General features: G+C 55.9%; 90 protein-coding genes (2 of these 90 cut by a window edge). 47 read left to right on the top strand and 43 right to left on the bottom strand.

What is annotated here, in order from left to right; genetic code table 11:
- A protein-coding gene (locus tag FY156_17560) for an MFS transporter (GenBank protein ID UXS03370.1) crosses the window boundary here: on the top strand, window positions 1–588 show its end. It extends 609 nt beyond the left edge of the window; 588 of the gene's 1,197 nt are visible here — the last part of the coding sequence; the start codon falls outside the window, past its left edge; its stop codon occupies window positions 586–588.
- Between the two features lie 60 nt (window positions 589–648).
- Here the strand turns inward: FY156_17560 and FY156_17565 are convergent, their stop codons facing one another.
- The 8 genes from FY156_17565 to FY156_17600 form a co-directional block, all read right to left on the bottom strand.
- Window positions 649–1,461, bottom strand: a complete 813-nt coding sequence (locus FY156_17565) for an inositol monophosphatase (protein UXS03371.1) — start codon at window positions 1,459–1,461, stop codon at window positions 649–651.
- On the bottom strand, window positions 1,458–2,294 hold the full coding sequence (locus tag FY156_17570; protein ID UXS03372.1) for a glycerophosphodiester phosphodiesterase: 837 nt from the start codon (window positions 2,292–2,294) through the stop codon (window positions 1,458–1,460). Before FY156_17570 ends, FY156_17565 begins: the two co-directional genes overlap by 4 nt.
- On the bottom strand, window positions 2,291–3,331 hold the full coding sequence (locus FY156_17575; GenBank protein UXS03373.1) for an ABC transporter ATP-binding protein: 1,041 nt from the start codon (window positions 3,329–3,331) through the stop codon (window positions 2,291–2,293). The genes FY156_17570 and FY156_17575 overlap by 4 nt, the downstream gene beginning before the upstream one ends.
- A gap of 8 nt (window positions 3,332–3,339) precedes the next feature.
- Window positions 3,340–4,164 carry an ABC transporter permease subunit gene (locus FY156_17580; GenBank protein UXS03374.1) on the bottom strand — a complete coding sequence of 275 codons (825 nt, stop codon included), beginning with the start codon at window positions 4,162–4,164 and terminating at the stop codon, window positions 3,340–3,342.
- 1 nt (window position 4,165) lies between these two features.
- Window positions 4,166–5,050 carry an ABC transporter permease subunit gene (locus tag FY156_17585; protein ID UXS03375.1) on the bottom strand — a complete coding sequence of 295 codons (885 nt, stop codon included), beginning with the start codon at window positions 5,048–5,050 and terminating at the stop codon, window positions 4,166–4,168.
- A complete protein-coding gene (locus FY156_17590) occupies window positions 5,047–6,198 on the bottom strand; it encodes an extracellular solute-binding protein (protein UXS03376.1) in 1,152 nt (383 codons plus the stop codon). Before FY156_17590 ends, FY156_17585 begins: the two co-directional genes overlap by 4 nt.
- 217 nt (window positions 6,199–6,415) lie before the next feature.
- On the bottom strand, window positions 6,416–7,429 hold the full coding sequence (locus FY156_17595) for a substrate-binding domain-containing protein (protein ID UXS03377.1): 1,014 nt from the start codon (window positions 7,427–7,429) through the stop codon (window positions 6,416–6,418).
- Window positions 7,430–7,548: 119 nt separating this feature from the next.
- Window positions 7,549–8,019, bottom strand: coding sequence for a helix-turn-helix transcriptional regulator (locus FY156_17600; protein UXS03378.1), 471 nt, complete (start codon window positions 8,017–8,019; stop codon window positions 7,549–7,551).
- Window positions 8,020–8,125: 106 nt separating this feature from the next.
- Between FY156_17600 and FY156_17605 the strand changes: the two genes are divergently transcribed.
- Window positions 8,126–9,358, top strand: a complete 1,233-nt coding sequence (locus tag FY156_17605; GenBank protein ID UXS03379.1) for an MFS transporter — start codon at window positions 8,126–8,128, stop codon at window positions 9,356–9,358.
- 190 nt (window positions 9,359–9,548) lie between these two features.
- Entirely contained in the window at window positions 9,549–10,442 is an 894-nt protein-coding gene (locus FY156_17610; protein ID UXS03380.1) for a GGDEF domain-containing protein, read from the top strand.
- A gap of 132 nt (window positions 10,443–10,574) precedes the next feature.
- Here the strand turns inward: FY156_17610 and FY156_17615 are convergent, their stop codons facing one another.
- The 6 genes from FY156_17615 to FY156_17640 all read right to left on the bottom strand — a co-directional run bounded on the left by FY156_17615 (window position 10,575) and on the right by FY156_17640 (window position 19,564).
- Window positions 10,575–11,948, bottom strand: a complete 1,374-nt coding sequence (locus FY156_17615; protein ID UXS03381.1) for an alpha-glucosidase/alpha-galactosidase — start codon at window positions 11,946–11,948, stop codon at window positions 10,575–10,577.
- A gap of 20 nt (window positions 11,949–11,968) precedes the next feature.
- A complete protein-coding gene (locus FY156_17620) occupies window positions 11,969–13,636 on the bottom strand; it encodes an ABC transporter ATP-binding protein (protein ID UXS03382.1) in 1,668 nt (555 codons plus the stop codon).
- Between the two features lie 12 nt (window positions 13,637–13,648).
- Entirely contained in the window at window positions 13,649–14,785 is a 1,137-nt protein-coding gene (locus FY156_17625) for an ABC transporter permease (GenBank protein UXS03383.1), read from the bottom strand.
- A gap of 2 nt (window positions 14,786–14,787) precedes the next feature.
- Window positions 14,788–15,795, bottom strand: a complete 1,008-nt coding sequence (locus FY156_17630) for an ABC transporter permease (protein UXS03384.1) — start codon at window positions 15,793–15,795, stop codon at window positions 14,788–14,790.
- A 110-nt stretch (window positions 15,796–15,905) separates the two neighbouring features.
- The gene (locus FY156_17635; GenBank protein UXS03385.1) at window positions 15,906–17,993 is read right to left on the bottom strand and encodes an ABC transporter substrate-binding protein; all 2,088 of its coding nucleotides are present in this window, start codon (window positions 17,991–17,993) and stop codon (window positions 15,906–15,908) included.
- Between the two features lie 104 nt (window positions 17,994–18,097).
- Entirely contained in the window at window positions 18,098–19,564 is a 1,467-nt protein-coding gene (locus tag FY156_17640) for an alpha-glucosidase/alpha-galactosidase (protein ID UXS03386.1), read from the bottom strand.
- 199 nt (window positions 19,565–19,763) lie between these two features.
- On the opposite strand from FY156_17640, the gene FY156_17645 reads away from it, so the two are divergent.
- A complete protein-coding gene (locus FY156_17645; GenBank protein UXS03387.1) occupies window positions 19,764–20,651 on the top strand; it encodes an AraC family transcriptional regulator in 888 nt (295 codons plus the stop codon).
- Between the two features lie 87 nt (window positions 20,652–20,738).
- Window positions 20,739–21,200: a hypothetical protein gene (locus tag FY156_17650; protein UXS03388.1), complete on the top strand. Its 462-nt coding sequence runs from the start codon at window positions 20,739–20,741 to the stop codon at window positions 21,198–21,200.
- A 15-nt stretch (window positions 21,201–21,215) separates the two neighbouring features.
- On the opposite strand, the gene FY156_17655 is transcribed toward FY156_17650, so the two are convergent.
- The 3 genes from FY156_17655 to FY156_17665 all read right to left on the bottom strand — a co-directional run bounded on the left by FY156_17655 (window position 21,216) and on the right by FY156_17665 (window position 25,769).
- Window positions 21,216–22,040 carry a DMT family transporter gene (locus tag FY156_17655; GenBank protein ID UXS05134.1) on the bottom strand — a complete coding sequence of 275 codons (825 nt, stop codon included), beginning with the start codon at window positions 22,038–22,040 and terminating at the stop codon, window positions 21,216–21,218.
- Between the two features lie 80 nt (window positions 22,041–22,120).
- Window positions 22,121–24,523: a PIG-L family deacetylase gene (locus tag FY156_17660; protein UXS03389.1), complete on the bottom strand. Its 2,403-nt coding sequence runs from the start codon at window positions 24,521–24,523 to the stop codon at window positions 22,121–22,123.
- Between the two features lie 19 nt (window positions 24,524–24,542).
- Window positions 24,543–25,769, bottom strand: coding sequence for an ROK family protein (locus FY156_17665; protein ID UXS03390.1), 1,227 nt, complete (start codon window positions 25,767–25,769; stop codon window positions 24,543–24,545).
- Between the two features lie 242 nt (window positions 25,770–26,011).
- Here FY156_17665 and FY156_17670 point away from each other — a divergent pair, with 242 nt between their 5' ends.
- From FY156_17670 to FY156_17695, 6 genes are read left to right on the top strand one after another with little or no spacing between them, the layout of a single operon-like run.
- The gene (locus FY156_17670) at window positions 26,012–27,277 is read left to right on the top strand and encodes an extracellular solute-binding protein (protein UXS03391.1); all 1,266 of its coding nucleotides are present in this window, start codon (window positions 26,012–26,014) and stop codon (window positions 27,275–27,277) included.
- A 15-nt stretch (window positions 27,278–27,292) separates the two neighbouring features.
- On the top strand, window positions 27,293–28,234 hold the full coding sequence (locus FY156_17675) for a sugar ABC transporter permease (GenBank protein UXS03392.1): 942 nt from the start codon (window positions 27,293–27,295) through the stop codon (window positions 28,232–28,234).
- Window positions 28,231–29,073, top strand: coding sequence for a carbohydrate ABC transporter permease (locus FY156_17680; protein UXS03393.1), 843 nt, complete (start codon window positions 28,231–28,233; stop codon window positions 29,071–29,073). Before FY156_17675 ends, FY156_17680 begins: the two co-directional genes overlap by 4 nt.
- Window positions 29,074–29,077: 4 nt before the next feature.
- Entirely contained in the window at window positions 29,078–30,592 is a 1,515-nt protein-coding gene (gene argH, locus FY156_17685; GenBank protein ID UXS03394.1) for an argininosuccinate lyase, read from the top strand.
- Window positions 30,592–31,632 carry a sn-glycerol-3-phosphate ABC transporter ATP-binding protein UgpC gene (ugpC, locus tag FY156_17690; protein ID UXS03395.1) on the top strand — a complete coding sequence of 347 codons (1,041 nt, stop codon included), beginning with the start codon at window positions 30,592–30,594 and terminating at the stop codon, window positions 31,630–31,632. Before argH ends, ugpC (FY156_17690) begins: the two co-directional genes overlap by 1 nt.
- Window positions 31,629–32,528 carry a ribokinase gene (locus tag FY156_17695; GenBank protein ID UXS03396.1) on the top strand — a complete coding sequence of 300 codons (900 nt, stop codon included), beginning with the start codon at window positions 31,629–31,631 and terminating at the stop codon, window positions 32,526–32,528. Before ugpC (FY156_17690) ends, FY156_17695 begins: the two co-directional genes overlap by 4 nt.
- Before the next feature lie 12 nt (window positions 32,529–32,540).
- Here FY156_17695 and betC read toward each other — a convergent pair whose 3' ends face one another.
- Together betC and choX are read right to left on the bottom strand one after the other, a co-directional pair.
- Complete coding sequence (gene betC, locus FY156_17700; GenBank protein UXS03397.1) at window positions 32,541–34,055, bottom strand: choline-sulfatase; 1,515 nt, start codon at window positions 34,053–34,055, stop codon at window positions 32,541–32,543.
- A gap of 16 nt (window positions 34,056–34,071) precedes the next feature.
- Window positions 34,072–35,025, bottom strand: a complete 954-nt coding sequence (gene choX, locus FY156_17705; protein UXS03398.1) for a choline ABC transporter substrate-binding protein — start codon at window positions 35,023–35,025, stop codon at window positions 34,072–34,074.
- A gap of 94 nt (window positions 35,026–35,119) precedes the next feature.
- Here choX and FY156_17710 point away from each other — a divergent pair, with 94 nt between their 5' ends.
- Entirely contained in the window at window positions 35,120–36,016 is an 897-nt protein-coding gene (locus FY156_17710; protein UXS03399.1) for a LysR family transcriptional regulator, read from the top strand.
- A 46-nt stretch (window positions 36,017–36,062) separates the two neighbouring features.
- On the opposite strand, the gene FY156_17715 is transcribed toward FY156_17710, so the two are convergent.
- The 6 genes from FY156_17715 to FY156_17740 all read right to left on the bottom strand — a co-directional run bounded on the left by FY156_17715 (window position 36,063) and on the right by FY156_17740 (window position 42,039).
- Window positions 36,063–37,514, bottom strand: coding sequence for an aldehyde dehydrogenase (locus tag FY156_17715; GenBank protein UXS03400.1), 1,452 nt, complete (start codon window positions 37,512–37,514; stop codon window positions 36,063–36,065).
- Between the two features lie 17 nt (window positions 37,515–37,531).
- Complete coding sequence (locus FY156_17720; protein UXS03401.1) at window positions 37,532–38,254, bottom strand: ABC transporter ATP-binding protein; 723 nt, start codon at window positions 38,252–38,254, stop codon at window positions 37,532–37,534.
- The gene (locus FY156_17725; GenBank protein ID UXS03402.1) at window positions 38,247–38,975 is read right to left on the bottom strand and encodes an ABC transporter ATP-binding protein; all 729 of its coding nucleotides are present in this window, start codon (window positions 38,973–38,975) and stop codon (window positions 38,247–38,249) included. Before FY156_17725 ends, FY156_17720 begins: the two co-directional genes overlap by 8 nt.
- Complete coding sequence (locus tag FY156_17730; GenBank protein ID UXS03403.1) at window positions 38,972–39,880, bottom strand: branched-chain amino acid ABC transporter permease; 909 nt, start codon at window positions 39,878–39,880, stop codon at window positions 38,972–38,974. Before FY156_17730 ends, FY156_17725 begins: the two co-directional genes overlap by 4 nt.
- The gene (locus FY156_17735; protein UXS03404.1) at window positions 39,877–40,749 is read right to left on the bottom strand and encodes a branched-chain amino acid ABC transporter permease; all 873 of its coding nucleotides are present in this window, start codon (window positions 40,747–40,749) and stop codon (window positions 39,877–39,879) included. Before FY156_17735 ends, FY156_17730 begins: the two co-directional genes overlap by 4 nt.
- A gap of 75 nt (window positions 40,750–40,824) precedes the next feature.
- Window positions 40,825–42,039, bottom strand: a complete 1,215-nt coding sequence (locus FY156_17740) for an ABC transporter substrate-binding protein (protein UXS03405.1) — start codon at window positions 42,037–42,039, stop codon at window positions 40,825–40,827.
- Between the two features lie 154 nt (window positions 42,040–42,193).
- Between FY156_17740 and FY156_17745 the strand changes: the two genes are divergently transcribed.
- Entirely contained in the window at window positions 42,194–43,051 is an 858-nt protein-coding gene (locus FY156_17745; GenBank protein ID UXS05135.1) for a helix-turn-helix transcriptional regulator, read from the top strand.
- A gap of 30 nt (window positions 43,052–43,081) precedes the next feature.
- Here the strand turns inward: FY156_17745 and FY156_17750 are convergent, their stop codons facing one another.
- Genes FY156_17750 through FY156_17765 form a run of 4 tightly spaced genes read right to left on the bottom strand, consistent with a single transcriptional unit; the run spans window position 43,082 to window position 46,975 of the window.
- Complete coding sequence (locus FY156_17750; protein ID UXS03406.1) at window positions 43,082–43,891, bottom strand: ABC transporter ATP-binding protein; 810 nt, start codon at window positions 43,889–43,891, stop codon at window positions 43,082–43,084.
- Complete coding sequence (locus FY156_17755; GenBank protein ID UXS03407.1) at window positions 43,888–44,928, bottom strand: iron ABC transporter permease; 1,041 nt, start codon at window positions 44,926–44,928, stop codon at window positions 43,888–43,890. Before FY156_17755 ends, FY156_17750 begins: the two co-directional genes overlap by 4 nt.
- Window positions 44,925–45,968: an iron ABC transporter permease gene (locus tag FY156_17760; GenBank protein ID UXS03408.1), complete on the bottom strand. Its 1,044-nt coding sequence runs from the start codon at window positions 45,966–45,968 to the stop codon at window positions 44,925–44,927. The genes FY156_17755 and FY156_17760 overlap by 4 nt, the downstream gene beginning before the upstream one ends.
- Window positions 45,965–46,975: an iron-siderophore ABC transporter substrate-binding protein gene (locus FY156_17765; protein ID UXS03409.1), complete on the bottom strand. Its 1,011-nt coding sequence runs from the start codon at window positions 46,973–46,975 to the stop codon at window positions 45,965–45,967. Before FY156_17765 ends, FY156_17760 begins: the two co-directional genes overlap by 4 nt.
- A gap of 255 nt (window positions 46,976–47,230) precedes the next feature.
- Between FY156_17765 and FY156_17770 the strand changes: the two genes are divergently transcribed.
- Complete coding sequence (locus tag FY156_17770) at window positions 47,231–49,420, top strand: TonB-dependent siderophore receptor (protein ID UXS03410.1); 2,190 nt, start codon at window positions 47,231–47,233, stop codon at window positions 49,418–49,420.
- Between the two features lie 47 nt (window positions 49,421–49,467).
- Here FY156_17770 and FY156_17775 read toward each other — a convergent pair whose 3' ends face one another.
- On the bottom strand, window positions 49,468–50,343 hold the full coding sequence (locus tag FY156_17775; GenBank protein UXS03411.1) for a helix-turn-helix transcriptional regulator: 876 nt from the start codon (window positions 50,341–50,343) through the stop codon (window positions 49,468–49,470).
- Window positions 50,344–50,926: 583 nt separating this feature from the next.
- The gene (locus tag FY156_17780) at window positions 50,927–51,460 is read right to left on the bottom strand and encodes an NUDIX hydrolase (GenBank protein ID UXS03412.1); all 534 of its coding nucleotides are present in this window, start codon (window positions 51,458–51,460) and stop codon (window positions 50,927–50,929) included.
- Window positions 51,461–51,555: 95 nt separating this feature from the next.
- On the opposite strand from FY156_17780, the gene FY156_17785 reads away from it, so the two are divergent.
- A complete protein-coding gene (locus tag FY156_17785; GenBank protein ID UXS03413.1) occupies window positions 51,556–52,200 on the top strand; it encodes a DUF47 domain-containing protein in 645 nt (214 codons plus the stop codon).
- Window positions 52,200–53,204, top strand: coding sequence for an inorganic phosphate transporter (locus tag FY156_17790; protein ID UXS03414.1), 1,005 nt, complete (start codon window positions 52,200–52,202; stop codon window positions 53,202–53,204). Before FY156_17785 ends, FY156_17790 begins: the two co-directional genes overlap by 1 nt.
- A gap of 64 nt (window positions 53,205–53,268) precedes the next feature.
- Here FY156_17790 and FY156_17795 read toward each other — a convergent pair whose 3' ends face one another.
- The 6 genes from FY156_17795 to FY156_17820 all read right to left on the bottom strand — a co-directional run bounded on the left by FY156_17795 (window position 53,269) and on the right by FY156_17820 (window position 63,806).
- Complete coding sequence (locus FY156_17795; protein ID UXS03415.1) at window positions 53,269–54,546, bottom strand: NtaA/DmoA family FMN-dependent monooxygenase; 1,278 nt, start codon at window positions 54,544–54,546, stop codon at window positions 53,269–53,271.
- A gap of 11 nt (window positions 54,547–54,557) precedes the next feature.
- A complete protein-coding gene (locus FY156_17800) occupies window positions 54,558–55,382 on the bottom strand; it encodes an ABC transporter ATP-binding protein (protein ID UXS03416.1) in 825 nt (274 codons plus the stop codon).
- Entirely contained in the window at window positions 55,379–56,461 is a 1,083-nt protein-coding gene (locus FY156_17805; protein UXS03417.1) for an iron ABC transporter permease, read from the bottom strand. Before FY156_17805 ends, FY156_17800 begins: the two co-directional genes overlap by 4 nt.
- Window positions 56,458–57,534 carry an ABC transporter substrate-binding protein gene (locus tag FY156_17810; GenBank protein UXS03418.1) on the bottom strand — a complete coding sequence of 359 codons (1,077 nt, stop codon included), beginning with the start codon at window positions 57,532–57,534 and terminating at the stop codon, window positions 56,458–56,460. Before FY156_17810 ends, FY156_17805 begins: the two co-directional genes overlap by 4 nt.
- Window positions 57,535–57,767: 233 nt before the next feature.
- A complete protein-coding gene (locus FY156_17815; protein ID UXS03419.1) occupies window positions 57,768–60,107 on the bottom strand; it encodes an EAL domain-containing protein in 2,340 nt (779 codons plus the stop codon).
- A 1,524-nt stretch (window positions 60,108–61,631) separates the two neighbouring features.
- Window positions 61,632–63,806 (bottom strand): TonB-dependent receptor, encoded by a 2,175-nt coding sequence (locus tag FY156_17820; GenBank protein ID UXS03420.1) that lies wholly within the window; start codon window positions 63,804–63,806, stop codon window positions 61,632–61,634.
- Window positions 63,807–64,075: 269 nt separating this feature from the next.
- Between FY156_17820 and FY156_17825 the strand changes: the two genes are divergently transcribed.
- The 13 genes from FY156_17825 (at window position 64,076) to FY156_17885 (ending at window position 82,167) form a co-directional block, all read left to right on the top strand.
- A complete protein-coding gene (locus FY156_17825) occupies window positions 64,076–64,900 on the top strand; it encodes an ABC transporter ATP-binding protein (GenBank protein UXS03421.1) in 825 nt (274 codons plus the stop codon).
- Complete coding sequence (locus FY156_17830; protein ID UXS03422.1) at window positions 64,897–65,940, top strand: iron ABC transporter permease; 1,044 nt, start codon at window positions 64,897–64,899, stop codon at window positions 65,938–65,940. The genes FY156_17825 and FY156_17830 overlap by 4 nt, the downstream gene beginning before the upstream one ends.
- On the top strand, window positions 65,937–66,974 hold the full coding sequence (locus FY156_17835) for an iron ABC transporter permease (GenBank protein ID UXS03423.1): 1,038 nt from the start codon (window positions 65,937–65,939) through the stop codon (window positions 66,972–66,974). Before FY156_17830 ends, FY156_17835 begins: the two co-directional genes overlap by 4 nt.
- Window positions 66,975–66,981: 7 nt before the next feature.
- Window positions 66,982–67,944 (top strand): ABC transporter substrate-binding protein, encoded by a 963-nt coding sequence (locus tag FY156_17840; protein UXS03424.1) that lies wholly within the window; start codon window positions 66,982–66,984, stop codon window positions 67,942–67,944.
- A 92-nt stretch (window positions 67,945–68,036) separates the two neighbouring features.
- Window positions 68,037–68,933, top strand: coding sequence for a MurR/RpiR family transcriptional regulator (locus tag FY156_17845; protein UXS03425.1), 897 nt, complete (start codon window positions 68,037–68,039; stop codon window positions 68,931–68,933).
- 200 nt (window positions 68,934–69,133) lie between these two features.
- Window positions 69,134–69,703: a dTDP-4-dehydrorhamnose 3,5-epimerase gene (gene rfbC / locus FY156_17850; protein ID UXS03426.1), complete on the top strand. Its 570-nt coding sequence runs from the start codon at window positions 69,134–69,136 to the stop codon at window positions 69,701–69,703.
- 2 nt (window positions 69,704–69,705) lie between these two features.
- The gene (gene rfbB / locus FY156_17855) at window positions 69,706–70,761 is read left to right on the top strand and encodes a dTDP-glucose 4,6-dehydratase (GenBank protein UXS03427.1); all 1,056 of its coding nucleotides are present in this window, start codon (window positions 69,706–69,708) and stop codon (window positions 70,759–70,761) included.
- 4 nt (window positions 70,762–70,765) lie between these two features.
- Entirely contained in the window at window positions 70,766–71,659 is an 894-nt protein-coding gene (gene rfbD / locus FY156_17860) for a dTDP-4-dehydrorhamnose reductase (protein UXS03428.1), read from the top strand.
- A complete protein-coding gene (gene rfbA / locus FY156_17865; protein ID UXS03429.1) occupies window positions 71,656–72,522 on the top strand; it encodes a glucose-1-phosphate thymidylyltransferase RfbA in 867 nt (288 codons plus the stop codon). The genes rfbD and rfbA overlap by 4 nt, the downstream gene beginning before the upstream one ends.
- 108 nt (window positions 72,523–72,630) lie before the next feature.
- A complete protein-coding gene (locus FY156_17870; protein ID UXS03430.1) occupies window positions 72,631–73,470 on the top strand; it encodes a glycosyltransferase family 2 protein in 840 nt (279 codons plus the stop codon).
- 292 nt (window positions 73,471–73,762) lie between these two features.
- The gene (locus FY156_17875) at window positions 73,763–75,970 is read left to right on the top strand and encodes a glycosyltransferase (protein UXS05136.1); all 2,208 of its coding nucleotides are present in this window, start codon (window positions 73,763–73,765) and stop codon (window positions 75,968–75,970) included.
- Between the two features lie 487 nt (window positions 75,971–76,457).
- Window positions 76,458–80,159, top strand: coding sequence for an FkbM family methyltransferase (locus tag FY156_17880; GenBank protein ID UXS03431.1), 3,702 nt, complete (start codon window positions 76,458–76,460; stop codon window positions 80,157–80,159).
- A 952-nt stretch (window positions 80,160–81,111) separates the two neighbouring features.
- Entirely contained in the window at window positions 81,112–82,167 is a 1,056-nt protein-coding gene (locus tag FY156_17885) for an acyltransferase (GenBank protein UXS03432.1), read from the top strand.
- 817 nt (window positions 82,168–82,984) lie between these two features.
- Here the strand turns inward: FY156_17885 and FY156_17890 are convergent.
- Window positions 82,985–83,788, bottom strand: a complete 804-nt coding sequence (locus FY156_17890) for a hypothetical protein (GenBank protein ID UXS03433.1) — start codon at window positions 83,786–83,788, stop codon at window positions 82,985–82,987.
- Between the two features lie 952 nt (window positions 83,789–84,740).
- Between FY156_17890 and FY156_17895 the strand changes: the two genes are divergently transcribed.
- From FY156_17895 to FY156_17920, 6 genes are all read left to right on the top strand, one after another.
- A complete protein-coding gene (locus FY156_17895) occupies window positions 84,741–86,504 on the top strand; it encodes an ABC transporter ATP-binding protein (protein ID UXS03434.1) in 1,764 nt (587 codons plus the stop codon).
- A 212-nt stretch (window positions 86,505–86,716) separates the two neighbouring features.
- Window positions 86,717–87,499 (top strand): 2-keto-4-pentenoate hydratase, encoded by a 783-nt coding sequence (locus FY156_17900; GenBank protein ID UXS05137.1) that lies wholly within the window; start codon window positions 86,717–86,719, stop codon window positions 87,497–87,499.
- Window positions 87,500–87,703: 204 nt separating this feature from the next.
- On the top strand, window positions 87,704–88,210 hold the full coding sequence (locus tag FY156_17905; GenBank protein ID UXS03435.1) for a sigma-70 family RNA polymerase sigma factor: 507 nt from the start codon (window positions 87,704–87,706) through the stop codon (window positions 88,208–88,210).
- Between the two features lie 94 nt (window positions 88,211–88,304).
- Window positions 88,305–89,258: a FecR family protein gene (locus tag FY156_17910; protein UXS05138.1), complete on the top strand. Its 954-nt coding sequence runs from the start codon at window positions 88,305–88,307 to the stop codon at window positions 89,256–89,258.
- 108 nt (window positions 89,259–89,366) lie between these two features.
- Entirely contained in the window at window positions 89,367–91,805 is a 2,439-nt protein-coding gene (locus FY156_17915) for a TonB-dependent siderophore receptor (protein ID UXS03436.1), read from the top strand.
- Window positions 91,805–93,028 carry an MFS transporter gene (locus FY156_17920; GenBank protein ID UXS03437.1) on the top strand — a complete coding sequence of 408 codons (1,224 nt, stop codon included), beginning with the start codon at window positions 91,805–91,807 and terminating at the stop codon, window positions 93,026–93,028. The genes FY156_17915 and FY156_17920 overlap by 1 nt, the downstream gene beginning before the upstream one ends.
- A gap of 55 nt (window positions 93,029–93,083) precedes the next feature.
- Here FY156_17920 and FY156_17925 read toward each other — a convergent pair whose 3' ends face one another.
- Complete coding sequence (locus FY156_17925) at window positions 93,084–95,000, bottom strand: phosphatase PAP2 family protein (protein ID UXS03438.1); 1,917 nt, start codon at window positions 94,998–95,000, stop codon at window positions 93,084–93,086.
- A 253-nt stretch (window positions 95,001–95,253) separates the two neighbouring features.
- Window positions 95,254–96,534, bottom strand: coding sequence for a carbohydrate ABC transporter substrate-binding protein (locus tag FY156_17930; GenBank protein UXS03439.1), 1,281 nt, complete (start codon window positions 96,532–96,534; stop codon window positions 95,254–95,256).
- A 194-nt stretch (window positions 96,535–96,728) separates the two neighbouring features.
- Here FY156_17930 and FY156_17935 point away from each other — a divergent pair, with 194 nt between their 5' ends.
- Genes FY156_17935 through FY156_17960 form a run of 6 tightly spaced genes read left to right on the top strand, consistent with a single transcriptional unit; the run spans window position 96,729 to window position 104,869 of the window.
- On the top strand, window positions 96,729–99,251 hold the full coding sequence (locus FY156_17935; protein UXS03440.1) for a hypothetical protein: 2,523 nt from the start codon (window positions 96,729–96,731) through the stop codon (window positions 99,249–99,251).
- Between the two features lie 13 nt (window positions 99,252–99,264).
- Window positions 99,265–100,359: a glycoside hydrolase family 105 protein gene (locus FY156_17940; protein UXS03441.1), complete on the top strand. Its 1,095-nt coding sequence runs from the start codon at window positions 99,265–99,267 to the stop codon at window positions 100,357–100,359.
- Window positions 100,356–101,705, top strand: coding sequence for a glycoside hydrolase family 28 protein (locus FY156_17945; GenBank protein UXS03442.1), 1,350 nt, complete (start codon window positions 100,356–100,358; stop codon window positions 101,703–101,705). The genes FY156_17940 and FY156_17945 overlap by 4 nt, the downstream gene beginning before the upstream one ends.
- Window positions 101,705–102,811 carry a sn-glycerol-3-phosphate ABC transporter ATP-binding protein UgpC gene (gene ugpC / locus FY156_17950; protein ID UXS03443.1) on the top strand — a complete coding sequence of 369 codons (1,107 nt, stop codon included), beginning with the start codon at window positions 101,705–101,707 and terminating at the stop codon, window positions 102,809–102,811. The genes FY156_17945 and ugpC (FY156_17950) overlap by 1 nt, the downstream gene beginning before the upstream one ends.
- A 1-nt stretch (window position 102,812) precedes the next feature.
- The gene (locus tag FY156_17955; protein ID UXS03444.1) at window positions 102,813–103,808 is read left to right on the top strand and encodes a sugar ABC transporter permease; all 996 of its coding nucleotides are present in this window, start codon (window positions 102,813–102,815) and stop codon (window positions 103,806–103,808) included.
- Between the two features lie 2 nt (window positions 103,809–103,810).
- Window positions 103,811–104,869 carry a carbohydrate ABC transporter permease gene (locus FY156_17960; protein ID UXS03445.1) on the top strand — a complete coding sequence of 353 codons (1,059 nt, stop codon included), beginning with the start codon at window positions 103,811–103,813 and terminating at the stop codon, window positions 104,867–104,869.
- Between the two features lie 10 nt (window positions 104,870–104,879).
- On the opposite strand, the gene FY156_17965 is transcribed toward FY156_17960, so the two are convergent.
- Window positions 104,880–105,926: a LacI family transcriptional regulator gene (locus tag FY156_17965; GenBank protein UXS03446.1), complete on the bottom strand. Its 1,047-nt coding sequence runs from the start codon at window positions 105,924–105,926 to the stop codon at window positions 104,880–104,882.
- Window positions 105,927–106,137: 211 nt separating this feature from the next.
- Window positions 106,138–106,305 carry a hypothetical protein gene (locus FY156_17970; protein ID UXS03447.1) on the bottom strand — a complete coding sequence of 56 codons (168 nt, stop codon included), beginning with the start codon at window positions 106,303–106,305 and terminating at the stop codon, window positions 106,138–106,140.
- A gap of 140 nt (window positions 106,306–106,445) precedes the next feature.
- On the opposite strand from FY156_17970, the gene FY156_17975 reads away from it, so the two are divergent.
- Entirely contained in the window at window positions 106,446–107,627 is a 1,182-nt protein-coding gene (locus FY156_17975) for a peptidase S41 (GenBank protein UXS05139.1), read from the top strand.
- 304 nt (window positions 107,628–107,931) lie between these two features.
- Window positions 107,932–108,786 (top strand): alpha/beta hydrolase, encoded by an 855-nt coding sequence (locus FY156_17980; protein ID UXS03448.1) that lies wholly within the window; start codon window positions 107,932–107,934, stop codon window positions 108,784–108,786.
- 74 nt (window positions 108,787–108,860) lie between these two features.
- Here the strand turns inward: FY156_17980 and FY156_17985 are convergent, their stop codons facing one another.
- The gene (locus tag FY156_17985; GenBank protein ID UXS03449.1) at window positions 108,861–111,017 is read right to left on the bottom strand and encodes a TonB-dependent siderophore receptor; all 2,157 of its coding nucleotides are present in this window, start codon (window positions 111,015–111,017) and stop codon (window positions 108,861–108,863) included.
- Between the two features lie 176 nt (window positions 111,018–111,193).
- Here FY156_17985 and FY156_17990 point away from each other — a divergent pair, with 176 nt between their 5' ends.
- The 4 genes from FY156_17990 to FY156_18005 form a co-directional block, all read left to right on the top strand.
- Window positions 111,194–112,219, top strand: a complete 1,026-nt coding sequence (locus tag FY156_17990) for a helix-turn-helix transcriptional regulator (protein UXS03450.1) — start codon at window positions 111,194–111,196, stop codon at window positions 112,217–112,219.
- Between the two features lie 146 nt (window positions 112,220–112,365).
- The gene (gene fepB / locus FY156_17995) at window positions 112,366–113,316 is read left to right on the top strand and encodes a Fe2+-enterobactin ABC transporter substrate-binding protein (GenBank protein ID UXS03451.1); all 951 of its coding nucleotides are present in this window, start codon (window positions 112,366–112,368) and stop codon (window positions 113,314–113,316) included.
- A 5-nt stretch (window positions 113,317–113,321) separates the two neighbouring features.
- On the top strand, window positions 113,322–114,362 hold the full coding sequence (locus FY156_18000; protein UXS03452.1) for an iron ABC transporter permease: 1,041 nt from the start codon (window positions 113,322–113,324) through the stop codon (window positions 114,360–114,362).
- 59 nt (window positions 114,363–114,421) lie between these two features.
- Window positions 114,422–115,343: the 5' portion of an iron chelate uptake ABC transporter family permease subunit gene (locus FY156_18005; protein ID UXS03453.1), read on the top strand. The gene runs 77 nt beyond the window's last position; the window shows 922 of its 999 coding nt (coding positions 1–922); its start codon is at window positions 114,422–114,424; its stop codon lies off the right edge, out of view.

Genomic DNA, 115,343 nt, shown 5'->3' on the forward strand with positions numbered 1-115,343 from the left:
GGACAGCATTCCAACGATAAGCAGTCACTCGGCCAAACAGCACGTATACCGGGTGTCCGCCCGATCCTGTTCGTTACGCTGACATTCGTGCTGGCGCACAACATCCTCTATACTTACATCGTTCCGCTGCTGCAGCCTGCCGGTCTTGAGCACCGGGTCGACGCCGTTTTATTCCTCTTCGGGTGTGTTTCACTCATAGGAATTTGGTTTGTCGGCGCATTTGTTGATCGCTGGCTATGGCAGCTTGCTGTCGCGAGTTGCCTCACCTTCCTCCTCGCCTCCGCTGTCATGGGAATATGGCCGACGGAACGGACTGGGGTCTACGCTTCAGTCGGTTTATGGGGGCTCGCCTTTGGAGGGGCAGCGACGATATTCCAAACGGCCATGGCGCGGACCGCAAAAAAGCAGACGGATGCGGCACAATCATTGCTGGTTACTGTCTGGAACATCGCCATAGCCGGCGGCGGACTTCTGGGCGGTGGAATTCTCAACCATCTTGGCGTGGAGGCCTATGTCCCTGTTACCCTTGCACTCCTGTTTCTATGCCTCGCCGTGATCGTGGTTTGCCACAACGCCTTCAGATCGTGACTTTGCAGGCCGCGCACCGTTTGGTAACGCGGCCTGAAATTTTCGATCAAACAACGAAAGTTAAGAGGCGGGGTTTTTCGGCGGCGCGCTGCGTAAATTGTCCAGAAGATAGGCATGGGTGGCAGGATTGGCGACAATCAGGGTGCCGGTCTTTTCGTAAACATCGGCCCCACGTCCCCACCAGTCAGTGACAATACCTCCTGCCTCCTCGACAAGCAGGATGCCTGCCGCCGTATCAATGAAACCAGTTTCCTCATAATACCCCGTCAGCCGGCCGCAGGCTACGTAGGCGCAGGAGTTCGCCGCACTCCCTACTATGCGCACCGCACCGATGGGTGCTCGGATTGCGTCAAGACGCTGATAGGCTCCCGCATGCAGCGAGAGATTTGGGGTCGGCAACCCGGTACCAACGCACATCAGGGCGACGTCCTCGCTGGCACTGACCTTGAGCCGCATCCCGTTCAGATAGGCGCCCTCCCCCTTCATTGCCGTGAACATTTCGTCCGCCACCGGATTATAGACCAGACCGCAGATCGTTTCGTTGCCGCGGCGAAGCGAAATCGTAATCGTATAGTGCTGCCCATAGATAAAATTCGTTGTGCCATCGATAGGATCGACCAGCCAGCGATGATCGTTATTCGAGCCGTCGACAGGTGCAAACTCCTCACCCGTCAGTCCCCAGGGATATTGGCTCAGCAAACGATCGCGGATCAGTGTCTCAGACTGCATATCCGCATCCGAGACAAAATCGCCAGGGCCCTTGATGCCGATTTCAATATCCCGGAAGCGCTTGAAGTGCTCAAGGGTCAATGCACCGGCTTCGCGCGCCGTGGCAACCATGTGGTCGAGGATCGTACTGTAGTTGATTGTCATGGATTGAAGACCTTGGCTAACCCTTCCGGGTCGTCTGTTGTTATCTGGTCGACCTTCAGCCGCAATAGCCTCTCGATCTGGGGGATTGTCTGAGAGGATACTTGGTTGATCGTCCAGGCATCGACGCGACGTCCCGATGCGTGAACGGGCGCGATGAGGTCTACCCCGGCGTCCTCGGCCCGAAGGACGATGCGGTAATCGAGATAGATCATTCGAGCATCTGGTGCAGTGTTCAGCGCTTCCTCTATGAAGCGCATGTAATCACCGTCAGCCTGCAATCGTTGGAGGCTCTCCCCATAACAGGGATCATAACCCGTCGCGATCCCTGGGGCGGCTTCCGCAAGGACTGAGATCGCATCAAAGTCGCCACCAGATAGGATCAAAGACTTCGCTACTGGGAAAGAACACTTTGCGAAATTTGCAATAACCTCTGGATTGAGCGCCTGAAGGTCCTGCTTGAAGTCGAGTTGCAGCAAAGCATCGGGGTGAGCCCCTTGCCTGGAAAGCAAGGTGCACAGGTCTTCAAGGAGCATGACGTTTTCATCGATCGGATGACCATCGTTGTCACGCAGGAAGAGGCCACGCAAATCGTCGGCAGATTTAGCTTGCACCTTTCCTCGGCCCGTCGTTTCCCGCTCTAACGTCAAGTCATGCAGGACCGCAAAGCCCGCACCGCCGTGCACAACAAGATCCACCTCGACACTCGCACCGAGTTGCATTGCCTCGATGATGCGCTTTCCGGTGAACACGGGGTCACTGGCTTTCCGGCGTCCACGATGCCATTTTATCCAGGTTCTATGACCATTACGATCGATATGGAGAGGCGCGCTCACACTTCGCTCCGATGGATTTGCTGGTTGTTTCGATAGGCCGCGACTGCGCGCGGCAGAAGCTCCACACCTTGGCCGGCCCGGAAAAGATCGGGATGGTCCACCATGGATTTCAGCCTCGTCCCGTCGGCAAGATCGATATCGACGAGACCATGCGAACCGTAGTCGGTGACGCGATGGACCTTGGCCTTCGCATGTTGCGAAACCTCGATATCAAGCGCTTCAGGGCGGATCGCAAGTGTGGCCGGGCCGTCTCCCACGGGTACCCTGACTGCAAGGTCTGCACGCAGGAAGTGGCCGTCCGCCACATGACCCTCGATCAGGTTCATCGTACCGATGAAACCGGCCACAAACGGCGTCTGTGGATCGCGGTAGACGGTATCTGGCCGGCCAATCTGCTCGGTCTTGCCATTGGCCATAACGACGATCCGGTCCGCCATGGACAGCGCCTCATCCTGACCGTGCGTCACAAAAAGGGTCGTAATTCCGAGACGTTGCTGGATGTCACGAACCTCTTCTCTCAATCGCTCACGCAAGTGCTGGTCAAGACTGGCAAAAGGTTCGTCCAGCAACAGGATCTTTGGCTCGAGGACAAGAGAGCGTGCGAGTGCGACGCGCTGCTGTTGACCGCCAGAAAGCTGGGTGGTCATGCGTTCGCCGTAACCGGCAAGCCCCACCAGCTCCAGGACGGCCTCAACCTTTTCCTTGATTTCGGCATGAGGCATCCGCCTCAGTTTGAGACCAAAGGCGAGGTTCTTGAAGACGTTCATATGGCTCCACAGCGCATGGCTCTGGAAAACCATGCCGGTTGGCCGGCGCTCCGGCGGAAGGTGGGTAACGTCCTCACCATCGATGGTGATGCGCCCCCCTGTCGGCTGTTCAAAGCCGCCAACCATGCGCAACAGCGTGGATTTTCCCGACCCGGATGGGCCAAGCAGGCAAACCAGTTCACCATCGGCGACATCGAGCGAAAAGCTGTCCACTGCCTTGCTGCCGCCAGAGAAGCTTTTCGTAACCTTGGAGATTTGAAGTAGAGACATGATAATTCCTAACCGCCGAACCCGCGGGCAAATGCACCACCACCGATGATGCGGCGCGCGAAGATGAGGGCGACGAATGATGGGACCCAGAGCAGGACCGAAAGAACGGCGCCATACTGGATGACCATCTGATTGTTGATGTAGCTGATCATCAGCACCGGCATGGTGCGGATAGCTGGAGCACCAATCAGCCAGGCGCCTTCGGTTTCATAAAACGTCCCGACAAAGCTGAGGAGAATAGCGGCAGCAATGGTAGGACCTGCCTGCGGAAGGGTAATCGACCAGAAGACCCGCAACGGGCTGGCGCCAACATCACGCGCAGCCTCCTCCATACGCCGATCGACCGCCTGAAACGCCGCAACCGGTATCCAGATCATGAACATCAGCGTACCGACGAGCTGGATGAGGACCACGCCCCAGAACGTTCCAATCAAATTGAGCTGCAGAAAAGTGGCTGCAATCGCGACGAGTAGACCGAATTTCGGGAATGCGTGGCCGGCGAGAAACGAGAAGAACAGGATGTCGCGACCTGGAAACTGCATGCGTGCAAAGGCGTAGGCAGCAGGAAGGCAGATCAACGCAGACAGAAGCGTTACGACTGTGGACAATTGCAGGCTGAGGGTCAGCGCATTCCAGACATCGGGGCGCCCGAGAGTTTGTCCCCAGAAGCGGAAACCGAATTGCTGCGGAACGATGTTGGGATACCGCCAGACCTCGGTGAAGGCCCAGGTACCGACAACAAGAAGAGGCCCAACGATGACCAGGGTCAAAACGGTCGCAAATAGAAACCCAGACCAGTCAACATGGCGGCGCGTGGGAGCTAAAGTCGACATCTCATTCCCCCCGATTACGCGCCACGGAGCGTACATAAAAAAGGCCGAACAGGATGCAGAACCCAAAGGCAACAACAGCCTGGGTCATAGCACCTATGGGATCCTGAACATCGCGGAGCGTGCGTTGCATGAAAGGTCCAATCATCTCGGGCGACGCGGGGCCAAGTAGATAGGGCAGCGTGAATGAGGAAAAGATCCCCAGCACCGAAAAGGAAAGAGCGACGAGAATGGAGTTGGAAATTTTCGGCAAGATGATGTGCCAAAAGACGCGCAATGCGTTTGCACCAACATCGCGTGCGGCTTCGATCGACTGATTTGCGACGCTACCCAGACCGGAAAGCAGGATTAGGACAGTCAGTGGAATATTGTCCCAGACAAGACCGATCACCGGCCCCCATGGTGTGAGATAGGGCGTTCGGATCTTGGGTAGTCCTACGGCATTCAAGACAATGTCGAGCATTCCGTTCGGCCCGAGGACACGGATGAATGCAAACGCCAGAATGATCGATGGAACGAACATCGGCAAAATGGCGAGCGCCTGAACGTAGGCGGGCAAGCGACCGTGCGAAAAGCGCAGATAAAGCGCAATCGGAAGGCAGATCACCAGCAACAGCAGCGCACAGACGAGCGTGGTCCAGAGTGTTACGACGAGATTGTCGAGGCTGTAGCGGTCCGAAAAGAAGAATGCATAGCTTGAAAGGTCAAAGCCTACTCGCCCATCCGCGTTTGTGCGCCAGACTGTGCGACTGATGGCATTGATCGCTGGCCAGATAACAAGCCAGATCACCAGAAAGACTGGTATGGCGACGAGCAGGAGACCAATCGGCCTCCTGCTTGCTGCCGTGTGTTCAAGCGGTGTGTCCGCTTCGTCGAGCGCCTGTGTCACGACTTGCGATCAATGCTCGGAGCAACGTTGCGATACCAGCCGTCATTGATGGCAGCTTCCCACTTGCCGCCCGGGAATGTCGGGATGCTTTGCGGAATGATGTCGGCGAATTTTTCGCGCAAGTCAGCCGAGACGTGATCCCAGGAAACGCCAGGGAAACCGCCAAGTTCGGTGAGGATGGCGCTCTGCATCTCTTCCGACAACATGAAGTCGGCAAGCTTGAGCGATGCTTCGTGGTTTTTGCCGTTTGCGATCACGACAGAGCGGGTAAAGCCGCCGCACAGCGCCAGATCCTGCAACTGAACGAGGCCAGTTTCCTTTGGCAGTACACCCTGGTCAATCGCTTGCAGCACCTGGTCAGACCAGACCGGGATCATGGTCACAACGCCCTGAGAAAGCAGTTGAAGGGATTGCGTGTTGCCGGAAGAATAGGCTCCCTTGTCGTAGAGCGACGGGGCGATATCAGCAAGAAGCTTCCATGCCTTACCCAGAGCATCATCACCAAATTCCTGGGTGTAGTTGTCGACCTTGAAGTGCTTGGGGTCGAGACCATTGGCCTGGTGAATAGCACGGCGAACGAAGTTACCGCCCGAGCCGCCCTTGTCGGGACGATTATAGATGAACTGACCCGGATTTGCCTTGATCCAGGTTACCAGTTGATCCCAGGTTTTGGGTGCGTCCGCGGGTTTCAGTTTCGTCGTGTCATAGGCAAGCAGAACCTGCGAACCGCGATACGGTAGGCTGTATTCGCTCTCGATTGCCAGCGGATTGACCTTCGCGTAATTTTTAAGGCCAGCTTGCTTGAGGTTGGTGTAGACGCCAGCCTTGATTGCGCCAGCCGGAAGAAGGGCATCGGCGGATTCGAAATAATCTGCCTGCGGATCTGCATTGGTCTGCTTCGCAGCAATGGCGCGCTCACCAATTGCAATAACACCGGCACCATCACCGGCATCCACCAGATTGAGCTTGATGCCCGGGTTGGCGGCCTCGAAGGCAGGCTTCACCGTATTGGTCCAGAAATCCAGAATATTGGTGTCAGAACTGGTGTACCAGTCGATCGTACCCTCAGCAGCAAAACCCATCCGTGGCGCAAAAGCGAGGCCCGCAGTTGCGGCAGCTGCGGACATCATAAAAGTACGGCGTTTCATTGTTGTCTCCGATTCAGTCGGCGCGTTGACGTTTCAAGCGCGGACCCGATTAGCTGGAGATCAAAGTCGGCGCTGGCCGCTGGCGCTACACACGTGTGCATGCTTCCCTCGTGCCTGAAGCGCTTCTAAAGCTGCTACGTAACGCTTTAATGACAGCTATCGGATTGATCACGTGTGCAACATCGGTGGACAGGATCCAGAAATAGGCAGGATCGATCTATCGTGTGGATGGTCTTACCGAATTTCGCCATACCGGCATGGGTTCGAACACACGGCGTTCGTCGCTCGCAAGTGCCGATTGAGCAATCAGTGCAACGACGTGCTCGGCCATTTCTGTCAACGGTTGGGAAAAGGTCGTCAACCGATAAGCCCGCCAATCGGATTGAGCGATGTCATCAAATCCGACGACGCAAAGATCGCTGGGAATATCGAGGCCGAATTCATCCCTTGCGCCATCCATGAACCCCAACGCCAACAAATCGGTCACGCAGAACACACCGTCTGGCGCTTCAGACCGACCAAAGACGCGGCGCGCCGCCTCCAGACCGGAGGCGTAGCTCGTCGGTCCGGCTGCTATGACCGAAACCGGAATACCTGCTGCCTCCGCTGCCTCGGTAAAGACATGTTCGCGCTCCAGCAGGCTCGCAGTGCGGGCCGTTGACGTCACGACACCGAGGCGTCTGCACCCTGCTCGTTTCAACAGGAAAAATGCTTCTCGCCCAGCAAAGCCATTGTCCACACCGAGATTGTGTCCGCCAGACAATGGGTCGTCGCGATTGATCAGGACGACCTGTTGCCCGTTTGCCAGGCAGGTCTCGATCAATGACGCGGAGGGCGTACCGGAGAGAACCACGGTCGCGTCGGCGCGATAGTTCAGAGTCATTCCCAAGGCCGCCGACACGCTATCGGTATCCGTCTCGGTGTTGATGACCATCGTAATCTTTCCAGCGGGCTGGAGCTTACGGGTGAGTTCATCGATGAGCTTTGCGCGGATCGGCGTCGCGATATCCGCGACCACCAGGCAGACGATATTGCTGCGTTCGCGCAAACCTCGTGCGAGATGATTGACGTGGTAACCGAGAGCCCGTGCTGCTTCGAGAACCTTACGGCGCGTTTCCTCCGATACGCTCGCTCCATCGGTAAATGTCCGGGAAACTGCGGAGCGAGAAACGCCAGCCCGTTCCGCGACCATGCGGGCGCTGATAAAAAGACGACGTTCCTGTTCACGCATGGGAAGTATCACCTGGTTAGCAGTCGTTCACGATAGTGGCGAAGACGAGGGCTTGGTCAAGGGAGGAAAAGCGGCGTTACAACGGGACCGTTGTTTAGCAAATACGGCCATCGTCCGCCTCAAGCGGAAGGCTGGCATTTTGCATCGTTGGCGTGGCGGACCTCTGTATCATCCCATGCAAGGGACCGACCGTCGGCAGAGCGCACCTCCAGACGCGCAATCTTTTCACCCTCTTGCCTGTCCACCAGATGCGAGCGTTCTTCATTAGCCGCGAAAAGATGCCCCTCTCCCCACTGACGTAGAGCAACAATCACCGGGAACAACTCCTGCCCTTTGGCTGTAAGAACATACTCGCGGTATGCGGTGCCATCCGAGGCTGGTGCTGTCACGAAAATTCCGCGCTTCACCAGATCCCGCAATCGGCTCGCCAGCACACCCTTGCCGATACCCAATCCTGTCTGGAACTCGCCGAAGCGGCAGGCGCCATCAAACGCGTCGCGGATGATCAGCAGCGACCACCAGTCGCCAATCACATCCAGCGCCCTCGCCACTGGGCAGCCGGCATTCCAAAGGCTGACGCGTTTCACCATCTGCGCGGGTCTCCATTTATCCAAACCGGTTCTAACTTGGAACTAGATTTGCCACAACCCAGATGGTCTTGATGAAACGGCAAATGACGACATCAAGGATTGAGACATGGACATCGGTTCCAGCCGCGCTTCTCAGGAAACTGAACTGACCGGCCTTTCGACGAAACAGACAATCATGCTTGCGACTGCAGCAGGCCTGAGTGTTGCCAATATCTATTACGCCCAGCCTTTGCTAGACCTCATGGCCAAGGATCTTGAGATATCCCAGGCCTCGGTCGGCCTTATCGTGACACTCACTCAGGTAGGCTATGCACTCGGCCTGATCTTCATCGTACCACTGGGAGACCTGATCGATCGCCACCGCCTGATCGTCACTCAGGGTCTTCTGGCTGCGATTCCACTCGCTACCGTCGCTACAGCAAAAGCACCTATCGTCCTTCTCGTCAGCATGATCGCGGTCGGCCTGCTTGCCGTTCTCGTACAGATCCTTGTGGCCTACGCCGCGTCCTTGGCTGCGACGGCTCAACGCGGCAAGGTCGTCGGCACAGTCACAGGCGGCATCGTCACAGGCATCCTTGCAGCGCGTTTCGTAGCCGGAGTGGTCGCCGATCTCGGCGGTTGGCGCGCCGTATATCTGACATCTGCCCTGCTGACGGTGTTGATGGTTATTGCCCTGACGTCGAGCCTGCCGCAGCAGCCAGCAAGGCGAAAACCCGGACCGTATGTCGATGCACTTATTTCGGTTCCGCGCATGTTCTGGAGCGAGCCCGGCCTTTTGTTACGTGGATTGCTGGCTTTCGCGATCTTCGCTTCCTTCAGCACATTCTGGACTGCACTTGTGCTTCCCTTGAGCGCACCGCCATTGTCCTACTCCCACAGCAAGATCGGGCTATTCGGCTTGGTCGGTGTCGCTGGCGCTTTTGCCGCAACCTATGCAGGAAGGCTCTCAGACCGTGGCTTTGGAACATGGGTCACTGGGATCTCGCTGGCCCTATTACTGGCATCGTGGGGACTGATTGCCTTTCTTCCCGTTTCTCTGGCCTTGTTGTTAGCTGGTGTCCTTGTTCTGGATCTCGCGATCCAAGCCATCCACGTCACGAACCTCAGCGTCATTGCCACTGAGTACCCTGATATGAGCAGCCGGCTGATCGGCGGTTATATGGTTTTCTACTCCATTGGCAGCGCGACAGGTGCCATCGGCGCAACATCTGCATATTCCTTGGCTGGATGGGTGGGCGTTTGCATTCTTGGAGCAACATTTAGTGCATCAGCGGTAGTCCTATGGCTGGCCCATTTGATGCGGTTCACAACAAACAACCTACGAAAATGCACCAAATGAAAGGAGGTTACTTCAAGACGCTGGGCGACGCTTGCAACAGAACTCGACATTTAGAAAAATGAAATGCAGCTGTGCTAAAGTGGAAGAATCAGACGGCTGATCTCGAGGCCCAACCTGCCACATGTGCTTTGGCATGCATTGGGTTTCTTGGATCAGGGCCGGATCGTCAGGTAACGCAGGTAGTGATTCTTTGTTTACGCAGCAACAGTTGACGTCAATTCTGTCATCCTTGCCAGACCCTGCTTTCATCCTTACGCGCAGCGGCCGTTACGCTGCCGTCTTCGGCGGAAAAGACATACGGCATTATCACGACGGCAGCGGCCTCGTCGGGCTGAGCATGTTTGACGTGCTCAAAGAGGAAAAGGCGCGCTGGTTTGCGGCCGAGATCGAAAAAGCGCTGCAAACGCGCGCGCTCCATATCGTTGAATATGAGTTGAGTGGAAGCGACGTAAAGGGTGCCGGCGATGGTCCAAGTCACTCGATCTTTTTTGAGGGGCGTGTTCAGTCGCTCAGCTTCCAGGTTGATGGCGAAGATGCTGTCGTCTGGGTTGCAAGCAACATCACGGACAAAAATGAAGTCCAGAGGAAGCTGCGCCAACTCAGTGAAACGGATGCGCTGACAGGACTTTATAACCGCCGTAAACTGATCGAAACACTCGACGAACGACTGGATGTTTTTGTCCGAGAGCAAGCCCAGACGTCCGTGCTGATTTTCGATCTCGACAATTTCAAGCGACTGAATGATGAGATGGGCCATCATGCTGGTGATGCCGCATTGGTCGAAATAGCCCGTCTATGCCGGGAGAACCTGCGTCAAAGTGATGTGGTTGCTCGATTCGGTGGCGACGAATTTGTTGTCGTGATGCCCGAAACCCGCCGAGACGACGCGGTTGAGATTGCAGAGCATCTCAGAAAACACGTTCCAATCACCCTCAGACAAACCCTCCGTTATGAATCAACAATCAGCGGCGGCATCAGCGAGTTCGGTTCACCGGACCGTTTCTCAAGTGACATCCTGAGACGTGCAGATGAGGGGATGTATCTGGCAAAACGCGCCGGGCGAAACCGGGTGTCGGTTCTCTAAAGCCAATCCGTAGGAAGTCTTGATCGTCCACAGCAGATGACGACAGTTCCCGCCGGTACGGAGACGGTAGCTTCCAAGACCAAAATGGACCAGCGCCGACAGATCGACGCTGGTTCTTGTTCTCAGGTGCCGTCAGACCGCGCGTGCGCGCTTCACTTCAAGCTGCGTCCAATCCGGCAGCCAGTCCCGATGTGCAAGCAGTAGATCGTCAACCATCGACCAGATCTGATCGAGATCAAGTTCCGCAGCCGTATGTGGGTCCATCATAGCCGCATGGAAGATGTGCTCACGGTTCTGCGTCATCAGTGCCCGTACAGTAAGCTCCTGAACATTGATATTGGTCCGCATCAGGGCCGTGAGTTGCGGGGGGAGATCGCCGATGAAGGTCGGCTGGATACCGTTGTGGTCAACAAGGCAAGGAACTTCTGCAGCGCAATCGGCCGGCAGGGAAGTGATGCAGCCGTTGTTGCGTTGATTTCCGTAAATCACCGAAGGCTCGCCCGTCCAGACCGAATTGATGATCGATGACGCATACTCCTTCGACTGCTTCACCTCGATCTTCTCGGCCGAGCGGTAGGCTTCTGCCTGCCCTTTCCAGCGCTCGATCTGCTCGATGCAACGCTTTGGATATTCATCGAGCGGGATGCCAAACTTCTCGATCAAGTCCTCACGTCCCTCCTTGATGAAATAGGGCGTGTATTCGGCAAAATGCTCCGAGCTTTCGGTCACGAAATAACCGAGCCTTGTGAGCATTTCGTAACGCACTTTGTTTGGGCAGCGCGGGTTCCAGCCTGGCTTCGGCGCACGCCCTTCGCGATAGCCACGCACGAGGTCAGGATAAAGATTTTTGTAGCTGCCATCAGCCTGACGATGCTCGAACTCAAGGAAAAACGCCATGTGGTTGATGCCGGCCGAGCGGTAGCGGATTTCCTCGTACGGGATGTCTAGGTCATGGGCCAATTCCATTGCGGTACCCTGAACCGAGTGGCACAAGCCGACTTGTCGTATTGTGGGATATTTTTCCGCAATCGCCCAGGTGTTGATAGCCATCGGATTAACATATTGCAGCATGATGGCTTCGGGGCAGACGGCCAGCATATCCTCGCAGATCTTCCAAAGATGCGGCACCGTGCGCAGGCCACGCATGATGCCCCCAACACCCAGCGTGTCGGCGATTGTCTGGCGCAGACCATATTTGCGCGGCACCTCGAAGTCGGTCACAGTGCAAGGCTCATAGCCACCGATTTGGAACGCGACCACGACGAAATCCGCACCGGCTAGTGCCTTTTTCTGGTCCGTATAGGTCTCGGCCTTTGCCTTCACGCCGAGCGTCTGGATGAGCTTATTGACGACGATTGCACTTTCCTCGAGACGCTCCTTATTGATGTCCATCAGGGCGATGGTGGCACCCGAAAGCGCCGGCCGCTGCAGCACATCGCCGACGATGTTTTTCATGAAGACGGTCGAGCCTGCGCCGATAAATGTGATCCTGGGATTTCTTGCCATTTTTTCCTCCGGCAGTGAATTCAAGCGATTTCGAAGGCAGCTCTGACGAGCCGCTGGGTGTATTCGGTCTTGGGATGGGAAAGAACGTCCTCGACGGCGCCCTCTTCCACGATGCGCCCGTGCTGCATGACGATAACGCGGTGGCAAAGCGCCCTGACAACCTTCAGGTCATGCGAAATGAATAGATAACTCAGACCGCGTTCATCCTGCAGTTTGCGCAAGAGATCGATGATCTGTGCCTGAACCGAAAGGTCGAGGGCCGATGTTGGCTCATCCAACAGGATGAATTCCGGTTCGAGTGCAACAGCGCGTGCAATGGCAATGCGCTGGCGCTGGCCGCCGGAAAATTCGTGCGGGAAACGCGAGAGGATGTTGCCCGGCATACCTGCTGCTTCCAATGCGTCGCGGACACGGTCAAGCCTTTCAGCCTTAGTCTTGCCGAGGCCGTTAATGACCAAGCCCTCTTCGATGATTTGGCCGATCGTCATGCGCGGATTAAGCGATGCGAAAGGGTCCTGGAAGACGATCTGCATGCGTGAGCGAAGCGGGCGCATCTCAGCCCTTGAACGGCCATCTATCTTCTGATTGTCAAAAATGATGTCGCCAGCGGCGGGTTCATTCAGCCTGAGCAATGACTGGCCGAAGGTGGTCTTTCCCGACCCGGATTCGCCGACCAGTCCCAATGTTTCATGCCGTTTGAGGGACAAGCCGAGACTGTCGACGGCAACGAGTTCCTTCAGTTCGGGCTTGAACAGGCCGCCGTAGCGCATCATGAATGACACGCGCACACCGCTGGCGGTCAGCAGCACACCGGAATTCTCCGGCAAGGGCTTCGCCTTGCCATGCGGCTCCGATGCAAGGAGCTTTCGCGTATAGGGGTGGTTCGGTGCAGCAAAAAGCTGTTGCGTCGTATTGTGTTCACGCATCTCGCCATGCTGCATGACGTAAACATAATCGGAGAACTGTTTGACGATCGTCAGATCGTGCGTGATGAGCACCACCGCCATGCCCCGCTCCTTTTGAAGCGAGCGGATCAGGTTCAGAATCTGGGCCTGCACCGTCACATCGAGCGCGGTTGTCGGCTCATCGGCAATCAGCACGTCCGGGTCGTTTGCGAGAGCCATCGCAATCATGACACGCTGGCGCTGTCCGCCTGAGAGCTGATGGGGATACTGTTTCAGGCGGGCTTCGGGTTCAGGGATCTGCACCTGCCGCAGAAGGTCTAGCGCCCTCGCTTCCGCTTGCTTTCGGTTCATTTTCGAGTGGACGCGGATCGCTTCAACGATCTGGCTCCCGATTGTGTAGATCGGGTTCAGCGAACTCATTGGCTCCTGAAAGATCATGGAGATACGATTGCCGCGAAGTGCGCGGCGCTGACGTGTCGAAAATTTCAGGATGTCGTCGCCATTGAAGCGGATTGTCGAGGACTTCGAAACGGTCGCCCGTTTGGTCAGCAACCCCATGACGGTGCGTGCGGTAACAGATTTTCCCGATCCGGATTCTCCGACAATCGCGATGGTCTCGCCCTTGTAGAGCTGGAATGAGATATCCTTTACGGCATCGACCGTGCCATGTTCGACCTTGAAGGTCACGGCGATGTTGCGGGCGTCAATGATGGCCTCGTCACTACGGTGTTCGGCATCGTAGCGCTTGGCTGGAGCATAGGCATTCATGTGAGCAACAGTCATGATTTGCTCCTCTCAATAAGGATCGACAGCATCACGCAGGCCGTCGCCCAGCGCGTTGAAGGCAAAGACGGTGACGAGGACAAAACCGACCGGTGCCAGGATCCAGGGATAGGAGCCGATGACCGAATAGGTGGCCGTGTCCTGTAGCATCAGGCCCCAGGAAATCAGCGGCGGTTTGACGGCAAAGCCAAGGAAACCGAGGAAGGATTCCAGGAGGACGACACTCGGAATATGCAAGGTGACGGCAACGATCACATGGCTCATCACGTTCGGAAGGATGTGCTGGAATATGATGCGCCGGTCTGTGGCACCGACCGCCATGGCCGCACGAACGTAATCAATACGGGCCAGCGCGAGTGTCTTTCCGCGCACTTCTCTCGACATCTGGGCCCAGCCAAGTGCGGACATGACGCCGACAACGAAGATCAGAAAAATCGTCGTTGGTGCGGTTACGGGGATGAGCGATGTCAAAGCGAGATAAAGTGGCAATTGCGGAAAAGCGAGAACCACTTCCACGAAGCGCTGCACCCACGCGTCCAGCGGACCGCCGAAATAGCCTGAAATCAGCCCAACGCTCGTGCCGATGACGGTTACGATGGCAACAACACTCAAGGCAATGGCAAGGGAAATGCGTGAGCCATAGATCGCCCGTGAGAGGACATCACGCCCGAATTTATCCGTGCCGAGGAAATGCACCGGCTGACCATCCGTCGAGCCGAAGAAATGGCGGCTTGCAGGGATGAGGCCGAACAGACTGTATTCCGCTCCCTTCACGAAAAACCCGAGATAACGAGGGTTCTCATAGTCGGGACCGACAATCGGTTGAAAGGTAATCGGATCAAGTTCTTCGGTCTCGGCGGTAGCATAAACACGCGGCCAGATCCCAAAATTCCCTTCCTTGTCCGTGAACCGGACGACCTGTGGCGGTGAAAAGCTTTCGTGCGTTTCAAGCGGGTTCATGGGAGCAAAAAAGTCAGCGAAGATCGAGACGAGCATCAGCAGCCCAACCAGCACCAGGCCGATCATACCTGTGAAAGATCGTCTCAGCCGCCGCCAGACCAGCGCGACATAGCTTTCGTTGACATGGTGGGGTTCGCGCACTTTCGAGGTCACGTCGACGTCCTGTTTGGTGTCTTCGAATGCCAGCATTGTTACGCCCTCCCGAATTCGCGGACACGCGGATCGAGCATGGCAAGCATCATGTCAGCGATGATGTTGCCGATGATGAGTGTCGCCGCGAGCACCATCATGAAGGTCGCGGTTACATAGACATCTCCAACCGCCATGGAGCCGACGATCGCCGGGCCAACGGTTGGCAATGCAAAGATGATCGCGGTCTCGATTTCGCCACTCAGCATGTAGGGCAGCACGACACCCTGATACATGACCAGCGGGTGCACGGCATTGGGGACTGCGTGACGCATGATGACCGCCCCTTCCGACAACCCCTTGGCCCGCGCCGTCTCGACATATTGTGCGTTCAGCGTGTCGAGCAGATTACCGCGCATGACGCGCATATTGTAGGCAAGTCCGCCGAACACCGCGATCGCGACAACCGGCCAGACATGACTGACGAGATCGAGGAATTTCGCCCAGGACCACGGTGCTCCACCGTATTGCGGCGAGAAGAAACTGCCGATTTCAGAGACATCGAAATGGAAAACCATCAGGTAAACCAGGATCAACGCCATCAAGAACCGGGGAATGGTCATCCCAAGAAAGGAAATGGCCGAGAGAAGATTGTCGACCCAGGAATATTGGCGCGTCGCCGCCCATATGCCAAAACCAATACCCAGCAGCGATGCGAGGATATGGCATACGAGTGCCAGCACGATGGTGCGTGGCAGGCGCTCTCCGACCACATCGGCAACAGGCTTGTTGTAATAAAAGCTGTAGCCGAAATCGCCTCTGGTGACGATCCCGCCGATCCAGTTGAAATACTGCACGACAAGCGGCTTATCGAGACCATGCTCGATGCGATACGCCTGGGCTTGAGCCTGCGCCTGTTCGAACGACGCTCCGCCCTGGTTCATCAACTGCGAGCGAATGTAGTCGGCGTAGTCACCAGGCGGCGCCTGGATGATGGCGAATGTCACCACGCTCAGGATCAGCAACACCGGAATGGCGGAGCTGATGCGTATCATCAGGAATCTCAGCATCGAACGGTCTTCCTCCGTTTGGGCAAGCCGTGACGGATCACGGTTTGCCGGGTGCCTGCCTCCGGCCGCGCTTCACGCGCGACCGGTCTAGGTTTCTCCGGGAGGAGCTCTTAATTGATCGGGCCGCCTTCACCCGGCTTTCCGGGAAGCTGCTCGGGATAGAGTTCGTATTTGCCCTGCTTGTCAGCGGCCACCCACAGCCGTTCGCGGATGATGGCGTCCTCAGCCCAGTTGAACATGAAGATCGGCGTGCCTTGCGGCACATTGGAGAAGCGCTTGTTGACGATCAGCGCACCCGGATATTCGGTGAGACCGATCGTGTAGAGGTTCTGGGTGTAGACCTTCTGGTACTGCTTCATCAGTTCTGCCCGCTCGGCATTGTCCTGCGAGGAGATGAATTTGCGGACGAGATCAGCCATTTCCTTTTCGAATGGCATCAGGTCCAGTTCCTTGCCTTCGGGTGAGCGGTGGTTCCAGCTTGTGCGCGGACCGACTGGAGCCAGTTGCTCCGTGTTCTGCACGACCGAGGAGAGCTCAGTGGAATTGCGCCGGACCAGCCAGTCGAACTGGCCGCCATAATGGGCGGCATCGCGCTGGTTGGAATCCAGGCTGTTCAGGATGATGCGGAGCCCAAGTTTCGCCATCTGTCCGACCAGGCCTTCTGCAATACTCTTGTCGGTCGCATAGCCATTGTTGACGAGAAGAATGATCTCCACATTACGCCCACCAAGCGTTTCCTTGGGGAAATTCAAAATACCGTCGCCATCCGTATCTTTCAGACCAATCTCGGCGAGTGCTGCTTTGGAAGCTTCAAGGTCGAAAGGATAATAGACCGTCGAATTGCGGTCGTAGAAGCTCGTCCCCGAGGAGATCCCGCCTGGATAGATTGCTGTGAACGGACCTTTCACGAGGGAATCGCCGATTGCCTTGCGATCGATCGCGGACGTGACTGCCTTGCGGAAAACGTCGTTTCGATTGAGCTCGCGGATCGCTTGTCCCCGTTCGTCCGGGTTACCCCAGCCGTTGGCAGAGAAATTCATCTGCAGGTTATAACCGATGAGCCTTGGACCGAAGGCAAGCCGGGCCGGTGCGTTGGGGTCGGCAGCGCGCTTCAACGATGCAACGAAGTTTTCCGGCTGCTCGAGGTTGGAAATGTCACCGGATCCCGCCACCGCCTGAACGTCACGGTCGGCCCAGGTCGAGAGTTTGTAGTGAACCTCGTTGAGATAAGGCAGTTGCTGACCTTTCTCGTCGACCTTCCAATAATAGGGATTGCGGCGCAGGACGATGATGTCATCGGGCCGGTATTCGACAGGCACCCAGGCGCCCATCACCGGCATGTTCATATATTCCGGCGGAAAGGCGTTCTTGAACTGGTTGTAGGTGTTGCCGGAATATTTGGGGTGCTGGGGCTTCAGGATATGTGACGGCCCGGGGCAAAAGCTCGGATAGGCCATTGTGTAGAGGTATTGCTTCGGGAAGGCGCTCTTGAACGTCCATTCCACGGTATAGTCATCGATTTTCTTGAGCGTCGTTCCCTCGCCGAAGGCTTCCGGCGACGCCCCGCCACCCAGAGGCGAAACATTGGGATCGATCACCGCATCTTCCCAATAGAACATCACGTCATCGGCGTTGAAGACCTCGCCATCTGACCATTTTGCACCCTTGACCAGATGCATTGTCAGCTTGTGACCATCCTCGGACCATTCCCAGCTTTTCGCGAGATTGGGGAGCGGCTCTGTGTCCTTGGCATCGACCTGAAAGAGAGGTGCGGTTCGCGTCAGGCATTCGGAAAGCGCAATGTCGATACCGCCCCATCCCTGGCTCTGACCGGCGATATAGTTCCATCCCTCCGGCCGCCCGCCAACAACGTGGCGCATGGTATCGCCATAGACACCCATGCCGTCGGGAAGATTACCGGTCTTGTAGACGAGCGGCTCCTCCGGCAGGCGATCCTTGAGCGGCGGAAGCTTGCCGGTCTTTTCGAATTTTTCGGCGACCCAGTCGGGCTGGCTGTAGGATGGCAGCGCCTTGAACTCCAGGATAGAATCCCGCGAGACGTAGTTGATCTTGCCCTCTGCCGGAAATTGCGGCGGCTCGGGCGGCGTTGTCGTCTCGAATGCATTGGCACCGAGCGCAATCATCGAAACGCCCAGGGTCAAGGCAGCGATGGTGGCAGTCTTACGTCGAAGTTGCATCGTCATTCCTCCCAAATGGCAGCGCGTCCCGCGTCTGCCTCTTCTCCACGGCGACGGGTGCGTCGCGAACTCCCTATCGCCACGCACCACGCTTATGCACCTGTTCAGACAGCTTTCTTCAGCGCCGACTTTTCGGCTCTCAACTCCTCAATGGAGCGGACATTGCGGCGGGCCGCACCTGCCCAGTCGCGGGTCTTGACGCTGGATTTGGCAAGACGTTCTTTGGCGGCCGGTACGGCGTGCGCATATTGAGGAAGCCAGCGCGCCTGCGCGACCACCATCTCGTCCACCATCTGCCAGACTTCCTCCGGCGTTGCGACAGCACCGACCAGCGGATCGTGCAGGACGGCGAGCTTCAAAAGATCGATGTCGCCACTGATTGCCGCATGGACCGACATGCGCTGAACGTTGATGGATGCAAGGCAAGTCGCAGCGCACGCTTCCGGTATCGTAATTCCGGAGACCATGTTGATCCCGAAACGATCAACGAAGCCGGGCGATTCGATAATCGCGTCAGACGGCAGATTGCTGATGACGCCATTGTTCTTGACGTTGAAATGACCCCGGTAGACGCGGCCTGTCTCGAGAGCCTCGAGAATATGACTTGCATGCTCGTTCGAGCGCTTGGCCGGATCGATCGGCTTTGCTGCCGAGGCAAGAAACTGCGGAAACTCCGTCTCAAACCAGTTTCGGGTTTCCGTCGAGTGGCGCAGATATCCGCCTGTCTCGCCATGGATCCAATCCGACATGTCGATCCAGCGGGCGATTTCATCAGGACGCTTGCGATACCAGGGAAGATATTCGGAAAGATGGCCGTTGCTTTCGGTCGAATAGACGCCAAAACGCTTCAAGACGTCGATACGCAGCTTTTCCTGCTGCGAGAAGACCGTGTGAGCCTCGAAGGCCGCAACGAGCTCATCTTTTTCAATCTTTCGCCCGTTCAGCCTGAGATCGATGAACCACGTCTGATGGTTGATACCCGAGCAGATGTAATCAAGCTCGGACACGGATTTGGCGCCGAGTATCTCTGCAATCTGTTCAGCACCATGCTGAACGCCATGGCAAAGCCCGACAGTATCGACCTTGCCGTATTCAATCGCCGCCCAGGTGTTCATGGCCATGGGGTTAGCGTAATTGAGGAATTTCGCACCGGGTGCAGCAACCTCGCGGATGTCCTTGCAGAAGTCGAGTATGACCGGGATGTTGCGCTGGCCGTAAAGAATCCCTCCGGCGCAGATGGTGTCTCCGACGCACTGGTCGATGCCATATTTCAGTGGAATGCGGATATCGTCTGCATAGGCTTCAAGCCCACCGACACGAACGCAGCTGATGATGTATTTAGCTCCCTCGAGAGCTTTTCTGCGCTCGGTATGCGCGGTGATCTTCACGGGCAGCGCATTCGCCTCGACGATCTTGTCGAGAATTGCCTTGATCATGTCGAGATTGTGCTGGCTGACATCGGTCAGCGCGACTTCGATGTCGCGAAACTCTGGAACGCACAACAGGTCCGTGAACAGCTTTTTCGTGAAACCAACGCTGCCGGCACCAATTATAGCGATTTTGAAACTCATAACGTCACCTCTGTTGCAAATCGAACGGGTGAAACGGACCAAAGGGCCTCAAAATAGCGATCGAACACCACAAAGTTCAGAAGCGCCCAAAAAATAAGCGTAATTTCCAAACTTTCCTCCCGATCGTCCCTCTGACTGTCTCCTCGGATCGGGATTATGCGTATAATGATTGTCATAACCAGAGAAGGATTATGCTTTCATGGGTAATTTTGTGCTGCAGGATTTGATCGACCAAGGACCCGGTATGCGCACGGTCTCGCTACCGCGCGGGCGCCAGACATTGCACACCATGCCGACGAGCAGTGGTTATGAAATCCGTCGTGACCGTGGCTACGACTGGGACGGTCGCAAACGCGGACAGACGCCCTTTACCGTTCTCCAGCACTCCATCGCCGGACAGGGTAATTTGCGCTACGAGAACCGTGTCTACACCGTCAAGCCGGGTGAGACGCTGCTGCTCCTGATCCCCCACAATCATCGTTACTGGCTGGAAGATGGGCGGGAGTGGGAGTTCTTCTGGATTTCGATGAATGGCGAGGAGGCCTTGCGCATTCATCGCAACATTCTCGCCGTCACAGGGCCGATCCTCAAGTTGCAGGCATCGACGATCGACCATCTTGCCTCATGCTGCTCTCGGCTCGTCAATGGTGCGGAAACTCCCGGCGCTGCGTCCGCTGTCGCCTATGAGGCGGCAATGATCCTCTATGATGACGTCTTCGGCTCTCACCCTTCCTTCAGTGGTGAATACCGCACGATGCAGCAGGTCCTAAGCTATATAGACAGCCATCTCGGCGACCGTCTGTCGGTCGGCGATCTTGCGGCAGTCGCCGGCCTCAGCCGAGCGCATTTTTCACGGATCTTTGCCGCAAGCGAAGGCATGCCTCCTGCAGAATTCGTCCTCGCGCGGCGTCTCAGGCGCGCTGCAAAACTGTTGACGACGGCTGAGACGATGCCGATCAAGGAAGTCTCTGTGCTATGCGGCTTTGACGATCCCAACTATTTTTCGAAAGTCTTCAGACGCCTTTACGGAACCAACCCAAGCGATTTCCGCACGACTGGCATGTATGCGAGCATCAGACACACGTGAGCGCGTGATCAAGACTTGCTTTTGCCACGTTTGAGGCGGCTAACAAAAGCAAAGCCAAGGCAATGCCGAAGATGGAGACAGCTTGAAATGAAAAGGACGTTCTGGCTGATTTTCTCAATGCCAATTCGGGCGATCATTGTCGTAGTGTCTTTCATCGACGTGATCTTTCGCCCACTTTACCGGCCCGTGGTGAAGGCGATCTCGTCGATGACGGTATTCAGGCGTATCGAGGCTCACATCGCCAGCCAGGCACGAGTGGTGATCCTGCTTCTTCTTGCTGTGCCTTTTGCAATTGCCGAACCTATGAAGGTCGCCGGACTGGTCGTTATGGCGCACGGACACGTCGCATCCGGTCTTACCATGGTCATTCTTGCGCACCTTGCCACGTTCCTCATCGTCGAGCGCATCTATCATGCCGGCCGAGACAAGCTTTTGACTTATGCCTGGCTCGCCTGGGGCATGCGCTATGTTGGCATGGCCAAAGCGTTCTACGATCGGATCAGGATTGCCGTACTGAACTGGGTGCGGTTGCGTGTCCTTCTGTCCTGAGGTGCGCCACGGAAATTACGCTCGACCGCGCCGTTTCGCGCGTCTTTCAAACAGGGCGGCGACCTGGAGTGAGACAAGTATGATCGCAACGCCGGCGCCTACACGTGCCTCTGGCACTTCCCCAAATATGAAATAACCGACCGCTGTCGTAAAAAGCAGCGAGAGATAGCCGACCGGCGCAAGGAGGCTTGCGTCCGCCATGCGATAGGCTCGAAGGAAGCAATATTGCCCGAGCTGTGCGAGAAAGCCGATTGCCAAGAGCGGCAACCAATCGAAGGCTAGAACCGGTTGCCACGTCCACAACGCCGGGACCGCTGTGATGGCGGCGAGACCGACCGTGTAGAAGACCATCATGACAGTGGTGTTTTCCTCGCGCAGCGCACGGGTCTGAATGATCGCCAGCGCTCCGAAGATGACCGAAACGAGAACGACCAGGACGCCAGCGTTGAAATCCGCTGTCCCCGGCGCAATGACAACAAGAACGCCCATAAACGCCATGATCGCCCCCGCCCAGCGAATGCGGCTGACATATTCGCCGAGAAACACGACTGCCATTGCCATCGTCACCAACGGCCTGGAAAAGCCGACTGCATTGACCGTCGCGAGGGGCAACATGGTGATCGCAAGAAAATTGCTCGTCAGCGCGATCGCGTTGCAAGCGATGCGGAATAGATTGCGGAGCGGATATTTAACACTCAGCATTTCCCCCCGGTGACGCCAAATCAACGGCAGGATGAACAAAAGGCCGATCACTGCACGAATAAAGACGAGCTGAAACGCCGGATAGGTCGCACCTTGCGCCTTGACGAGGGCCGTCATTCCGCCCGCCACCAGTGTCATGTCAAGCAGCAGCCAGCCGACACCGGCGCGGGCATTGGAGCCTTGCGTCTCCAATACCGTTACGCTGTCATTTTGCGCGTTCACGCCGGCTGCACAAGGTTTGCCATCAGACGGAATGCGCCGGGAACCAGTTTGTCCATCTGGTGATGGAGGACCAGACTGGTGTGCGTGTGGCGTCCTTTGCCGAAACGGCCCGAAATCAACGCGCCTTTCAGAGGCTGTTCGTTGACATCATGCATGGCAAGCAATGGTTCATAAGCATCATCCCACCGTGCCGCAAAATAAAGGCCTCTCTCCTTGTCCCATCCGGCCCAATCCTCATCACTGATCACGTTCGGCCCCGCAAGCAACGGATGATCCGGCGCGAGTACCGTCACCTCGGCATGTGGATCCGTCACGCGCCAACGTAACGACGGTTTTCCGATCTCAAGCCGCCTGACGGGTGTCGACTGCGGGTCCCATCCATCGCTTGGCCGATGATAGAGGGTGACGAGATGCCCTCCCTGTTCGACAAATCGATGCAGCTTGGCGGTTGCTGCGGCGAGATCGCTTCTAATTCCGAAGGCGAATATGCCGACGACTATGGTCGTATAGGACGTGAGATCGCCGCTGAGCGCCTGCGCATCGAGCTCAGTCACGTCGAGGCCCATGCGGCCGAGCCAAGAACCAACGTTGTCTGCGCCACCACCGACGTAACCCACTCGTGCTCCAGCTGGCAGCTTCATGTCGAGCGATAAGATTCTGAGTTTGGACGGCGCCAGAAACCTTGCCCGGCCAATATGAGGATAGGCAATCGGCGTCACCTGAAACGCAGCATGGGATCCGGTGCGTGCATCAAGTGAAACAAGCCCGGCAACAGCTTCTCGTGTGCGCTCTGCAACCCAGTCGTCGCCTGATTTGCGCACTTTCCATCCGTCCGTGGCCTTGAAGGAAAGAGCCGTCTCGTCGCCCCGTGCGAGCGCCTTGAAACCCAACTGTGGTGCCGAAGCGCCAAGAGGAACAAGGAGCGCGTCGGGCGCAAGTGTCAGCGAAAGCGCGGGAGAGACAAAGAACGGCTCCTCGAGATCGAAGCTCGCTGTCACGGTCCGCGCCCCGATCTTCGCTGACACCCGAACAGACGCATGACCATTGCCACCCATCGCATTCCAGACCGGCTGGTAGAGCCCTGAAACGGGTACATCCTTTTCGGCCAGCAACGAGAATACCGTGGCCTGACCGAGCGTTTCGACGGAGGATGAGACGCCGGATGGAAGAACAGGCGTGACATCGACCTCGTATGTGGAGGGTGACGCCGAAAATTCGACGTGCAAGAAAGCTTGTCCGCCCGGCCTTATCTCGGCTGGCTCCACATAGGCGCGCTCAAAAATATCGATTGCTGTCAGGATCGCTGCGTCGAGCTGCGCGCGTTTACGGACGATCCGATGCCCGTGAAGGTCACGGAATTCCTGTCCTGCCGTTTCGTCGACATGTTGCAGGAGGGCCGCGGCCTCAAGAAGTGACGCCTCGATTAATTGCCTCGCCGGGAAGGCCGAAATCGCGCTGGCAATTGCCTCATCGGCTTCACCCAATGCCTTCACCAGATCGGGATCAAGTCCCGGATGCTCCGCGAGGTCCAAGAGTGACGCTGGAAGATTGTCGGCAATGGTTGCCTCTTTGCGATCACCGTTCTCGCTTGTCTCAAGGTGCAACTGCCAAAACACCTGCGGATCCTTTGGCCAGTGACCCATCCCCTGCGAGGCATGATAAAACCTGGACCATTCACCGATACGGTCATATTGCGCACCAGTTGCCTGTTCTTTTCCCTCTGCGGCGATGACGAGCGTCGTTTCGGGTGGAGGAACCTCATCGTCATAGGTATCGCCACCGCCCGACCAGGCAGGCAGGTAAAACTTTGCCACTTTCCACGGTGTCAGCCCTTCAGAAAAATGCTCCGGAAAGGCCGATGTATCAGCAGCCAGAGAGATCGCAGTCTTGGCAGCGCGTGTCATGGCGCGGTGATGGCCATGCTGGCCTGGTACATCGAGGAAGGTTGGAATGACGATATCGGGACGTTCCTTGCGATAGGCACGGACGAGCCGTTCAACGATGCGCGTTTCTCCCCACCGGTCAAACGTCCGGTCGCCATCCTTGGAGAAACCGAAATCATGAATGAGGTCGGCTGGTCCATGCCCGAGCCAGTGGACGTCGGCGTCGATGACGCGAGCGGCCTCCTCTAGCTCACGGGACCGTATGACGCCAAGAGCACCGAGGCGTTCTGGCCCCAGAGCATTCTGGCCACCTTCGCCGCGCGTCGAGCAGGCGATAATAACCCGCATGCCCAGCTCCATCCTGAGATAGGCAAGCAACCCGTTCTGCTCATCATCGGGATGCGCACCGGTGTGCATCACCGTCGCGACCGATTTCAGGGCACTCAGCCGCCGGTGCATGCGCACAAACCATGGGTCGGCCATCTGCCGTTCGATGCGCTCTCGTGAGTTCAGCATTGACAGTCTCCTCCAGAATTCAGGCCTGTGCAGCCCCAGTCGCCGCAATCGACGTCTCGAGTTTCGGTGTGACGATATCGAAAAGGGGCAGAGCTGCAGCGCCAAGGGCCGCCGTCAACTGCCCGGATGTCCCATGGATCACGCGTGGCAATTCGCGCTGCCGGCGGCTTGCAACCGATGTCGGCAGGCTTCCCATGCGGGTGATGATTTCGCGGATGACAGGCTCCGGCAGTGCGCCACCGAAAATGATTGTCTGCGGATCAAGGATGTTTTCGAGCATCGCAACGATGGGCGCGAGATGATCGGCTGCCTCATCGATCCACCCCATCAGGACGGGATTGGATGCATTGAAGAGCGCCTCAAGGTCATCGAGTTCGGTATCAGCAATGCCGATGGCCTGCAATTTCTCCTTGAGCACATAAGCCGAGGCATAGGCCTCCAGGCAGCCTCTCTGTCCGCAGGACGGGCAAGGCCTGCCACGCGGAGACACGGTCACATGGCCGATTTCACCGGCGTTTCCAAAAGCACCACGGTAAGGGGCGCCTTCCTGGATCATTCCGAGACCGATACCGACCCCGAAATAGATCATGCAGAAATTCGGGATGCTGAGACCTTGACCGAACAGGCGCTCGCCGACGGCGGCTGCGGTCGCGTCGTTTTCAACCACGACCTGCTGGCCGCACGCATCGCTGAGCATTTGCCGGGCATCGATCCCCACCCAACCCGAAAGGGTCGTCGGGCCGACCGAGGTCATCCCGTCAATTTCGAAGGGCCCGGGCATGACCACGCCGGTCCCAAGCAGCCTGCATCCCAGGGCTCCTGCGACAGCGGCGTGCTCTGCGGCAAAGGTCTTGAGGATATAATCCGGTTTGGTGTTTTTCAGGCGCGTGACGCGCTCAGCGCGCAAGACACCGGCCAGGTCAAGCCCGACAGTGACCATGTGGTCAGCGGCAATCTCAACGCCAATCGTCGCACCGCCGTCGGGATTGACGGCAAACTGGATCGGCGGCTGGCCACGGCCGGTGCGGCGGCGTCCAAGCTCCTTCAGGAGCTGTTCGCCCATCAGCTCTTCGACAATATTGGCAACTGCCTGCGGGGTCAGATGGGTGATCTTGGCAATCTGGGCGCGGCCGAGGGAGCCGTGCCTGCGAACAAGATCGAGGACGACTCGCCTGTTATGTTCGCGGCTGCGCTCGGGATTTTTGCCAATTGCGACCGGATAGGCATCCAACGTGTGCACCGTCATCTCTTCAACTTCCCGTATCGTAGAAAATTCATAGCGTCGAATTCACGATAAGCGCAATATAATAATTCAAGTAAATTATCTTATTGACAAACTCGCTCCTTCAGAGAACCGTAGAGGCCGACCGGGGGTCCGGCTCAGCGTGTTTCAGGGGTTAGCCAACCCTCCTGTAGCGAGCCGATAAAGTGCACGCGAAAGCGTGGATAAAGGGAACTCACTCCGCATCTGCAAAGCAGGCGGAGACAATGGAGGCTTACATGCGCAGGGCAACTTTGTTCGCCGGCTTGGTCGCCGGTTTCAGCACATTCGCATTCAACGCAGCGCAAGCTGTCGAAATCGAATATTGGCAATATGTCTTCGACACACGCGTAAAGGCGATGGACGAGCTCATCGCAGAATTCCAGAAGGCAAATCCTGACATCACCGTCAAACAGGTGACCTTCCCATACGCCGACTATCAGACACGCGTCATTGCCGCCAACATGTCCGGCAATGGCCCTGATGTCATGCAGCTTTTCTATGGCTGGCTCGACAAGTTCGCGGCAGGCGGGATCTTGCAGCCGCTGCCAACCGATGCTTTCCCGCACGACAAGATCGAAAGCGACTTCTTCCCGATCGTCAGCGCCATGAAGCGTGGCGATGACTATTACGGCCTTCCGACAGCGGTTCGCTCGCTTGCCCTTTTCTACAACAAGAAGCTGTTCACGGAAGCAGGTCTTGATCCTGCCAACCCTCCGAAAACACTGGATGAATTTGTTGCGGCTGCAGAAAAGATCGCCAAGCACGATGCAGCAGGTAACCTCACCGTCGCAGGCTCGACGCTCGACATGGGTGGCCAGGATCACCAATGGTGGCGTGAGGTGCTGATCCGCCAATATGGTGGGGAACCCTACACCGACAACGACCAGAAGGTTACCTACAACAGCGAGGCCGGTGTTCAGGCGCTTAAATTCTACACGAGCCTGCAGCTTGAAAAGAAGATCGGTCAGGCCGGTTTCATGGATGAAGGCCAGGCCGCCTTCCGGGCCGGAAAAGCGGGAATGACGATCGACGGTACGTTCCGTCTTGGCTCCTTCCGGACCATCAAGGACTTCGAATGGGGCGTCACCGAGCTTCCCACCAACGACAAGAACATCCGCTCTAACTACGCCAGCTACTTCGCAAACGGCATCAGCGCCAAAACGACCGGCGAAGAACTGGAAGCCTCGAAGAAATTCCTCGCTTATATCTCCTCGCCCGAGGCCATGGCGATCTGGCTGAAGACCGTGGGGGAACTGCCTGCCCGACGTGAAGCGGCGTTGACCGAGCAAAACCTGAAAGACCCGGTTTATGCGCCGTTCCTGAAGGGTCTTGAATACGCGCACACCACGCTCTTCAAGGACGAGGCTGCTCAACGCCAAAACGCGATCGACATGACGAACCGCGTTTTGCTGGAGGGTCAATCGGTTGAGGATTCCATCAAGGCGGCCGCAGAGGCCGAACAGGAAATCATCGACGCGGCCAAACCCTAAGCTGAAGGTCAAGTCATGACAGCGATCGACCAACAGGGGGCGGCATCCGGCCGCCCCGGCGGCTCCTTTGGAGATCGCCTTTCCATGCGCACCAAACGGCTTATCTGGATCTGGAGCTTCCTGGCGATCCCGATCCTGTTTTACAGCGTCATCCGCTTTTATCCGACGCTGCAGGCCTTCTGGCTGTCTTTCACCAACTGGGATCTGCTGCGGCCGGCCAAGTTCATTGGCGTTGCCAACTATGTGAAACTGTTCAAGGACCCGCAGTTCTGGAAGGTCTTCAAGAACACGTTCACCTATCTCATCATCGGCACACCGATCAGCCTGGTTCTGGCCTTTGTCATCGCCTTTTATCTTGACCGTGTCCGCGTTCTGCACGGCTTTATCCGTGCGCTCTATTTCCTTCCCTATCTGACGACAGCTGCGGCAATGGCCTGGGTCTGGCGCTGGTTTTACCAACCACCACCGATCGGCATCATCAATGACGTGCTGGGCCTTATCGGAATTCCGCAGCAGCCTTTCATCCGTTCGACTGACCAGGCTCTCTTCTCGATCATGGTGACGGCCATCTGGGCAGGTCTGGGTTTCCAGATCATCATCTTCATGGCCGGGCTGCGTGCCATTCCGACAACGTTTTATGAGGCTGCGCGCATCGACGGCCTTGGCGAGTGGGCAATCCTGCGCAAGATCACCCTGCCACTGCTCAAACCAACCACGGTCTTTCTCGTGGTATTCTCGTCGATCGGATTTTTGCGCATCTTCGACCAGGTCTACAACATGACCACCAACGACCCGGGCGGTCCGCTCGGATCAACGAAGCCGCTCGTGCTGATGATCTACCAGACGGCGTTCAACTCCTATGCGATGGGCTATGCGGCCGCACAAACGGTCGTCCTGTTCACCATTCTCCTTGCCGTATCGCTGATCCAGCTCTGGGTGCTGAGGGAAAAGAAATGAGCGAAGCACAGCCACTTTCCCACGCCCGTATCCGTCCTGGCCGCATCATCGCATGGACGCTGCTGTTTATTGGCGGCCTGATCATGGTGTCACCGCTGCTTTTCATGTTCTCGACATCGTTGAAAACGGCAGATCAGGTCTACGACCTCAGACTTATTCCGGCTGCGCCAACGCTTTCGAACTATGTCACCGTGATGGCTGACGGACGTTTCCTTCGATGGTTCTTCAACTCGATGCTGGTTGCGATCATCGTGACCCTCTCGAACTGCTTTTTCGACAGTCTGGTTGGCTACACGCTGGCAAAATTCGAGTTCCGTGGACGCTATTTCATCTTCATTGCTATTCTTTCGACGTTGATGATCCCAACGGAGATGCTTGTTATTCCATGGTATCTGATGTCGAGCCAGCTCGGCTGGCTGGATAGCTACTGGGGCATCATGTTCCCGGGCATGATGACGGCATTCGGCACCTTCCTGATGAAGCAGTTCTTCGAGACGGTCCCGAACGATTTCATCGAGGCTGCCAGGGTCGATGGACTGAACGAATTCCAGATCTGGTGGAAGGTTGCCCTGCCTTTGGTAACACCTGCGCTCTCCGCACTTGCCATCTTCACATTCCTTGGCAACTGGACCGCGTTTTTCTGGCCGTTGATCGTCACCACCAGCAAGGAACTCTACACCTTGCCTGTCGGCCTCTCGAGCTTTGCTGTCGAGCAGCAGATCCAGTGGGAAATGATCATGACCGGGGCCGCCATTGCGACCATTCCAACATTGATCGTCTTCATCGTCCTGCAACGCTACATCGTCCGCGGTGTGATGCTGGCGGGCCTGAAAGGATAACATCATGGCCGATACGAACCCGCGCCTTTCCGATACCAGCACGTTTCCAGACGCCGTTTACAAGGAAACAGTGCTTCGCCCCCTGTTCGATGGCGCAAAAAAACATCACGTCGATGGTTTCAGGCGCATTGACCGGGCCCATCTGGTCATGCTGCATGAAACCGGCATACTTGACGCTGAAACCGCCGCAAAAATTGCTGGCGCCCTTGAAGATATCGACAGATCCATTGATCCCTCGAGCCTCATCTATACCGGCGAGGTCGAGGACTTCTTTTTCCTGATCGAGAAAGAACTGAAAGCTAGGATTGGCGTTGATGTGGCCGGGCGACTGCATACGGCCCGCTCTCGAAACGATATTGATCACACACTTTTCAAACTCGGCCTGAAAGAAAAGATCGATGCCCTGATGGTCAAGGCACGTCTTCTTCTGGAAGCACTGATCGACGCCGCAGAGCGGAATGAAAATACGCTGATCGTCGCCTACACGCACGGGCAGCCGGCGCAACCGACGACCTTCGGCCACTATCTTTCTGCAGCCATCGAAGTCCTGACCCGAGACATCGACCGCTTTGCAGAAGCCCGCCGGATTGTCGATCTTTCACCGATGGGCGCTGCGGCAATCACGACGTCGGGCTTTCCAATCGACCGGGCGCGCGTTGCAGAGTTGCTGGGTTTTTCGGCCCCGCTGCGCAACTCCTATTCCTGTATCGCTGCGGTCGATTATACCACAGCAACCTATTCGGCCATGGAACTGATGTTCCTGCATCTTGGGCGGCTTATCCAGGATTTTCAGTTCTGGACGAGTTTCGAGGTTGGCCAGATGTACGTTCCGAATTCGCTCGTGCAGATCTCCTCGATCATGCCGCAAAAGCGCAATCCCGTTCCGATCGAGCACCTGCGCCATCTCGCAAGCCAGACATTCGGCAGGGCACGCACCATGCTCGACGTGATGCACAACACGCCGTTTACCGACATGAATGACAGCGAAGGAGAAACGCAGGGCGTCGGTTACGAGGCTTTCGCCTCGGCTGGGCGTGTGCTTGATCTCCTTGCAAGCCTCATCGGCAAGATCAGCATCGATCCTGAACGGGTCGATCAGAACATCCGCCGCTCCTGCATCACCATCACCGAACTTGCAGATTCACTCGTGCGCATTGAGGGCCTTTCGTTCCGCCAGGCTCATGAAATTGCTGCTACGGTCGCCAAAAGTGTCGTCGCCTTGAAGGGCGATCTGCCCACTGACGGCTATCCTCCATTCCAGAAAGCCTTCGGGGAGCTGGCAGGTCACGACACGACGGTCGACGAAACGACATTCAGAAACATCGTGTCGCCTGAGCACTTCGTCGCCGTTCGCAGCCGTTTCGGTGGCCCGGCCCCGGCCCCTATGCGCGAGGCAATCGCGGTCTATCGTGAAAAGCTTGGTGCGCTTGCTGCCGAGGCCCAAAAGTTCGCAGATCACGAAGCGGCGAAAGCCACTGAACTCACCGAGAAATTTACCGCCCTGACGGGAGCGCGATAATGGCGACAATCGAACTCAATCAAATCGTAAAGCGCTACGGCAAGGTCGAGGCGGTCAAGGGCATTGATCTTGCCATCGAGGATGGGGAATTCGTCGTTTTCGTCGGTCCATCCGGATGCGGAAAATCGACGACGCTCAGGATGATCGCCGGGCTCGAAGAAATTTCTGCGGGAACGCTGAAGATTGGCGGCAATGTCGTCAACGAGAAGGAACCAAAGCAGCGCAATATCGCGATGGTGTTCCAGAATTACGCGATATACCCACATATGACCGTGCGCCAGAACATTGGCTTCGGTCTCTACACCTCAAAGCTCGACAGCGCGGAAAAAAACCGGCGCATCGAAGAGGCCGGACGCGTTCTCGGCCTTGAAGCACTGCTTGACCGCCGGCCCGCCGCGTTGTCGGGCGGCCAAAGGCAACGTGTGGCGATCGGGCGTGCCATGGTGCGTGATCCCTCTGCCTTCCTGTTCGATGAGCCACTGTCCAATCTCGATGCGCAGCTCAGATCACAAATGCGTATAGAGATCAAACGCTTGCATCAACGTCTTAAGACTACCACTGTCTATGTGACACATGACCAGGTGGAGGCCATGACGATGGCCGACAGGATCGTTGTGATGAAAGACGGGCATATCCTGCAGGTCGGTACGCCATCTGAACTTTACGAGAAACCGGTCGATGTCTTTACGGCGCGGTTTATCGGCAGTCCGTCAATGAACCTGCTGCAGGGGACGCGCAGAGCCGACGGCATGACGCTTTCAGCCACGGGTGACCTTCTGATCGGCATACGCCCTCATGATCTTCTGGTTGGTGATAACGGAGAGGCGCAGAGCGCATTTTCCATCGAGGGTACGGTCACGGCGGTCGAGCCTCTCGGCCCTGAAACGCTTGTCCATCTGGATACATCGACCAGTTCGGTCATCGCGACGGCCCACGGCAAATCGATACCTGCTGTCGGTAGCCAGCTCCGATGCCACGCGGAAAAGGGTTCTCTTTATCTGTTCGATACCAAAACGGAAAAGCTTGTGGACCGTGCATGATGGCGAGTGTCACACGTAAGTCTGCGATTATCAGTGTTGGTCGCATCTATTGCGACCTTGTCTTCACCGGGCTCGATGCGATGCCCATTCTTGGCCGGGAGACATTTGCAAACGATATGGAGATGGTGGCCGGCGGCGGTGCATTCATTGCTGCGGCTCATTTCGCGCATATTGGCCGCGACGTTGCGTTACTGGCAAGGCTCGGGACCGATACCTTCTCCAGCGCCATCGGCAAACAGATGGGTGATCACCGCATCGACCTGCAATTCCTGGAGCATGCAGCGGACGCCGGTCCGCAAGTGACTGTTGCGACGGTTGTCGGGCATGACCGGGCATTCCTGACGCATCGTGCAGGACCAGCACGGCCATCGACCCTTAATGCAGCATTTGCCTGGGAAAAGGCATGCCATCTCCACATTGCCGAGTTCGCAACCCTCAACGAAATCCCCGATCTCGTTGCCCGCGCGAAGGAGAACGGCCTTACCGTCTCGCTCGATCCGAGCTGGGATGCCTCACTGATCTATAGCAAGGGCCTCGTCGCGGCCTGTGACGGCGTCGACGTCTTCCTACCGAACCTTGAGGAAGCAGAAGCCATCACCGGAAAAGCCGACCCTCGCGAGGCAATTGATGCCCTATCATCCGCATTTCCCGTTGTTGCGCTGAAGGGCGGCGCTCAAGGGGCATGGCTGTCATCGGATCGCAATGTTTTCCACGCGGCCGCCCGCAACGTTCCGGTCATCGACACGACCGGCGCCGGTGACGCTTTCAATGCTGGCTTCCTTGACGCCTGGCTCAGCCGTGAAAGCCCGCAACAATGCCTTGAAGCCGGCATCGAGGCCGGCAGCCTCGCTGTTCAGGCCATGGGAGGCGCACCGAGGGTCCATCGCGCGGCCTGATTGTCTGACCGCTTATTCTCCGCGTGGAAAACGCTGATTTTCTTCCAGCACGTTGAGATCCATGTGGTTGCGCATGTAGCGTTCGGATGCCTTTTGCAACGGCTGGTAATCCCAGGGGTAATAGGCACCGTTTCGCAACGCCTTGTAGACCACCCAGCGCCTTGCCTGGCTTTCCCGCACCGATGCGTCGAAGGATGCAAGGTTCCAGCGTTCGTTGATCTGTGAGCTAATCCTTTTGACGACCGCCGCATGTTCCGGATCATCGGCAAGATTGACCCGTTCATCGGGGTCCTGAATGAGATCGAACAGCAAGGGTGGATCGGCCTCACAGACAGTGAGCTTAAAGCGACCGTCCCGGATGGCGACTAGCGGTGCGATCGATCCTTCTGCGGCATATTCCATCGGCACTGGACCACGCACGCCCGTGCCAGCGACGACGCCGGAGAGGTCTTCGCCGTCCGTCCATTGTTTCAGCGAAGCCATATCGAGGCCAGCCAGCCCGCACAGCGTCGGTGTGACGTCGAGCGTTGAAACCGGTGCATCGATGAGCGCAGGTTTCCATCCGGGAGCCGCGACCATCAAGGGTACCCGCGAAGATCCCTCGAAAAAACACATCTTGAACCAGAGGCCGCGCTCGCCAAGCATATCCCCGTGATCGGAGAGGAACAGGATGATGGTGTCGTCATCCATGCGAGTGCGCTTCAATACATCAAGGATATCGCCGATTTTCTCATCGACATAGGAGATATTGGCGAAATAACCACGGCGTGCGCTACGCACCTGCTCATCCGTAATGTCGAATGCTGAGTGATCGCAGGCTTCGAGCAGGCGCTTCGAATGCGGGTCCTGCTGCTCGAATGGCAAGGCACCGGCCTTCGGATCAAGAGCCGGGCAATCTTCATAGAGATCCCAGAATTTCCGCCGCGCGACATATGGGTCATGCGGATGCGTGAAGCTGACTGTCAGGCACCACGGGCGGTCATCAAGCTTACGCGAGAGGTCATAGAGCTTGCGGGTCGCGTGATAGGCGACCTCATCGTCATATTCCATCTGGTTGGTGATTTCGGCGACCCCTGCCCCCGTCACCGAACCGAGATTATGGTACCACCAGTCGATCCGCTCGCCGGGCTTCGTATAGTCGGGCGTCCAGCCAAAATCCGCCGGATAAATGTCCGTTGTCAGACGTTCTTCAAAACCATGTAGCTGATCAGGTCCGACAAAATGCATCTTTCCCGAGAGCCCGGTGTAATAACCTGCGGCCCGCAGATGATGTGCGTAGGTCGGAATGTCTGAGGCGAATTCGGCTGCGTTGTCGTACACACGGGTGCGGCTCGGCAACTGCCCGGACATGAACGAGGCGCGCGCCGGCGCGCACAACGGGCTTGCCGTATAGGTGTTGGCGAAACGCACAGAGCGTTCCGCCAGGGCCTTCAGATGCGGGGCATGCAGAAAATCGGCCGGCCCGTCAGGGAACAATGTTCCGTTGAACTGGTCGACCATGAGGATCAGGATATTCGGACGCGTCATGAAATGATGGTTCCTGTCAGAGGCCGAGCTTGGCCTTGACCGCGTCCGCGCCCGGCTTGCCATCGAACGTGGTAACACCCGTCATCCAGCCGTCGAGCGCCGTCGCATTGGCTTTGAGCCAGCTTGTCGCAGCAGCCTTTGCGTCTTCACCGCCGAGGATCGAACCCATCAGGGTGTTTTCCATTCCGATTTCGAATTTCAGATTTTTGAAAAGGCTCGCGGCATTCGGGCACTGCTGTGCCCATCCGGTCCTCGCCAGCGTATAGACTTCAGCGCCGCCGAAATTCGCTCCGAAATAGGCGTCGCCACCCGACAGATAGGAGATCTCGATCTTCTCATTCATGGGATGGGGCGCCCAGGCGAGGAAAACGACACCCTTCTCCTGTTTGCCGGCACGTTCTACCTGGGCAAGCATGGCCTGCTCTCCGGATTCGACCAATTGCCAGCCCTTCAGACCAAAATCATTGGCATCGATCATCTTCTGGATATTCTGGTTTGCCGGAGCACCCGGCTCGATGCCGTAGATCTTGCTTTCGAACTCATCTGCGTGTTTGGCGAGGTCGGCAAAATCTTTCACACCCTTCTTGGCCATATAGGCGGGCACCGCGAGCGTAAACTTTGCACCTTCGAGGTTCTTCGTCATCACCTCGGCCGCTTTTGCAGCATTCAGGTCATCGACGAAGGATTTCTGGGCCGGCATCCAGTTGCCCAGGAAGACGTCGATCTCGCCGTTTTTCATGGCCTGATAGCCGATCGGAACCGAGAGCGTCTTGACATCGGCTTCATAGCCGAGCGCGTCCAGAAGAACGGCTGCAACACCGTTGGTCGCGGTAATATCCGTCCAGCCTGGATCGCTCATGCGGACCGTCTTGCAGGCAGCATCATCGGCGGCCTGAACGGTCGTGGAGAAAGCAGCCACACAGAAAAAGACACCCGTGGCAATCCTGTTCATGCGAGAGATGGTTTTCATTGGAGTTCCCCAGTTATTAGAGATATTTATTGAACAACAGCAGCGAACTTGCTGTGAAGCCAGTAATTTTCGATATTTCACATAAGGATATTTTATGTCAGAGAGACCGCTCGATCTAGGGTGGATGCGCATCTTCTGCGAAGTCGTGCGCCGCGGCAGTCTGACATCGGCGGCCGAAAACCTTGGATTGACACAGCCTGCTGTCAGCTACCAGATCCGCAAGATCGAGGACGAACTGCAGACAGCGCTACTTAGACGAAAGCATCGCGGCATAGAACTGACCGCAGATGGCAAACGCCTTTTCGAGATCGTTTCGAACAACGTCGATGCCGTCGATCTCTTTACGCAGCAACTGCGTCGCAAGAGCGAGCGGCCATCGATCCGGGTCCACACCGATTACGCCTTTTCCTCACTCTGGCTCATTCCCCGCATGCACGCCTTCCGCGCCGTCGATCCAGATATCAATATCCAGATCGTCGCGACCCAGAACCCGCTGCGGCAGGGAAAAGACGACGGCGATGTAATGGTGATTTTCGGTTCACGCGCCGAAGCCGGTGAAGGTGCGGTCCTGCTTGTCTCGGAGAAGATCGCACCCGTCTGCGCTCCTGCCTATCTGCAAAAGGCAGGGGCTGATACGGATCCGCGAGCCTTGTCTCGTCACAAGCTCATCCATCTGGAAAACACCTCGCCAACACAGTGGTTCGACTGGAGAACCTATTTTAGCCGTTTCGGCGTCGAACGGCAGGCCGCCATGGAACAGGGCGACCTGACCTTCAACAACTATTCCATGGTGGTACAGGCGGCGGTCGGGGAACAGGGACTAGCGATCGGATGGGCGGGCCTTGTCGATCCCCTTGTTGATGCAGGCGTTCTCGTTATTGCGGGCCCTGCCCTTGATGCGCCTGACCGGGGATATTGGCTCGTAAAACCGAAACGCCAGGATGGACCTGTCCGGACCTTGACGAGCTGGCTTGTTGGCCAGGCGCGATAACGCCGCTCCCGATCAGGGAGCGGCGCCTCTCAAATGCTTCTGGTCTTCAGATGGGGTAATGCAGTGGCCCGTCCTGAAGCGTGACCCAGCGCAGTTCAGTGAATTCGGCAATGCCCGCAGTCCCGCCAAAGCGGCCGTAACCGGATGCCTTTACGCCACCGAACGGCATCTGTGCCTCGTCGTGCACGGTTGGACCGTTAATATGGCAGATGCCGCTTTCGATCCGCCCGGCGATCTGAAGGGCCCTCGCCTGGTCGCGACCAAAAATTGCGGCAGAAAGACCGAATTCCGTTTCGTTTGCGATACTGACAGCTTCATCAACGCTTGTGGCACGAATGATGGAAACGACCGGACCAAAGCTCTCTTCCGAGTAAAGCCGCATTGCTGGCGTCACACCGTCGACGGCGAGTGCATCGAGCATCGTGCCGCTTCCGCTGCCTCCGGCAACGAGTTTCGCCCCCTTGGAAACGGCATCGTCAACGAGGGTGCGAATACGGGCGGCGGCCTCAGCGCTGACGAGCGAACCGAGCGGCGTCTTGCCTTCACGCGGATCGCCCGCCTTCAGCGTCTCGACCTTCTTGGCAAACGCACTGACGAATGTGTCGGCAACGGAATCGAGCACGATGATACGTTCCGTCGACATGCAGATCTGCCCTTGGTTCATGAAGGCACCGAAGGCAGCAGCGGCGACGGCAGCATCGATATCGGCGTCATCAAGAACGATGAAGGGCGCCTTGCCGCCAAGTTCCAGAAGCGCAGGTTTGAGATAACGGCCGGCAGTCTCGGCAATGACGCGGCCGACGCGAGTCGATCCGGTAAAATTGACCCGTCTGACAGCTGGATGAGCGATTAGTGTTTCGACGATCTTCGCAGCATCTTCGGGTGCGTTGGAGACGGCATTCAAAACACCCTTCGGCAGTCCGGCCGAAGCTACGGCCTCAACGATCAGAGCGTGGGTGCGCGGGCACAGTTCCGAGGTTTTCATGACCACGGTATTTCCGCACGCGAGCGGCGTGGCGAGTGAGCGAACACCGAGAATGACGGGCGCATTCCAGGGTGCCATCGAAAGGACGACGCCAACCGGCTGGCGCAAAGCCATCGCCATAGTCCCCGGCCGGTTGGAGGGAATGACCTCTCCCTTGATCTGCGTTGTCAGGCTCGCTGCCTCAACCAGCATGTCACTTGCGAGCTTAACGTTGAAGCCTGCCCAGGCATCCGTCGCACCAATTTCTTCCTTCATCGCGTCGGTAATGGCGGGTCCTGCAGCGCGAAGAGCCTCGGCGGCGGCCAGAAGCAGGCGACGGCGTTCACCGGGAGGCGTTGCCGACCAGACAGGAAAGGCGGCCGCAGCCGCGTCAGCCGCAAGCACCGCATCATCAAGGGTTGCAGCGGCCGCACTGGTCGCGATGTCACCGGTGATGGGGTTGGCCCGCTCGAAGCGTTTGCCGTCACCTGCAGGGCGATGTTCGCCAGCGATGAAGAGATTGATGGATTGCATAATCATTCCTCCTGAATTCAATTGACAGCGGCGGTCGTACCGCCAAGAAACGCCCGCTGGACCGCCGGGTCGGCAGAGAGGCTTTCGGCCGAACCAGCTCCGACAACACGTCCGGCTTCGAGCAAATAACCGCGATCGGCAAGGGCAAGGCTCTCACGCACATTCTGCTCCACAAGAAGGATCGCCAGCCCGGTGGCACGGATCTGGGCAAGAGCAGCGAAAAGCTCCTGAGTCACGATTGGCGCAAGACCGAGGCTTGGTTCATCAAGCAACAGGTAATTGGGAGATGACATCAGCGCGCGACCGATCGCCACCATCTGCTGTTCGCCACCGGACATCGTTCCGGCGATCTGGCCACGGCGTTCTGCAAGCCGCGGAAAGAGTGCGAAAACGCTGTCACGTGTTTTGGCCTCAAGGCCGCGGGCATGTGAGGGATTGGCACCAAGGCGAAGGTTTTCCTCGACCGTCAGAGCCGGGAATATGCCCCGCCCCTCAGGCACGACTGCGACGCCGTGGTCGACAATCGCGTGGGCTGGAATGGTGGCGAGCGAGTTATTGTCGACGCGAACATCACCGGAGGCCGGTTTGACAAGGCCGGCAATTGCTTTCAGCAACGACGACTTGCCGGCACCATTTGCGCCGAGAAGTACGACGGTTTCCCCCCGCGCAACGCTTAAACTTACCCCGTCCACGGCAAGATGTTTGCCATAACGGATTGTCAGGGTGTCGATCTCAAGCATGGGCCACTCCGAGATAGGCTGAAATCACGTTGGGATCGTCGAGGACGGTAGACGTCGGACCATCTGCAATCTTGCGGCCTGCCGCCATGACAACGGACCGGGAGCAGAGTGCGCGCACGGCCGCCATGATATGTTCTACAAGCAGGATGGTCGTTCCTTCACGCGAGAGTTGACGGATCAGTTCAATTCCCTCCGTCAGTTCTGTCGGATTAAGGCCAGCAAGCCATTCATCGAGCAACAGCAACTTCGGCTCGCCTGCAAGTGCGCGCGCAAGTTCCAGCCGTTTCTGATCGATATAGGTCAGGTCGCCGGCGTTGATGTGCTCGCGGCCCGCAAGGCCTATCCGCTTCAGGCATTGACGGGCAACATCCTCTGCGTCGGCTCTGGAAAGCTGGCGCGGACCGAAGACGGCGGAAACGGCGACATTCTCCAGCAATGAGAGGGACGGCAGCAGTCGCACGAGCTGGAAGGTGCGTGCCACGCCTGAGCGGGCAATCAGATCCGGTCGCATACCACCCGTCTCCTTGCCGTCCAGACGGATCGAGCCCTCCGTCGGCTTCAGAGCGCCAGAAATGAGGTTCATCAGCGTCGTCTTGCCTGAACCATTTGGACCGAGCAGCCCGACAACCTCACCCGGGGCGATGGAGAAGCTTAGCCCGTCCACGGCTTTCAGCCCGCCAAATGTCTTGCGTATCTCTTTTATCTCGAGAACGGGCGTCATGCGCGCGCCTCCTTCCTGCGGATTTTCTCTATTGCAGCCAAGACGCCATCGGGCAGAGCAAAAACGATGATGATGAAAAGGAGGCCGAGAATGATCGAGAAGTGGTTCGGGAAGTTTGCCCCTAGCCATTCGAACAGAAGGAAGAGTGGAACCGCACCCAGAATCGGTCCCCAACGACGGTTTGCGCCGCCAAGAAGCGCCATGATGACGGTCAGGAACGAGACCTGCGGGTTAAAGACGATGGCTGGCTCTATGTAGACCCAGCGCGGTGCCTGGATCGCACCGACCAGCGTAATGATCGTCGCGGAGAGCACAAAGAGGGTCAGCTTGGCTCGCGCCAGATTGATGCCGGCATGCTGGGCAACCACCTCATCATCACCGATTGCTTTGAGGGCAAGACCAAGCCTGCTGCGTTCGATAAGAGCTGCAAGGAGGAGGGTCACAACGGCGAGCGCAAGAAGCTGCCACAGGACATGCTGGGGTTCGATCGGCAGGAAAATGTAGCGGCCGAGCGTACCGGTCAGATTGACCTCATACCAGGTTATGAGCTGACGGATAAGTTCAGCGAGACCGAAGGAGAAAATCACGAAATAAATGCCTGCAACACGAAGCGTCGAAAGGCCGACGACCAGTGCGAGCCCTGCCCCAACGAGCGCGGCGCAAATGAGAACGAGTGGCCAGGCAAGAACTTCGCTCAGAACAGCGACCGTGTAGGCGCCGACACCGAAGAAGGCGACGGTGGCAAGGGAGACGTAGCGTGTCGGGCCGGAGAACATGGCCCAGGCCGAAGCGAGCGTTGCGTAACCGAGGAGACCGACGATCACACCGACACCATAGGCATCGAAGAAGAAGGGTGAGAGAGCGAGAAGGGCAACAACTATGGCGGAGATGACGAGCGCGATCATTTGCCTCTCCTTGCAAAGATGCCTTCCGGCCGCCAGAGCAGGACAGCAAGGAACAGAGCGTAAGTTGCGGCAAGTGTCAGCCCGGGATCGACATAAACAAGCACGAAGGTTTCCACGAGACCGAGCAGCAGACCGGCAACAAGCGCACCAAGCAGGTTGCCGACACCACCCATGATAACCACGACAAGTGCTTTCATGGTGAAGACCACGCCATAGGAGGCAGAGAACGTCTGGTACATCGAAATCATGACGCCGCCTGCAACCGCCAACGCGCCACCAAGCGCAAATCCGGAACGGGCGATACGGTTGACGTCGATGCCGACAAGTGGCGCAGAGCGCGGAGCAAGGGCGACGGCGCGCAGGTTCAGGCCCCAGCGGCTATGTGTCAATGCGAGATAAAGCCCCCCACCGATCACCACGGACAGAACGAAGGACAGCACCCTGTTGAGGGCAACAGTTATTCCGAAGATGTCGACGCCTTCAGTCAGATAGGAATAGGAGTGATAATTGCCGCCAAAGACGACGAGCATGACGCCCTGGATGACAAACAGCAGGCCGAAGGTTGCCAGAATGGAATCGACTTCGAGACGGCCGCTCCCGCCTGAGCGGTGCACAAGCGGACGCATCATGACCTGATAGACGGCAAACGAAAATACGTAACCGGCCGGGGCTGCGATCAAAAGCGCGATGAGGGGCGAAATACCGAAGCCGGAAAAAAGGACGAAAGTCAGGAAGGCGGCGGCAATCAGGACTTCGCCATAAGCGAGGTTCATGATGCGCGCGATGCCATATTGCAGCGAAAGTCCAAGCGCGATGAGCGCATAGGTCCCGCCCAGCATCAAGCCGAAGACGAGGGTGGATAAAAACACGAGAAATTTCTCCACTATACAGGAGTAGCGGGCATCGGGAGCCGGTGCTTGAAGACACCGGCTCACGGTAAAAGATTACCAGTTGGGCTTCGGGACGACCGGTTTTGCGGCACCGGTTCGATCAGTCGGCGCGATGGCGACGAAACGGTCACCCTGCCACTGTCCGGCCCACCAGAGCTGGCGAAGCTGGTTGTCCTCAAGCTTGACCGGACCGATGACCGTATCGAATTCGCCGGTCGACAGTTCTTTTGCCACCGCAGCCTTGTCCAGGCCGACACGCTTTACCGACTGCGCGAGCATTTCGAGGCTGGCATAGGTGATGGCACTTGCCCAGCTATCGGGTTTCGCACCGATGAACGCTTCATGGCGCTTGAAGTAATCGGCGATCTTGTCGCTCGTTCCGTCGACACCGCCAATGCTGATAACGCCTTCATGTTTTCCGTCCGAAACTTTCGGGAAAATCGGGAAGGCACCGCCAACACCAACGTAGAAAACCTTGGGATTGAATTTGTTGGTCTGCGCCTGCTTTGTCACCGCAAAGCTGTCCGGCGGATATGAAAAGGCAATGAAGCTATCTGCGCCACTTGCGGCGGCTTCATTGACGAGCGCCGCGAAATCCGACGTGCCGACCGGGTATGTCTTGTCGTAGGCCAGTGTGAAACCCGCCTCCTTCAAGGCCGGGCGTGCCGCCTTGATAAGATCGATCCCGAAACCGTCAGCAACAGAAATCACCGCGACCTTGTCGTTGATCTGTCCCGCATCGCGCGCTGCCTTGAGAACGCCCGCGAGCGAATTGGCATAGTCATGCCCGCCGCCAAGCATCCAGAAGCTTTTCTTCCAGCGTGCGGCAAACTCAGGCGCCTTGTCGGTCACGCCGGTGACCGCAAGCTGCGGGTAACCGAAGCGATCATAAAGTGGCGCCACAGCGAGGTTAAACCCGGTCCCCCAGGGCGGCAGCAGAAAGTCGACCTTGTCCTGGCTGGCCAGACGCTCGGTCGAACGAACCGCATCTTCGGCAGAGGAGCGGTCATCATATTCGACGACCTCAATGGGAAGACGTGATCCGTCGGGAAGCGTCAAACCGCCCGCATCGTTCACTTCCTTGACCCAGAGCTTGTAGTTCGGAATGGTCGTGATGCCTGCTCCGGTCGCGTTGGCACCACTTTTAGACACGGCATAGCCGATCTTTACAGACGTGCGGTCTTGCGCGTGGCTCAGCGACGGCGTGATAGCCGAAACGGCAATACCGGACAGCAGGCAGAACAGCGTTCTGCGCTTCAAAATAGTCATGATTTTCCTCCCAAGCGCGTCTCTGAAGGTAGCCGGCTCCTCCCCGGCATCCTTGTGCGCTGCTCAAAGTTTAACAGCGACAAGGCGATATAAAATGCACTAGTGTATCCCATTATTGTACTTTTGGAGCTACACGATGCCAACATCGTTCCCTATGCCGTCGCTCCGGTCACAAATGATCGAGGCCAGAATTCTGGCACCTGCACTGAGGATTTCGGAATTTCGCCTTGAGGCAAATGCAGCCCACCTTCTGATCCTTTCATCAGGAGAAGCGGAGATCATTCGTGACGAGGCGCAGATGACGGTCCAGGCCTCCGAAATGATCTGGCTACCCTCTGGCGGGGCCGGCCGTTTAAGGCTTAATGCGGGGAGCAGAGGCACGTGGCTGAAGGCAACGGAAATCGGGCTTGCCCACGCAATGCCAACTGGCACCAGCGCCATGGCGGTGCGCGAAACCTTGCAGCGTGTGCTGAAACAGAGCCTGTCCGACAAAGACCGGCGAGAACTGACAAACTATCTTGAGACGATCTCGACGGAAGGTTTTCAACCTGCAACCGGTTCAGACAGTATCATCACCAGCCTCTTGAGTGTCATTCTTATCCGCCTCTGCCAGCAGGCGATTGTCAATCTCACCAGTGCAACGACGTCGACGAGCAGTATTGTCGAGCGTTTCGTATTGCTTGTGGCGCAGCATAAGCGCGATCAGTTGACGGTCGAAACCTGTGCAGAAAAGCTTGGCACCAGCCGCGAGCGGCTCGGCGCTGCCATCCGTAAGGCGACGGGCTTATCGCCGCAGCACTACATTCACCGCGAACTGCTTTCGGAGGCGAAAGACCTTCTCGTCAATTCATCACTACAGGTAACGGAAATTGCCTTCCGGCTGGGCTTTCAGGACCCTGGATATTTCAACCGTTTCTTCACCCGCAACGAAGGCACATCACCGGGGCGTTTTCGTCGCAATGCAAGGCGCGCCCAGGACAAGGCGGTTCAGTCCTACGCCGCCTGGCCATGAACGGGATCTCACCTTGTCACGGAAAAAGGTTCAAATCCCTTTCCGTGACGCGCGATGGCGGCCGATCGGCAGCATCATCGGTTTTCCCGATGTCGGATCGACGATGACGCGGCTTTCAATACCAAATACGTGACGGACATTGTCTTCCGTCAACACATCTTCGGGCCTGCCGGAAACGTGCAGGCGTCCCCCGCTCATGGCGACCAGGAAATCAGCGTAACGGGCGGCCAGATTGAGATCGTGCAGGACCATAACAACGGTGGTTCCGCGTGTCTGGTTAAGATCGGTCAAAAGGTCCAGCACCTCGACCTGGTGATTGATGTCGAGAAAGGTCGTAGGCTCATCGAGCAACAGGATATCGGTCTCCTGGGCAAGCGCCATGGCGATCCATACCCGCTGGCGTTGCCCACCGGACAATTCGTCGACAGGCCGGTCGGCGAGATCTGCGGTTTTCGTTGCCGAAAGCGCTGTTGCGACAGCTTCATCGTCCTTTCGCGTCCAGCGCGAGAACACGCCGTGGTGGGGATGGCGCCCGCGGCTGACGAGATCGGCGACCAGAATGCCCTCGGGAGCGATCGGTGACTGTGGCAAAAGCCCCATGGTACGTGCAAGTTCGCGTGAGGGTGTGCGATGGATCGATTTGCCGTCCAGCAATACGTGGCCGTGTCGCGGAGAAACGAGCCTGGACATGGCGCGTAGCAGGGTCGACTTTCCGCATGCATTGGCACCGACAACAACGGTGACCTTGCCTGGCGGCACGACGAGATCGAGGCCCTCCAGAATAACAGTGTCGCCATATCCCGCCGACAATTGGCTCGCGGATAAAGAATGGATCGTCATAATGAGGCTCCGCCGCGATTAACGCGCACGATAAGATAGATGAGGTAGGGAGCACCGAGCGCACCGGTGACGACACCGACCGGGTAACGGCCGGGCAGGACAAACTGGCCGCAATAATCTCCCACGAGTACAAGCACCGCACCGATGAGAGCGGAGGGAACAAGCAGCGATCCGTTGTTTCCCATGACACGGGCAGCAATCGGACCGGACAGGAATGCCACGAAGGCGATCGGTCCTGTCACGGCTGTTGCCGTGGCAATCACGCCAACCGCTGAGACGATGACGATGATGCGGGTTTTCGCGACACCGACACCAAGTGCTGCGGCTGCATCGTCTCCGAGGCGCAGTGCTTCAAGGTCACGGGCACGGCTGAGTAGGAGACCGCCGAAAACGAGGAGCGCAACGGCAAGCGGTGCAGCCTGATCGAGCTTTGCACCATTGACGCTACCTGTCAGCCAGCGCATCGCCTCCTGCAATGTCCAGGCAGGTGCTGCCGACAGGATGTAGGCGACAAAGCTCTCCAGCATGGCCGAAACACCAATGCCGACAAGGATCAGGCGGGTGCCGGCGACGCCATTCCGGAAGGAGAGGCCATAAACGAGAAGCGCAATACCCAGACCGGCGATGACCGCAAAGATCGAGACGGCAGGGCCACTCAACGACAGGACAACGATGGCAAAAACCGCGGCGGCGCTTGCTCCGGCGCTGATGCCTATAATGTCGGGACTGGCGAGCGGATTGCGCAACATTGTCTGGAAAGCGACCCCACCAAGACCAAAGCTGAGGCCCGCCAGGATTGACAGGACTGCACGTGGCAAACGCAACTGGCCAACGGTGAAGCTGACGCCTGCGATGTTTTCACCGAGCAACACACGCATCACCTCTCCCGGCGGCGTGAAGGATTGCCCCAGCATAAGGGTAAGGAGAAACGTGGAGACGAGTGTCAGAACGAGAACGCCGATCACCACGTTTCGCCGGTACGCACGATGGCGCCGGTTTTGAGTAACGGAGGAAATGATAGGCTCGAGTGTGGTCACAGTTCACGAACCCGCTGACGTCTGACGATCCAGATGAAGAACGGTGCACCGATGAAAGCCGTGACGATACCGACATCGAGTTCGGATGGCCGGGCGATGATGCGCCCGCCGACATCGGCAGCCAGAAGCAGGCATGCGCCGCCAAGGGCCGAAAACGGCAGCAGCCAGCGATGATCGACGCCAGCCAGCAGACGGCAAAGATGCGGTACGACAAGACCGACAAAACCGATCGGCCCACAGATTGCTGTCGTCGCGCCACAAAGAAGGATCGCACCGAAAGAGGCGACACCACGCGCGAGCGCGACGTTTTCGCCGAGCCCCGCTGCAAGCTCATCACCGAGCGCGAGGGAATTGAGTTTTCTCGCTGATAGAAGGCTGATGGCAAAACCGATGAGGAGGAACGGCAAGACGGGAAGAATGCGATCGAGCGTTGCGCCGCCAACGCCACCAATTTGCCAGGCGCGTATTCCCCCGGCGATATCATTGCGGGGAAGAACGACGGCGATCACCAGCGAAGAAAATGCGACTGAGGTCGCGGCTCCAGCGAGTGCGAGTTTCAGCGGGGTTGCACCACCTCGCCCGAGCGAACCTATGACATAAACGAAAACCGCAGACGCCCCTGCCCCACAAATGGCAACGAGAATGAAGGCATTGGCAGACGCGATATCAAACCATGCCACGGCCACGACGACGGCAAGCGAAGCGCCCATATTGACCCCGAGAATGCCGGGATCAGCAAGAGGATTGCGGGTCACGCCTTGCATGACAGCACCCGCCAGACCAAGGGCTGCGCCAGCAAGAAGGGCGAGTAAGGTTCTCGGCAATCTGGCCGCCACTGCTGCCTGGGCAACATTGTCGATCTGACCGCCAAGTGCAGCGAAGATATCGGCGAGCCCGACTGAACGCGTTCCGACGGATACGGAAAGCGCGCACATGACGAGAAGAAGGACTGCAACGGCCATCATGGCAGACCATCTGACCTTGCTCGACTGGACCGCGAACGGCTTACTCTCGTCCCGCCCCGTATTTGCAGAGATCATTGCGATTTCCCGGCAGATTTGGCCGCTGCCTTGGCAAGCAGGTCGGCATAGTCTTTCAGGACCCAGGAAATCGACAAAGGCGTCGGGTTTGATGCCGTCCCGAGCGGGTTTCGACCGAGCATGACAATGGAATCGTTTGTAACGGCAGGCATGCGCGACAACAGCGGATCGGCGCGCATGGCATCGAGCAATGGCTGGCTGCCGTAGGTGACGACAATATCGACATCATCGAAGGCATCGACCCGTTCTGCACTGACACCTGCTGCAAACTGTCCGGGCTTTGTAGCGTCGACAACGCTTTTCGGTGATTTGAGGCCGAGGTCGGCGAAGAATTTCACACGGCTGTCATTGGCCGTATAGAAGTTGACGATGCTGAGATTGGTTGCATCAAGATGTGTGACGAACATCGCCTTTTTGCCCGCAAGTTGCGGATGCCCCGTTACGACGCTTGCGATTTCCTTTTCGATACGAGCAATCAGCGCTTCACCTTCCGCCTTCATGCCTAGCCCCGCACTATTGAGACGGATCATCTCACGCCAGTCGGTCGACCATGGTGCATCGGGGTAGGCGACTACAGGTGCAATCTGGCTCAGCGTATCGTAGTCGGACTGGCTAAGACCGGAATAGGCCGCAAGAATGACATCCGGTTGCGTTGCGGCCACCGCCTCGAAATCGATACCGTCTCCTTCATCAAAGAGGACGGGCTTTTCGGCACTGAGCTCCTTGAGCTTTTCGGCGACCCAGGGGAGCAGGCCGTCTCCATCGTCATCCCCGAAATTTGCAGCCGCAAAACCGACGGGAACGATGCCCAGCGCCAATGGTACCTCGTGGTTGGCCCAGGCAACGGTCACCACGCGCTCCGGCTTTTTCGCGATTGTCGTGGTCCCCAATGCGTGCTTGATCACAATCGGATAGGTCGTGCCTTCATCCGCCATTACGGGCGTCAATCCCGCATATGACAGGCAGATTGCGATCAAGGGCACAAGGCGGCGCAGCAAGCGGAACATTGGTGGCACTCTCGAAACGTTAAAAGTGGACTTCAAGTCTCAGCTTAGCCCTTAGCCGTCAAGCGCGATGTGGTAGACGGCACGGATCAGGCGTGAAGTTTCCGTGGTTTCCTACAAAGGAGACAAAATCTACAATACTGGATAAATAGGCTCAAGTTAGTAGCGCTACAGGGGCATATCTGATCAGGTCACCTTCCGCAGGCAGGAGGCGTTCCAGGGAACCCTGACTATTTTATTCTGTTGGAAGTTGGACATATGAATATCGACAGATCAGGCAAACCTTCATTGAATGCGCTTATTCGCTCAAGGAGCATGGCGCTTCTCGGCTGCACAGCCCTTGCCGCCTTCGCACCCTCTCTCTCATTCGCTCAGGATGCCAGCCAGTCCACCTCTGGAACGACGCTCGCGCCGATCGTTGTTCGGGGTAACGGCGGCGCTGCAAAACTCGATACCAGCAACGACTCGAAATCGATCGTGGCGACGGAGACGACTGGCGTCGGCAAAATGGCGACCGATGTTCTCGTCGCACCTGCATCGGTATCGGTGATCACCTCGAAGGAAATCGAGGAGCGTGGTGCCGACAGCGTTGAAAAAGTCGTGCAGTACACTGCTGGCGTCGTAACCGACTTCTACGGCGGCGATGACCGTTTTGACTATGTGGATATTCGCGGCTTCACGCCGAACACCTATCGCGATGGCCTGGTTGTCGGCAGAACGTTCGGCGGCACCAAAGAAGAGCCTTACGCCTTTGAGCGGATCGAAGTCTTGAAGGGCACGAGTTCGTCCGCCTTCGGTGCAGCTGAACCCGGCGGCTCGATCAACTATGTGACGAAGACACCAAAAAGCGGCCGTTTCGGTGAAGTCTATGGGACTACCGGTTCTTACGCCCACAAGGAAGCCGGTTTCGACTTCGGTGACAACATCACCGCCGACGATACGCTCTCTTACCGCCTGACGGGCAAATTCCAGCGCGCTGACGCCGAGTACGATTACTCGAAGAATGACGAGAACTTCATCATGGGCGGCCTTACCTGGCGTCCATCCGACATGACGAGCCTGACTTTCGTCTACGACCATCTCGACAAGCAGGGCGTTCCGGGTAGCGGCGGTCACCCGCTTGGAACAGACTTCGACCGTAGCGTGTTCTTCGGCGAGCCTGACTATTATTTCAACGACATCAACCGCAATACCTACAGCCTGATGTTCGATCATGATTTTGGCAACGGTTTGAGTTTCCGCTCGAACGCGCGCTATGCCAGGTCTGATCTTGACTTCGGAAGTGCCTATATCGCCAGCACCAGCACCAACGGTTCGAATACGGCCGGCCGCTACTTCTTTGGAAGCGACACCTCGACCGAGCAATTCGTGATCGATGCGAACCTGATCTACGAGACGACGTTCGACAATATCGAAAGCCGGACGCTGGCAGGTGTCGATTACAATCATTTCCAGTCGCAGAACTACGGTCTCTATTACGGTCCGGCTGGTGTCTCCGGTGGCACGACGCCGCCGATCAACTGGGTCAATCCGGTCTATACGGGTGGCCCGGCGTCGCTTGCCGCGACCTCAGGTTCAAAGAGCGACCAGAAGACCAACGCCGTCTATCTGCAGCAGGACCTGACGTTTGCGGACCGGTTGACTGTGAGCCTTGGGCTTCGCAACGACTGGCTGGATCTCAGCCAGACGAACCTCTTTGCGCCCTACACGACACAGACAGCCGATCACAGCGAATTCACGACCCGTTTTGGCGCAAGCTACAAGATCACCGAGGAACTGGCCGCCTATGCGAGCTACGCGGAATCCGCTGCACCACCGGCTGTCGGGATCAACCCGGCGACCGGCGGTCAGATTGAGCCGACGACCGGCAAGCAATACGAGGTCGGCGTCAAGTACCGCCCGGAAGCCTTCCCTGCCCTCTTCACCGCATCGGTCTATGATCTTTCGAAAGAAAACATCACCGTCTACGACCAGGTTACCTATATTCCTGCAACGGTGAAAAAGGTCAGGCACCGCGGTCTGGAACTCGAAGCAAAGGCAGAGCTGACAGATAACATCAATCTGATCGCAGCCTACAGCTATATCGATTCCAAAATCGATGAACCGGGTGGCGTCAACGACGGCAACCGCCTGATGCGCGTTCCGAAGCATCTTGCTTCGATCTGGGGTACTTACACGCTCCAGGGCGAAGGCGCCCGTGGCGACATGACGTTCGGTGTCGGAGCACGGTATACGGACTCCTATTTCACCAACATCACCAACACGATCTCATCTGACAGCGCTGTGATCTTTGATGCGGCCTTCACCTACAAGATCAAGGAGAACACGACGTTCCAGCTGAACGTCAACAACGTGTTCGATGAAAAGCACATGGCAAGCCGCGACGCCGGTGCGCTCTATTACAATCCTGGCCGTACCGTCTACGCGACGCTGCGCCAGACCTGGTAACGACGACTTCCGGCTGGCCTGCTGCCGGCCGGACCGTAAAGCACTCTTCAGCCTGTCTGCCGCATGCGCCGCCATGCGGCAGGCGTGTCACCGACAACCTGGCGAAACGACTTGGTCAAATGAGCCTGGTCGGAAAAACCGAGCTGGGCGGCGATGTCGGCGACAGCGAGGTCGCCATTGAGCAAAAGCTTCTGGGCGACATCGATCCGCTTTTCCAGTTGCCATTGCAGGGGCGTCTTGCCCGTGGTCTGCTTGAAGACATTTGAAAACCAGCTCTCCGATAGACCGACAATCGCGGCCATCTCGGCCACGCTCATGCGACCATCGCAGCGCCCGTCAAAACGGGCGTTCAGCTTGTTGATCTGTGCCTGTGTCAGCCTGCCACCGGAAGGGTCAGCCGTCTGGTCGGGGATCTCAAGAAGACCCGCAACAATGGAGCCGACAAGGCTTTCGGCATAGACGGCGTGTTTCGAGGGTTCGGACACCTCGTCGACCAGGAGGCCGGCGAGCGTCTCGATGGCTCCGAGGTCCTGGATTTCGACGGGCCGGCGCATAGCCGCCATCGCCGCGGATGATCCGACCGACGGCGACAGAAACCGCATCACCCGGTCCTTGTGCATGTGGAGATTGAGGTGCGAGAAACGATGGGTGGCACTGCTCGATGTCCACAGCGGAACACCCGCCGGAACGTAGACCGCACGTGACATCGGCCGGGAATTGCCCGGAAATTCGCTGTTCTGATTGGAGATCTGAACGCGCGAGGAGACATCATTGAAGAAGATCATGATGCGCGGATCGTCAGCGAGATAATAACCACTGGCGCCTGCCTGGCTTTCCGCCTGCCAGTAAGCGCTTACAAGACCGTCGAGGCACCGCCACTTGACGGGAGCCGTCAGGCGTATGCCCTCGGTGTGCCATGTCATGGAATGCCAAAAACTCAATGTCTGTGTCCGCCCGCTTTTAGAACGACGATGGTGCTGAAATGGCGTTGCGATGATCCGGCCTTCAAATGCTTGCTGTCGTCAGCCGCAAATGAAGTTGCGATATCTCCGCTAAAAGGTGATGCCATAATATGAGTACTTTTATCATCTTACTCATCTGGAGCAAGATGGTAAAATCCTGAGACATGTTTCACACCGCATGGCACGAAGAGAGCCTTGAATGCGAGGCGCCTGGACGTTTCGATTCAAATTGCAGGTAATTTATCGGGCTATATGCCACACGGAGTCGGCAGTAATGTTTGTCTGTCGCGTGTCCCCTGAAACAGGCAAGCGGCATTGAAGCCCGGCGCGCACAGGACGCGACGGGCTTCTTTTATAAAATGACGGGTAAAATATCGGCCGTCTCTGAGCCCATCAGTTCATCCGGCGTTCATTTTGGGGAATGCAAATTCCGCCCACCACACCGCCATATGTGGTTTCAAGAGGCCCGTATTTTTTCCCCCAGCCCGTACGGGCCTCTTGTTATGGCTTTTCGCGCCGACTGATCCAACAAACGCAAGGCCGTTCAGCTATCCGGCTTGCTGTTTTTTCGGACCGGTTTGAAGTCGACGATCAATGATTTCAGCTCGATTTCTCGCACACGCCGCGCCGCCTCGACGGGAGAAACCCAGTCGATCCTTCGCTCGCCCCGTTCCTTGAACTTACCATCGACCTCGGTCACCTCGATCTGGAACACGTCGACGATGCAAGGCGTGACATCGCCATTGTCGAGCATTTTGAGGTAGGTATAGCGGCCAACAGGTTTCTTTCTGGCCCGACCACGTACGCCCGCTTCTTCCCACGCCTCGATCTCGGCCGCCTCGTGTGGCTCCTTTCGCTTCATGGGCCAGCCCTTCGGGATGATCCATCGGCCACTGTCACGAGAGGTCACGAGAAGAATCTCGGCGTCCTTGCCGTTTGAGGCATAACGAAAACACAAGGCGGCATATTGCTGCTCGAATGCACCTCGAAACAGCTTGTCTGGAACCTGGGCAAGTTGCTGCAACAACGTCCGTGGTCTGGTTGGCGGGGCTTTACTGGCTTTTTTCGGACGCTTCATAACGGTTGATAGTGCTTATTTTCCGGGTTGCATCAACGGCCGGGCTGGTTTTATGACAGTTTTATGACAAGCAGCGCCAAAGAAGGCAAATTCGCATGATGAGCATATTCCGCAAGCTGATGCCGCGTGAAGACCGTTTCTTCGACATGTTCAACAAACATTCGGAAACCGTGGTCACCGCAGCACAGGCACTGGACCGCCTTTTGAGCGGCAAAAACGTCCAGGCAAACTGCGATCTGATCGTTACCCTGGAAGACCAGGCCGATGACATCACGCGCGACGTGCTCCTGGCCGTCCGCCGCAGTTTCATCACACCTTTCGACCGCGGCGACATCAAGGACCTGATCCAGTCGATGGATGACGCGATCGACATGATGCACAAGACCGTCAAGACAATCAGGCTGTTCGAGCAGACGAGCTTCGATCCCCTGATGCAGCAGATGGGACATGAGATCGTCAAGGCCGCAGGTCTGATCGCTGAAGCCATCCCGTTGCTTGAAAAGGTCGGCACGAATGCGCAGCGTCTTTCCTCGATCGCCGAGGAGATTACGCGCGTCGAAGGCCGTTCAGACGATCTGCACGACCAGGGCCTCAAGGACCTGTTCAAGCGCCACGGCGCTGCGGGTGACGCAATGGCCTACATGATTGGTAGCGAAATCTATGGTGAGCTCGAAAAGGTCGTCGACCGGTTCGAAGACGTCGCCAATGAAATCAGCGGCATTGTAATCGAGAACGTCTGATGGATGTCTCCCTCGCCTTGCCGCTTCTGATCGGCCTTATCGGGATAGCGCTGTTTTTCGACTTCCTGAATGGCCTCCATGACGCGGCCAACTCCATCGCCACGATCGTCTCCACCCGTGTGTTGCGGCCGCAATACGCGGTTGCCTGGGCCGCATTCTTCAATTTCATCGCGTTCCTGTTTTTTGGTCTGCATGTGGCCGAGACTCTCGGAACTGGCATTATCGATCCCGCGATCGTCTCACCGTCAGTGATCTTTGCAGCATTGATGGGCGCGATTGTCTGGAACATTGTCACCTGGATTTTCGGCATTCCCTCGAGCTCTTCGCATGCACTGATTGGTGGCCTCGTCGGCGCCGGTCTTGCAAAGGTCGGCTTCAGCTCGATCGTCTTTTCCGGACTGCTCAAAACTGTCGGGGCGATTTTCATGTCGCCGGCCATCGGCTTTTTCCTGGCTCTGCTGCTCGTCCTTACCGTTTCCTGGCTCTTCGTTCGCCAGACACCTTTTGCTGTCGACCGCACGTTCCGCGTCATGCAGTTCATCTCTGCATCGCTTTATTCGCTTGGCCATGGTGGCAATGACGCGCAGAAAACCATGGGTATCATTGCCGTGTTGCTATTCAGCCAGGGACACCTTGGTGAAAGCTTCTACGTTCCGTTCTGGGTGGTTATTTCCTGCCAGTCGGCAATGGCGCTTGGCACGCTGTTCGGCGGCTGGCGCATCGTGCACACGATGGGATCGAAGATCACGCGCCTCAACCCGATGCAGGGCTTTTGTGCCGAGACAGGCGGTGCCTTGACATTGTTTGGCGCAACCTGGCTCGGTATTCCCGTCTCGACGACCCACACGATCACAGGTGCGATCGTAGGCGTTGGTGCGGCGCGCCGTGTCTCTGCGGTACGCTGGGGCCTTGCGGGCAACATCGTGATTGCCTGGATTGTGACGATGCCTGCCGCAGCGCTGATATCGGCTTCTGTCTACTGGCTGACATCACTGTTCGGTTGAAACCTCACCCGATAAGTCATTGCCAATTCCCGGGCCAAAATTGGCCCGGGCACGTTGGAAAGCGTTATGCAGCATTCCGGCTTCTGACGTCCTCGTAGCTTGAAGGATAAACACCGCGCCGCTGGAGGATGGGGACGACTTCGTTGACGAAGGTCTCGAGATCACCGGGCAGATAAAGTGCCGAAATCGTAAAACCATCAGCGGCTCCAGATTGCCACCACGATACGAGATGATCGGCAATTCCTTCAGGTGTCGCAATCAGGCCCGGAAGTTTCTCGACCTCGGCAAGCCCGCGCAGGGAAAGGCCATTGTCGAGGGCGACCGCACGTTTTGCCCTGACGACACCGATCGGAATAACGCTTTGGGAGACATCGCCGAAGTCTGCAGGCGAAAGCACTTTCTCTGCATCGGTTCGCTCTAGATCGATACCGAGCAGCTTCGCCAGCCGTTCGATGTCTTCACCTGTGACCGGCGCAGCGTCGAGCTTTTCGCGCTTGAGCGCTGCAACTTCAGCTTCTGTCGAGCGGACAATTGGCGAGATGGCAGGCATCAGACGAGGCAGCTGGTCGCTACGACGGCCAAGAGCCTGAGCGGCCTCTCTCAACTCGGTACGGAATGCACGCGAGCCCTCAAGAGAAGCGCTCGGCGCATAAACGTAATCCGCATACCGGGCCGCGAGCGCCACGCCGTCGCGAGACCCACCGGCCTGAACGATCTTTGGCCGGCCCCAGGAAGGAGCCGGCAGATTGAGCGGGCCTTCAACATCGAAGTGTGCGCCATGATGGTTGATCGGCCTGACGTCACCATAAAAGGGTGACTGGCCTTTTTCGCCGCCATTCCAGGGATAATGCCAACTGTCCCACAGGCGATGGACGACATCGACAAACTCTTCGGCGCGTTCATAGCGGGCCTTGCGATCAGGCAACCCTTGCGCTGAAAAGTTTGCAGCAATCTCTGGGTGCCAGCTCGTCACCACATTCCAGCCGATGCGCCCTTTGGTGAGGAGATTGAGGCTCTGAAGCTGTCTTGCGAGCGTGTAGGGATCGCCATAGGTCGTCGACGCGGTCACAATCGCGCCGATGTCCGGTACCTGAGAGAGCACGGCCGCAAAGAGGACGAAGGGATCGAAGGTCTGTTCAGGCCGCGTGTTTTCGCTGATCAACAACTGCGGTCTGTCTGACATGAAGATATTGCTGAAAACGCCTTTGTGCGCAATGCGCGCATTTTCGACGTAGTAGTCCAGGGTGAAAATGCGATCGAGCGGCAGATCGGGGCGCTTCCAGGAATCGTTTGCCGAACCTGAAGAATTGATCCAGGCGTTGAGCTCAAGGTACTGTGTCATATGATGCCCCATTAGGCAGAAAGTTGATGGAGTGGTCGTTCAGCGTGCTGGAACAATGCCTGTTCCTTGACTTCGTCATCCTCGACGGGTCGCACACTCGGAACGCCATCGTGACGACTGACGTCAACAGGCAATCCAAAGACATTGCTCAAAACATCCGCATCGAAAACGGTGCCCGGTGAGCCGTCCGCAACCAGGCGGCCTTCCGATATGATAACGGCTCTATTGCAAAAGCGGGCCGCGTGATTGAGATCATGAACGGCCATGAGCGCAATGCCACCAGGCCGCGCAAAATCGCGCACAAGGCGCATTGTCTCGACCTGGTAACGCAGGTCCAGCGCACTGGTTGGTTCATCAAGGAGCATCACGCGCGTTCCCTGCGCAAGTGCGCGCGCGATCATGACACGCTGCTGCTGGCCGCCGGAGAGTTCGTTGACATAGCGGTCTGCCAGATCGGACAGGCCAAGCTTGTCGATCGCCGACGTTGCAATTGCATGATCCTCATCACTGAAGCGGATACCCATGTAAGGGCTGCGCCCGAGCATCACCGCGTCGTAAACCCTCAGATCGAACGGGATTGGTGAAGACTGCGGAACATAGGCAATCCGCCGTGCCCGTTCGCGCCGCGAAAGCGCGAGCAGGTCCTCATCCCACAGTCTGACAGATCCCGCCGAAATTCCGGCTAGCCCCAGAAGCGCTTTGGTCAAAGTCGATTTGCCCGATCCGTTCGGCCCAAGAAGTGCGCAGAAATCGCCCTGTTCAAGCTTGAACGATACGTCGTGCAGCACCTGCCTGCGGCGGTAATGCAGGCTCAGGCTTTCAACATTGAGGGTCATAACGTGTTCCTCTTGCGGAGAATAAGGTAGATGAACAGCGGCGCACCGACGAGTGCGACGACGATGCCAACCGGAATGACGCGGGGTGGAAGGATCGTCCTGCCAACCGTGTCGGCGAGCAGCAAAAGCGCACCGCCCGTCACCATCGAGAACGGAAACAGGAAACGATGGTCCGATCCGACAATGAGGCGGGCGATATGTGGACCAACCAGGCCGACAAAACCGACAACACCGATGAAGCTGACAACCAGGCTTGAGCCACTCACGGCAAGGAAGATCAGTGAAATTCTCAGGAGATTGACGTTGACGCCGAGACTTTTCGCCGTGTCATCGCCTGCAAATGCAAGACTGTTTACCTCGCCTGCCTTCAGCTGAAAATATGGTGTCAGCACCAGGATCGTCACCGCCAGTACACCGACATGCGTCCAGCGCGCCTCGTTGACAGAACCAAACGTCCAACGCGTGATGGCCGCAAGGGCCTCGTCATTGGCGATGTATTGCAGACCTGATGTCAATGCGCTGAAGATTGCTGTTAGTGCCGTTCCAAGGAGGATCAGAACTGTGATGTTCATCGATTTGGCCGTGGCAAGACCGAGAACAATCAGCGAGCAGGCCAACGAGAAGGCGATGGCACTGAGACTGACCGTGATGCCGACACTGGTGCCGTTGCTTTGCGCGACCAGAATGGCAACAGCAGCCCCAAAGGCCGCCGCAGGAGAGAGGCCGAGCGTATAGGGACTGACAAGCGGGTTGCGCAACAGTCCCTGCATCGCAGCGCCCGCCAGTGACAGGATGGCGCCGGCAAGGATTGCCAGGAGAACCCGCGGTAGCCTGAGGTATAGCAGAACATTTGCGATCCGCTCGTCGTCGCGTGGGAGATCGATGCCCCAGATCTTTGCGTAGGCGAGACGATATAGTTCGCCAATCCCGTAGCTCGACGTCCCCGACAAGGTTGAATAAACGGCAAGGGTGATCAACAACACGATCGAGACAGCGATAAACAAAGCAGTCCGCCGGTGACGGCTGATGCTGTCGCGTGACAGCACCGCGCCCTTCTGGCGTGCAGAAGCGTAATTCATTGCCCCGCTGTCCCGGCCTTAACGAAATAAACCCCTTCATCGCCCTTGAACGGCACTCCGAGGAACTCCTCATCCCAGCGGCGCGCGACATCTTCCGGGCGGAAATCCTTGAATGCATCGGGATAGAGCCATGCTGCGACATAGAGCGATGTCAGAGTTTTGGCCTGTTGACCGAGATGATAGGCGTTGACGATATAGATGTCGTTGCTTTGAGACGCCTTGAGATTGGGCCAACCCGGTCTTGCCTGAAGTTCTTTCCATTCGCCATCAAAGACGTCTTTTGCCGAGCCGGTATAATTGTTTCCGAACTCACGTATGATGAGGTCAGGGTCACGTGTCAGGATTTCCGCAGCATCGATGGGTGTCTTCCAGACTGTGCCCTGGGTATGTCCGCCCTGCCCGAAGACGACATCTTCAAATATGCTACGACCGCCACCTTTGACGATCGCTTCATAAAAGCCTGAGCCCTTTGTTGGCGTTTGATAGGCGATCTCGTTTTCGTAATAGACCGTCCTAGGGGTTAGACCTGCGGTCCGCTTCTCAATTTCGGAGTAGATATCCTTACGGAAATCCAGAACCTTCTTCGCGCCGTCTTCGCGACCGAAGATTGCCCCGAAGAGCTCGACATTTTCGTCGAAGCGATCATTGCGCCAGCCGCTCGCAACGACAACAGGAATGCCAAATGGGCTCAGTTGCCGGTTGAGTTCTTCCCATCCGCCATTCGCGTAGGAAATGACGACGTCAGGGTCTGTCTTGACGATCGCCTCGTAGTTGACCTGTCCCCATTCACCGACGTTATAGGTGCTATCCCATTTACCGCCCGCGAGCTTGTATTGTGCAACGTCCCGCCCGGTTACGCCGACGATCTTGTCGCGAGATCCGATCGCGGCAACAATATCGACGTTATAGCTGCCGATAATAACGGCTCGCGTGGCGGGCTTTTCGAGCTCGATCTTTCGTCCTGCTTCATCAGTCACCGTCAGGGCAGATGCTGGAAGAGCCCACATCGCCGCTGCCACTGCCGCACCGGCAACGAGGACCTTGCGACTACGTAAATAAAAAGCCGTTTTCATAAAACCTCCGAATAATCTACTATTTTAATAGACTATTCGGTGAGCCCGATGTTTCACAGCGACAGGATGCTCGAAATTACGCCGGAACTAAAAAAATCTGCCAGAAGATACACCGAACTGTAAGACGAACAGGCCTCTCGGTATTACTCGAGAGGCCAATCATCTTTACGGCGCATCGTCCGGCAGAATCAATCAAGAACAGAGCTTAGAAACACAGTATATAATATTGATTTTTATACGGAATACCGGTTCAAAGTGGCAGCATTGACAACACCTGCAGGAGCGCCGCCCGGTTTACCGAACAGATACCCTTGAGCCTGTGCACAACCCTCATCCACCACCATGCGATACTGGGCGTCGGTTTCAATTCCCTCCGCCGTAACAGGGAGATCGAGGCTTCGGCCGAGCCCGATCACGGCACGAACGATAGCGCGCGCGCTTTCGTCCTCACCCATTGCGGCGATGAAGCTGCGATCGATTTTGATTTTGTCGAACGGAAAGCTCTGCAGATTGCTGAGTGAGGAGTAGCCGGTTCCAAAATCGTCCATCACGACGCCGATGCCCAGGGTCTTCAGTTGCCGCAAGATAGCAAGTGTTACGTTGCGATCCTTCAAAAGCGCGGCTTCCGTCACTTCAATTTCGAGACGCTTTGGAGGAAGTCCTGTTTGAGCCAGGATGAGGCAAACCATCTGACCGAGGTTCGCCATAGAAAACTGCAATGGAGAGACATTTACAGCGACTTTGAGATGCGAGGGCCAATGGGCTGCATGGGTACAGGCCTCGCGTAACACCCATTCCCCGAGAGGAATGATGATCCCGGTTTCCTCGGCGATCGGTATGAACTTATCCGGCGCAATGACACCGTGAACCGGATGATGCCACCGCACGAGCGCTTCATAGCCAACAACCTCGCCGCATTCGACAGACAGGATGGGCTGATAGTTCAAGATCAATTCATTGCGGCTGATTGCCAGACGAAGATCTGTCTCGAGTTGTCTGCGCTCACGGGCCTCCTTGTCCATCACCGGATCATAGAAGGCGAGAATGCCTCGACCGCCAAGTTTAGCCCTATAGAGCGCAAGGTCAGCCGCATGCATGAGGCCTTCGAGATCGTGGCCATCCTTGGGGAAGATCGCGATGCCGATGCTGACCCCGACGGCTGCAGGATCACCAGCTGTGTTCATCCTCTCGCCGAATGTCGTTAGGATCGTTTCGGCAAGCGCCTGTGCCTGTTCGGCTTTCGTGTTGCGCGTTGTCAGGATAACGAACTCATCGCCTCCGAGACGAACCACAAGATCACCAGGTCCTGCGCACTCCTTGAAGATACCGGCGACTGTCTTGAGAATACGGTCACCTTCCGCATGGCCGAATAGATCGTTTACGGCCTTGAAACGATCGAGATCGAGTGTGAGAAGAGCAAACCCCTGCCCGTCTGCGCAATGCTGTATCTGAAGCTGTAGCTGCTGCTGGAACATTGTTCTGTTTGCGAGGCCCGTCAGGACATCGTGACGCGCGAGATATTCGATTTCTCTCTGCGCCTCACGGTTTTCCGTGAGGTCTCGAATGGCGAGCACTTCGCTTGGGCGCCCACGATATTCAATCGTCCTGACTGCAAGCTCGAACACACGTGTCTTCCCGTCGACCAGTCTCGTCGCCTCAACCGGCGTCTGGCGGGACACATGCGCGGGAAGTCCGTCGATGACCTCCAGTAAGTCATCAGGATTGGCACCAATCAGGGTTGCTTCTTCGCAGGCGAGCAAATCCGCAAAGCGCGGATTGAGCTCGACGATACGACCGTTCTGTACAACGGCCAGCCCATCCAGCGACGCGTTGACGAGACCTTTGAGATCGACAAGGTAGCGATCCACCAGGGCTGCGGCAGCGGTAGCCGAAAGAACGAGAAGCGTGACACCGACAATCGCGGTAATCAGGAGCATCCGGGCGAGATCGTCGGATTCTGGTCCAGGCACTGAAGGATCGGGTGAAAGAACCGTCGCAGACATGGCCGTGAAGTGCAGTGCGCAGATCGCGACGATTGCGAGACCCGCCGCCGTTGCGACACGTTTCCACGCACTGAACCGCCCGAAGAAATGGAGCGATAGCGCAAAGCACAGCCATGCGACAACCAGGCCACCGGCAATCTCGTCCCAGCGATAACTGACGGTCGCTGCGACATCCATGCCCGCCATGCCCACGAAGTGCATGACGGCGACAGAGACGGTAATTGCCGATGCTGCAAGGAGAGTGCCGTACCTCGCAATTGGAAGCGCACTCAGCGCCAGCCAGAAGCCAGCAATGGCAACGACGGCAGACAGTGACGTGAAGTGGAGATCGAAACCGATCGGCACAGAGCCTTTATAGGCGAGCATTGCAACGAAATGTGTTGCCCAGACCGACAATCCGCCAACAAAAGCGGCGACAAAGACCCAATAATGTTTACGGCCCGCCGGGCTTTCTTCCGCACGCAATAGAAGATGAAAAAACGCCAGCATTCCAAAAAGACATATGAGTGCAGCAAGGAGCACGATCGTATGATCGTGCTGGATAACCACGCACTCTAAAACTGTGAACATGCCGTCTGCCCCCGCAATGAATGACGCCCACAACCGACTATAGTATTTTCTTTATTTATAAATCTCTAATATAAATTTCCGACTAGCAGACGATCATATTACGTTTTGGGACAGGTTTATTTCAAGCGCGAAGATGCGAGACAGCTTTGTCTCGGACGCGGCACACTATCCGTGGAGACGAACGACCACAGGAGAGACAGCATCCGATGTAACCGGTAGGGAGCCGGCAGCCGGCAACACGCTCCAAAAAAAAGCTGAAACTTGCTTGCTCTCTGTCGGCATGGAGATCGCTGGTTTCATGCGTTTGACTGGATGGTTCCTTGCCGGGTTGTTCAAGAGAGCCGGGACGCTCTTCTGCTTCATGCCGACAGCGCTCATTGTGCTCCGCGATGTTGCGCTGACCACCAACCTGATGTCTGGTTCAGGGTTATCGAGAAATCAGTTTTTGCCCAATGGCTACGCCTAAAAAGCTTCCGATCGCTGCTGCGACTGCCGTAGCCCAATAGGACGCATCAAAGCTTTGAACGCCCCAAACACAAAGTCCCCCAGATAATCCTCCAATGAGCGCAGGATAATACTCTTTCATATCCACCTCTCACGCGGCCGAATTTGGTCGCCTTCGAGGATATACTAACCCGGCCGCCGCATAGGTGCAAAACGTGAGGCTTCCCACGAAAAGCTACTCGGTCGTGGCGGCCCCCCGACACGGCAGTGTTTCGCACTTTCGTGCGAATAGAGAGAAGTGTCTCGCGTTGAAGACCCGTTGTTCCTGAGGCAACCCGCGCTTCCAATCAGCGCCGAAGGGTTTGCCGGAGGAACCTTATACGTTCGCTACAACTCGCGGCCCTATCAAGCCTGTCAACACAGGCTTTGTAACTGTCGATCGCAATACCTTCCACCACGTGCTGTAGGAACTACCCCATACTGCAAATAGGACACCAAGAGCCATGCGGTTAAGCGGTGATCCTGTGACTGCGTGAGTGCGTTATTTTACCACTGCGCGCCTGCTACGATTTGCCGTTGTGCTGCTGCGCCACCGAGCGACAGTTCGGCTCAAACACATCCTCAACTCCTCAAACAGATTGCTCGAAACGAGGCAAAAGTCCCTTAGAGCTTGAGCGAAGCGTGGGGTCGAATGTGAAATGCTGGCACGTCTGTACGCGCCGGTGGTCATTCCGGTCGCTCTCGGCTCTTGGTCGGCCCCTGAGGTATCACAGCGCTCGACCTGAGACAGGCCATCCCGATCGAAGGCTTCGCTTGCTGACCGTCCACCTCCCTCACCCTGCCGCTCCAATGCGGCCTCGCCTCTTAAGGTGGTTTTGCTATTCCCGAATTCTAGCGGTCAGCAAATCACCGCAAGAAGCGAGTTTAGAATGGCGAGGTGAAGATGGCAGGAAATGAAGAATGTATACTTCGCCACCAGACCCCTCCAAAATCAGGACTGCGCAGAACAGGAAAAGAGGCAGAACCCACCTTCGGGCGCTGCCTCTTGAGTGACACATAATCGTGTTTCGTCCAGCAAAGTTAGAACTTAAGGCTCGCCGTCAGGCTGACGTTGAATGGCTCTCCGACGGAATTGGCATAGTTGGTCGAACCGATCGTCGACGTGTAATAGGTCTTGTCGAAGAGGTTTCGGAGATTGAGTTGCAACGTGACAGGTTTTTCCAGCTGAAGCGTGTACGTCGCGAAGGCATCGAACACGGCATATCCGGGCAAATAATAGGAATTGTCGTTGATACCGGGACGAGCACCGACGCCCCGAATGCCACCACCAATTCGAAGTGTGTTGCCGTTCGGACCAACCTCACCAACATCATAAGCCAGGAAGAGTGACGCCGTGTGTTTCGCCACGTTCGGCAAACGCTTGCCGGCATAGGTCGCGTCTTCAAGAACAAGCGCGTCCGTATAGGCATAACTTGCGATAAGGTCGAGATCGTCTGTCAGGCTACCGGCAACATCAACCTCGATACCGCGGGATCGGACGAGACCCGCAGCCTTGACGGTCGAGATGCCGCCGACATCTTCGGAATAGGCAACGTTGCGCTTGCGGCTGTTGAACAAGGCAACATTTGCATTCAAGCCGGTGAAGATGTCGAACTTGGCGCCAACTTCGTAGGAGATGCCCTCTTCCGGATCGAGGCTGCCATAATAGGCGCCGATGGAAGACTGTGGCCGAAACGTCTTGGCGACATTGGCATACAGCGAAGCCGAAGGTGTGAGTTTGTAGACGAGACCGGCGTTCGGAATGAGTTCACCGCCGTTGTTTTGCGTGTTGACCACAAATGGACGGCCCTTCCCGGCATAGATATCGTAATATTGGTAGCGCAAGCCACCCACCGCTATCCACTGGTCGCTCAGATGCAGCGCATCCTGCATGTAGATCGAGGCCGTCGAAAGCTGCTCCGTCTGGTCGCTGTCGGCTGCCCTGACGGTCGTGCAGACAGGTAACCTCCCATAGACGGGATTGTTGACATTGAAGTTCGTGGAGTTCGCACAACGCAGCATATCGGTTCGCAGTGTGTCACTGTAGTCATAGGACGCGCCAAACAACAGATCGTGCTGGAACCCGCCAATATCGGCTTCTCCGGTCAGATCAGCACGCAATGCATGATTATAGAGGGTAGAATATTGCGTGGCGTCTGCGCGACGCGTCACCTGCCCTGTACGGGCGTTGTAACCGACGACACGGGCTTGGTTGTCGGAATAAACGTTGCGGCTATAGGCATAGTCCAGTGAGACTTTCCAATCGTCGGAAAGCTGGCGGTCGATCGCTACACTGGCAAGATCAGACTTGCCGTCGGTAATGTTATAGGCCTCATCGAGCCTCAAACGCCGGCTGACATTGATGGGGTTTCCGGTCGTCAGGTCGAAGATCGTACCGCGGTCGAAAGGCACGCTATAGTCTTCATGCATGTAGGATACGGTAATGTCGGTATCTTCACCGCTCCATTTGAGCGAAGGCGCGATCAGCCAGTTTTCCCGGTCGCCGAAATTGCGCCAGTAATCGCTTTTCTCTCCCTGTCCGATAAGACGGTAGGAAAAATCTGTGCCCGCGATTGGGCCTGTCACGTCCAATCCGCCCGATGTGCCGTATTTGCCCGCACCATAGGCCGAAAACCGGGTGTAGGCCTCTGCACTGAAGGTCTCTTCGGGGGCTTTCGTCACGACATTGACCATGCCGCCAGGATCAAGAATGCCATAGAGGGTCGACGCCGGGCCTTTTAAAACTTCTACCCGCTCGACCGTATCGTTGAACGAATGCGGCAGCGCTGTTTTCAAACCGTTGACGAGGATGGAACCGTCACGATTGTCACCGAAACCTCGACGAATAACGGCATCCTGCGTGCCACCCAAGGTATTGGCCTGTGTAACACCGCTGACATTGGCGAGTGCGTCGTCCAGAGAGCGTGCTTGCTGATCACGCAGAACTTCATTCGTGACTACATTCACCGACTGGGGAATGTCGAGAATTGGAGTATCGGTCCGTGTCGCCGTGCTCGTCGTGATCGGCTGGTAGCCTCTGGCACCCTTTTTGACTTTTGCATCGACGGTGATCGTTTCGAGAACGGTCGATCCTGCCTCTGCGTTTTTTTTCTCTGCCCCATTTTCCTGAGCGAAAGCAGGAAACACGGTGGTTGCCAAAAGGAATGCGAGGAGCGCCGTTGATCCCCGACGCCCTATCCCCAAGCCGTTATGCATCTGAATTGTCCCCGAATAGCTAGAATTCGTCATCCCGACGATGCAGCACCTCTTCAATTGATGAATGTAGTAGTCAACTTTAGATTTCCAGACCTGTCGTTGAAAGCAGCTAGATTGGAGCCGATTTCGTCAGGAAATGTTGCCGCAACAGCGCAAACATGCCGCGTTCCGGTCATTTTTCATCCTGCAAAAGACTTTTTGAATGCCACCATACTTGACTACTACAGTCATAAATAATTCTGGTGCGTCAGGAACGCGCGGGACGGAATTTGAAAATCGAAACCGAGAAAGATATCGCTGAACATCGGCTTCTGGGGGAATGCCTCGAGCTTGGTCATGGCGGAAAGCCCGTCGTGTTCGATCTCAATGTCGAGATCGCATCAAACCAATTCACGGTCCTGCTCGGTCCGAACGGCTCGGGAAAATCGACGTTGCTCGGCGCACTCGCGCGCTTGCATCGTCCAACATCCGGACGGGTCGTGCTCGATGGCCGTGATATCTTCAATTACCCAACCAGGGATGTCGCGAAGCGCTTGGGAATGCTGGCGCAACAGAACCACACGCCGGAAAGCATCTCGGTTTTCGATCTGGTTTCCCGTGGCCGTTATCCGCATCAGGGTTTCCTCAAACAATGGAGTGAGGCCGACGCAGAGGCTGTCAGCGAAGCGCTTGCCGTGACAGGGATCAATGATCTCGCCGAAAGGCCCGTCGATAGCCTTTCAGGCGGTCAGCGCCAGCGTGCGTGGATTGCCATGGCGCTCGCACAACAAACCGATATCATCCTGCTCGACGAACCAACAACCTTTCTGGATCTGCACCATCAGATCGAGGTTCTGGATATGCTGAGTGATCTGGTGGCGCACCACAACCGCACAATCGTCGCGGTTTTGCATGACATCAATCTCGCCCTGCAATTCGCCGATCATCTGCTTTTCCTGAAGGACGGACGTGTGAAGCATCGACTTGATGCTGTTACACAATGTAGCGCCGAGATCATTGCCGACGTTTTTGACATGCGTGTCATCGAGATGACGCATCCTGTGACCCATCGGCCGGTGTTTTTGCCCTGCCCTGGACGGACGCATAAGACATGAGCGCGGGCAATCTGGATCGTGTGACTAGCCTCCCATTAACGAGAGGCGCTGCGAGGGCTTTCTCGGCCGGTATAGGTCTTCTCGCAATCATCCTCATTGTTGTTGCCGCGCACGCTGCGACAGGGGCAAGGCCGGTAGCACCGCACGTTTTTCATGATCTTATCTTCGCCTACGACCCGAAAAACTTCGATCAGCAAATTCTGATACGCCTTCGACTGCCGCGGATTGTTGCGTGTCTGCTTGCAGGGGCGAGCCTCGGAGTGGCCGGCCTTATCTTGCAGACCGTGTTGCGAAATCCTCTGGGAGAACCGCATATTCTTGGGCTGAATGCCGGCGCAAGTCTCGCCGTTGTTGCCCTGAGCGCCAGTCCCTTTGCTTCAATCGGGGTCACCAGCGCCCAACCACTCGTCGCTGCGGGAGGTGCCGGGGCAGTTTTTGCGCTGGTACTTGCCCTCTCAGCAGCAGGACAACGCGGCCTCACCCCGACGAAACTTGTCTTTTGTGGCATCGCACTCTCCACACTCGCCGGGACGCTGACGTCGGCCATCCTCATCCTGAATGAAGAAACGCTGCAACAAACCCGGTTCTGGCTGGTTGGTGACGCCGCCGGAATAACGCTGCCAGCCATTGTGAATGCCTTGCCTGTCGCTGTTATTGCACTTGTATTGGCAACAGTTCTTGCACCAAGACTTGATCTTCTGGAACTTGGCGAGAACGCTGCAACCGCACTTGGTGTGCCGGTGCGACTGACATGGTGTCTGGCACTGATCGCAACATCCCTCTTATGCGGCGTCGCAATTTCGCTGGTGGGGCCGATCAGCTTTATCGGCCTGGTGGTACCTCCACTCATCTCACGTATTCGAACCGGACGCCTGTTGTTCGCCATACCGCTTGCCGCATTGGGCGGAGCAACCTTGCTGATCGCCGCCGATCTTGCCGCCCGTCTTCTAATCGCTCCTCGGGAGTTGCCGACAGGCGCAATGACCGGCCTCGTCGGGGCACCGGTCTTTCTCTGGTTGGCGCGGAGACTGCTGAAATGACGTCTTACAGAACGATCAGAGCCTCCGGTTTTTCGTTGGTTATCGCTCCAAAGCGGCTGGCTTTGCTTCTAGCGCTTACGCTCCTGCTTTTTCTTGTTGCTCTCTGGAGCATTTCGTCGGGCACGAAACACATCCCGCTTGGAGAGATCTTCACTGCTCTTTTCACACCAGACGCGCAGTCATCGGCCGATGCAAATGTCGTTGTCGATTTTCGTTTGTCGCGTCTGACGCTTGCACTGGTATCTGGGGCAATGCTTGGTGTTGCAGGCGCCATCATGCAGTCCTTGACCAGGAATGGATTGGCCGACCCTAGCCTGCTCGGGGTTCGAGAAGGCGCTGCCCTTGCTGTCCTCGTCTGCCTTTTCCTTGTGCCAAGCTTGCCAACCGCGCTTCGCCCCGTCGCGGGCGTCATCGGGGGACTGACGAGCGCTATAATTGTGTTTGCGCTTTCAGGTGTTACGTCGCGGCTGCGCTTTGTTCTGACCGGTATCGGCTTTTCCTGGTTTCTTTCCGCCCTTCTCCTCATTCTGATGGCTTCGCTTGATATACGAAGCTTGCAAAGCGCAATGATCTGGATGGCAGGAAACCTCCAAGGAGCGTCATGGGACGCAGTCTCGGTTCTGGCGGTCATTCTTGTTGCAGCACTTGTCCTCGTATGGGTGACGGCGCGTGCCGCCGATGCGCAGGCACTTGGTGATAGTGCTGCGGCAGCGCTCGGCATCAATTTGCGCTTTCTATCCAGCCTGCATTTCTCGCTTGCCGTCATTCTCACTGCGTCCTGCGTTTCTTATACCGGCAGCATCGGCTTTGTCGGGTTGATTGGCCCCCATATTGCCCGGTTTCTCATGCCCGGAGGGTCGTTTCTCGGCATCACTGTTGGTGCCGGCCTCACCGGCGCTCTTCTGGTAAGCACTGCCGATACGATCGCCCGCACCGCCTTTTCACCCCTAGAGCTACCGACCGGGCTCGTGCTTTCTGCCGTCGGCGCTCCTAGCCTCCTTCTCCTTCTCTGGCTCCATCGCCATCGTCTGTAGGTTCGCCATGCCAAAGATTTTCTATTCTCTCCTTTTCGTCACTGGTCTGGCTTACGGCACCATTGCGGCCAAGGCCGAAGAACCGGCACGGATGTTTACGGATGATTTGGGGCGGTCTGTTTCCGTTCCGGTTCAGCCAAAACGCATCGTAACGCTGCACGACATTGACCTCACCATCCCGCTGATCGAACTAGGCGTAATGCCGGTCGGCAGCCACGGCCGCATGGGTGCAGACGGCAAACCCTATCTGAGATCCAGTGCGATTTTGACGGGTATAGATTTCGACGATAGTGACATCGCCTATATCGGCTCCATCAATGCCGATCTCGAAGCGATTGTCGCGCTCAAACCCGATCTTATCCTCACCGAACCTGATCGCCCGACGCCTGTTGAAAAGCTCGAGAAAATCGCACCAACTGTTGCCATCGATAACACCAGGGACGGCGCGCCGCACATTTATAAGATGCTTGCGGATTTGACAGGAACCCAGCAGCGTCTTGCTGTGCTCGACCGGCGTTACAGGGCGCAAATTGACGCGTTGAAGGCATCGGTCGACACGGAAAAGACAACGGTCTCGGTCATGCAGCCATTGAACGGCAAGATCAGCGTTTACCACACCTATCGGGCGCTCGGCCGAGTATTGCGGGATGCGGGCTTCCGTTTCCCGGCGGTAATCGATGCTATTCCAGAGGGTGACCGCATCGAGGTCAGCGCGGAACGTCTGCCTGAACTCGACGCCGATATAATCTTCGACCCGTACCGGTCGGATACTGGCGCATCTCCGAAAGAGGAAATCGCCATGATGGAAGCGGTGATGCCGGGATTTTGCGATTTCCTGGAGGCCTGCCGCAAGGGCCGATACATCCTACTTCCACGAGAGGAAGCGATCTCCAACTCTTATGCAGCACTCAGCCTGATGGTGTCAGCAGTGCAATCGCATCTGACAATCCGGCCAGCCACGGCAAACTGATATCCCGCCCAATCAAAAAGTCTTGCCTTGAGACTTTACGCACTGGTAAGCCGCTCAAGACGTGCTGTACGCCCCTCTAGACGGACGGACCCATGCCATCAGGCGAAACAAACAGAACCAGACTGATTCGCGTCGATCGTTTCGGCGAGCAATTGCGCAAACGCCGCGATCGGCTATCGCCGAGCCTTTTGGCAGTCGCCGAATACATTGACGGTCATCGCCACGCCATTCTCGGAAAATCTGCACTCGAGATTGGGTTTGAAACCGATACATCCGATGCGACCGTCATCCGTGCCATCCAGGCGCTGGGTTTTCAGGGGCTGGTTGACCTCAAAGAGACGCTTGAAGCCCATCTAGGCGTGACGGATTCGCCCGTCGAAAAAATGGCGGCAACAGCGAAGTCAATCTCCGGCAATTCCGATGCCGCAATCGACTTCGTTATAGAAAACCAGAAGAACACGCTGGAAATGCTGGCAAATGCAGACAACCGCGCTGCTATGGCAACAGCAGTTCGTCTACTTTCGGAGGCTACCGGCATCGGTGTGCTGGGAATTGGAGCCTCGGGGATCATCGCCAGCTATTCGGCCCGTCTTTTCCAGCGCGCAGGTTTTCGCTCTTATGCACTTAACGCGACCGGCATTGCGCTTGCCGAGCAACTGCTCAACATGGAAAACGGCCATGCCCTCATCATGCTCCTCCACGGCCGCCCGCATCGCGAAGCGCTAACCGCCATTGCAGAAGCCAACCGGCTCGATATCCCGATCATCATGATGCTTGGACTGGAAGACAGCGTCCTAAGGCGCGATGCTGCAGCCTGCCTGTTCCTACCTCGCGCGAAGAACGAAGGCGTCGCACTACACGCACCTTCCCTTGTCGCGATGGAAACCTTGGCACTCGCACTCTCAGCGGCAAGACCAGAGAGAACCCTTGAGACTCTTGAGAGAATGGTGGAACTCAGGACTTCGATCAGGCCCCATAAAAAGGTGTGATGCCGCAGATGCACATGAAGCACAAGGTTCAACACACCGCCGACCAAAATTCCACGCCGAGCGCCTCAAATTGAACATCCTCAAATGGCCATCACATGCCGTGATCGCCCGCACTACCCGTTAGCGTAGAAAGCATTATTGACTGTCGGTAACGATGACGTCATATCCACGTAAGATTTCGTTCGAATAGGAACCGTTAGGTGCACGTAGAACCCTTAGCTATAGATGCAGTGAAAAAGATCAGTCCCGCCAGATTTGGTGACAGCCGCGGCTACTTCAGCGAGGTTTTCAAGCGGGAATGGTTCCGCGAAAACGTGGCCGATGTAGAGTTCGTTCAGGACAATGAATCTTTGTCCTCAGAGGCGGGTACGGTCCGTGGTCTCCATTTTCAACTGGAGCCGTTTGCTCAAGGCAAGCTTGTACGCTGCGTCCGTGGAAAGTTGCTGGATGTCGCTGTGGATATCAGGGTTGGCTCACCGACTTTCGGCAAATGGGTCGCAGCTGAACTCACTCCCGAGAGCGGAGACCAGCTCTGGGTTCCAGCAGGATTTGCACATGGGTTTATGACACTCGTCGACGATACGATGATCTCGTACAAGGTTACAGCTCCGTATAGCGCAGCCAATGATCGCGGCCTTAGATGGGATGACCCAGAAATTGGCATTACGTGGCCAGACATGGGTAGTTACATCCTTTCTGACAAAGACGCTAGACAGCCGTGTCTAGCTGATCTTCCAGAGTCATTCACCTATCAAAACACCGGATTTTAATGATGCGCGTTCTAGTCACCGGCGGCGCCGGATTTATCGGATCTGCTCTTGTCCGCTATCTCGTAAGCGAGATCGGCGCGGATGTGCTGACAATCGACAAGTTGACCTACGCCGGAAATCTCGCATCTCTGAAGCCGATTGAAAACGCGCCAAATCATCGGTTTCTTCAAGCAGATATATGCGACCGCGTCGCCATCAATGAGGCTTTTGCAACATTCCAGCCAGACTACGTGATGCATCTTGCGGCCGAAAGCCACGTCGATCGATCGATAACCGGCGCCGCCGATTTCATCCAGACCAACATCAACGGCACCTTCACAATATTGGAGGCAGCCCGGCATTACTGGAATAGCCTCGCAGACGACGCCAAGCCGAACTTTCGAATGCTTCACGTTTCAACGGATGAAGTATATGGTTCGCTTGGAGACACCGGTCTGTTCGAGGAAACAACGCCGTATGATCCGTCTTCTCCTTACTCAGCATCCAAGGCCGCAAGCGATCATCTGGCAACAGCATGGCAGCGGACTTACGGCTTACCTGTAGTCATTTCCAACTGCTCAAACAACTACGGTCCATTCCACTTCCCCGAGAAGCTCATCCCCCTGATTATTCTCAATGCGTTGGAAGGTAAGCCTCTGCCGGTCTATGGGAACGGTGCGAATATACGCGACTGGCTTTATGTCGAGGATCATGCGCGCGCCCTGTGGCTCATCGTTCAAAAGGGACTACCGGGCGAAAAATACAATGTCGGCGGACGTAACGAACAGAAGAACATCGATGTAGTGAACTGCATCTGTTCTATTCTCGATGAGTTGCGCCCACAGTCGAAGCCATACTCTGAACTTATCAAATACGTCACAGATCGTCCTGGCCACGACGCGCGCTACGCGATTGACGCAACCAAGCTAGAGTCCGAACTCGGATGGAAGGCGCAAGAGAATTTTGCGACCGGAATTCGTAAGACTGTCTCATGGTATCTTGAAAACGGCTGGTGGTGGCAACCACTACGCGAGGGCGTCTACTCGGGAGAGCGCCTCGGTGTTCTGACGAAAGGTTAAGCAGATGCGGCTTGCAGTGACCGGAAAGAATGGTCAGGTGGTGAGCGCCCTTCTCGCGCGCGCAAACATCGATCTACAAATCATAGCGCTCGGTCGACCGGAGCTTGACCTCTTGCATCCCGAAACGGTGTTGCGCGCACTGCACGACGCGAAACCGGACGCCGTCGTATCGGCGGCGGCATATACAGCCGTCGACAAGGCCGAGAGCGAACCCGATGCCGCGTACGCAATCAACAGGTACGGCGCAAAGGCAGTTGCAGAAGCTGCGAAAAGTTTAGGTCTTCCGGTCATTCACCTTTCGACGGATTACGTATTCGATGGGGCGAAGGATGGAGCTTATCAGGAAAATGATCCGACCGGGCCGACCTCCGTCTACGGCCGCTCAAAGCTTGACGGTGAAACAGCGATTAACGAAAGTAACGCAAATCACGCCATCTTACGCACTGCTTGGGTATATTCCCAGTACGGCAATAACTTCGTCAAAACGATGCTTCGCCTCGCAGAGACTAAAGACGAGATTAATGTTGTGGCGGACCAATTCGGTTGCCCGACGTCTGCCAATGATATCGCACAAGCAATCATCGTAATCGCGAAAAGGCTCGTTGAAGACCCATCTCCAGACTTGCGCGGCGTTTTCCACCTTTCTGGATCTGGTGAAACGACCTGGGCAGGTTTTGCAAAACAGATCTTCGCATTCTCCATGGCGGAAGGCGGAAAGCCGATGACCGTCAACGCGATCAAAACAGCACAGTACCCTACACCAGCTAAACGGCCAGCCAATTCACGGCTCGACTGTAGCAAGTTGGAAAAAACGTACGGAATAAAGCTGCCAGATTGGCAATCATCGACGCGGGCGGTTGTCACCGCTATTGCGCAAAGCAGAAAGGAAACGCCATGAAGGGTATTATTCTTGCAGGCGGCAGCGGTACTCGTTTGCACCCGATGACACTGGCGGTATCGAAGCAGATTTTGCCTGTTTACGACAAGCCGATGATCTATTACCCGCTTACAACATTGATGTTGGCCGGCATTCGCGAGATCCTCATTATCTCGACACCCCACGACATGCCGCTGTTTCAAAACCTACTGAAGGACGGATCCCAATGGGGTTTGTCAATCGAATACGCCGTGCAACCGAGCCCGGACGGTCTCGCACAAGCGTATATGATCGGTGCTGACTTTATCAACGGCTCACCCTCTTGCCTGATCCTGGGGGACAACATCTATTATGGACACGGATTGCCGGAACTGCTTGAAGCCGGTACGAACGTGGTGGATGGCGCAACAGTGTTCGCGTATCATGTGAATGACCCAGAACGCTATGGTGTTGTCGAATTCGATAACGAGATGCGCGCACTTTCCATTGAAGAAAAGCCAGCCAAACCGAAATCGAACTGGGCAGTGACGGGTTTGTATTTTTACGATCCCGACGTCGTGAACATCGTCGCCGACCTTAAACCGTCCGCGCGCGGTGAATATGAGATCACAGACGTCAATAGAGTTTATCTCGAGCGTGAAAAGCTGAGAGTATCAATCATGGGACGCGGCTATGCGTGGTTGGACACCGGCACTCCGGATAGCCTCCTTGAGGCTGGAGAGTTTGTGCGTACTCTCGAAAAACGTCAAGGCTTCAAAATCGCGTGCCCTGAGGAAATCGCTCTTAATAGGGGATTTATTACGAGAGATCATTTCGGTCGAATTGCTGAAAATGCCGGAAAGAGTGACTACGCACAATATTTAAGAAAGCTAATCGAACTTTGACCTACCACCAGCGTCAGAAATGCGTAAAAATAACAGTAATGTAGTGTCTCAATAGCGACAAAATAAAACCTCAAGGCACGTAGATATGAGAAGTATATCGGAGTTTAAATGGCGATATTGCCACTTTCTTCTGTCACAGTAGTTTCGGTCTGCTACAAAAGTGACGCCTTGATACGCGACATGGTCCTTTCAATACCGGACGCAACGCCTATCATTTTAGTAGACAACGGAAAAACGACTGACTTCTCGAACCTCCCAGAATCTCGGAAAATTAGCTTACTGTTTCTTGATGAAAATATCGGTTTCGGACGGGGTTGCAACGCGGGCGCTGAGCTTGTGGAAACTCCTTGGATCCTATTTCTCAATCCGGACGCGAGGTTGAAACAGGGCGCGCTTGAAGCGCTTCTTGAAGCTGCCAATCGCCATCCTTCGGCAATTGCATTTAACCCTCGAATTTTTAACGCCGACGGTACCCAGTATTTTAAGAGACGATCATGGCTACTGTCTAATAATAACAGCGGTCCACGTGGTTGGCCAGACAACGACACGCCAGTTCCGATACTGTCAGGAGCGGCATTCTTCGTTTCGAAGACAAGCTTCGATCAAGTGGGGGGGTTCGACCCAAAAATCTTCATGTATCACGAGGATGACGACCTGTCTCTGCGGCTTGCTGCATTGGGTGACCTCTTTTTTGTCAGGGGTTCGAAAGTCGTTCACGCATCTGGTAACTCCTCTGGACGCTCACCAGAAATTGCCCGACTAAAAGCGTACCACATGGCGAGATCAAGGATCTATACCGGCGAAAAACATCACATTCGACATGCCTATGCCTCAACTTTGCTACAGGCAGCTTTGCTGCTCCTTTCTCCTCAGAATATATTCTCCAAACGTCGGCGGGCAAAGGCGATAGGTTTTCTTAGAGGTACGCTTAGCAAAATTTTCTCTTGATCTTTCCTAGATTGGTTATTGACCAGAGAACATCGCTTCTGCATACCGAAAAATAAAATACCGACGGAGGGGCTAGCCCACGCCGAACGATAAATAGCCTCGTCCTCGAAGAGCGTGGTATAATAGTTTACCTGATTGGTGAACTTTCAATCTAGTTAATTAGGACTTCGATTTGGTCGTGATCCGCAACGACGACAATACACTAGAGAACAATCTTCTAGACGATATCCATGCCATATCGGGCGATGTCGACTCATTGCAACGTAGCAATTGGTCCAGCAACGTGTCGCTGATGAGACTTATAAGAAGGTTAATCTACGCGCGCCTGCTTTATAGGCTTTCTGAGGTGGAGTGGTTCAGCAAGCGTCGACGCGACCGTTTCATTAATTCGGCAAGAAAACGAGATCCGCTGCTGCTCGCGCAAAAGGTCGACGAGTTTTGCTCAAAATTTTATCGACGTATCAAGAACAATCAGTCACTGGCTCAACATCTGTCCGAGCACAGAAGCAAAAATGGCCTTACAGTAACAGCCATCGTCCCCAACTATAATCACGGCAAATATCTTGCAAAGCGTCTTGATAGCATCCTAAACCAGTCATATCCCTTGATAGACATCATTATTTTGGATGATTGCTCAACTGATGACAGCAGGGCAGTAATCGAAACTTACGTTAGAAAGTATCCCTCAACAATACGTTCTCTATACTCGACGAAAAATTCCGGGAACGTCTTCCATCAGTGGCGTAAGGGCCACGCCCACGCGACTGGCGATATAATATGGATTTGCGAAAGCGATGATTTCTGCGAACCAACATTTGTCGAACGTGCGATAAGGACCTTTAGAGATCCGAGTGTAATGTTGACATTCGGAAAGGTTGAGTACGCCAATGCTGATGGTGAATATGTCGAGGGTTTAGACCAATATCGAGAGGAAAGTGAACGCGGAATTTGGGACCAAACAGTTGTCAGACCGGCATTCGAATGGTTTTCCGGTGGCTTCGGTGTAAAGAATGTCATTCCCAACGTCGGCGGTTCCCTGTGGCGCCGACACGATATTCATGATGACGTCTGGACGGAGGCGTCGAGCTTCAAGATTATGGGAGATTGGTTTTTATATTGCGCCGTCGCAGGCGGAGGGCAAATCACCTACGAACCGAGCGCCGTGAGTTACTTTCGCATTCACGGAAACAACACTTCCGGTAAAAAGGCCCAAAATACTACGAAATATTACGAAGAATATTTCCGCTTGATGAAACTGCTGAAGGAAAGGTGGCCGCTACCGAGGCAAACCATAGAGCGGTTCATCTCCTCTTCTCATACAATTTTCAAGCGCTCTAATTTATCTGGGCAGAATTTCGGCAGCATCGTGGACGCTTCGAAACTGAATGCAACTAAACGTCGCCATCCACATATTCTCATAGGAATGATGGGTTTCTCCTACGGAGGTGGAGAGATATTCCCCGTTCACCTCGCGAATACACTCAAGGACATGGGTGTAGTAGTTTCGGTTTTGCAGATGCAAAGCCACGACGACCGGCCAGAAATTCGGCAACTGCTAGACCCAGCCATACCAGTCTTCACCGCGGATCAAGTAAGGGAATGGGGCGCAGTCAAGTTTCTTGAGCGCACTGGTGTGTCGTTGGTTCACTCCCATGTCGCCACTGTTGACAAACTTTTTCTCGAAAATGCAAATCTACCTTGTGCTTACATGGCGACTCTCCACGGCTCGTACGAGGCAATGAAGATCCCCAAGAGGCGGGTCGAGCGGTGGTCACATAAGGTCGGACGTTTTGCTTACTTAGCAGACCGTAATCTTACGCCATTCGATGAGAGTGACGTGCCGGAGAGCAAGTTTGTAAAAGTTCGAAACGCTCTTCCGCTAGACAATCGGCCATTCCCAAGAACTCGCGATGATTTTCATATCCCTGCTGACGCTGTAGTTTTTTGTCTGGCTTCTAGGGCTGTAGAAGGGAAAGGGTGGATTGAGACAATCGCGGCCTACCACAAGCTTCGCGAACGACGACCAGAAATGTCAACTGCCCTACTCCTCGCTGGTGAAGGATCAACCATTGAGGCAGCTAAAGCCCACGCAGGTAGCGAAACTACCATCCATTTCCTTGGCTTTATAAGTGAGGTGACTGGACTATACAGTATCGCTGACGTTGCGCTGCTCCCGAGCCGCTACTCTGGAGAGTCTTTTCCGCTAAGTCTGATTCAAGCGTTTCAGGTTGGACGACCGTGTATAGCGACTGACGTTGGCGAGATAAAACAAATGTCCTCGACTTCGTCTGGAGAAGCCGGGATTATAATCGAACCTACAGACGAGGACGAATTCTTCATTGAGTCTTTGTCTATCGCTATGGAACAAATGCTGGACGATGAGGCACGCTCCAAGTTCCAGAGTAACGCTATTGTCGTAGGAGAATCGTTCGACATGAAGAGACTCGCATCGGATTACCTGACCCAATATCTCAAATTGATCCAGGAATTTCCCGACTAATTATCTCGAGAGGGTACATCCTGTGAAATATCGAAATCGCCGCCTCCATGTGGTCCGGCGCGACGGTCAATCTCCGAGGACACCGTCTTTCCCCAAGATCGAAGCGCCGCAAGCTCTGCGCACTAACTCACGTAGATACGTTCATTCTTGAAGTTTGATGCTACTCGGGAGACTTGGAAAAGGTAAGACTGCAGCATTGATGCAACGCTAACAAAGCTCGTCCATCCAATTCTAGTGCGGCCAGCTTTGGGTTCACAACCTTCCATGGCTACTCCCCGTAAGTCCTCTGGCTCCTAGACTCCGAAAACAAAACGATCCACGTTAGCTCCTAAAGACGATTTCCCCAACTAGACTTACACCGATATAAGACTTCCAGAGGACTAGGCGACATTCCTTGTAGTCATACGCTTGATATTCGAGTGTCCTCATGCGTTGTTTTGTGTTAGGTGGTGTCAACAAAACGGAGCCGAGTTAGGGAGTTCAGACATTGTCGTCGGGTAATAAAATCACCAGCGTTGAAGGAAGATATGGGAAGATTTTTTTTCCTGACATCAACGACATAATAGTTAATTCGTTACGTCAATATGGTGAGTGGGCCCAATGCGAAATCGACATTCTTGTGAACTTCATTTCGCGAGGAGATGTTGTGATAGATGGCGGAGCTTGTTTCGGTACGCATAGCAGAGCTTTCGCGGCTAAGGTCGGCTCGGACGGAAAAGTGATCAGCTTCGAACCTTCGAAGACAAATTTTGAAATATTGAAGAAAAACGCATCGGTGGTTGATGCTGCAAACATTTCTGTTTTTCAATTGGCACTTGGGGCGAGCGAACAAAGTGCAATTTCCGTCGAAGTTGACCCTGTAAACGCAGGCGCTTCAAGAATTGATTTGGTGGCAGCAGGTGAAACGAGCGGTGGCCTCACGGTACGCGTCACAACTCTCGACGGTCTCGAGCTTGATAGAGTGAATTTTATCAAACTGGACCTTGAAGGCGCCGAGCTTTCAGCCTTGCGCGGATCGATTCAGACATTGGAAAAGCATCGCCCGATCGTATTCACAGAAGTGAATTGCGTCGAGGAATCCGCCGGCGTGTTTCAGTTCATGAAGGATCAAGGATTCTACTGCTACGGCGTTAACTCCATTGCATTTAACATTAATAACTTTGCGGCGTCCACTTCTGACATGTTCTCTGGGGCATCTGAGAACGGCTTCCTTTTTGTTCATGCCTCGCGTTCCTCCGAATTCGGGCCACGCATCGATGCACTGAAACTTCCCTCAATCGAAACGATTGATGACATCGTCTTGATGATGCTAAATCAGAAGCAGTACGTCATAGACTACGTTCCCGGCTTAGCTTCAGCGCAGACACTGCCTATTCCAGAAGTACTAAACAAAAAATATAATCACTATAAACATTCTCTAGATATGAAGACCTCAGAGATCGATCTTTTACGAAAAAAAGAAGATCAATCCCGCTTTGTAATCAACGAAATCGCGGCCTTGGTATCTGACCTCAAATTGGATACACGCGATCAATTCGAATATCAGCGAAACTCAACAAAAATCGCTGAGAAAACTGGCAAATTCCCTTTTTCGTTGTTTTTCAAAGTGAGCCCTAAGTATCGGCGGATACGTCGGTCCATTTTGCGGAACCAGGATTTGGCGAGCCGATTCGACGGGAAACTTAACTCCCTCCTCACACTACTTGAAACAAACACACCTGCGAGGGAGAATAATAAGGGGACGCAAACAAACGAAGCTGCACCCTATGCCGGGCACACTATGCCCAATCACGATTACGAAGAGCTTGTTGCTGCACTAAGGATGGCACAGCGTCTCTTGCGTAAGCCTATCCGGGTTTCAATTCAACGCACGATCGCAAAATTCGCACTTAAGCGATTCTTCTGGTTGACGGAGAGAACAAAACTCCGGTTGCATCGGTCGATATTGAAGCGTGAATTGCAGTTGCCTCAAGCGTTTACGTCGGCTCCGAACACATCAACGGCAGGAACCACGAGCGCAATTGCAGCAGACGTAAAAGATGTTCGTGATTTTGGTAGGCTTGCGCCACCAATCGCTCCTACACAGTTCGACTGGGATTCGTTGGTGGTGATAGGCGGCATAGTAGAGCCAGACCCCGTGGTTGACGTTATTGTGCCAGTGTATCGGGGCCTTGATGAGACTATGCGATGCCTATTCAGCGTAATTAGTAATCCTCAGAAGTCCTCATTCCGATTGATCGTGGTGAATGACTGTTCTCCTGATCCTGAACTTACAGAGGCACTGCGGATCTTAAGCGGGCGTGGCTGGATCGAATTGCTTGAAAACGAGACGAACCAAGGATTTGTGTTGTCATGCAATCGTGCGATGCGTTTGCACCCTAATAGAGACGTCTTGCTTCTCAATTCCGACACTGAAGTTTACGGTGATTGGCTAGACAGAATGACAAGTCGCGCCGCGCATGACCAGAGCGTTGGAACGCTTACTCCATTTTCAAACAATGCAACTATATGCTCTTATCCCAAGTTTTGCGAAGACAACTTTCAACTACTCGAATTTGATGGGGATCAGATTGACCGGATAGCAAAGGAAGTCAATGGAGCCGCCGCCTTAATTGAGGTTCCTACAGGTGTCGGGTTCTGTATGTTTGTGAAGCGCATTTGTCTGAACCAAGTGGGGTTGTTTGACGAACAACGCTTCGGAAAAGGCTACGGCGAAGAGAATGATTTATGCCAGAAAATAGCCCTCTCCGGCTGGAAAAACTATCTGGTACCGGACATATATGTTCGGCATTGGGGAGCCGTTTCGTTCGGAGAGAGCACCAATAAGCGCATCGAAGCGGCATGTCGTACAATCGACAAACTCTACCCTACGTATCATAAGAGGGTCTCCGAATTCATTGCAAGTGACACCGCACTGACCGCTCGATCCAGGATCGACGAGGGGCGCCTTGCCCTGCGCTCCTCTCAATCAAGGGGAGGGGCACATCTTTTCGTAACCCACGACCTTGGTGGTGGAACCGAAACTCATGTCCAGGCGTTGCGTCAACAGCTTGAAGCCGAGGGAGAGGCCGTCTTTCTGGCTCGTCCTAGCTCTGCGAAGCCTGGATATTTTTACATAGTTGACCCGGAGTCCGCACAAACGCCAAATCTGCCCTTATTCTTCTGCGGCAGTGAAACGAGAAGATTTGCTGATTTTCTCCAGCGCATTGGCGTTACCCACATTCATATTCACCACATGACGGGGTTCGGCGACCACGCGCCTATTTTTTTTCGAGAATTATCAAGTTCGACGGAACTTCGGGTTGATTTCACTGTACACGACTACTTCTCGATTTGCCCACGAGTTACCCTGATCGATGGTTCAGGGAGGTACTGCGGCGAACCACCAGAGTCGGTCTGTCAGTCCTGCGTCAAAACAAACGGATCTAGATCCGTCTTGTCTGAAAACGTCGACATCAAACGCTGGCGCCAGAATTATCGAAGTTTTCTGGAGTCCGTCGACTCGGTCATTGTTCCGAGCAAAGACGTGGCTAAGCGACTTCATGCATATGTAAGTCGCGATGACATCGAAGTACGCGAGCACATGACCGATCCAGTGCTCCTGAGTTCTCTCACGGATCCTCTCCTTGAAATACAAAAGAGCGCAACACGCTGGAATACGACCGGCCGTCGTAGAATAGGAATAATTGGGAGTATAGGGCCACACAAAGGCAGCGAATTAATTTTTGAAACAGCAAAGGCTTCACTCGACCTTCAGCTACCACTGGATTTTGTAATCATTGGGCATACCGATATAGATCAAAAATTATCCTCATTAAAAAATGTAGAGGTACTTGGACGGTACGACTCTGCGGATGTCGTGAAAATAGTTTGTGATGCGTCTGTAGATCTAATCTGGTTGCCGTCACTATGGCCCGAGACATTTTGCTATACCCTCACTGAAGCGGTAGCTTCCGGCGTTCAACCAGTCGTTTTCGATTTGGGGGCACAAGCTGATCGGGTCCGTGATATTGGCTGGGGGAGTATAATGCCAAACGCGCTTATGGACGACCCGCATGGTGCTGCAAGGTTCTTAGCTGATTGCTCAATTGTGGGACCCTGCAAAGAGACACGCGCCCGATTAATACGAAGTTTCGTTGGGGCGGACGCCTACTACAGAAGAAAGCAGATAATCGAGGACGTAGCGTAATAATTATTTGTACGGCAATCGAAAACTCGAAGATTGCCGTACAAGGCGCCCTAACCTTAGTGAACCGTCGGTACCAGTTATTTCCAAATTGTAGACAATCCGCGAACTGTCATATCCTGTCTGTCGTTGAGACGGCTAACTTTTACCGTGCGGATAAACAGTTAAAGACGTGAGCATACGGCAAGGGCCGCAGGTCAGGTTGAATTAGCTTCGATGCTTGAAGCCGCCCAATTCCACGGGAGGTTTTGCTCGAGTTTGATTATGCGTGTGTGGGCGATAGGAGCAAGAATGTCGACAAACCAGGCCTGTGGAACGATGTCCTCAAATTTTGTACACATCATCAATATATCCATAAACGCGGCACGATCTGTACCACGGTCTGATCGAGCAAGGAGCCTCGACTTCCTTCCCAGTGCGCATTGCCGACTGCAGGCTTAGTTATCGCACACGCTGAAGCTTCGAGAGCCATTGGCTGCCCAAGGACTGAAATTGGCGCTCGCATTCCGTGGATCTAGGGGGGCCTGAACGCCCTCAACTTGGCGATCACACTATATTGACGAGGAGGGCTTAATCTACTCCAACGCTCGCTGCTCGCATCTCGGCGGCCACCCCAACAATTGAAAGCCCATTACTACAAAATTGGGTCGCAGGACTGCCACGGTCTCGTACACCCCCTCATCCCACACAATTTTTCGGGGTTACGCCAGAACAATATCGACACCGACGTCGACCATTTTTCACAAACGTTCCCACAGACTTCCCTCGGCTCTATGCAACAAAGCAACCCGCCCGCATCCCAGCCGTATAGGTTTCCTGTGTGACGAAGTGGAAAGCAATAACGTATTATGGATTCGTACGGAAATACGAGTTATAGCTCAGAAGGCCCCTGTGCGCGCAAGACGCAGAGACGCAGGAGATCGATATTTTGAGATAACGGACACCTGAAATTCACATGGGAACAGCAATAGAACGGCGCAAAAACAGCTACGACGCCATCCGTTTTCTAGCAGCGGTCGCGGTTCTTATTTCCCACCATTATCCTCTGAGCGGCCTCCCTGAGCCGATGGTGCCTCTGCTTCAGACAACCTTAGGTGGATTTTCCGTCGCAATATTTTTCTCAATCAGTGGTTTCCTTGTTTACCGCTCGGCATGCATATCCACTGATGTTCCATCATATATTGCCGCGCGCCTACTGCGAATTTTTCCAGCACTTGCAGTATCAGTAACAATCACCAGCGTTGCGATGTACATTATCTTCTCGAACGGAGAAGAAAAATTTCAATACGTTCGTTTTGTTTTTCACAACAGTTTTTCTTTCCTGCATCAAGTATTGTATACTATTCCAGGCGTGTTGGAGGGGCGCCCAAACACTTCAATAAATGGATCACTTTGGACCCTTCAATATGAGTTCTTCTTTTATATCATTGCGCTTCTGGTTTCGTTGATCTTATCTCGGTTCCGGTTTGCTGTAATGATCGTATTAGCAATATTGTTGAGCGAAGTATCAAGCGTCACTGCTTCTTTCTCTGTCGGATCCTTTCATTTTGATAGCGCGGCAACCTTTTCAAAGCTTGGAAATCATTTCTTAGCTGGAATGATGGTTTACGCCATATATGATAAACTGAGAGCTAATGTAATTTTGGCTGTCACATGCACATTCTTGTGCCTTTCAATTTCGTGGGTAGCATTCGGACCGCACAGCTTTATGTTTGTGTTTTGCTTTACGATCATCTTGATTATGCTATGCGAAACACCGATACTTTCAACATGGGCAAGATTTGGAGATCCATCGTACGGTGTCTATATCTATGCATTTCCCATACAGCAGATCGCAATCCTAACCATGGCGGGATTTTATACTTCAATGTTGATATCAGCGATTTGTTCGGTTGCTATTGGATTTGCATCATGGCATCTCCTAGAGCGTAGATGTTTGAAGCTGAAAAACTTATTGGCCAGAAAGCTGCGGGACACGTCATTGCTTATTGCCAATAGACGACCGAGTTAGATTTCGCTTTTTTTGGGGACGGGAGGAGAACTCCGAGACCACCCCGGGAGTTGGTCGCCATGTAACTCAACTCGAACTTATGTTTCTCATGGTGGCGTTCATCGAGTTGATCATTCCTCGCGTGAATATTATTAAGTCAGCAGTAATCAGCATGCCACGATGCTCGACAAATTGGATTAAGTGTGTGAACGGCAGCTCGAAGTAGATTTGACGTAGCGCGGACACTCGTCCGTACCCAAAACAAACCCAAAAAGCGTTGGGCTCCGTTTTACATCCAACACGTACCCCCTTTAACACTAGCAAAACTCCGCGTGCAGGTCTGCCAACGCACGCGTCTTTGCGCATATCTTTATGGACCATGTCGGATTCGACAGCACCACACCGGACACAATTACTAGTACATCGGATTTCGGAGCACGTTTTGCTAGTTTATCAGTCCCATAAATCTATTCGGGACAAGGAGAGCCACTAAACTGGACGACAGCTGCGGGCGATATCTGCGAAATCACCCAGCCAACGTTAAGCTTGATCCAACAAAGCGCCCGTATGATCAACCACGCCTGTGCCAAGAGCACCTAAAAGGCGTTGCGACTTCAAACGGATGCTACTTCACGCACCCAGATAAACGTGTCCTGTCCCGTGGCCTCAACCCTTTCACCTACTTTATAGAATGTAAACTCGAGCAGAACGATCGGATTCTGGTGATTGGTGAAAAATGACAAAAAACGGCTATGCCAAGTCACCGTCCACTACCCGTCCAGTTCTGTCGTCACTACCCGATCAACGAAAGAGATCTCGTCACTTTCATACCAATCAGTCAACTCGGATTCCCAAGACATCGGTTAAATAAGCGACGGACTTTGGTAAGCAGGCTACAGTCTGGCGCTAAATCCGAAAATGCCGTCTGGATCAACGGAATAGTCGCGGCCCACTGTTTATCAATAAAATGAATGTAGTTCATCTTATCTGGGGTGTCAGCCAGCGTCCAATAATCTTCGCGCTTTGCATCGAATGGGGCGTTTCGCTCCAATTCGAAAACTTCGTTAGCGCGTTCGATCAGATCTCCATAGTTCTGGCCTACGACACCTTCGTGATTAGATAGGTCTGACAGCGAAAGCCTCGGATAAACAAGCCTACTCTCAGGCTCTTCACTGCAATTTACTAATAACACGCCATTTGTTAACGCCCAGAGAAACAGACGCGCGCTCTTCGCTTCTAAATGTTGCAACGAAACATCTGAGCGCAACGGATCAGCCGTACCGTTACCGTAAAAATGAGTTTTCGTTCCTCTGTAAACCATGTCACTTGCAAAAACGCCAATAGTCTTAGACCGTAATGTATAAACCGCCCAGTATCCCGCAGCGAATGCCATTGTCGCTCCACCGAAGATTATTCCGCCCGCGGTGTTGATAGCTTCCATGTAACCAGCGTTGCTTATTTGACGTCCGCAATAATTGCTGGGTGGCCTACGTTCACTGGGAAAATCAAAAGGATACACGACATAATCAAAATCGGAACGCACCAACCAGGCGTTGTTTATCGCCACCTTAGTAATTGACGTCAGTTCCCTGCTTTCTAGAGACGGTGCCGACGGTCCGCTCCCTACTATTAATGAATTCATGATGCACCTGTAATTATTTAGACTCTTTCCGTAGTACCTCCCACAATTAGTAATTGGTGGAAATTAGGATTTCTAACCGCTGAATAAACAGGTTTTTACTGTACGACGGTAGACTCTAGTGCTTCCAAGCTAGGATCACACCGACATGAGTGTGAGTGTTCACAGATGTCAGTGAAAATACCATGATTTATAAGATTCGGACGTGTGCCCCCACTAAAACAATGCCAACCGGCCGCCGATTTATTCGACTACGGCCTGGCGGCCAGCTTGAAGCATGAGCTCAGCGTAAGGGCTTGAGAAAAAATCAGATTTACTTGATGGTGTTGGAGCTCTCTTAACGTGGCAGATATTCCATAGCCTGCGGGACTCAGTTATGCCGAAGCTCTTATCGGCGGCTTCAAAAATCATGTCTCGAATATCGAAACCGTATATCACTGCCTGGTGCCACCATACTCCTGATGGTTTCTCGGTCGAGCACATCGATTGTGACCGCGCGACGGACGACCAAGCTATTTCAGTGGAGCGCAACAGCTGGTGGTGCGATCGTAAGGCGCCTGATCTGTCGCTCGCCGCTGCGTGTTACGGATGGAAGCAATCTTCCCGTAGCAGTAGGTCGGTCGAGCCAACCAAATCGCCGCTTATATAAGTCAGCAACAGTCTCGCGGATACGAATTTTCCCGCCCTTCCAGACTGGCGACAAATGTTGACATGGGTTTGAATGAAGATTATTTGGCGTCAAACGCGGCTCAGTGCGTAGCCGAGGCAAGCAAACTTCAATTGGAAAGAGTATTCGAGGCTTTTTCAGGCTAACCTTAAACATTTGCAGCTGCGGCAAAAGATAGGCTGAAAAGATTCTTGGTATGTGTTGACTTCATTATGACGTTGACAAACGCATCCGAACACTAGTTGAACGAAACTCGGGGCGCTGCTTTCAAATCGCAAGGATATCTTCGTGATCGGATCTTTTTTGTCGCCAAACGACAAAAAGCTGCTAACGCGGCTTTTCAAGGAAAACTTCAAAAAGCACGTCGGCTGGTACTCAGCAGCGATTGCTGCAATGGTCGTAGTAGCTGGCATGACGTCACTCAGCGCCTGGATTATGCGGGATATCGTTAACAGCGTTTACTTGAAGCAAGGTTTCGATGTTGTTCTGGAAATCGCGTTTGCAGTAGCCGCTATTTTCATTGTTAAAGGTCTCGCGACTTTCGTACAAAGCCTTTACCTCAGTAAAGCAGGTAATAGCATCGTCGCAGAACAACAGCGCAAAATTTATGACCGGCTGCTGAAACAGGGGGTTTCATTTTTTCAGAATCTCCCCTCGTCCGAGCTTCTGGTTCGAGTAACATTTAACGCGCAAGCTGCCCGCAGTGTCATCGATACAATCGTAACATCGTTTGTTCGCGACCTTTTCTCACTGATCGGCCTTATCATCGTGATGTTTGCCCAGAATTTCCTTCTGAGCGCGATTTCCATGATCATCGGGCCCCTTGCGATTTTCAGTGTCCGTCTTGTTCTCCGTCGAGTTCGTAAAATCATGGAGGCCGAGCTCGCCTCTCTCGGCGAGATCGTCAATGTCGTGCAGGAAACGAGCATAGGCGTACGTGTTATCAAGGCATTCTCACTTGAGAACTTGATGCGACAGAGGATGAACAAGGCTGTATCTGACGTAGAGCAGCGTGCCAATGGCATCGCGAAGCTTGAGGCTGCTACCAGCCCGATCATGGAAACGCTATCCGGACTTGCGATTGCGGTCGTGATTGCCGTCTCCGGTTACACGGTTCTCGAAAAGGGTGGTTCGCCGGGCGACCTGATGGCGTTCATCACCGCCCTACTCCTCGCGTACGAGCCGGCCAAGCGTCTCGCACGCATGCGCGTTCAGATCGAGAGCGGTATGATCGGCGTGCGGATGATGTTCGAGGTTCTGGATGCTCCCTTGACTCTCACTGAGAAGAAGGACGCTTTGCCACTCCCAAAGAAAAGCGGTGATGTCACTCTCAAGAACGTCAGCTTCGAATATGTTTCTGGACAGCCTGTCCTTAAGGACGTTAGCGTCCTCTTCGAAGGCGGGAAGATGACTGCTCTGGTCGGACCGTCTGGCAGCGGCAAGTCGACAATCATTAACTTGATGATGCGTCTTTACGACCCGCAAAGCGGTTCCGTTGAAATCAACGGCATGGATCTGCGCGACGCTTCTTTCGCAAGCCTCCGCGAGCAGGTCTCGTATGTCGGTCAAGAAACGTTCCTGTTCTCCGGTACGGTTCGACACAACATTTCTGTCGGCCGCGACAATGCGACCGAAGAGGAAATCATCGCAGCTGCGAAGGCGGCCAACGCGCATGACTTCATCATGAAGATGCCGCAGGGCTATGACACCAGGCTCGGTGAAAACGGTTCTGGTCTTTCGGGTGGTCAGCGTCAGCGTGTCGCCATTGCCCGCGCTATGCTCCGCGATGCAGACATTCTGATCCTTGATGAAGCGACGAGCGCGCTGGACTCCGAATCTGAAGCTCTCGTTCGCGATGCTCTCGAGCGTCTGACACTGAACAAAACCTCAATCGTCATTGCTCACCGTCTTTCGACGATCAATCGCGCTGACAAGATCGTCGTGATGGACAATGGTGAGGTGGTTGAAGAGGGCAGCCGTCGCGAGCTGCTCGCAACTGACGGCCTTTACAAGCGCCTTCACAGCATCCAGTTCGACGCAGACGTCGCTTGATTCTCTAGTTCGGGCGGCATGTCTGCTGCCCGACTTCCTCGTCTCTCCCTATGGAGAATTTGATCGAGTGCACCTCCTATAAAGAGAGCCCCCTCGATAAGCTTTCAATTTCCATCGTCGAGACTTTGACCGAGGCGTTTCAGGGCCTTGGCAAACATAGCCAAATCGTGACAGCTTCCGCTCCTTAATCAGGAGAGAGGATGATGACGGGAATGGCAATGATTGATGAGCTTGCTCGGAATTTCGCAGCAGCAAATAGCGAAGGAACGAAAATCCCCCTCGCGACGCTTGAGACCAAAGGGCTTGTCCCTGACAGTTTCGAGCAGTCAATGGACGCTCAGCGCGCCTTCGTGGCCGCTATCGGTAAAAGCGTGGCCGGCTGGAAACTGGCGATCCGTCCGGATGGCACCGCGATTGCGGCACCGATGGTCGATTGCTACAGCGTCACGGACGACAATCTCGCAACATTTCCTGCTAAAGGGATCGAAGGGCTTGAGGTGGAGATCTGTGTCACGCTCGCATCCGATATTCCCGCATCAGGCGACACCCCACTGACCAGAGACGACATTCTTCGCTTCATCGACAAGGTCTACCTTGGTGCGGAACTCTTGGGCTATCGTTTGGTCGAGAAAAACCAGGTCCCCTTCCCGCTTTTTCTCGCGGATCGTCTCGCCAACCAGGGATTTGTGATCGGGCCTGAAATCGACGCGACTGTGATCGACAATTTTGCGCGGGAGAGCGCGCCTTTCTCACATCTCACGATCACCGAAGGCACAACCACTCTGTTTGACGAAACGGTGAAACATCCCAATATCGATCCGCTGGCACCGCTTGTTGCTTTTGCCAATGGGCCCCTGAACAAAGGTGGCATGCTCAAACGCGGACAGGTGATCACTACCGGCAGTCTTTGCGGGGCTATCCCGACCGCTCTCACTGCGTTGACGGCAATCGACCTCGCATCGGTCGGCAGCTTCGTCCTTAAGACGAAACACTGAAACCTACCCGCAAAGGTTTGATGCAATCGCGCAACATTCATCACGGAAACGTGAGCTCCGTTTGCTGACCCTGTTTTGCGCAGTTGGCAAACAATGCTCACGCGCTGTAAATATGACTTTAATAGTCATATTTCGCATATGAAGGGATGCCGGCCAAGTCGGTACTCCCTATGTGAAAAGCAACCGCACCAATTAGGGTGATTGATGAGCAAAGCGCTGTTGCAGGTTTTTGACGCTAAGGAGGAAAACCGTCTTATGCGGTTTTTCCGCCGGCGTCTGGGCAACCGGGATGATGCCGCCGATGCCTTGCAGGAAACCCTGGTCCGGGCGCTCGAAGTATCGCACGCGACGCTGATCGAAAATCCTGAGGCATACCTCTTCCAGATCGCCAAATCCGTCGCCCACGTAACGGTTAAACGCCAGTCACGTGAACGGCCGTTATTTGCGCATCCAGAGGCAGGTCTTGCCGTTCCTTGCGACCAGCCCGATCCGGAGCGGATTGTCGCCGGTCGTCAACATTTAATCCTGATGGCCCGCTCAATCGAGGCTTTGCCCAAGCGCTGCCAGCAAGTCTTTGTGCTCAGTCGCCTGCACGGCCACTCCAATGGCGAGATAGCGGCTAGGCTCGATATTTCCCGTAATATGGTCGAAAAGCACATCATCAAGGCATTACTTCACTGCCGACAGGTCCGTGCACAAATAAAAATGTAAACGGACATCAGGTGCTGGCATCCTTTTCCACTCTAGAAGTAGAAAAGGATGTAATGCGGCATCAATAACTCCATCAGGAACGGCAGTGCAGGATATGAACGAGCGCCCGGAGGGTCTCATTGATGACCGTTTGGCTGAAGAGGCAGCTCTCTGGCTCGCACGCATGCAATCCAGCGATGCGACAGAGGACGATCGTCAGCGCTTCCAGAACTGGCTGAAAGCGGATCCTGCCCATGTGACCGCTTTTGAGGAGATGCGCGCGCTCTGGAGCGACCTTGGTAACATAGAGCTTCTGCCAGCCACGGACAAAAAACGCGGCGGCTCGGGTCGAGCGATCCTGGCAGGTCTGGCGTGTATCGGCGTTATCGGGCTTGCGGCAGTCTATGCGCATCAAAGCGGCTTCATCGACCAGTGGCAAGCCGACTACTATACCGAAGTCGGCGAAACGAGACTGTTGAAACTGGAAGACGGCACGAACATCAGCATGAACACCGACACAGCTATCACCGTTCACTACTCGGACAGGGAACGCCGGATAACCCTGCTGCGCGGTGAGGCCTATTTCGATGTGGCCAAAAACCCTTCCCGGCCGTTCGTCGTTGACGATGGATCGCTCACTGCCAAAGCGCTCGGCACCCATTATTCGGTCCGCACCGCCGGTGGAGTTTTACCGCAGGAAGTTCAGGTCGAGGAAGGCCGGGTTGAAGTCGCAACCGGCGACGATGTCACGGTTCTCACACCCGGCGAGGCAGCAACCCTCGGGCAAGACGGAAAACTGCTCCGCAGTCGCAAAGATGTGGCAAACAGCATGGCATGGCGTGAGGGAAAGCTCGTTTTTTCCGGTCAGCCCCTGCGCGAGGTTCTCGAGGTGCTCGCACAATATCGTCGCGGCCGTATTCTCGTTCTTGATGGAAAGGCCGCAGAGCAACGCGTTTCAGGTATCTTCGATCTCAAGAATACGGATCAGGCTTTAGACATTCTCGAAGACAGCCTGCCAGTAACGGTATCACGGCTGTCCGGTATGCTGATTATCGTCAGGTCGCGATAATTTTTTCAGAAAGCACGTCAGGAGGCGCGCTCCCTATTCACTCTATCCCATCAGAAACCGCTCCGGCTTTTGCCTGGCGGCCTGACATCATGAGTGAGAGGGAAAGATATGAGATTTGGCAAGTACGGTCGGGGCCGTTTCTGGCTGACGACGACGGCGGTCGCAGGTGGCATGGTCGCATTCGGTCTTGGTGGTGCAGGGATCACGACCGCCAGAGCACAAACGGCAGCACCTCAGCCGGCGGCCACATCGAAGACGGTCACGGTCTCCGTTCCCGCTGGGCCCCTCGAAAATGCCATCCTGTCATTTGGCCGTCAGGCGAACCTGCGCATGGTCTATCCCTCGGCCATTACCCGGGGGCGCAATACCTCTGGCGTCAATGGCACATTGAGCATCGCTTCTGCGGTGAACAGCCTCCTTGCCGGGACCGGATTGAATTACACACTTACAGACGGCAATACGGTTCGTATTTTTGATCCTGCCAATCAATCCCTTCAGACGGGGCCTGCTGCCCCCGGTTCGACCGTTCTCTCGCCGATCACCGTTCAGGGAACGGGGGTCGAAGGCGCCAGGGGGGTGCTTGAAACCAATGGCTACGTCGGAAAATCCGGGCGTACCGCGACCAAAACCGATACACCGATCGCCGAGACAGCCCAGTCGATCTCCACTGTCAGCCGCAAACAGCTTGACGATATCAAACCGCAAAACCTCTCCGAAGCGCTGAACTACACCCCTGGCGCGCGCATCGGCCAATATGGCGCCGAGCCACGTTTCGATGCCTTCAAGGTGCGCGGCACCGATCTCAGCACAACAGGCATTTTTCGTGATGGCCTGCGCCAGGTCAGCAGCCAGAACGGCAGTGCACGCCTTGAGCCCTATGGCGTAGAAGCCGTCTCAGTCCTGCGCGGTCCGGCCGCTTCCGTTTACGGCGCAAGCAGTTCCGGAGGCATCGTCGACATCATTTCGAAGCGTCCGACCGAGGAGACCGTGCGCGAAGTTGAATTCCAATATGGGTCCTTCGGCCGCGTACAGGGAGCGTTCGATTTTTCAGGCGCCGTCAACGATGACAAGACCATGCTTTATCGTCTGACCGGTGTCGCACGCGACGGCAGGAACGAAATCAGTGCCATCAAGGATGACCGGCTCTTCATTGCGCCAGCGTTCACCTTCCAGCCGGATGCGGGAACGAAGCTGACACTTCTCGGCGAATACATGGATGGCACGTCTGGCGGCACATGGGGTTTCATCAACAACTATGGCGCCAGCGGCACATCGATCGGTGCGACACCGGTTTATGGTGGCGACGCGCGGTTTAATGATTTCGAGCAAAAACAATGGCGTATCGGCTATGAGTTCGAGCATCAACTGAACGACAATGTAACCTTCTACAGCAAGGCGAGGTACTCTGGGCTTTCGGCAGACCAGCAATGGGTCTTTGCCGATTATCCGGGCATCACAATCGAGGACAATGAAGGCGTTTCTGCCGACAATTATCTGAAGACCGAATTCGACACCGGCCCTGCCAAACACACGCTCTTGACGGGTGTCGACTTCAGCCACATGACCTACACCTCAAAACAGGGCAGTGGCGCAGTACCATTCACCGACACCTTTACCTATGTTCCCGATGTCTCGCTGGTTCTGAACCAACGCATGAACACGTTCGGTATCTACGCCCAGGACCAGATCGAAATCGACCGTTGGCGGTTGACGGCAGGTATTCGACATGACTGGCTGGATACCGCCTATCAGGCCCAGACCGTGGGTGCGGCCGCCGCCCCAACCTATGATGGCGACGACACAAGAACCACCGGACGCGCAAGCCTCGGTTATGTGTTCGACAGTGGCCTGATGCCCTATGTGAGCTATGGCACATCCTTCGTCGCCAATCCGGGTGTCATCATCACCACAGGAACCGTCACGGGTCAGGCACAGCCGACCGTCGGCAAACAATATGAAGTCGGCGTCAAATATGCGCTTCCGGAATACAATTCTCTTCTCAGTGCAGCTTTCTTCAATCTCGACCAGGACAATGCCACGGTCTATGAGACCTCGTCCGGTATCAATCTCTTGCGCCAGCTTGACCTCAGATCGCGCGGTATCGAGCTTGAAGCCACGGCATCGCTAGATAACGGCTGGAGCGTTATCGCCTCCTACTCCTACAATGATGTCGAGATCACGCGCCTTACCCCCGAAACTCTACGCAACCAGTTGAACTCGTCGCCTTACCACACCTTCTCGCTCTGGGCGGATTACGAGTTCCAGACCGGTGCACTCGAAGGCCTCGGTGTTGGAGCAGGCGTACGCTACGTGGGATCGAGCTTCGGTGACAACCAGCATACGCCGATCCTCGATAATGCGGCACGCACGTTCCTCGACGCGTCGCTGCGCTATGATCTCGGCAAGGCTGTGCCATCGCTTGAGGGCGTTCGCCTGCAAATCAATGCAACGAACCTGCTCGATGACGTCAAACAGGTCTGCACCACAGGCTTCTGCTATTTTGATGAGGGCCGTAAGATCGTCGGCAGCATCCGGTACCGGTTCTGATGTTGCAGCAGAACCCAACCGCAACCAAGCCCTCCCCAACCGCCGTCTTCGTGGCGGTTGGCGGGCTTTATATCGGGCAAAGCGTCATCGGTGGCCTCACCTTCCTCGGCCTGCCGGCAGTTCTGCGAAGCGCCGGACTGCCGCTCGATCAGATTGGTCTTCTCTATCTGACTGTGTTGCCCTGGACGCTTAAGTTCCTCTGGTCGCCTCACATTGAACGGTATCGCCTTCCGCCGGTCGGGAAAAACCGATCCCGTGTCATCGTCGGCTCGGGCATCGCTGTCTGCGCTGCCGGTCTTGCCATGCTCGCTTTTACGGGTCCCACTCCCGTAAGCATAGCAATCGCGATCCTTTCGGTGATCGCGCTCGTGACGGCTACGGTTGATATCGCCTGTGATGGTTATGCGGTCGAGACATTGGCCGAGGAGCATCACGGCTGGGGAAATGCCGCCCAGGTTGGAGGTTCCTACCTCGGCTCGGCCATTGGCGCCGGTCTCTTTCTGGTGCTGGTGGAACGCTCCGGCTGGACGAACGCCACCCTCGTTATGAGTGGTCTTGTCATTCTGCTCGCGCTGCCCTTTCTGTTCGGGCCTGCTTCAAAGACAAGCGTACAGACCCGTGACCATCTGCCATCGATCAGAAATGCCCTCAAAAGACCACAGGTCCGCACCGGTCTCATCATCGCCGCCGTCTATGTCGCTGCGCAGAAATGGGGGCTCTCGATGCTCGGGCCGTTTCTGGTCGATTACGGCTTTGACCTTGCAACCATCGGCGCGCTGAACGGGGTTGGCAGTATGGTCGTCGGTTTCGCCGGCGCCTTGCTCGGCGGGACACTGGTGAGGATTTATGGAGCCTCACGCGTCTTGCTGATCGCGATTTTCGTGCAAACGGCCCTCCTTTGCGTCTTTGCCTATCTCAGCGTCCACCGCGACATCTCGCAATGGATTGTCATGACGGTTGCGGTCGCAAGTTCATCCGGCATCATGTCCATCGGCTTTGTCGCACTTTATGCCTGCTTCATGGGCTGGTCAGACCCACGTCAGGCGGGTGTCGACTTTACACTCTTCCAGTGCATGGATGGTGTTGTCAGCATGGCGGGAGGCCTTGGTGCGGGAGCAATCGCAGAGCGCTTCGGTTATCAGGCCTCGTTCGGCCTGGCCGCTATCGTTTCAGTGCTTGCAGCACCGGTCATCTTTCTGCTGATGCGACGGCAGAAAGGCTGAGGATTATAGGATTGCTGGGCGCGTCTTATTGAGGACGCGCCCTGCACGTTCATGGTTATTCGACAACGACAGACAGTGTCGAACCGGTGTAAACCGGGCGTAGCTTCACATCACCACTGTCGATCGATGCAAAGGCTCCGGCAAGACCGTCCGTTCTCAAAACCTCGAACCGGGTTCCGGCAGATGGCGCTGCACCATCAAACTTAAGGTGGAGGCTTCCACCGTCGATTTGCGCGTGGCCCTTGATCTCAACAGGGCCGTTAGAGAGATCAACAGCAAGCGTTCCGCTCGTGATAACGAGGCTGCCGGCACCAAGGGCATTGGCTGATGCTGCAACAAGCGTTCCCTCATTCAGAACAGTTCCACCGCTATAGCTGTTTTTGCCGCTCAGTGTGAGGGCGCCGCTTCCCGATTTGACGAGGCGCCCTGCTCCAGAAATGTCATTTGTCCAGCGATCTGCCGCGTTGAAGCCACCGGCAGCAGCATCCATGGTGACGTTGATGTCGCCGTCAAACGAACCGTAACCGGCAGCGGCAGCAACGAGATTGATGCGACCCCAGCCATTGCTGTCATCAAGCAATGGATAACCCGCCTCGATCCCCGTTGAGAAGAGAACAGCCCGGCGCTGGGCAACGTCGAGATAGGGCAACCGCGTTTCCAGAAGAACCTCTGCGCCCTTCGGAACAACCATCGTCGCATGACCAACGCCTGCCTTGCGGCTGAAGGAGAATGTCATCCGTTCGCGGTAATCGGCCTTGTTGGCCGTTTCATCTACGAAACGGTCGAGGCTTGCGTCCTGGCTGTGGGCGAAGGCCAGCAAAGATTGTCCCTCCGGCAGGCGTTTCTTGAAATAGGCCTGCAACTCGTCATAAGCCGCCTTCTTGGCATCTGCATTTTTGGGGTCCTGCAGCATTGCGGCAGCCATGGCGGTTGCCGAGATCCGGCCACCGATGACATCGAGAGGCGAATGCATGCCAGCGACAACCCGGCTCTCACCCAGTTCAGAAGCCATCGTCAGCAACTCGGAAAACCGCTCCGGCACTGCATAAGCGTATGCGATGGCAGCGAGATAAGCGGCATTGGTGTGACCGCTCGGAAACCCGCCGTCTTTCGGGCGCCCGCGATTTTCGCGGGCATATTTCAATGCCGGGACAATCACGCCTGGATCATTCTCGTAAGCCTCAAACTTGCGGTCACCGATCGTCTCGGTCCCGATCTCGTTGACCTCACCCTTGTCGTTCATGCGCCAGGGACGTGGTGAGGAATAGAAATATTTGGCCGGCGAAGTGGTCCCTTCAGGGCCTCTCATCACCTTCGTGAATGCAACGAAATCATTGAGTTCGGAATCAGGCGCACCGGCTTCCGTACCCTTGTCGTCTTCCTTGCGTTCGATAATCTCGTTCGGATTGAAATCCGCAAGCGTGTGATTGATCGTTGTCGTCGCACCGGCACCCTCGCGATACCATTGAGCAAGTGGGCCCATGCCCTCGATCACGCTGTAACCCTGCGAACGGCGGTCATTCATATAGGCCGCGAACGCTCTCTCGGGTGTTCTGTTCTTGCCCGTTACGGAGAGAACGTATCGCATGTTCTCTTCCCAGACTGCGGGATCGACGATCCTGACGTGGCTGAAATCGGTCGGGCCGTCGCCATTCGCGCCACCATCAGCCCATTTTTCATCGCCCAGTGTCCAGATCCGGTTAAAGCCTGAGAGGATGTCGATGACCGGGTTGTCTTTATCATCATATGCCCTGACATCCTTGCCCTCGGCGGTCTTGCCGATCTGGTTGCGGTAGTTATCCGCGAAGGGCAACGGGTACTGGGTGGCCGGCTCCGGCACCAAAATCGAATAACCCTGGCCTTGTGGTGCGCTATTATCGAATGCACCGGCACCTGCAACAGTGGTCAGGAGAGAGACGGTGGCAAGCAAGGTCAGCCGCAGGGGCGGAAAATACGAGTTCACTCTGGCCATGATGTTGAATCCCATGATTTTTTAAGCGTTACGCAATCTACTAAGACAGCCGGAATCAATCTCCGGCTTGCAGCCGGGAGCTCTAGTTCGCCGAGATTGCAGTTTTGAGACAAAGGACAACAAGCGCTGCTGCGCCTTAGATTTGTCCTAAGAGCAGCCCCAAACGGGGTTGCCCGGCGAGACTGACAACAGTCCCGTCGCATGCGATCTAGAATAAGACGGCGCCCTAGCGCCGCCTTAAGCTTCGAAGAGATTATTTCTTGACGGCAACGGCTTCGTTGATCTTTGCCACGTCGTCTTCCAGAACCTTGTAGGTCTGGTCGAGCGTCAGCTCACCGACGATAAGCTGGCTCATGCGCTGGACGATCTGCTGGTAGACGGCAGTGCTACCCTTCGAATGTTCGAATTCGCGTGCGGCCTGGGGTACGTTCTTCTGATTGTCGAGGAAGACCTTCATCGCTGCCTTGGCATCTTCGCTCTTCAGCTTGTATTGCGGATCGGTGATTTCGGCGCCCGTCAGGACCACGTAGTTTTCAGCAATTTCACGCTGCACCTTTTCGGAGCCGAGGAACTCGATGAAGTGGGCCACGTCCTCAGGATATTTGGTGCGCTTGAAACCGACAACCGCTGTGCCACCTGACATGGTGTAGCAACCAGCCTCGCCGCAAGGCGCGCTAAGGGCAGCCCACTCGAATGCATCACCGATCTTGTTCTGGAAGGGGTTCACCATCCAGTTGCCGGCAAGATATGTCACGACGTTTCCGTTAACGAATTCGTCGCCCATGTTCTTGTACTGCGAGCCACCGGCAGCGCCCCACATCTCCTTGGGGAAGCTTCCGTTCTGCGTCCAGGAATAAACGTCGGCGATATATTTTTTCGTCGCATCGTCAGGGAAGCTGAACTTGCCATCCTTCACGTAGGATGCCCCATAGGAAAAGGCACCGCCGGAAAACCGGTGGCCGGACCGATCCATGGTGAAGGGGATCTGTACGCCGGTTGCTTTTGCAACACGAGCTGACGCCTCGACGATCTCACTGAATTTGGCCGTTGGTCCAGGTACCGGCTCGCCGGCCTGCTCGAACAATGTCTTGTTGACGAATGGCAGATTGAAGGTCTGCGAGGCGATATAGCCATTGAGCGACTGCGGATCGTTGATGCCTTTCAGACGAAGACGGTCAAGGCTCGTTCCATGCAGCTTTGCAAAACCTTCCGGGTCTTTCATGTAAGGCCGCATGTCGAGATAAAAGGGTGCGAGCTGCCAATCGGTGATCTTGGCAACGTCAGGTCCTTCGCCGACGGCCAATTGTACGGGCAACTGCTTGGAGACAGCGTCATAACCCGACGACACAAAATTCACTTTAACGTCCGGATTGGCCGCCTCGAACTCCTTGCTGAGTGCAGCCATCCGTTGCACATAGCCCTGATCGTCATCGGTGAATAGAAACGTGATCGTTCTGGTTTCCGCCTGCGCTGCAGACAAGCTCGCGAGCGTAACAAAAGCAAGGGCGCTGACGCCCGAAAACAACTTCAGCATGCACAACCTCCCAATGAAAACTTTTTCACAAATCGAACTGAAGCTCCTCTGATCAATTCGATTTCGGATGTTTTGCGACTTGACAGAACAAACGTCAAGCTGTTTCTTCCCAACAAATTCGACAGTTCGGACCGCAATCGCAAATTCCGCTCTGTGAAATTATTTTCATAATGATCGACGGGAGGCGATCCACTATGACTGATGAGCCCTTTGTGGCGACACGTTCGGCACCCACATATACAGTTGAAAAAGGTGACACCGTCACGGCCTGGGTCGTCTCGAAGCTGATCAAGACTGCATTTCCCGGGATTGCCGCACCGGCCGAAGACCGCGTCAACTATCATTTCATCAACGGCTTCGTCGATGTCGGTGACCTGCCCTGCCGCAAGGCCTTTCAAAGCACAATGATCGGCCGCAACATCGCGCCCGACGCAGACTGGGCCGTTTCTCATCTCAACCTGCCGGGTTCGAACCGCCGCGTCGAGTTTACCGGCTTCTGGCATGTCCCGACCCATGTCCGCCGCTGGCTGAAGGGAACGTTTCGTACCGAAACGGCCCGTACCGTTGATCTGCGGCTTGCGACCTGCGGGGGCGTTCGGATCTGGGTCAACGGGGTCGAACAGGTTCGGTTTGAACCCTTCATCCGTAACGTCGAAAACAAATGCGAGATCAGCCTTCGCCTTGAGGCCGGAGACAACGAGATCCTCCTTCATTGCGAGGATCTGGCCGAGCGCGACATCATCTGGTTCTTTGAACTGGAGGTCATCGACAACCATGCCCTGACGGTTGTGCTTCCTGTTGCTCTCGACAGGGACGAGACGAGCCGACTTGCCGCTCTGGTGCGCGACATCAGGCCGGCGCTCGATGTCTTTGTCGACACGCCGCTCGAACTTGTCTTCGACGCAGCGACCGACAAGCCATTACCAATCCAAGTCGCCGTCACAAGTCACGGCCATGACCGCGCCGTTCTCGCCAGCATCGAAACCGTACTGACGCCCGGGCAAACCTCGCTCAAAATACCCCAGACTGTCGGCATTGCGGATGGCTATCATGGCGTGAAGGTCACGATTGGCTCGGGCACAGGGACTGTCACCCGGTCGATCGACGCTGCATTCATGAGCAATCTCGACCCGGTCGACGCAGGCGACGAGATCGAGGCGAGAAAGGCAGCAGCCCTCTCATTCAGCGCACGGTACGGCGCCTGGCGCATCGGACGGGCGCTTGCGATGGTCGCGACCGGTAGCGATGACAACGAGGCGATCGACGGGATCATCACGTCGACGCTTCATTCGATCGACGCGCGAGAAGATTGCTCGGACTTTGTTCTTGTGCCGCTTCTATGGCTTTTGCGCGCCTATGGCGACCGGCTGCCAGTCGAGACCGTGGCAAGGATCAATCAGTCAATCGTCAATTACCGCTACTGGGTTGATGAACCCGGCAATGATGTCATGTGGTTCTGGAGCGAGAACCACGTGTTGTGCTTCCACACCAGCCAGTTGCTGGCAGGTGATTATTTGCCTGATGCCATGTTTACTGCCTCTGGCCGCACCGGACGCCAGCAGGCCGCACTCGCTTCCGAGCGCCTTGCCCGCTGGTTCGAAAGTGTGGAGGGGCATGGTCTCGCCGAGTGGAATTCGGCCGCCTACTACCCGGTGGACTTCATCGGGCTCCTTGCCATCGAACATTGGGCTCATCCGGAGCTTGCCGCCCGTGCGCGCCATCAGCTTGATCTCATCTTCGAGATGATCGCGCTCCACACCTTGAATGGTGTTCCCTCGGGGTCTCAGGGGCGCGCCTACGACAAAGAGTTACGCGCCGGTCCTCTCACCGAGCTTGCTCCTTTTGCCCAGGTCGCATTTGGCAAGGGCTGGCTGAATGGTGGCGTTGCATCGCTTCCGATGTTTTGCTGCGGCGGCTATCTGCCGCCTGCAAGGCTGACCTCTCTCGCTGCACTTGATGAAAACCGAGTGATCGAGGCGAGGTACGCGCAGGGTCTCGAGGCCGGTAAACTTGTGCTCTTCAAGAACGAGGCAGCACAACTCTCAACCGTGGTGGACCACAAGACCGGACGTAAGGGCCACCAGCAGCACGTCATGGACATCAAGCTTGCCGGCCACCCGATGGCACGACTCTGGGTCAACCATCCCGGCGAAGACGATCCCTGGGGAACACAGCGTCCATCCTACTGGGCCGGAAGCGGCATTCTGCCCCGCGTTGCACAGCACCGTGATCTGGCAATGCTGATTTTCGATACGGCCGATCATCGTAACGACTGGACACACGCCTATCTCGGGCGCGACGGACTGGATGAGACAATCCAGGACGGCAACTGGCTGATTACCCGTGCTGGCCGCGGCTTTGCTGCTCTTTATGCAAGCAATGGCCTTGAAGCGATCATGACTGGCGCGACCGCCGGACGCGAAGTTCGCTCCTATGGGAAACGTTGCGGCTGGATCGGCATTATCGGATGCGGCGATCAAGAGGATTTTTCGCGCTTCCGCGCCAGGGTGCTCGCAACGGAGGTGGCCTTTGATACCGAGCGCCGCGTGTTGACCGCGACCCCGCCCGGCAGCCCTCAAATCAATCTTTCATGGGACGGCGTATTCACCATTGGCGAGAAGGCAATGGCTTTTAATCACGAGCAACCCCAGCCCGAACTGACGCTCGACAGCAACAAGAGCGCTGCGAGCAATGCCCATCAGCTTTTCTATTCATGAGCGGACACATCAGATGAACCAGACACAGACGAATAACGACGCCCTGAAGACCACAATAGACAAGGTCGCGGTCGCCTTCAGCCGCCTCAAGGGCATTCAGGAGGGCTTGGTCAATGGCAGTGCCGACGGCAAGATCCAGTTCGATGAGTGGGACTGGGAGGTCGGCGTCGGCCTTTACGGCTTCCTGCGCCGGGCATTGGCAGCGAACGACAGCAAGGCGATTGATGACCTCGTCACATGGTATAGCTGGCAGATCGAGCGCGGTATTCCGCCACGCCAGATCAACAGCTCCGCACCGATGCTGCCCTTGGTCATCCTGACCGAATATGTCGACCGGCCGGATTTCCGTGCTCTCGTCGAGGACTGGGCAGACTGGCTGGTCCACAAATTGCCGAAGACCGAAGACGGTGGATTTCAGCATGTCGTCAAGGAGCGACTGAATGACGGCGAACTGTGGGATGACACGCTCTTTATGGCATGCCTGTTTCTCGCCCGTGCCGGCGTTGTCTGCAAGCGGCAGGACTGGATCGACGAGGCGGTCTACCAGTTCGTCATTCACGCCCGTTATCTGTCCGACCCTGTCACGGGCCTCTGGTACCACGGCTGGACCTTCAATGGCCGTCACAACTTTGCCAACGCCTTCTGGGCACGTGGCAATTCCTGGATTACGGTCGCCATCCCGGAACTTTTCGAACTCGTGCCTTCACTGGCAGGGAAGGACAAACGGTTCCTGGCAAATGTTCTGGCCAGCCAGGTGAAATCCTTGCGCCGGTTTCAGCGCGAGGACGGCATGTTCCACACGCTCCTCGATGACCCGACGTCACCGGTCGAAACCTCGGCAACCGCCGGGATCGCCTATGGCATCCTGCGCGGTATCGAGGCGGGCATCCTCAGCAATGACAATCGTCCCCTTGCAGACGATGCTTTGAAGGCAGTGCTTGGCAATATCGATGCCGATGGCGTCGTCCACGGTGTCTCGGATGGGACGCCGATGGGACATGACCTCGATTTCTACCGCCGCATTCCAAATCTGCCGACGCCCTACGGACAGGCTTTGACGATGCTCCTCCTGATCGACGTCTCCCTTGAAGAGGACAAGGCAGCATGAACAGGCCGGCCTTCGACATCTTATCGACCGGCAGCGAGGCTACCGACGAAATCCAGACGGCAATCGATAACGTTAGCAACGCTGGCGGCGGACGCGTCACACTCAAAGCTGGACGCCACATCACCTCTGGCCTGACATTGAAGAGTGGCGTCGAGTTGCATCTTGAAGAAGGCGCGGTTCTCGCCCCCCTTCCCGATTATGAGGCTTATCGATCAACCTCCGTATCCGTGATTGCCGAAAGCTCTGACCGCGGCATGATCGTTGCGAAGAACGCGCACGATATCGCCATCACCGGCCCCGGCGCCATTGAGGCCGGCGGCGAGCATTTCATTATCGGCGATGATCAGGCCATGGGGACCTGGATCCCGGCGGCCCTTCGCCCGCGTGTCGTGGTTTTCGAGGGATGCAGCAATGTGCGCCTTGAATACCTCGATGTGACGGGATCGCCTATGTGGTCGCTCCACATGATCGATTGTGAAGACATTCTCTTCAAAAATGTCACTGTTACCAACGATCGCCGCCTGCCCAACACCGATGGCATCGTACTTGATGCATGCCGTCGGGCGGTGATTGAGGATTGCAGGATATTCACGGCAGACGACGGCGTGGTGCTGAAGACCAGCGCCGGGCCGGATGGAGAGGCCGTCGGGCGCTGCGAAGACATCATCGTTCGCCGATGCGATGTTTCAAGCATGAGCTGCGCGCTGAAGCTCGGCACCGAATCCTTCGGTGATTTCGCCAATATCACCTTTGAAGATTGCAGGATTACGCAATCCAACCGGGCACTTGGCCTGTTCTCGCGCGACGGCGGCGCACTCAGCAATATCCGGTTTGCGCGGATTGATGTGGACTGCCAGGAAACGCCAGGCGGTTTCTGGGGATCAGGGGAAGCCTTGACGGTCACTGTTGTCGATCGCAGGCCGGAGCGACCGGCAGGAAAGGTCGAAAATCTGACCGTCGAGGATCTGACCGGCCGCATGGAAGGTGCGATCAATATGGTCTCCGTTTCTGAAGCAGGTATCCACAACGTCAAGCTTGAGCGGGTTCGCCTCTCGCAGGAAAAGGGCAAGCTTGGAACGGGTACGCAATACGACATTCGCCCCACCAATGCCGATCTCGCCCCAAGCCCAGAGGCGGCAGGACGGGCCAATGCCTGGACATGCGATGAGGACGGCAAGATTGTCGGGCTCGAAGACTACCCTGGCGGAATGCCAGGTATTTATCTCGAAGGCGTGCACGGCTTTTCCGCTGAAAGCGTCGACATCACAAGAACAATGCCCTTGCCAGAGGGCTGGAATGCAGAAGAGCTCGTCGAAGCGGCGAACTCGCCTGAAGGGAGCAGGTAATGGGAAGTCTTAAACTTGCAAACCTCAACAAGGCATTTGGTGCCGTACATGTTCTCCATGACATCGATCTCGACATCAACGACGGGGAGTTCGTTGTGTTCGTCGGCCCGTCGGGCTGCGGAAAATCGACGCTTCTGCGCATCATTGCCGGCCTTGAGGACATTTCATCGGGGAATATTTCGATCAGCGACCGTGATGTGAGCGCGCTTTCACCAGCCGAGCGGAAGATCGCCATGGTTTTCCAATCCTATGCGCTTTATCCGCATATGAGCGTCCGCAAAAACCTTGCCTTCGGCCTCGAAAATCTTCGTTTCAAACGCGCCGAAATCGAAAGCCGGATCAACGAAGCAGCCCGCATGCTGGCAATCGAGCCCTATCTCGACCGCAAGCCGCGTCAGCTCTCCGGGGGCCAGCGCCAGCGCGTTGCGATCGGTCGTGCCATTGTGCGAGAACCGGATATCTTCCTGTTCGATGAACCGCTTTCCAACCTCGATGCGGCGTTGCGCGTCCAGACACGTGCCGAAATCACCAGGCTGCACCGCGACATCAAAACGACGATGATCTACGTCACCCACGACCAGGTCGAAGCCATGACAATGGCTGACAAGATCGTGGTCCTGCGTGCCGGACGCGTCGAACAGGTCGGCAGCCCGCTCGAACTTTTCGACAATCCACGCAATCTTTTTGTGGCCGGTTTCCTCGGATCGCCGCGCATGAACATCATCAAGGGACGTGTGGTGACATCAAGCGATGGCACGATAGCAATCGATGCGGGTTATGGCGCACCCTTGCCTTGCCTTGTCGACCCTTCCGCCGTGACGGTTGGTCAGAAGGTTATGGCCGGTATCAGGCCATCGCATTTTGCCATTTCACAGGATGGCGGCCTGCCGTTCGAGGTTCAGTACTACGAGAGCCTCGGGACAGAAACCTATATCTACGGTAACCTTCAAGGCCAGAAGGATCCGATCATCATTCATCAGGCAGGTCACTTCGCCCCTGTATCCGGTTCCGTCCTGAAGATCGCCCCGGCGCGTGAACGCGTCCATGTCTTCGATCCGGTCACGGAACTGGCCTTGCCGCGCCTTGCCGACAAGGGGAGAGGTTAGGATGGCTGCTCCCAATATATCAGGAATTGCCGATCGGGCCCTTGAAGCGGCAATGGCGCTGATCGAGCGCCCGCTCAACGGTATAGAAAGGGTGATCGGCAGAAAGCGCATGCCGTACCTCTTCCTGATGCCAAACCTCGTCCTTTTTGGCATCTTCACATTCCTGCCGATCGCAATCGCCGTCGGTTACGCCTTTACAGGCGGCACCGAGCTTCTGATATCGGATCGTCCCTTCGTCGGTCTCGACAATTTCAGCAAATTGCTGGATTGCACGAGCTACATGGACCCGGGAAGCTGCCGTGAATCGCTCTTCTGGACGGCGATCTGGAACACGCTGTGGTTTGTTGCCTTCAATGTCATCGCGACCCTTTTCGTGGCCCTGGTCACGGCGCTGATCCTCAACCGGGCGATTGCCGCGCGCGGTTTCTTCCGGGCAATGTTCTTCTACCCCGTTTTGCTTTCGCCTGTAGTCATCGGCCTGATCTGGAAGTGGTTCCTCGATCGTAACGGGCTGCTCAATGCGTTCTTCCAGATGCTCGGCGTTCCCCCTGAGATTTTCCTTCTGGACGTCGGCTGGTCGCGCTTCTTTGTCGTCGTTGTATCTGTCTGGTTCCATATGGGCTTTTACACACTGATCCTGCTGGCTGGCCTTCAGGCCATTCCAAAAGATCTTTATGAAGCGGCCGCGATTGATGCTGCCTCGCCACGGCGCACTCTTTTTCGGATCACGTTACCGCTGCTCGGGCCCAACCTTCTTGTCGTGCTGATCCTTCTCATGATCCGCTCGGTACAGATCTTCGATGAGGCCTGGGTGCTGACCAATGGAGGCGGGCCCGGTACCGCCAACACCTTTGTCGTTCAATATATCTACCAGATGGCATTCGGCAGCGATCTGAGGCTGTTTGGCCTTGCCTCCGCCGCGTCCGTGCTGATGGGCCTTGTGCTCCTCATCCTGACACTCGTGCAGCTACGCCTCGGTAAGAAGATGGAGTCCTGATCATGTCCGGCAATCGCAACGCAATCGGGTTCCTCACCAGAACCCGCCGCCCGGGACGGGTCGACCTGACCGACATCCTCTCCTGGGTTTGGCTGATCGGCGGGACCCTGGCCGTCCTCGTCCCCGTGGTGTGGGCCGCCATGTCCTCGATGAAACCGGAAGCGGAAATCACCCGTTTTCCGCCAAGCCTCCTGCCGCGCACCGCAGTTCAGGTTGAGGTTCAGGGTTATGACAAACCGTTGAGCCTCTGGAACGTCACCATCAATGGTGAGGCGCATGAAATGGCGATGGTCCGCCGCATCGGCATCAAGGCTCAGATGGTCGATCCGAAGGCGCCCGGTGAGCCTGTCAGCGTCGACACACGCGAAATTTCGCCGGTCCAGCGCCTGACCATTGCAACCGAAAACTTCACTGACCCCCTCACGCAGTTCAGCTTTCTGACCTTTCTCAAGAACTCCGTCTTCGTCACGACAGTGGCAACGATCCTCACCCTGATCGTCAACGCCATGGCAGCCTTCGCGCTTTCGAAATACAAGTTCCGTGGCGACAAGGCGATTTTCGTGCTGATCATCTCGACCATGATGATCCCGCTCACCGTCGTCATGGTGCCCGCTTATCTGGTGGTTGTCGGTGTTGGTCTCGTGGACAATCTCTGGGGCGTCATCATTCCGACCGTCGCCACGCCGACAGGTGTTTTCCTGCTACGACAATATATGCTGACTATTCCAGATGAGTTGATCGAGGCGGCTCGCGTCGATGCTGCCAGTGAGTTCAGGATTTTCTGGCGTATCATCTTGCCTTTGACCGCACCGGCACTTGCAGTGCTTGCGATCTTCTCGGTTCTATGGCGCTGGAACGACTTTCTCTGGCCGTTGATCGTGCTTTCCAGCCGCGAGAACTTCACGTTGCAGGTAGGCCTCAATTCGTTCCAGGGCGAATTCTCGGTTCAATGGCACTATATTCTCGCCATGACCTTCCTCAGCCTTGCGCCTGTTACGCTCGTGTTCCTGTTCCTGCAGCGTTACATCACCACCGGTATTGCCGGGACGGGAATGAAATAAGAGCGTAAGGCTATTTCGGGGGCGGCGCGATGCTGCCCCTGAGAATGAGACGACAGCCCAGTTCCAGCCTGTGTGCCGGGCGTGACGGATCGGCAGCCACAAGTCGTTGCTCGAGCAGGGAAAGGGCAGCACCTCCGAGCCTGTCGGCCGGCAGCTGTATGGTGCTCAAAGGCGGCGCGCTGAAAGTCGCCGGCATGATGTCATCAAAACCCAGGACGGAAACGTCCTCGGGGACCCGAAGCCCAGCTTCCGTCAGGGCCTTAAGACAGCCGAGTGCCAGATTGTCTGCCGCACAGAAGACCGCCGTCGCATTGCGCAGCGGCGGATTTTCCTGAAGGAGGGCCTGAATTGTCCGTTCACCGCATTCAGGCTCGTAGCTTTCTGCCTCGACAATCATATCCGCGGGGACGGGTAGACCTGCAGCAAAGAACGCGTCGCTATAACCATCGTAGCGGCGGCGGATTGTTGTGCGGCCTTTCCAGGTGATGTGCAGAACCTTGCGATGTCCGAGAGACAGAAGGTGCTCGATACCGAGCCTGGCGCCAAAACGGTTTTCGGCCGTCACCGTATCGACGACCATGGCCGGGTCCTCGCCATTGATGAGGACGACGGGCTTGTGCAATGCAGCCAGTGCCTGGACGAGTTCCTGACGGTCGTCGTTCAAGACGACGATACCATCGACATTTGAGGCCGCAGCAACCTCTCCCACCTCGGCTGGATCGAGCCGGTTGCTCGCACTGACGAAGGGTACGATGCGAATTCCGCGCCTTTCGCATTCACGCCGAAAACCATTCAGCATGGTCCAGCTTACCATGTTGAGATCGCTTTGGGGCGCTGCGTCATTGGTCATTGCCAAGAGCACGACACGCAAAGTCGCAATGGTTGCTTTCTGTCTCCGGTTTTCGAGATAACCGAGAGAGCGGGCAGCCTCAAGGACGCGCTCGCGAACCTCTACTGTCAGCGGTGCTGTTCCGTTGATGGCGTGGGACGCCGTGCTCAGCGAAACATTCGCCTCACGCGCAACATCCTTGAGTGTCGGTTTCCTATCGACCCTCATGCGGCAGAGCCGGTCAACCACTGGTCTGCGGATGGCGCGGGCGGCATGCAACTCAACTCCCTGCAGAAGGCTTCTGAAACATCCGACGTCTGTATCGGAATATTTCCAAGACTATAACATCGCCTGCAAAAGCGGAATCGATTTCTGTGCTTTGCTCGCCTTTGTGTACACTCATCGCGAGGTGACTATATTGACAGGCTTGTTTGCCCTTTCAGGAATCGAAGTCCTGAAGATTGGCTGCGCAGAACAGCCGCAATTCAGGCCTCTTGACTGTCGAGAACTTCGAGCCAGCGACGCCGAGTTGGGAGAGGATGTGCCGCATAGCCCATCTTGCCTGCCGGTCCGGGTCCTGGTCGAGCACGAAATCAGAACCTTGCACCAGTGTCCCTGACGAGACGAATGGTAGAAGGCACCGGCTGAGAATGAAACTTTAAAACGCGGCCTCTCACATCCTGCGCGGCGATTTCGGGCAATCATCCCGTATTGAAGGTTGCATCACCCTCGAATACACGTTTTCATCTGTCCATGATCGAAGACCTAGAGCAAATTGTGAAAACGGTCCTGCCGGTTGACCCCAGCTTCCGTTCTATTGGACGCAAGGAACTGGATCGTCACATTATCGAGGCCCGTGAGAGAGCGCTCGCGAACTCGAAGGATGATTTCCTGCTTTCCGTGATGCGCCTTCTCGCACTTCCGGCGAACGGGCATACACGACTGATCCCAAACGATGCCATTTCGGTTCTCCCCCTGCGGTTCGTGGCAATCGGCACCGCCACACGCCTGCTCAATGCCACGTCAGAGTTTTCAGAGGCGATAGGGGGCGAGTTGATATCCATCAATGGTGTTCCCGCAGGCGAGATCGAACTATCTGCAGAGACATATTTGGCGGGGACACCGCAACGAAAACGCGTTATCGGCGCCATCCTTTTCGCCTGGCCAGGCGCATTGCAGCGCCTCGGCGTTTGGTCAGGTAGCGACAAGATCACGTACAAGATATGCGACAATACCGGACGGATCAGCGAACTGTCTCTCGACGCCGCAAATCTGGTTCCGACATCCACATTCTACCCGCGAAATGAGCATGGAAAAGCCGACGCATCCTGGCTGCCCAAGCCCTATTGCGGGGTCAAAGACTTCGGCCAGCCCGGCATGCTCATGATCCTCCCGAGTTTTTTCGATCCCGGAGAAACTGAACTTTCGAGTGCGATTGTCGAGGCGGCAGAACGCGTCAGTTCGCGCCCCGGCAGTCCCCTCCTCATTGACATTCGCGGAAATACCGGCGGCGACTTTCTTCGCACCATGCCTTTGATCGACGCGATCTCGCGCGGGTCTGAAGATCGCCGGGTCGGTTTGCTGGTCGACAAATTCTCCTTTTCCGCCGCGGTCGTCTTTGCCGCCATCCTGAAGGACCGTCTGGGAGAGCGGCTCGTGCTTATCGGGGAAGAAATGGGGGACGGGCTGACATTCTTTGCAGAAGGTGGAACAATCGACCTGCCTTCAAGTGGAGCGGTCGTTCGATATTCTACAGCCTTTCATGATTGGGCGGGTGGTCGCATCGACGAGACGACTCCGGCCGAGATCGCTCAACGAATTGTCTCTATCGGAGACCTAAAACTGGACCATTCCTGGGTCGCGAATTCGGATGATACTGAAACGCTCGATCGGTTCTGCCTAAAGGTTTTCGACAGTCTGAATACCTGAACAGCCGCTTGACCCCGCATTGCTTCCGCCCGTCCCCGGGCATGATTTGGGTCATTCCGACACCGGCATAACGCACAGAGTCGGTACACGGCCTGGATGCGCGACGAGTGAAAGAGGGGTAACACCAAAGGGGGTTTCAGACGCTTTGGATCGCTCTCAATCCGCAGTGTAAAACTGCTAACTTCGATAAACAGAAAGATATCATAACCCACTGATCTCTGATAGGTTTTGACCGAAATCGGTTCGGTCGGACTTTGTCTGTCTGGGCCAGTCTAGGACACCAGATCGGACGAAGATTACCGCGATGATGCAAGACATGGGCGAATGGCAACCGGTTCAGCTTCCGGCTGCACGAACCTTCGAAATCCGCTCGCGGCGCACCGGTGAAACCTATCGCGTGCTTGTGCGCCTTCCATCCGAGCCACCTCCCCCATCGGGCTATCCCACCTTGTGGATGCTTGACGGCGACGCAAGCTTCCCGCTGATCTTCAGTCAACCGGCGCACGGCCTGTTTCCCAAAACGTCAGCCGGCGACAAGCGCGGTCTAACTGTTGCAATCGGCTTTCCCGGAGGCGCGCCCTTCGACGCCCCGGCAAGATCGCGCAACTACACGCCGAAACCTGATCGAGAGACGGGCGATCTTGTCTCGAGCGGATTTGGTGGCGCCGATGACTTCCTGCATTTCCTTGCAGAAGAGCTCAGACCTGCCCTTTGTGAGCGCTATCCGCTGGATCCAGAGCGGCACACGCTGTTCGGGTTTTCCTATGGTGGGCTGTTCACCGTCCATACGCTTCTCCACTGTCCATTCTATTTCCAGCGCTATTGGGCAGCCAGCCCATCGCTCTGGTTCAGCGATGCGATGATGATGCGCCGTTTAAGGCAAGATGCAGGATCGTTGACAGCAGAGCGCGTGGTTCTCACCGTTGGCAAGGATGAGCAATATGCGACACATGCCTTGCCGGCGGGGCGGCAGGATCACCTGTCAAAACGGGCCATGGTCGACAATATTTCTGAGGCTGCCGAGCTAATCCGCAAGGCCAATCCCACCTTGAAAATTGAGCTCACCGTTGCTGCCGATCACGACCATTTCGACATGCTCCTGCACGGCGTCAGGCGCGTAAAGGCGATGGCATTCGGCGAAAGCGAGATCGACGGATAAAGTTTGGACAAAATAGCAAACGACCCGAAACCTTGGTTCCGGGTCGCTTTATTTCAGCTTCGCTTCTAATGAAATCAGAAGGTCGTGCCGATCTTGAAGACGAAGCTGCGCGGTTCACCGTAGAAGTTGAACACCGAGGTACCGCCGACGCGTTCATAGTAGGTCTTGTTGAAGACGTTGTTGACCGTCAGGCTCGCCGTGACATGGTCGTTGAACTTGTATCCGGCCTGCAGATCAACCACGCCATAGCCCGGAGCATTGATGGTGGTTGCGCCACCTGCAGCAGTTCGCGACACGTTTTTGAATGACGAGAAGAGCTTCACACCACCGCCGACAAAGAAACCGTCTGTCCAGTTACCCGTGCCTTCAAACGTGTATTTGGTGAAGAGCTGTACCATATGCTCCGGCGTGTAGTATTCGGAACCTGCTGCGCGTGTCGTGTTCTTGTATTCTGTATCCGTATAGGTGTAGCCGGCCATCGCTTCCCAGTTCGGGAGGATTTCGCCATTGACCTCGAATTCGATACCGCGCATGTGCGCTTTACCGAGGGCGAGGTAATAGTTGGTGTTGTTCGGATCGGTGACGGCACGGTTTTCATCCGTCAGATCGAACCAGGCAAGCGAAGCATTCAGACCATCGGTCAGTTCTGCCTTCAGGCCGACTTCATACTGTTCGCCGGTACGGGGATCGATGATCGCACCGGACGCGTCGACTGCCGACTGCGGCTGGAAGATCTGGGTATAGCTCGCATAGGCCGACAGACGGTCGGTCAGATCGTAGACAATACCGGCATAAGGTGTGAACTCGCCGTTGACCTTGACCTCGCTGCTACCAGACTGCGCGTCATACCAGCTAAAGCGACCGCCACCGATCAAAGTAAGCCTGTCGATTGGCTTGATACGCCATTGGCCGTAAATGCCGTACTGGTCGCTCTCGGTTTCCGTCGCACTGCCGAACGTGACTGTCGGCTTGGCCAGATGGGTGTTCCAGTTATAAAGGTTTTGAGCGCCGGCAATCACCCCTGTCGCTGATCTCAGGCTGTCATCGCTGCCGCGATAGTCAACACCGGCAATGATGTTGTTTTCCAGACCAAAGACTTCGAATGGGCGGCTGATATGGGCGTCGAGCGAAACCGAATCCTGCTCATAATCGCGTGCCAGCCAGCGCGTGCCGGTGGTGACGACGCCAGATGAGTTTGCGGCACCGGCCGCATAGGCATAAAGGAAATCGACATCGACGTGCGAATAAAGGGCGGAAACCTTGGCATGGCCGCCATCTTCAAAGCGGTGTTCGATTTCAGCGATATACTGCGTGACGTTGTTTTCGAAGCTGTTCCAATCCGCTCCGGTATAGGTCGAACGCGGCAAATCGAGCAGTGTGCCATTCGCCAGCGTCGGCAATCCGTTGAACGGCGAGATGTCACGCTGCGTATGATTGATACTGAGTGTTGCTGTCGTATTTTCCGTTAGATCTGCCTGGATCGTGCCGTAGAGGACACCAACCTTGTTATCGACGCCATCGACAAAGCTGTCCTTGCCCGAGAGCACACCGACGAGGCGGCCGCGGACACGGCCGGACTTCGTCAGGGGCCCGGTGATGTCACCTTCGACGCGTTTGCCGTCCCATGAGCTCATGATCGTATTGATGCTTGCCTTGTACTCGTCCGACGCCTGTTTCAGACGCATATTGACGGCACCGGCCGGTTCGCCTGCACCACCAAACAGACCCGAGGGGCCACGCAGGATCTCGATGTGATCAACAACCGCCATGTCGGGCTGCGTGCCATAGATCGAAGAAACCGGCGTCGACAGGCCGTTCATGTAGAGCGTGTCAAATTCGAAACCACGCGAATAGAGGCTGGAACGGCCGTCGTCGTTGGTCAGAACGACGACGCCGGGCGTCTTGCGCATGACAGTATCGAGCGAAGAGAAGTTTCCGTCGTCCAGGCGCTCACGGGTGAGCACCGTTGTTGATTGCGGAACCTCGCGCAGGGTGCGGGTATCCTTGTCGCCGACGCTGATCTGTTTGGTCGTATAGCTGTTCGTGCCTTCAGTCTCGTACGTCGCACCCTCGAGCACAATCGGCGCAAGTTCGGTGGTGTCGCTCTGGCTGCTCGTGGCATCCTGCGCGCTCGCACCTGCTGCCATACCCGTTAGCACGGTGGTTGCCATGAGAATGTGTGCCAGCCGCTTCATGGTTGGCCGTTGCACGTTGATCTTAGTTCCGTTCATTTCCATACCCCTGGACGACTGGCTATTTCCACACGATTGTCGCGCCTGGCGCGCCAAACAGTACCGGACGTCCCCCGTCGCGGCTATTCTTGAGTGTGTATTTCATGTATTCGTATAGGCGGTTTTGAAAGTGCCCGCTTTCGTTAACCGCGCATAAACTTATGCAGGAGACCTCTGTGAACAGAGCCATTGCCCCTCTTCCGCCCGTAGCAGCAGATCCAAACCCAATCCTGACGCGACGCGAATTGCGAAAAAACGGCGTACGCGTGCTTGATGGCGGCGACCAGGGTGACGCGGTTGTTGCTTGCGGCCTCGTCGGAAAGGTGCGGATGGACGGCATTCATGCCAATTTCGGGCGTCGTATGCAGGTCGATGACCTGGAGATGGAAGTCGCAGTTGATGCGCAGGTTTCGATCAAGATATTCCTAGAAGGCTTTGTCGAGGCATCGTTGAACGGTGTGCCTATGCCAATGCCGCAGCGGACCGAACAGGGCCGGTGGCAGTCCTCTGCAATAATCGTTTCCCATGGAAATGGAGCGAGGCTGCGCCGGCGTGCTCGCAAGGGCCAATATCTTGACAAGATGGTCATCGGCATGTCGCGCGAATGGTTGCAGCGGTTTTCCGAAAGTGCTGAAACGCCGGAAAATTTCAGGGCGCTTCTGTGCGGAGAACCTGGCTTCTGGCAGTGGCAGCCGAACCGCAAGGTCGAGTTTCTGGCCCGGCAGATGTTCGATATTGCCGCACGCAAGCCGCCGTTTTCATCCGTACTTCTGGAGAGCCATACGCTTGCCATTGTCTACGAGGCCTTGACGACCGCGTTTGGAACGAGCCCGGAGGCAGTGATGCCACCGACCAATCTGACTGCCGCGGAGCAACAGCGGATCTATGCACTGGTGCGCTACATTGACCGCCATTCGGCACAGGAGCTCTCCGTGACAGACATGGCAAGCGAACTCGGCGCCAGTCAGGCAACACTACAGCGGCTGGTGCGCAAAGCGCATAATTGCTCTCTCAACGAGTTCATCCGCAATCGTTGGCTTGATGAAGCGCGTCAGGCCCTTCTCTTCAGCAGCCGCAGTATTTCCGACATCGCCTTCGAAGCCGGATATGTCCACCTTTCGAATTTCACCGCAGCCTTTCGCAAGCGCTTCGGCTATCCACCGTCGTCGCTTCGCAGGCACGCGGGTCCAGCCGAAGGCTGAGCCGCGCCATCGGATTTATCCTGCCGGTCGCACTCATATTTTTGTTGGCGAGCCTCTGTCAGCGATGCTAATGCTGCCGCCCGCACGGGCCAGGAGCAGACGGTAAAGCCCCTGCCCCTTTTACGCCGTCAGCGGAGAATTCAGCCATGGGCATTGCGAAATCAGGCCGTCTCGCAGCGAAATTCGTCACCGCGGCGATTGCATGCCTCCTGTTCTGCTCAGTTGCCACCGCCGCCGAAAGCTGGCCGCGCAGCTTTACCAGTGTCGATGGCAGCACGACGGAAATTCCCGCAAAACCGCAGAAAATCCTCTCAACGTCGGTATCGCTGACCGGAACGCTTCTCGCGATCCATGCACCCGTCGCTGCCAGTGGTTCGGCAGCAAACGGCAAGTTCTTTGCGCAATGGGCAGACGTGGCCGGCGAACGCAAGGTCGAGAGCGCATGGCCGGCCGGCAAGGTCGATCTCGAAGCCGTCTATGCGGCCCAACCCGATCTGATCGTCGTGACGGCAAGTGGTGCCGGTTCGGTCAAGGACCAGCTTGACGCATTCCGTCAGATCGCCCCGACCATACTCGTCGACGATGGTGCACTCTCCTGGCAGGATCTGGCGACCGAGCTCGGGCGCGCGACCGGCCTTGAAGAGGATGCGGCCGCATCAATCGCAGATTTCGACGCTTACGTCGCAGCAGCACGCGCAAGGATCAAAATCCCTGCCGGAAAGGCCAACATCATCAGCTTCAATGGTGCCGGCCAGAGCAACCCTATTGGCCGCGTGACAGGTCCGCACGCAGCCCTTCTTGCCTCGCTCGGCTTTGACATCGAAGACCCAAATCCGGCGTGGCATACGCAGGCAGAAAGCCGCGACGATTTTGTCTGGGCAAATTACGAACATCTGGTCGATCTCAAAGCCGAGACCACCTTCATCCTGCGTGTGGATGACGCCAAGGCCGCCGCCTTCCGCAATGATCCGGTTCTTGCCAACGTCCCCTCGGTAAAAAGCGGCCGCGTCTACGGACTTGGTGCCAATTCCTTCCGCATCGACTACTACAGCGGCAAGGAAATCGTCGATGGCGTTGTTGCCAATTTTGGACACTGACGCGGTTGCAGGACCAGGTGGACGCCAAAGTGACACTGAACCGCACAACCGGGCGTAACCGGTTGATCGGGCTTGGGGCGCTTTTCCTTTTGCTTGGTGCGGCCATCATTCTTGGCATCGCCGCCGGAGCGCGACCGATCCCTCTGTCGACCACATGGGATGCGATCACCAATTTCGATCCGTCAAACAGCGATCATCTCCTGGTGCGCCTGCTGCGCATCCCGCGCACACTGCTCGCCATCGTGGTCGGCGCGGCACTTGGCGTTTCCGGCACCATCATGCAGGCCCTGACGCGCAATCCGCTTTCCGATCCAGGGATCCTCGGCATCAATGCTGGAGCAGCGGTGGCAATCACCTGCGCTATCGCTCTTTTCGGGATTACGTCAGTCACGGCCTATATGGCGCTTGGCATGGCCGGTGCTGCTTTTGCCGGCGCGGCCGTTTACCTGCTTGGCAATCTTTCACGCGGCGGCAATCCGGTCCGCGTCGTGCTGGCCGGTGCAGCCCTTTCCGTCGTCTTGATGTCGCTGACGCAGATCGTGCTGGTGAACAGCGAGGAGCATGTCTTCGACCAGTTTCGCAACTGGTCGGTCGGTTCGCTGCAAGGTCGTGGCTACGGGGTTTTGTTCCCGGTCCTTGCGGTCGCATCACTTGGCATTGCTATTGCGTTCACACTCACAAAGGCGCTCGATACGGCAGCCCTTGGAGCCGATCTGGCCAAGGCACTGGGTGGCAATCCACTTCGCATCTGGGGTCTATCGGCGCTCGCAGTGATCATCCTTTCGGGGGCCGCGACGGCAGGGGCTGGGCCGATCGGTTTCGTCGGATTGACAGCACCGCACATTGCCCGCTTGATAACCGGCCCCGGCCATCGCTGGCTGTTACCCTATGCGATGCTGATCGCGGCCCTTCTGACTGTAAGTGCCGATGCACTGGGGCGCATTATAGCGCCGCCCGGTGAAGTCAGCGTCGGTATCATGCTGGCACTCATCGGTGGGCCGTTCTTCATAGCACTTGTGCGCCACCACCGGATATCAAAGCTGTGACCCGCCCTGCACGCCTTGCGTCATCTCGTCCACGGCGCCTTGTCTGGCGCAGCCGGCGCATGTCGTTTGCACTTGAGACGCGTCCCATAGCGGTCTGCCTTCTCCTTCTCGTAGCAACGCTTGTCGCAGCCGTTTACGCGATGACCCTTGGACGTGTTCCGGTCCCCTTCGTGGACGTCATCGGTGCGGTGCTGGGAAATGGAGAAGGTGGTATGCGCCAGCAGATCGTCTTTAACCTGCGTCTGCCACGGGTACTCGTTGCTCTCTTCGCTGGAGCCTCGCTTGGTGTTTCAGGCGCAGTGTTCCAGTCTGTGTCGCGCAATGCGCTTGGTTCCCCCGACGTTATCGGTTTTACCACCGGCGCTGCGACGGGCGCGTTGGCACAGATCGTGATCTTCGGCGGTGGGCCGCTTGCGGTTGCTTTGTCCGCGATGCTCGGCGGACTGATAACGGCAACACTCGTCTACCTCCTGTCGTTCAAGCAGGGCGCCACGGGTGGTTATCGGCTGGTTCTGACCGGTATTGGTGCTGGAGCAACGCTCAACGCGCTCAACGGCCTGATGCTGGTCAAGGGTAGTCTCGACAACGCCATCTCCGCCAATCTCTGGCTTGCCGGTTCACTTGATGCACGCAGCTGGGATCACGCCTTGACCGTCATGGCTGGCGCATCACTCCTGATCCCGATTTCCGCTTTTTCAGCAAACAGGCTCAGGATGATCGAGATGGGCGACGATATTGCCCGCCAGCTCGGTGTCCAGGTCGAACGGACGCGATTTGGGATGATTGCCTGTGCGGTGCTGCTTGCTGGTGTCGCGACCGGTGCGGCTGGGCCGATCGCCTTCCTGGCACTCGCCGCTCCGCAACTTGCAAGCCGGCTGACATCAACCCGTGGCATACCGGTTTTGAGCTCGGCGATCATGGGCGCCTTCCTGCTGGTTTCAGCAGATCTGCTCACCCAGCTCTTTGCCAATGATCTGGTGC

It is taken from the genome of Agrobacterium tumefaciens (assembly GCA_025559845.1).
Taxonomy (GTDB): Bacteria; Pseudomonadota; Alphaproteobacteria; order Rhizobiales; family Rhizobiaceae; genus Agrobacterium.

What these genes read in the sequence shown, in the direction of transcription:
- FY156_17910 (UXS05138.1), top strand. Translation starts at nt 88,305, where the DNA reads ATGAACGAGCGCCCGGAGGGTCTCATTGATGACCGTTTGGCTGAAGAG.
- FY156_17925 (UXS03438.1), bottom strand. Translation starts at nt 95,000, where the DNA reads ATGGCCAGAGTGAACTCGTATTTTCCGCCCCTGCGGCTGACCTTGCTT.
- FY156_17805 (UXS03417.1), bottom strand. Translation starts at nt 56,461, where the DNA reads ATGAATTACGCTTCTGCACGCCAGAAGGGCGCGGTGCTGTCACGCGAC.
- FY156_17630 (UXS03384.1), bottom strand. Translation starts at nt 15,795, where the DNA reads ATGCTGAGATTCCTGATGATACGCATCAGCTCCGCCATTCCGGTGTTG.
- FY156_17695 (UXS03396.1), top strand. Translation starts at nt 31,629, where the DNA reads ATGATGGCGAGTGTCACACGTAAGTCTGCGATTATCAGTGTTGGTCGC.
- FY156_17790 (UXS03414.1), top strand. Translation starts at nt 52,200, where the DNA reads ATGGATGTCTCCCTCGCCTTGCCGCTTCTGATCGGCCTTATCGGGATA.
- FY156_17715 (UXS03400.1), bottom strand. Translation starts at nt 37,514, where the DNA reads ATGCAATCCATCAATCTCTTCATCGCTGGCGAACATCGCCCTGCAGGT.
- FY156_17840 (UXS03424.1), top strand. Translation starts at nt 66,982, where the DNA reads ATGCCAAAGATTTTCTATTCTCTCCTTTTCGTCACTGGTCTGGCTTAC.
- FY156_17770 (UXS03410.1), top strand. Translation starts at nt 47,231, where the DNA reads ATGAATATCGACAGATCAGGCAAACCTTCATTGAATGCGCTTATTCGC.
- FY156_17725 (UXS03402.1), bottom strand. Translation starts at nt 38,975, where the DNA reads ATGACGCCCGTTCTCGAGATAAAAGAGATACGCAAGACATTTGGCGGG.
- FY156_17665 (UXS03390.1), bottom strand. Translation starts at nt 25,769, where the DNA reads ATGACGGTGCACACGTTGGATGCCTATCCGGTCGCAATTGGCAAAAAT.
- FY156_17785 (UXS03413.1), top strand. Translation starts at nt 51,556, where the DNA reads ATGATGAGCATATTCCGCAAGCTGATGCCGCGTGAAGACCGTTTCTTC.
- fepB (UXS03451.1), top strand. Translation starts at nt 112,366, where the DNA reads ATGGGCATTGCGAAATCAGGCCGTCTCGCAGCGAAATTCGTCACCGCG.
- FY156_17720 (UXS03401.1), bottom strand. Translation starts at nt 38,254, where the DNA reads ATGCTTGAGATCGACACCCTGACAATCCGTTATGGCAAACATCTTGCC.
- FY156_17830 (UXS03422.1), top strand. Translation starts at nt 64,897, where the DNA reads ATGAGCGCGGGCAATCTGGATCGTGTGACTAGCCTCCCATTAACGAGA.
- FY156_17890 (UXS03433.1), bottom strand. Translation starts at nt 83,788, where the DNA reads ATGAATTCATTAATAGTAGGGAGCGGACCGTCGGCACCGTCTCTAGAA.
- FY156_17710 (UXS03399.1), top strand. Translation starts at nt 35,120, where the DNA reads ATGTCAGAGAGACCGCTCGATCTAGGGTGGATGCGCATCTTCTGCGAA.
- FY156_17945 (UXS03442.1), top strand. Translation starts at nt 100,356, where the DNA reads ATGAACAGGCCGGCCTTCGACATCTTATCGACCGGCAGCGAGGCTACC.
- FY156_17575 (UXS03373.1), bottom strand. Translation starts at nt 3,331, where the DNA reads ATGTCTCTACTTCAAATCTCCAAGGTTACGAAAAGCTTCTCTGGCGGC.
- ugpC (UXS03443.1), top strand. Translation starts at nt 101,705, where the DNA reads ATGGGAAGTCTTAAACTTGCAAACCTCAACAAGGCATTTGGTGCCGTA.
- FY156_17760 (UXS03408.1), bottom strand. Translation starts at nt 45,968, where the DNA reads ATGATCTCTGCAAATACGGGGCGGGACGAGAGTAAGCCGTTCGCGGTC.
- FY156_17960 (UXS03445.1), top strand. Translation starts at nt 103,811, where the DNA reads ATGTCCGGCAATCGCAACGCAATCGGGTTCCTCACCAGAACCCGCCGC.
- FY156_17605 (UXS03379.1), top strand. Translation starts at nt 8,126, where the DNA reads ATGGACATCGGTTCCAGCCGCGCTTCTCAGGAAACTGAACTGACCGGC.
- FY156_17730 (UXS03403.1), bottom strand. Translation starts at nt 39,880, where the DNA reads ATGATCGCGCTCGTCATCTCCGCCATAGTTGTTGCCCTTCTCGCTCTC.
- FY156_17780 (UXS03412.1), bottom strand. Translation starts at nt 51,460, where the DNA reads ATGAAGCGTCCGAAAAAAGCCAGTAAAGCCCCGCCAACCAGACCACGG.
- FY156_17580 (UXS03374.1), bottom strand. Translation starts at nt 4,164, where the DNA reads ATGTCGACTTTAGCTCCCACGCGCCGCCATGTTGACTGGTCTGGGTTT.
- FY156_17750 (UXS03406.1), bottom strand. Translation starts at nt 43,891, where the DNA reads ATGACGATCCATTCTTTATCCGCGAGCCAATTGTCGGCGGGATATGGC.
- FY156_17775 (UXS03411.1), bottom strand. Translation starts at nt 50,343, where the DNA reads ATGACATGGCACACCGAGGGCATACGCCTGACGGCTCCCGTCAAGTGG.
- FY156_17885 (UXS03432.1), top strand. Translation starts at nt 81,112, where the DNA reads ATGGGAACAGCAATAGAACGGCGCAAAAACAGCTACGACGCCATCCGT.
- FY156_17820 (UXS03420.1), bottom strand. Translation starts at nt 63,806, where the DNA reads ATGCATAACGGCTTGGGGATAGGGCGTCGGGGATCAACGGCGCTCCTC.
- FY156_17795 (UXS03415.1), bottom strand. Translation starts at nt 54,546, where the DNA reads ATGACACAGTACCTTGAGCTCAACGCCTGGATCAATTCTTCAGGTTCG.
- FY156_17815 (UXS03419.1), bottom strand. Translation starts at nt 60,107, where the DNA reads ATGTTCACAGTTTTAGAGTGCGTGGTTATCCAGCACGATCATACGATC.
- FY156_17765 (UXS03409.1), bottom strand. Translation starts at nt 46,975, where the DNA reads ATGTTCCGCTTGCTGCGCCGCCTTGTGCCCTTGATCGCAATCTGCCTG.
- FY156_17590 (UXS03376.1), bottom strand. Translation starts at nt 6,198, where the DNA reads ATGAAACGCCGTACTTTTATGATGTCCGCAGCTGCCGCAACTGCGGGC.
- FY156_17660 (UXS03389.1), bottom strand. Translation starts at nt 24,523, where the DNA reads ATGCTGAACTCACGAGAGCGCATCGAACGGCAGATGGCCGACCCATGG.
- FY156_17845 (UXS03425.1), top strand. Translation starts at nt 68,037, where the DNA reads ATGCCATCAGGCGAAACAAACAGAACCAGACTGATTCGCGTCGATCGT.
- FY156_17615 (UXS03381.1), bottom strand. Translation starts at nt 11,948, where the DNA reads ATGGCAAGAAATCCCAGGATCACATTTATCGGCGCAGGCTCGACCGTC.
- FY156_17905 (UXS03435.1), top strand. Translation starts at nt 87,704, where the DNA reads ATGAGCAAAGCGCTGTTGCAGGTTTTTGACGCTAAGGAGGAAAACCGT.
- FY156_17600 (UXS03378.1), bottom strand. Translation starts at nt 8,019, where the DNA reads ATGGTGAAACGCGTCAGCCTTTGGAATGCCGGCTGCCCAGTGGCGAGG.
- FY156_17835 (UXS03423.1), top strand. Translation starts at nt 65,937, where the DNA reads ATGACGTCTTACAGAACGATCAGAGCCTCCGGTTTTTCGTTGGTTATC.
- FY156_17650 (UXS03388.1), top strand. Translation starts at nt 20,739, where the DNA reads ATGAAAAGGACGTTCTGGCTGATTTTCTCAATGCCAATTCGGGCGATC.
- FY156_17800 (UXS03416.1), bottom strand. Translation starts at nt 55,382, where the DNA reads ATGACCCTCAATGTTGAAAGCCTGAGCCTGCATTACCGCCGCAGGCAG.
- FY156_17930 (UXS03439.1), bottom strand. Translation starts at nt 96,534, where the DNA reads ATGCTGAAGTTGTTTTCGGGCGTCAGCGCCCTTGCTTTTGTTACGCTC.
- FY156_17940 (UXS03441.1), top strand. Translation starts at nt 99,265, where the DNA reads ATGAACCAGACACAGACGAATAACGACGCCCTGAAGACCACAATAGAC.
- FY156_17670 (UXS03391.1), top strand. Translation starts at nt 26,012, where the DNA reads ATGGAGGCTTACATGCGCAGGGCAACTTTGTTCGCCGGCTTGGTCGCC.
- FY156_17740 (UXS03405.1), bottom strand. Translation starts at nt 42,039, where the DNA reads ATGACTATTTTGAAGCGCAGAACGCTGTTCTGCCTGCTGTCCGGTATT.
- FY156_17980 (UXS03448.1), top strand. Translation starts at nt 107,932, where the DNA reads ATGATGCAAGACATGGGCGAATGGCAACCGGTTCAGCTTCCGGCTGCA.
- FY156_17965 (UXS03446.1), bottom strand. Translation starts at nt 105,926, where the DNA reads ATGAGGGTCGATAGGAAACCGACACTCAAGGATGTTGCGCGTGAGGCG.
- FY156_17920 (UXS03437.1), top strand. Translation starts at nt 91,805, where the DNA reads ATGTTGCAGCAGAACCCAACCGCAACCAAGCCCTCCCCAACCGCCGTC.
- rfbD (UXS03428.1), top strand. Translation starts at nt 70,766, where the DNA reads ATGCGGCTTGCAGTGACCGGAAAGAATGGTCAGGTGGTGAGCGCCCTT.
- FY156_17620 (UXS03382.1), bottom strand. Translation starts at nt 13,636, where the DNA reads ATGACTGTTGCTCACATGAATGCCTATGCTCCAGCCAAGCGCTACGAT.
- FY156_17680 (UXS03393.1), top strand. Translation starts at nt 28,231, where the DNA reads ATGAGCGAAGCACAGCCACTTTCCCACGCCCGTATCCGTCCTGGCCGC.
- FY156_17645 (UXS03387.1), top strand. Translation starts at nt 19,764, where the DNA reads ATGGGTAATTTTGTGCTGCAGGATTTGATCGACCAAGGACCCGGTATG.
- argH (UXS03394.1), top strand. Translation starts at nt 29,078, where the DNA reads ATGGCCGATACGAACCCGCGCCTTTCCGATACCAGCACGTTTCCAGAC.
- FY156_17625 (UXS03383.1), bottom strand. Translation starts at nt 14,785, where the DNA reads ATGCTGGCATTCGAAGACACCAAACAGGACGTCGACGTGACCTCGAAA.
- FY156_17875 (UXS05136.1), top strand. Translation starts at nt 73,763, where the DNA reads ATGAGACTTATAAGAAGGTTAATCTACGCGCGCCTGCTTTATAGGCTT.
- FY156_17635 (UXS03385.1), bottom strand. Translation starts at nt 17,993, where the DNA reads ATGCAACTTCGACGTAAGACTGCCACCATCGCTGCCTTGACCCTGGGC.
- FY156_17935 (UXS03440.1), top strand. Translation starts at nt 96,729, where the DNA reads ATGACTGATGAGCCCTTTGTGGCGACACGTTCGGCACCCACATATACA.
- choX (UXS03398.1), bottom strand. Translation starts at nt 35,025, where the DNA reads ATGAAAACCATCTCTCGCATGAACAGGATTGCCACGGGTGTCTTTTTC.
- FY156_17870 (UXS03430.1), top strand. Translation starts at nt 72,631, where the DNA reads ATGGCGATATTGCCACTTTCTTCTGTCACAGTAGTTTCGGTCTGCTAC.
- FY156_17955 (UXS03444.1), top strand. Translation starts at nt 102,813, where the DNA reads ATGGCTGCTCCCAATATATCAGGAATTGCCGATCGGGCCCTTGAAGCG.
- FY156_17985 (UXS03449.1), bottom strand. Translation starts at nt 111,017, where the DNA reads ATGAACGGAACTAAGATCAACGTGCAACGGCCAACCATGAAGCGGCTG.
- FY156_17640 (UXS03386.1), bottom strand. Translation starts at nt 19,564, where the DNA reads ATGAGTTTCAAAATCGCTATAATTGGTGCCGGCAGCGTTGGTTTCACG.
- ugpC (UXS03395.1), top strand. Translation starts at nt 30,592, where the DNA reads ATGGCGACAATCGAACTCAATCAAATCGTAAAGCGCTACGGCAAGGTC.
- betC (UXS03397.1), bottom strand. Translation starts at nt 34,055, where the DNA reads ATGACGCGTCCGAATATCCTGATCCTCATGGTCGACCAGTTCAACGGA.
- FY156_17655 (UXS05134.1), bottom strand. Translation starts at nt 22,040, where the DNA reads ATGACACTGGTGGCGGGCGGAATGACGGCCCTCGTCAAGGCGCAAGGT.
- FY156_17810 (UXS03418.1), bottom strand. Translation starts at nt 57,534, where the DNA reads ATGAAAACGGCTTTTTATTTACGTAGTCGCAAGGTCCTCGTTGCCGGT.
- FY156_17915 (UXS03436.1), top strand. Translation starts at nt 89,367, where the DNA reads ATGAGATTTGGCAAGTACGGTCGGGGCCGTTTCTGGCTGACGACGACG.
- rfbB (UXS03427.1), top strand. Translation starts at nt 69,706, where the DNA reads ATGCGCGTTCTAGTCACCGGCGGCGCCGGATTTATCGGATCTGCTCTT.
- FY156_17595 (UXS03377.1), bottom strand. Translation starts at nt 7,429, where the DNA reads ATGCGTGAACAGGAACGTCGTCTTTTTATCAGCGCCCGCATGGTCGCG.
- FY156_17565 (UXS03371.1), bottom strand. Translation starts at nt 1,461, where the DNA reads ATGACAATCAACTACAGTACGATCCTCGACCACATGGTTGCCACGGCG.
- FY156_17675 (UXS03392.1), top strand. Translation starts at nt 27,293, where the DNA reads ATGACAGCGATCGACCAACAGGGGGCGGCATCCGGCCGCCCCGGCGGC.
- FY156_17745 (UXS05135.1), top strand. Translation starts at nt 42,194, where the DNA reads ATGCCGTCGCTCCGGTCACAAATGATCGAGGCCAGAATTCTGGCACCT.
- rfbA (UXS03429.1), top strand. Translation starts at nt 71,656, where the DNA reads ATGAAGGGTATTATTCTTGCAGGCGGCAGCGGTACTCGTTTGCACCCG.
- FY156_17900 (UXS05137.1), top strand. Translation starts at nt 86,717, where the DNA reads ATGGCAATGATTGATGAGCTTGCTCGGAATTTCGCAGCAGCAAATAGC.